We start from the raw sequence: 89317 nt of genomic DNA, 5'->3' as shown, positions 1-89317 counted from the left end.
GCACCGGGTGTTGCCCGGGGGGCCCACCCCCGGGGGGGGGGGGGGGGCGGCGGCGGGGGGGCCCCCCCCCCGCCCCCCGCCCCCCCCCCCCCCCCCCCGGGGGGGCGGGCCCCCGGGCCCCCCCCGCCCCTCGTCGTCATCGAAGCCCGGAACCCCGGAGCCCGTACGGAACTCGGAGCTCCGTACCGGGTCAGTCCTGCGGCGTGTAGTACGAGACCAGCGCGGCCGCGCCCGGCTCGACGCCCTTCCACGAGCCGCTGAAGCTGAGCACCGCGATCGCCGCCGTCGGGAAGCCGCCGAGCCGCAGCCGCTCCAGCGCGTCCCGGTCGCCCGCGTCCCCGGCCAGCACCTGGGTCAGGCCCAGCACGCCGGGGTTGTGCCCGACCAGCACCACGTCCGCGTACTCCTCCGGGGTCTCCTGGAGGACGGCGATGATCTCGCCGGGGCTGGCCTCGTAGATGCGGTCCTCGTACACGGTCTTGCGGGCCCGCTTCGGCAGCTCGTGCGCCGCCAGCTTCCACGTCTCGCGGGTGCGCAGCGCGGTGGAGCAGAGCACGTACTCGGGGTTGATGCCGGAGTCGACCAGCCAGCGGCCGGCGTCCGGGGCCTGGTGACGGCCCCGGTCGGCCAGCGGCCGCTCGTGGTCGTCCACGCCGTTGGGCCAGTCGGCCTTGGCATGGCGGAGAACGATGATCCTGCGGGACGTGTCGGCGCTCATACCCAGCAAGCTTGGCAGAAAAGCCGCTCCGGGGCGCGGTGCTCCCGGATGCCGCCACTCGCAGGGGTGGCGGGTGTCATCATCCGCCGTTCGTCCGGCCTTCCGATAAACGGGGGTGGCCGGTGAACGGCGGTGCTACGCGGGGGGGGGGATGGACCGGATCAGCCTATGGCGGCGGCGACGGAGGCGATGATCGCCACCAGCACCACGATGCCGGCGATCGCCAGGGCGATCTGGCCGAGCTGCTTGCGGCCGTCGGTCGGGTTGGGATCGAGAACGGGCATGTCCGGGATTCTTCCACCCCGAACACGCCCGTCGGTCACCGACCCCTCGGGGTTGGCCGTCCCTTGGTCAGGCCTTGACCTGCGCCACGGGGTGGACCGCTTCGTCCTCGATGTGCCGGGCCATCGCGGCCCGCAGGCCGAACAGCATCTGCGGCACCAGCAGCAGCGCCAGGAAGCCCAGCGGGCCGTACCACTCGCCGGTCATCTGGTAGATCCGGCCGATCAGGATCGGGCCGGGGATGGAGATCAGGTAGCCGACGCCCTGGGCGAAGGCGGAGAGCTGGGCGACCCCGCCGGCGGTGCGGGCACGCAGCCCGATCATCGTCAGCACCAGCGGGAAGGCGCAGTTGGACAGGCCCACCAGGACCGCCCAGAGCCACGACGCGCCGGCCGGGGCCAGCGCCAGCCCGGCGTACCCGGCGATGCCGCAGGCGGCCAGCACGACGACGAACAGCCGCTGGTCGCCGCGGCGGGCGGCCAGGTTGGGCAGCACGAAGGAGACCGGCACGCCGATCACCATGGTCACCGCGAGCAGCACCCCGGAGGTGCCCTTGTCGACGCCGGCGTCCTGGAAGATCTTCGGCAGCCAGCCCATCACCACGTAGGCGCCGGTGGCCTGGAGGCCGAAGAAGCAGGCCATCGCCCAGGCCGTCCGGCTGCGGGTGATCGGCAGCCTGGCGGCGGCCGCCCCGCCCGCGCGCTCGCCGCGCTCGCGCTTGGTCAGCAGCACCGGGAGCCAGAGCAGCAGGGCCAGCGCGGCGAGACCGGCCCAGACGCCCAGGCCGTAGCGCCAGTCGCCGCCGAGCGCGCTGGTCATCGGCACGGTGACGGCGGCGGCCAGCGCGGTGCCGGCCGACAGCGCCATCGAGTACAGGCCGATCATCGGACCGACCTTGTCCGGGAAGTAGCGCTTGATCACCACCGGGATCAGCACGTTGGAGACCGCCACACCGGCCAGCGCGAGCGCCGTCAGCAGCAGGAACACCGCGGTGCCGCCGGCGAAGGAGCGGGAGAGCACGCCCAGGGTGATCGCGCCCATGCCGGCGGTGATCACGGCGATCGGGCCGATCCGCCGGGCCATCGAGGGCGCGGCGAAGCCGAACAGGCCGAAGCAGAGCGACGGGACGGCGGTGAGCAGCCCGGCGAGCGTCGGGTTCATCCCGAGGTCGGCGCGGACCTGGTCGAGCAGCGGCCCGAGGCTGGTGACCACGGGGCGCAGGTTGAAGGCGGCGGCGGCGATCGCGATGGCGAACAGCCAGCCCAGGTACTTGCCGGAGGAGGGCGTGGAGGGCCGCTCGGTCTGCGGCCGGGCCTCGGTTCGTGGGGAGGCGGTGGTGTCTGCTGCGGGAGGCATGGGCACCATCATAGAATGATGGGATGAATTGGCGCACCTTCGAATTGGCATGATGTGCCGACCCGCTCCCCCACCGGACGCCGGCCCTCCCACCCGCCGGCCCCGTCCATCGAACCGTAGCCGCAAGGAGTACCCGTGGCGCTGTCCTCGCCGAGGCGCACCCCGCTGTCCGACCAGGTGATCGCGCAGCTGCGCGCCCAGATCACCTCCGGAGAGTGGCCCGTCGGCTCACGCATCCCCACCGAGGCCGCACTCGTCGAACAGCTCGGCGTCGCCCGCAACACCGTCCGCGAGGCCGTCCGCGCCCTCGCCCACAACGGGCTGCTCGACATCCGCCAGGGCTCCGGCACCTACGTGCTCGCCACCAGCGAGCTGGCCGGGGTCATGCACCGCCGCTTCGCCGACGCCGACCAGGCGCAGGTCGCCGAGCTGCGGGCCGCCCTGGAGACCTCTGCGGCCGGCCTCGCCGCGGCCCGCCGCACCGACCGCGACCTCGGCCTGCTGGACGCCGCGCTGGGCCGCCGCGAGAGCGCCTGGCACTCCGGCGACGCCGAGGACTTCATCCAGGCCGACGCCGCGTTCCACCAGGCCGTCGTCGCCGCCGCCCACAACGACGTGCTGGCCGCCGTCTACGCCGACCTCGGCGAGGTCACCCGCGCCCACCTGCGGCACGACGTCGGCCCCGAGCTGATCGCCGAGCGCTACATCGGCCACGCCACCATCCTCGACGCCATCCGGGCCGGCGACGCCCAGCGCGCCTCCGTCGAGGCCGGCCGCGCCATCGGCGCGTGCACCCCCGCCGACGCCTGAGGCACCCCCGAACGCCCTGGAACGTCCTGGAACGCCGCTGCCCGGCACCCCCCACGAGGGTGCCGGGCAGCGGTGTGCGGCGAAGCGGTCAGGCGCCGATGGCGTGCAGCCCGCCGTCGACGTGGATGATCTCGCCGGTGGTCTTCGGGAACCAGTCCGAGAGCAGCGCGACGATGCCGCGGCCGGCCGGCTCCGGGTCGGTCAGGTCCCACTTCAGCGGGGAACGGTGGTTCCAGGTGTCCGCGAGGTCGCCGAAGCCCGGGATGGACTTGGCGGCCATCGAGCCGAGCGGGCCGGCCGAGATCAGGTTGCAGCGGATGTCCCGCTCGCCCAGGTAGCGCGCCAGGTAGCGGTTGGTCGACTCCAGGGCGGCCTTGGCCGGGCCCATCCAGTCGTACTGCGGCCAGGCGAACTGCGCGTCGAAGGTGAGGCCGACGACCGAGCCGCCGTCCTGCATCAGCGGCAGCAGCGCCATGGTCAGCGACTTCAGCGAGAAGGCCGAGACGTTCATCGCGGTGGCCACGGACTCCCACGGGGTGTCCAGGAAGTTGCCGCCCAGGGCGTCCTGCGGGGCGAAGCCGATCGAGTGGACGATGCCGTCCAGGGTCGGCAGGTGCTCGCGGACCGTGTCGGCGATGCCCGCCAGCTCCTCCTCGCTGGAGACGTCCAGCGGCAGCACGGTGACCGGCTTCGGCAGCTTCTTGGCGATCCGCTCGGTCAGGCTCGGGCGCGGGAACGCGGTGAGGATGATCTCCGCACCCTGCTCCTGGGCCAGCTTGGCGGCGTGGAAGGCGATGGAGGACTCCATCAGCACACCCGTGATCAGGATGCGCTTGCCCTCAAGGATTCCAGTCATGCTCAGTGACCCATGCCCAATCCGCCGTCGACGGGAATGACGGCTCCGGTGATGTACGCGGCCTCGTCCGAACCGAGGAACCGCACGGTGGACGCGACCTCGGCGGGCGACGCGTAGCGGCCCAGCGGCACGCCCGAGACGATCTCCGCGCGGCGCTCGTCGCTGAGCACAGCGGTCATGTCGGTGTCGACGAAGCCGGGGGCGACCACGTTGACGGTGATGTTGCGCGGGCCCAGCTCACGCGCCAGCGACCGGGCGAAGCCGACCAGGCCCGCCTTGGACGCGGCGTAGTTCGACTGGCCCGGCGAACCGGACAGGCCCACCACGGACGAGATCAGCACGACGCGGCCCTTGCGGGCCCGCATCATCAGCTTCGAGGCGCGCTTGACCACCCGGAAGGCGCCGGTCAGGTTGGTGTCCAGGACGGAGGTGAAGTCCTCCTCGGACATGCGCAGCAGCAGGGTGTCGTTGGTGATGCCCGCGTTGGCGACCAGCACCTGGACCGCGCCGTGCTTCTCCTCGATCTCGGTGAAGGCGGCGTCGACCTGCGCGGCGTCCGTGATGTCGCAGCGCACCGCGAGGACGTCGTACTTCTCCAGGGCCTCGGGCACCTCGCCCGAGCGGCTGGTGATGGCGACCTTGTCACCCGCCTCGGCGAAGGCCTGGGCGATCGCGAGGCCGATGCCCCGGTTTCCTCCGGTGACGAGAACCGAGCGGCTCAACGATCCACCTCTCTCCGTGTGTGCGGACGTACGTCGGAACGCGTACGCAGTGTGACGCTATCGGGCGGTCGGCGGTGTCGGCGCATCGGGCTCCCACAGCGCCGCACCGGAGGAACTGTCGCAATCCGACAATCCGTACCCGCAGCGCCCCGCACCTGCTCAGCCGCCCTGACCGAACCACCGCCGGAGCCGAGCCGACGCCGCCGTACGGGAACAACACGGCCCCGCGCACCCGTTGCCCCCGTGGTGCGGGCCGACCCGGGACCGGCCGTACCGATCCCCGAAGGGTCCCGCGAGGAACGAAGGCAGGGCGCATGACCAAGGCACGGCCCAGGAGCACCCACCGAAACGGACGGCTGCTGGCCCTGACCGCCCTCGCGGCCGGCCTGGGAGCGGCCGCCTGGTCGCTGCGCGACCTGCCGGCGGCGTTCGGCCGACGGCCGGACGGCGAGCACGAGGAGCGGGTGCGCGACTCGCCGCAGTACCGCGACGGCGTCTTCCACAACGCCCCCTCCACCCTGGCCCGGGCCACCACCGCCCCGGACATCGACCGCGGCACCATCCGCCGGATGCTGTTCGACCGCGAGGGCCGCGTCCCCGCCCACCCCGTGCCGACCGTCCGCCCCGCCGGCGGCCCCGGCCCGGCCGCCGAGGGCGTGGCGATCACCTGGTACGGGCACGCCTCCGCGCTGGTGGAGATCGAGGGCTCCCGGGTGCTGCTCGACCCGATCTGGAGCGAGCGCTGCTCCCCCGCCGCGCACGTCGGCCCCAAGCGGCTGCACCCGGTGCCGGTGGAACTGGAGGAGCTGCCGCAGGTCGACGCCGTGCTGATCTCGCACGACCACTACGACCACCTGGACATGGCGACGGTCAAGCGCCTGGTGCGCAGCCAGTCCGCGCCGTTCGCGGTGCCGCTGGGCATCGGCGGCCACCTGCGCCGCTGGGGCGTCCCGGAGCACCGCATCATCGAACTGGACTGGGACGAGACCTGCACCCTCGGCGACCTGGTGCTCACCCTCACCTCGGCGCACCACTTCTCCGGCCGCGGCCTGACCCGCAACACCACCCTGTGGGGCTCCTGGGTGATCGCCGGCCCCGACCGCAAGGTCTTCTACACCGGTGACTCCGGCTACTTCGAGGGCTACGCCCGGATCGGCGACCGCCACGGCCCCTTCGACGCCGCGCTGGTGCAGATCGGCGCCTACGACGCCGCCTGGGCCGACATCCACATGACCCCCGAGGACGCCGTGCGCGCCCACCGCGACCTCCAGGCGGGCCTGCTGGTGCCGGTGCACTGGTGCACCTTCAACCTGGGCCTGCACCCGTGGGCCGAGCCGATCGAGCGACTGCTGGTCGAGGCCAAGGCGCAGGCCGTCCCGCTGGCCGTGCCGCGCCCCGGCGAGCGGGTCGACGTGGACAACCCGCCGGAGCTGGACGGCTGGTGGGAGATCGTCGGCTGACCGACCGGCCACCACGGCGGCGCACCGGCCGAAATGCGCTGGCCGAAACCCCCTGGACCGGCCATGATGCGGTGCGGGCGCCCCTGTGCGGCGCCGCACCGCCACCCTCCGCGACCAGGGAGCACGATTGCCTCCGATCCCTCCGGCCGACAGCGTCGGCGCCCCGCACGGGCGCGCCGTCGACCCGCTGTTCCTCGCCTTCCCGCTGCGCACCCTCGCCGACGCCGCCCTCACCCGGGCGCGCGAACTCGGCGCCGCCCACGCCGACTTCCGTCTGGAGCGGGTCCGCAGCGCCTCCTGGCGGCTGCGCGACGCCCGCCCGGCCGGCACCTCCGACAGCGTGCAACTCGGCTTCGCCGTCCGGGTGCTGCTGGACGGCGCCTGGGGCTTCGCCGCCGGGGTGGACCTCACCACCGACGCGGCGGCGCGGGTCGCCGAGCAGGCCGTCGCGGTGGCCCGCCTGTCCGGCGGGATCAGCCGGGCCGCCGGCTCCGCCGAGCGGGTCGAGCTGGCCGACGAGCCGGTGTACCGGGACGTCACCTGGGTCTCCTCGTACGAGGTGAACCCCTTCGAGGTGCCGGACGCGGAGAAGACCGCGCTGCTCGCCGAGTGGAGTTCGCGGCTGCTGGCCGCCGAGGGCGTCTCGCACGTCCAGGCGAGCCTGCTGACCGTCCAGGAGAACAAGTTCTACGCGGACACCGCGGGCACCGTCACCACCCAGCAGCGGATCCGGCTGCACCCCACGCTGGAGGCCACCTCGGTGGACGAGCGCACCGGGGCCTTCGACTCGATGCGCACGCTGGCCCCGCCGGTCGGGCGTGGCTTCGAGTACCTCACGGGGGTCCGGGGGCCGTCCCCCGACGGCCGGGGCCTGCCCGCAACGGGCTGGGACTGGGACGCCGAACTCGCCGAACTGCCCACCCTGCTGGCCGAGAAGATGAAGGCGCCGAGCGTCCGGGCCGGCCGCTACGACCTGGTCATCGACCCGTCCAACCTCTGGCTGACCATCCACGAGTCGATCGGCCACGCCACCGAGCTGGACCGCGCCCTCGGCTACGAGGCCGCCTACGCCGGCACCTCCTTCGCCACCTTCGACCAGCTCGGCTCGCTCAGGTACGGCTCCGAGCTGATGCACGTCACCGGCGACCGCACCGCCGAGCACGGCCTGTCCACGATCGGCTACGACGACGAGGGCGTCGCCACCCAGTCCTGGGACCTGGTCAAGGACGGCACCCTGGTCGGGTACCAACTCGACCGCGGCATGGCCGAGCTGAAGGGCTTCGAGCGTTCCAACGGCTGTGCCTTCGCGGACTCCCCGGCGCACGTGCCGGTGCAGCGGATGGCCAACGTCTCGCTCCAGCCCGCCGCCGACGGCCCGGACACCGAGGGCCTGTTCGCCGGGGTGGAGAACGGCCTGTACATCGTCGGCGACCGCTCCTGGTCGATCGACATGCAGCGCTACAACTTCCAGTTCACCGGCCAGCGCGCCTACGCCATCAGGAACGGCGAACTCGCCGGCCAGGTCAAGGACTTCGCCTACCAGGCGACCACCACCGACTTCTGGGGCTCGATGACGGCGGTCGGCGGCCCGCAGACCTACGTCCTCGGCGGCGCCTTCAACTGCGGCAAGGCGCAGCCCGGCCAGATCGCGGCGGTCAGCCACGGCTGCCCGTCGGCGCTGTTCCGCAACGTCAACGTGCTCAACACCCAGCAGGAGGCGGGTCACTGATGACCGCGATGCAGCCCCACGAACTGGTCGAGCTGGCACTCGGCCTCGCCCGCGCCGACGGCTGCGTGGTGATCGCCGACGAGGAGTCCACCGCCAACCTGCGCTGGGCCGGCAACTCGCTGACCACCAACGGCGTCACCCGCGGCCGCCGCCTCACCGTGATCGCCACCGTGGCCGGGGCCGACGGCACCGCCTCCGGCGTGGTCTCCCGCGAGGCCGTCACCCCGGACGAGGTGGAGGGCCTGGTCCGCGCCGCCGAGGAGGCCGCCCGCGCGGCCGGCCCGGCCGAGGACGCCCAGCCGCTGGTGGCCGACCGGCCGTCCTCCCCGGACTTCACCCGGCCGCCCGCCGAGACCTCGATCGCGGTGTTCGACGCCTTCGGCCCGGCCCTCGGCGAGGCCTTCGCCCGGGCCGCCGCGCAGGGCGAACTGCTGTACGGCTTCGCCCGGCACGAGGTGGTCAGCAGCTACCTGGGCACCTCCACCGGCCTGCGGCTGCGCCACGACCAGCCGACCGGCATGGTCGAGATCAACGCCAAGACCACCGACCTGTCCGGCTCCGCCTGGGCCGGCGCCGCCACCCGGGACTTCTCCGACGTGGACGTCACCGCCCTGCACACCGAGCTGACCAAGCGCCTCGGCTGGGGCGCCCGCAAGGTGGACCTGCCCGCCGGCCGGTACGAGACGCTGCTGCCGCCCTCGGCCGTCGCCGACCTGATGCTCTGCCTCGCCTGGTCCGCCGTCGGCCGCGACGCCCACGAGGGCCGCACCGTCTTCTCCAAGCCCGGCGGCGGCACCCGGATCGGCGACAAGCTCGCCGGGCTGCCGCTCACGCTGCGCACGGACCCGGCCGAACCCGGCCTGGAGTCGGCGCCGTTCGTCCTCGCGCACTCGACCGGCGGGGACATCTCGGTCTTCGACAACGGCCTGCCGATCGACGCCACCGAGTGGATCCGCGAGGGCGTGCTGACCGACCTGGTCACCAGTCGCCACTCCGCCGGCCTCACCGGCCTGCCGCTGCGCCCGTTCGGCGACAACCTGGTGCTGGAGACGGCCGAGCAGGACAGCGCGCCGACCTTGGACGAGATGATCGCCCGCACCGAGCGCGGCCTGCTGCTCACCTGCCTCTGGTACATCCGCGAGGTGGACCCGGCGACGATGCTGCTCACCGGCCTGACCCGGGACGGCGTCTACCTGGTCGAGAACGGCGAAGTCGTCGGCGCGGTCAACAACTTCCGGTTCAACGAGTCCCCGGTGGACCTGCTGGATCGGATCACCGAGGCGGGCCGCACCGAGCGCTGCCTGCCCCGCGAGTGGAGCGACTACTTCACCCGCACCGCGATGCCACCCGTGCGTGTCGCGGACTTCAACATGAGTTCGGTCAGCCAGGCCTCATAGCCACTGACCAACGGGGGGATACGAGAGACATGATGGACGAGAAGCGGCTGGTCAAGACGAGCAAGATGCTGTCGCGCATCCTGCGGCACGAGCCGGAGCGGGTGGGCGTCACGCTGGACGAGTCCGGCTGGATCCGGATCGACGTGCTCCTCACCGCCCTCGCGGCCAAGGGCAACCGGCTGACCAGGGCCGATCTGGACCACGTGGTGGCGACCAACAACAAGCGCCGCTTCGGCTACTCCGCGGACGGTCTCTCGATCCGCGCCAACCAGGGCCACACGGTGGCGGTCGACCTCGGCCTGGCCGCCACCGTGCCGCCACCGGTGCTCTACCACGGCACCGCCGACCGCCACCTGGCGTCGATCTTCCGGGAGGGCCTGCGCCCGATGGCCAGGCAGGACGTCCACCTGTCCGCGGACACCGAGACCGCGGTGCGGGTCGGCGCCCGGCACGGCCGCCCGGTGGTGCTCACCGTGAACGCGGCCGCGATGGCGGCGGCCGGCCACGAGTTCCGGATCAGCGACAACGGCGTCTGGCTCACCGACGCCGTCCCGCCGCAGTTCCTCTCCCGGCGGTCGTGAGGCCCCTCGCCCCGCCGTTCCGACTACCCGTTCCGATCGGCCGTCCCGATCGGCCGGACAGTCCCCTCGCACACCCGACCGGGTGGGTCCGCCCCACCCGGTCTCGTCGTCCCCGCTGCCCAGGCGTACCGTGAGGAGGCCGCGCGGCGAGTCGCGCGGGAGCGTGGACGAGGGCGGTAGGACATGGGCAAGAGCGCCGACGGTGGGCAGGTCCACCGGATCACGGGAGCGCGGAGCAGCCTCACCGAGGACGTCCGCGGGCGGCAGCGCCGCTACGTGGTCTCGATGCTGCTCCGGACGGTCTGCGTGCTGCTCGCCGTGGTGCTGTGGGACGTCCAGCGGTGGCTGGCGTTCGCGGCGCTGGCCGGCGCCGTACTGCTGCCGTACTTCGCCGTCCTGATCGCCAACGCGGGCCGGGAGCGGGCGCCGGGGCTGCCGAGCACCTTCGACATCCCGCTGGACACCCCGCTGATGCTCGGTCCCGGTGGGACGGGTGGGAGGGGTGGGGCGGACGGGCCCCCCGGTACAGGAGGGGCAAAGCCCGCTGCCACCGATCCTTCACAGGGCCCGAACTGACCGTCCGTTTCGAGACGTTTCGAGAAAATCCGGCTCGAAGAAAGCTCAGAAGAAGCTCAGATTAATCATGCAAGACCTCCCCATCCGAGGCCCCTGGCGTGACATACTGCGTACGCGCTCCGCATCCCCCGTCGGAGCGACGGACCGACGCCGGGCGGCTCCCCCCGTGGCTGCCCGGCGTCGCCATGCCCGGATCCGGGCGGGCTCCCTCCGGGCCGCGCGGAGCGCGTGAAACACTGGCGGTGCAGACCACCCGCCTAGCGCTGAGGACGGCCCGATGGACACCCCGCAGACGCCGATCTGCTCCGCCAAGGGCTGCCGGGCGGACGCCCGTTGGGTGCTGGTGTGGAACAACCCCAAGCTGCACACCCCGGACCGCCGCAAGACCTGGCTCGCCTGCGACGAGCACCGCGAGCACCTGTCCCAGTTCCTCGGCGTGCGCGGCTTCCTCAAGGAGGTCGTCGCCTTCGCCGACTGGACCCCGGAGACGTCCTAGCCGTCCGGGTCGTCCGAGTCGGCCGAGTCGCCCTGACCTCGCGGGACCCGCTAGCCGCCGATCGCCGACATCGGCCGCTCGGGCTGGTGGAACTCCGGGTCGTCGATCCCGGCCCCGGCCTTCTTGCCCCACATCGCCGCCCGCCACAGCGCGCCCAGCTCGGTGTCGTCCGCGCCCGAGCGCAGGGCGGTGCGCAGGTCCGTCTCCCCGGTCGCGAACAGGCAGTTGCGCACCTGCCCGTCGGCGGTCAGCCGGGTCCGGTCGCAGGCCCGGCAGAACGGGCGGGTGACGGAGGCGATCACGCCGACCCGGGCCGGGCCGCCGTCCACCAGCCAGCGTTCGGCGGGCGCCGCGCCCCGGCGGGCGGACGGCTCCGGGGTGAGCGTGAACCGCGCACCGAGCAGGTCGAGGATCTCCTCGGCGGTGACCATCGCGGAGCGGTCCCAGCCGTGCTGGGCGTCCAGCGGCATCTGCTCGATGAAGCGCAGCTCGTAGCCGTGCTCCAGGCACCAGGCCAGCAGGTCGGGAGCCTCGTGGCCGTTGACCCCGCGCATCAGCACCGCGTTCAGCTTGACCGGCGTCAGCCCGGCGGCCTCGGCGGCGGCCAGCCCGGCCAGCACGTCCTGGTGGCGGTGGCGGCGGGTGAGGGTGTGGAACACCTCGGGGTCGAGGGTGTCCAGCGAGACGTTGACCCGGTCGAGCCCGGCCTCGCGCAGCGCCGTCGCGGTACGGGCCAGCCCGATGCCGTTGGTGGTGAGGGACAGCTCGGGGCGCGGCTCCAGCTCCGAGCAGGCGGCGACGATGGCGACCAGGCCGGGGCGCAGCAGCGGCTCGCCGCCGGTGAAGCGGACCTCCCGGACGCCCAGGTCGCGCACCGCGAGGGTGACCAGCCGGACGATCTCCTCGTCGGTCAGCAGCTCGGGCTTGGCCAGCCAGCGCAGGCCCTCTTCCGGCATGCAGTAGGTGCAACGGAGGTTGCACCGGTCGGTCAGAGATACCCGCAGGTCGACGGCCTGGCGTCCGAAGGTGTCGAGCAGCACGTGCGTCCCTTCCCGAGAATGCGGCCGGCCCGGCCACCGTCAAGGCGGGCCGGGCCAGCATAGTCATCGCCGGTCGGTGAGTGGGCGCCCGGTCAGTGGGCGCCCAGCCCGGTCAGCGCCCGGACCTCCAGTTCAGCGTACTTCGCCGGGTCGGGTCGGTCCTTGGAGAGCAGGGTGGCGATCCACCCGGCCAGGAAGCCGATCGGGATGGAGACCAGGCCCGGGTTCTCCAGCGGGAACCAGTGGAAGTCGGTGTCCGGGAACAGCGAGGTCTTCGCGCCGGAGACCACCGGGGAGAAGACCACCAGCACGACCGAGCTGATCAGGCCGGCGTAGACCGAGCTGACCGCGCCGGAGGTGGTGAAGCGCTTCCAGAACAGCGAGTAGAGCAGGGTGGGCAGGTTCGCCGAGGCGGCCACCGCGAAGGCCAGGGCGACCAGGGCGGCGGTGTTGAGCTTGCCCGCGAAGAGGCTGAGCACGATGGCCACCGCGCCGATCGCGACGGCGGCCCACTTCGCCGAGAGCACCTCCTGCTTCTCGGTGGCCTTGCCGCGCCGGATCACGTTGGCGTACAGGTCGTGCGCGAAGGAGGCGGAGGACGCCAGGGTGAGTCCGGCGACCACGGCCAGGATGGTGGCGAAGGCGACGGCGGAGATCACCGCGAGCAGGATCGCGCCGCCGGTGGTGCCGGAGCCTCCGCCGAGCACCTCGGCCAGCTGCGGGGCCGCCGTGTTGCCGGAGGCGTTGGCCGCCTTGATCGCCTTGGGGCCGACCAGCGCCGCCGCGCCGAAGCCGAGCGCCAGGGTCATCAGGTAGAAGACGCCGATGATGCCGATCGCCCAGAGCACCGACTTCCGGGCCGCCTTGGCGGTGGGCACGGTGTAGAAGCGGACCAGGATGTGCGGCAGGCCGGCGGTGCCGAGCACCAGCGCGATCCCGAGGCTGATGAAGTCGAGTTTGCTGGTGTCGCTGGCCCCGTACTTCAGCCCCGGTTCGAGGAAGGCCGCGCCCTTGCCGCTCGCACTGGCGGCGGCGCCGAGCAGTTCCGAGGGGTTGAAGTGGTACTTGGCGAGCACCAGGACGGTCATCAGCGCGGTGCCGGCGATCAGCAGCACGGCCTTGACGATCTGCACCCAGGTGGTGCCCTTCATGCCCCCTATCACCACGTAGACGACCATCAGCGCGCCGACCGCGACGATGGTCCAGCGCTTGGCGGCGTCCCCGTTGACCCCCAGCAGCAGGGCGACCAGCGTCCCGGCGCCGACCATCTGGGCGAGCAGGTAGAAGATCGACACCACGATGGTGGAGACGCCCGCCGCGGTGCGCACCGGGCGCTGGCGCATCCGGAACGCGAGGACGTCCGCCATGGTGAAGCGGCCGGAGTTGCGCAGCGGTTCGGCGATCAGCAGCAGCGCGACCAGCCAGGCGACCAGGAAGCCGATCGAGTAGAGGAAGCCGTCGTAGCCGGAGAGCGCGATGGCGCCGGCGATGCCGAGGAAGGACGCGGCGGACATGTAGTCGCCGGAGATGGCCAGGCCGTTCTGGAATCCGGTGAAGCCGCGGCCACCGGCGTAGAAGTCGGCCGCGTCCTTGGTCTGCCGCCCGGCCCAGACGGTGATCGCGAGGGTGGCCAGCACGAACAGCCCGAAGAGGGTCATCGTGATGCCGCGGTGCTCCGTGGCGGAGCTGGCGAGCAGGCTCATTCGGCGGACTCCCGGGGAGCGTGGACGACGGCGCCGTGGGCCTCGCGGATCGCGGCGGCGGTCGGGTCGATCCGCCGGTCGGCGTAGCGGGCGTACCAGGCGGCGATGGCGAAGGTGGTGACGAACTGCAGCAGCCCCAGCACCAGGGCCACGTTGATGTGCCCGACGACCTTGGCACCCATCAGGCCGGGCGCGTAGCAGGAGAGCAGCACGTAGAGCAGGTACCAGAGCACGAAGCCGATGGTGACCGGGAAGGCGAAGCTCCGGAACGAGCGCCTCAGGGTACGGAACTCCTCGCTCTCATCGATGAGTTGGACTTCCGTAGGGGTAGTGGTGATCGGCGGCGAATCCACTCTGTCTCTCCTCACTCCTTCGGCGTAGCGGTCGCACACGGGGAACGATCGGACGTGAGGGGCGTCACAATCCGTGTGCGCGCCGCGCAATGCTAGGAGCGTCGCGCCCGCCCCGAAAGGGGTTGACCGCGATCAGCCAGTCGTTCACCCTCTCGCACTATCCAATTGGCCGAAAACCACCACTCACGCCACTTCACAACACCGCCGCCACATGCCGAAGGGGCGGCACCGTCCAGCAGTACCGCCCCTTCTGACGCATCGTCAGAAGGCGATCCGGACCTTCAGCGCCGAGCGGTCGTCCATTGCCCGGTAGCCGTCCGGGACACCGTCCAGGCCCACCGTGCGGTCGAACACCAGACCGGGCTCGATGGCCCCGGAGAGGACGTCCGGCAGCAGGTCGGGGATGTAGGCACGGGCCGGGGCGACGCCGCCATTGAGCGAAACGTTTCGGCCGAACATCTGACCGATGTCGACGCCCGCACTGCCGCCGTGCGGAACGCCGACGTAGCCCACCGCGCCGCCGTCCCGGGCGATCGAGACGGCCGTGCGCATCGACTCCTCGGTCCCGACGGCCTCCAGGACAGCGTGCGCGCCCTGGCCGCCGGTCAGCTCCTTGACCGCCTCGATCGCGGCCTCGCCGCGCTCGGCCACCACGTCGGTCGCGCCGAAGCGCCGGGCCAGGTCGGTGCGGGCGGTGTGCCGGCCCAGCGCGATGATGCGGTCCGCGCCCAGCCGGTGCGCCGCCAGCACGCCGCACAGGCCCACCGCGCCGTCGCCGACCACGGCGACCGTCACGCCCGGGCGCACCCGGGCCGACACGGCGGCGTGGTGCCCGGTGGCCATCACGTCGGACAGCGCCAGCAGCCCCGGCAGCAGCTTCTCGTCGCCCGCGGCCTCCTTCGGCAGCTTCACCAGCGTGCCGTCCGCGAACGGCACCCGCACCGCCTCGCCCTGGCCGCCGTCGGAGCCGACCTGGCCCCAGAACCCGCCGTGCGGGCAGGAGGTCTGCAGGCCCTCCCGGCAGAAGTCGCAGCTGCCGTCCGACCAGACGAACGGCGCCACCACCAGGTCGCCCGGCGCGAAGCCGCGCACCTCGGCGCCCGCCTCCTCGACCACGCCCAGGAACTCGTGCCCGATCCGCTGCCCGGCCACCCGCTGGGCCACCCCGCGGTACGCCCACAGGTCGCTGCCGCAGATGCAGGCGTTCACCACCCGCACCACGACGTCCGTCGGGTGCTGGATCACCGGGTCCGGGACCTCTTCGATCCGGATGTCATTGGGGCCGTGGATCACGGTGGCGCGCATGGGAGTTCGTCCTTACGGAGTCGGCCGTCGGAGGGTGTCGACAGCCGGTGGATGGCGTCGACCGGATAGGCGACGCCTATGCGGAATACTCTATTCCGGTCGCTCGGCCGGAACATTTCGACCGGACACGGGCCCGGCGGCGCTTATCCTGTTGGACCATGCAACCGATCCAGCCCGAGACGTACGGCGCGCCGCGGACCGTCCCGGTCCCCGCCCAGCGCACCGCCGCCCCCGCCGAGGGCTTCGCGGTGGTCGACGTCGAGACCACCGGCCTCGGCCGCTCGGACCGCGTCATCTCGGCGGGCGTCTACCAGCTGGACCCGGACGGCGAGGTCACCGACCACTGGTACACCCTGGTCAACCCCCAGCGGGACCCGGGGCCGGTCTGGATCCACGGCCTCACGGCGGAGCTGCTCTCGGGCGCCCCGACCTTCCCGCAGATCGCCGACGAGTTCGCCGACCGGCTGAACGGCCGGGTCCTGGTCGCCCACAACGCGCTCTTCGACTGGAACATGATCTCGCGCGAGTTCTCCCGGGCCGGCCTGCGCGCCCCGGTCGAGCAGCGGATCTGCACCATGGTGCTCTCCCGCGACCTGCGGCTGCCGCTGCCCAACGGCAAGCTGTCCTCGCTCGCCGCCCACTTCGGCGTCCGCCAGCAGCACGCGCACAACGCCCTGGACGACGCCCGGGTGCTCGCCGAGGCGTTCCGCCCCAGCCTGCACCTGGCGCGCCAGGGCGGCGTCCCGCTGCCGGTGCAGGCCTGCGTGGCGGTCACCGACCTCGGCGAGGACGAGCCCGCCACGCCCGGCCGCGCCTCCTGGACCGGCGCCGCCTACCGCCAGGCCAAGAAGCGCCCGCCCTGCCCGTACCCCAACCCCGGACGCTGGGAGGACGGCAAGCCGCTGGTGCAGGGTATGCGGGTGGCCTTCACCGGCGACACCGCCACCGACCGGGAGCTGCTGGAGGACCGCGCCGCCGAGGCCGGCCTGCACATCGCCACCTCGGTGAGCCGGCTCACCAGCCTGCTGGTCACCAACGAGCCGAACAGCTGGAGCGGCAAGGCCCGCCGGGCCCGCGAGGTCGGCACGCCGGTGGTCGGCGAGGACGCCTTCCTCCAACTGCTCCGCGAAGTCGCGCCGCACCCCGGTGCGTGAGCCGGATGTGAGGTCGGCGTACCGTGCCCATGTGTACCGTTTTCTGCTGACCCGCCAGTGGCTGATCACCATGCTGATCGCGCTGCTGCTGATCCCCGCGACGATCGAGCTGGGCTTCTGGCAGCTGCACCGCCACGAGGCGCGGGTGGCCCGGAACGACCTGATCGGCAAGGCCCTCACCGTCGCCCCGGTGCCGTTCGACACGGTGTCGTCGACCCCCGGCTTCGCGGTGCCCAAGGACCTCATCTGGCACCCGGTGACGGCCACCGGGCAGTACGACACGGCGCACGAGTTCGTCGTCCGCAAGCGGACCGACTCCAGCGGGGACACGATCGGCTACTTCGTCATCACCCCGCTCAAGCTCTCCGACGGCAGGGGCAGCGTCCTGGTCAACCGCGGCTGGGTGGCCGGCGACGGCGGCGCCACCGCCTACCCGACGGTCCCGGCCGCCCCGACCGGCGAGGTCTCCCTCACCGGTCGGATGCGCGCCGACGAGACCACGGGCAGCAGCGGTATCAAGGACCGCGCCGGCCTGCCCGACCGGCAGTTCAACCTGATCAACACCGAGCAGCAGGCCAAGGAGACCGGCGTCACCACCGTGCTCGGCGGCTACCTGGAGCTCACCGCCACCACCCCGGCCCCCGCCGACCAGCCCGAGCTGATCCCCGAGCCCAACCACTCCGACATCGGCCCGCACATGGCGTACGCGATCCAGTGGTGGCTGTTCACCGCGATGATCCCGGTCGGGGTCGGGGTGCTGGCCCGCCGCGAGGCCAAGGACCGGGCCAAGCAGGCCGCCGAGGCCGAGGTGCCGGTCGAGGCCGTACCGGCGGCCTGAGGCCCCGGCCCGGAAGGACGGCCCCGCAAACGCCCCGGGGAACCGCCTACAGCACGTCCTCCAGCTCGCGCAGCAGCCGCGCCTTGGCTCGGGCTCCGACCACCGAGCGCACCGGCTCGCCGCCGCGGAACACCATCAGCGTCGGCATCGACAGCACCCCGTACGCGGCCTGGGTGCGCGGATTGCGGTCCACGTCCACGCTGACCACCCGCAGCCGGTGCGCCTCCTCGCGGGCGACGTCCGCCAGCACCGGCGCCATCATCCGGCACGGCGGGCACCAGTCCGCCGTGAAGTCCACCAGCACCGGACCTTCGGCCGCCAGCACCTCCGCGGCGAACGTGTCGTCCGTCACCGCGGGCACCCCTGGGATCTGCACCATCGTCTACTCCTTCGCCCATTCGTTCGCCAGTTCACAGCGCGGCGGCTGTCCGGAGGGCTCGGCCGCCAGCCCGTCCCGGGCCCGTACCGCCCGGTCGAACTGCCCGGCCACCCGGGCCCGGACGTCCTGGAGCCGGGTGATGCACTCGTCCAGTTCGGCGAGCTTGCGCCGGTACACCTCCAGCGAGGCCGGGCAGGAGTCGCCCTCGGGGTGGCCCGCCTGGAGGCACTCCACGAACGGACGGGTCTCCTCCAGGCCGAACCCGAAGTCCTGCAGCGTCCGGATCTGCCGCAGCAGCCGCAGGTCCTCCTCGTCGTACGCCCGGTAGCCGTTGCCCGCCCGGCGGGCCGGCAGCAGGCCGAGCTGCTCGTAGTACCGCAGCGCCCGGGTGGTCGTCCCCGCCCGCTCCGCCAGCTCCCCGATCCGCATCCCCGCACCCGCTCTCCCGGCCCGCCTCCGCACGCCGCCGGGACCGACGGTAGACCTTGACCCGGACGTCAACGCCAGCCCGCCCCCGGCCCCACCTCACCCCGGCCCCCTCCACCGCCCCCGGCGCCACGCCACCCCGCCACCCGCCCCCAGCCCTCCCCCTCGCGCCCGCCACCCGGCAGGATGGCCCCATGGATCTTGGACTGAAGGACAAGGTGTACGTGGCCACCGGCGCCACCCGGGGCCTCGGCTTCGCCGCCGCCCGGGAGCTGGCCGCCGACGGTGCCCGGGTGCTGGTCAGCGGGCGCGGCAAGGAGTCCGTGGCCGCCGCCGTCGCCGAGCTGGACGCCATCGGCGGCGCCGGGACGGCCCACGGCCTGGCCGCCGACAACGCCGACCCGGCGACCGCCGAACGGCTGATCGCCGAGGCGACCGGGCACTTCGGCCGGCTCGACGGCGTGCTGATCAGCGTCGGCGGCCCCCAGGCCGGCCCGGTGGCCACCGCCCCCGAGGAGGCCTGGCGCGACGCGTTCGAGTCGGTCTTCCTCGGCGCGCTGCGGCTCGCCCGCGCCGCCGCCGCAGCCCTCGGCGAGGGCGGCGTGATCGGCTTCGTGCTCTCCGGTTCGGTGCGCCAGCCGATCCCCGGCCTGGGCATCTCCAACGGCCTGCGCCCGGGGCTGGCGATGGCCGCCAAGTCCCTCGCCGACGAGCTCGGCCCGCGCGGCATCCGGGTGGTGGGCCTGCTCCCGGCCCGGATCGACACCGACCGGGTGCGCGAGCTGGACTCCCTGGGCGGCGACCCGGACGGCGCCCGCGCCCAGGCCGCCGCGACCATCCCGCTCGGCCGCTACGGCACCCCCGAGGAGTTCGGCAAGGTCGCGGCCTTCCTGCTCTCCCCCGCCGCCTCCTACCTGACCGGTGTGATGATCCCCGTCGACGGCGGCGCCCTGCGCCCCCTCTAGGACGCACACGGGGGCGGGCGTCCGACTCCGCCCGCCCCCGGTTCACTCCACCCGCGGGGGCCTGCGCCGCCCTCGGCGCCGTCGCGACTCGGGCCGGGCGGCCTGGAGGACCCGGATCCGCAGGTCGGCGGGGAGTTCCGGGAGGCCCAGGCTGGTCCGGGCGTCGGTTCGCGGGCCGGTGTCGAAGTGCTCCACCAGGGCCGCCGGATCGCCACCGGGGGTGAGCCGGACAGCGCCCCGCAACCGCGGGTGCCCAGGTGCGCGCACCAGGCGTACGCCCGCGCGCTCGACTTCGGGGAGCGTGGCCGTCCCGTTCTCCAGCGCCTCTTCCAGCGCCCGGGTGCGGACCCGCAGCCGGAGTCCGGTGGCACCTGGCGTCGGCACGACGAGGCCGGCCGGGCCGCTGCGCCGCAACTGCGCCACCAGCCACCAGGCGGTGCCCGCGATCACCACGGCCAGCCCGCCGATGACGGTGGGCCACCACCAGGTCGAATCCGCCCAGCGGGTGCGCGAGCGGGCACTGAGCACCGGCTGGTCCGGGGAGGTGAGCGGCCACCAGCCCGGCGGGTCGGCGCCGAGCCGGCGGTACAGGTCGAGCCCGCCGGCCAGCACCAGCACGCCGACGGCCAGCAGCACCGCCCCGACCACCCCCAGCAGCAGCCGGTTGACACCCGTCCGCCTCATCCCGCCGCCCCCACCCCGGGCCCCGCCCGCACGTCGAGGCGCAGCGGCCGGGCCAGCGTCACCCGCGCCAGCTCGTCCCGCAGTTGGCACTGGACCGACACCGGGTCCGCCGCCCCGATGAGGGTGACCCGGACGCGCCGGCGGCTGATCCGGATCCGCAGCTCGTCGATGCCCTGGAGTCCGGCGGCGCGGTCGGCGAGCAGGTGCCCGATGCCGGCCCGGTCGATGGCGGCGCCGGTGTCGCCGTGCGGGCGCAGCGGGAGCCAGCGGCCGAGACCGGGGGCGAGGGCCAGCCAGAGCAGCACCCCGCCGAGGAGGACGGCGGTGCCGGCACCCACCAGCACCCACAGGTCGTCGAGGTGACGGGTGGCCAGTTCGTCGGCGATCCGGGCGCGCCACCGGCGGGTCGGGTACCCGGCGCGGACGGCGACCACGTCGTACAGCAGCGCGCCCGCGAGCACCAGCAGCACGGTGGCGACGAGCGCCGCGACGACGGCCCGCGGCGCCCGCGGCCGCCGCACCTTCTCCGGCGGGGGCCCGTCCCCGGCCGCCGTCGCCTCCTCGCCGGGCACCGGTTCGCCCCCCGCACTCATGACACTCCCCCGGTCACCAGCCGCTCCACGACGACGACCACCTCGGACACCCTGGTCCCGGTGAACCCGGCGACCTGCGCGGCGACGCGTTCGCGGACGGCCCGGGCGAGCGCCGCGAGGTCGGCGGGGAAGGGCAGTGCGACGGCGACCCGGACGGTCACGGTGCTGCCGGGCACGGCCACCGAGACGGCGGGCGGTGCGCCCTTGACGGTGCGGCCGGTCCAGGCGTCGGCGAGGGCCTCGCGGGCGGCGCGGGCGGCGATGCGGGCGTAGACGCGGTCGGCGATCCGGAGTCGGCCCCGGGCTGCGGGTTCGCGGCGGGCACTGGTGGTGGGAGCCGTCATCAACGGCGCCGGTCGCGGCCGCGGAGCAGGTCGCCGAGGTCGCCCAGCTCGATGTCGCCCTCCAGCAGGCGGCCGGCCACGAAGCCGACCAGCCCGAGCGCGGCGACCAGCAGGAACGCCGCGAAACCGCCGAAGTACCCGGCGAAGCCGAGGGCCATGCCCACCACCAGGCCGACGATGGCCAGGTTCATCCGCTACTCCTCGTCCTCGCTGCCGCCCGCCGCCGGGCGCTTCGTGGGCTCGCTACTTGAGTTTGGGCCGCTGCCCCGCGACGACCGTCTCCTCTTCCTCCTCCTCGACGTCCGGCTCGTCGGGGAGGTGGACGTCGTTGACCGCGATGTTGACCTCGACGACTTCCAGGCCGGTCATCCGCTCGACGGCGTCGATGATGTTCTCCCGTACCTGGCGGGCGAGTTCGGGGATGACCACGCCGTACTCGACGACCAGGGCGATGTCGATGGCGGTCTGCTTCTCGCCGACCTCGGCCTTGATGCCGCGCCCGACGCCGGACTTGCCGCCCGGCACCCGGTCGCGCATCGCGCCGAAGGTGCGGGCGAGGCCCGAGCCGAGGGCGTGGATGCCGTTGACCTCGCGGGCGGCCATCCCGGCGATCTTCTCGACCACGCCGACGGCCAGCGCCGTGCGGCCGCGCTCGCCGGTCGGCTTGCCGGCGTCGGTCGCGGCGGAGGCCGAGGACGGCGAGGACGGCGCGTGGGCGGCGGAGCCGGCGGCCGCGGCGTGGCCGGGGTTCTTGTGCATGGTGGCGGGGGTCGGAGTGTCAGGCATGGGGGCGCATCTCCCGTCGTACGGCTCCAGCTATATCGCAAATCCCCATAACTCTGGCATTTCGCCACGTTCCGCGCCCGCCGGGAGGGCCACCGGGATGCCTCCGGAACGCCGAGGGCCCGGCCCGGGGAGCACACCCCGGGCCGGGCCCGTTCACACGACGCAGCCTGGCTAGTCGCCGATCCCGGCGAGGTCCCGCAGGCGGCGGGCCTGCGCCGCCCGTTCGGCCGAGCGCTGCTCGTCGAAGGAGCGGCCGGCGGCGCCCTGGAGCAGGGCCTTGGTCTCGATGACGGCGTTGCGCGGCGCGCCCAGCAGGGCGGCGGCGAGGTCGCGGGCGGCGGCGTCCAGTTCCGCACCGGGGACGGCCAGGTTGGCCAGCCCGATGGCGGCGGCCTCCTCGGCGCCGACCCAGCGGCCGGTGACGCAGATCTCCAGCGCCCGCGCGTAGCCGACGAGTTCGGTGAGCGGCTTGGTGCCGGCCAGGTCGGGGACGAGGCCGAGCGAGGTCTCCTTCATGGCGAACTGGACGTCGTCGGCGACGACGCGCAGGTCACAGCCGAGGGCGAGCTGGAAGCCGGCGCCGACGGCATGGCCCTGGACGGCGGCGATGGAGACCAGGTCGGGGCGGCGCCACCAGGTGAAGGCCTGCTGGTAGGAGGCGATGGTGTCGTCGAGCTCCTGGTCGGGGGCGCCGGCGAGCTGGAGGAAGGTGGGCTCGCCGGGGATGCCCTCGGGGGTGAACATGGCCCGGTCCAGGCCCGCCGAGAAGGAGACGCCCTCCGCACGCAGCAGGACCACCCGGACGCCGCCGGGCAGGTCACGGCCCGCGGCGGCGAGGGCGCGCCACAGGGCGGGCGACTGGGCGTTGCGCCGCTTGGGCTGACACAGGGTGACGACGGCGAGCTCGCCGTCGATCTCCAGGCGGACGCCGTCCTGCTCCCAGCTCGGGGCCTGCGGGTCGGTGACGGGGGCGGTCATGCGGGGACCTCCGGTGGCGAGGGGCTTGGCTACCGGAGAGTAACAAACCTGGGCGCACGCCGGCAGGGCGCCGGCCCGGAAAGATCGACGGAAGGAGCGCGCCCGGGGGCGGACGACACCCCGGACATGACGATCGGCGGCCGGTCCACTCGACCCGAGGGCGGACGATCGGTTCTCGTCTCCCCGGTCGGCGCCCTGCCGCCGCGCCATTCAGCCATGAGCTGACGGACCGTCAGGAACCGGCCCCGGCGGTCGCCTTGTTCTTGCCACGCGTGGCACCACCGCGGCCCCGGAGAATGACTCCGGACTCGCTCAGCATCCGGTGCACAAAGCCGTACGAACGACCGGTCTCCTCCGCGAGAGCGCGAATGCTCGCCCCGGAGTCGTACTTCTTCTTGAGATCGGCCGCGAGCTTCTCACGCGCGGCACCGGTCACCCGGCTGCCCTTTTTCAGAGTCTCGGCCACCCGTGCCTCCTCGTAGCGTTGCTCGGTCAGATTCCCATGATCACCCATCCACCGCGTCCTGGCCACCCATTCGGCAAGGTCGATGTCGGGAATGCGTGGTCCTGCGGTGGTGATCCGAGCGCATCAGGGCGCTCACGTAGAGTGCGCGCCCCCGGGCGGATTCCGCCATCCGCCGAGAAAGGGCTGATCAGCAGTGTCGGCCCGACCACGATCGAGTGGCGGGCCGACAGGAAGTCCTTAAACGGAATCCAGGCTTTCTTCATTCCCGGACACGCCGTAAGTACTAGTTTTTCTGGTCCTAAAAGCGGAGATCGCGTCTACACCCGGTCAGGCCAGCGAGACCAGATCGGCGTACGCCGGGCTCCAGAGGTCCTCGACCCCGTCCGGCAGCAGGATGATCCGCTCCGGCTGGAGCGCCTCCACGGCGCCCTCGTCGTGGGTGACCAGCACGACCGCGCCGGAGAACTCCCGCAGTGCGCCGAGGATCTCCTCGCGGCTGGCCGGGTCGAGGTTGTTGGTGGGCTCGTCGAGCAGCAGCACGTTGGCGCTGGAGACCACCAGCGAGGCCAGCGCGAGCCGGGTCTTCTCACCGCCGGAGAGCACCCCGGCCGGCTTGTCGACGTCGTCGCCGGAGAACAGGAAGGAACCGAGGATCTTGCGGATCTGCACCAGGTCGGTGTCCGGCGCGGAGGAACGCATGTTCTCCAGCACCGTGCGGTCCGGGTCCAGGGTCTCGTGCTCCTGGGCGTAGTAGCCGATCTTCAGGCCGTGGCCCGGGATCACCTCGCCGGTGTCCGGCTGCTCCACCCCGGCGAGCATCCGCAGCAGGGTGGTCTTGCCCGCGCCGTTGAAACCGAGGATGACGACCCGCGAACCGCGGTCGATGGCCAGGCCGACGTCGGTGAAGATCTCCAGCGAACCGTAGGACTTGGAGAGCCCGCTGGCCGTCAGCGGGGTCTTGCCGCAGGGCGCCGGGTCCGGGAAGCGCAGCTTGGCGACCTTGTCGTTCTGGCGCACCTGCTCCAGGCCGGAGAGCAGCTTCTCGGCACGGCGGGCCATGTTCTGCGCGGCCACCGTCTTGGTCGCCTTGGCCCGCATCTTGTCGGCCTGGGAGTTGAGGGTCGCGGCCTTCTTCTCGGCGTTGGCCCGCTCGCGCTTGCGGCGCTTCTCGTCGTCCTCACGCTGCTGCTGGTACTGCTTCCAGCCCATGTTGTAGACGTCGATGGCGGAGCGGTTGGCGTCCAGGTAGAAGACCTTGTTGACGACCGTCTCGACCAGCTCGACGTCGTGCGAGATGACGATGAAGCCACCCTTGTAGGTCTTCAGGAAGTCCCGCAGCCAGACGATCGAGTCGGCGTCGAGGTGGTTGGTGGGCTCGTCGAGCAGCAGCACGTCGGAGTCCGAGAACAGGATCCGGGCCAGCTCGACGCGGCGGCGCTGACCACCGGAGAGAGTGTGCAGCTCCTGGTTCAGGATGCGGTCCGGCAGGCCCAGGGCGGCCGCGATGGTGGCGGCCTCGGCCTCGGCGGCGTACCCGCCCTTGGTGAGGAACTCGGTCTCCAGGCGCGCGTACTTCTTCATCGCGTTGTCCCGGGTGGCGCCCTGGCCGTTGGCCATCCGGTCCTCGTTCTCGCGCATCTTCTTGAGCACGGTGTCGAGGCCGCGGGCGGAGAGGATGCGGTCCTTGGCGAGGACGTCCAGGTCGCCGGTGCGCGGGTCCTGCGGGAGGTAGCCGACCTCGCCGGAGCGGGTCACCGTGCCCGAGGCCGGCATGCCCTCGCCGGCCAGCACCTTGGTCAGCGTGGTCTTGCCGGCGCCGTTGCGCCCGACCAGGCCGATCCGGTCGCCGGCGGCGACCTTGAAGTTCGCGGACTCGATCAGGATTCGGGCACCGGCGCGCAGCTCAAGGGCGTTGGCGGAAATCATGGCGGAAACTACTCCTGGGACGTGGGCGGGCGGCCGGACGGGGCCCGGGGCCGGGCAGCGGGAAGGGGCGTCGTCGGTGGTCGGCACAGCGCACGAGGCGGTGCCGCGCGCCCGCTATTGCCCGGAGAAGTCAGCCATGACGGCAAGTCTACCGGGCCGCGCGGGAACCCCCGGGGCTACCGCCCAGGGGTACCGGCGGTCCGGCGTTACTGCTGGGACTGCTGAGGCTGCTGCGCCTGGAGCTGCATGGGCACCTGGTCGCCCACCGGGGCGTCCTGACCCACCGGGGCGTCCTGGGCCGGGCTCGCCGCCGGGTCGGTGCAGCCGCCCTGCGGACGGACCGCCGCGAACGGCGCGGACGGGCTGCCGCAGGCCGCCTCGGGGGCGGCCGCCTTGGTGTCGAACACCCGGGCCGGAACGATCGGGCCGTCGGTGATCAGCACCCGGCTGCCGTCCAGCGCCTTGACCGAGGCGCTCGGGCCGGTGTTCAGCTGCCAGCCGGTGCTGTCCAGCCGGTACCCGTTGATGCCGCCGGAGACGGCCTGCCCGGCGCTGTTGGTGCAGCTGCGCGGGACGAGCACGGCGTACTCGGTGCCGACCGTGCGCAGCGGGTCGTAGACGCAGCTGCCGGGCGGCTTGGAGTTGTAGCGCAGGTCACCGTCGGCGTCGCGCAGGCCCATGGTCAGGTTCGGGGTCACCACGGCCACCCAGGCAGAGCCGCCCTGCGGGACGGTGTGCAGGGCCGCCGCGGCCCGCTCCTGGGCCAGCTCCTTGCGCTGCGCGTCGGTGCGCTTGTCGGCGCCGGGCTCGCCGTCGCCGCGCAGCCAGTCCGCCAGGCCGGGCACCGCCCGGTGCCAGCGCACCTCGTGGTCGCCCGGGCGCACCGAGGTGACCAGGCCGTCGTCCCAGACCACGATGGCGTTGTCCCCCGCCATCGACAGGTACAGCGCGGTGGCGCCCTCGCGGCGGTAGGACCAGGCCTGCTCGCCGCTCTGCCGGTGGAAGGCCTCCAGTCCGGGGCCGACCTTCAGATCCAGGTCGGCCGTGCTCAGCGACTGCGTGCTGACCGGCGTGGCCTCCGCCTCGCCCGGCCCCGCCACCCGGTCGCCGAACGGCACCGGCTTGTTGGCGTGCGCCGCCGCACCGGCCGCAAGGACCAGCATCACCGCCAGGGCAGGCAGGATCGAGCGGGGGGTCAGTACACGCAGCGGCTTCCAGGACACGGCCGGAGCGTACCTTTCACCGGGCACGCGAGTCAGCCTGGAATCGCCCCCGCCCCACCCCTCGGACCGCGCGTCCGGCCGCGCGCGCCCTCCCCGCGCACCCGCCCGCCCACCTGCACCGTCGGTGCCGAGGCCGGGCCGCCGCCCGCTCCGGGGCCCGGCGCCGGGGCCCGGCCGGACCGTTACAGAGCTGATACACGCGGCGAGGCCCGGCCGGGCGTTGCGGCAGACGGCGTTCGAATACCGCCCACTTTAGGGTGACATTCGGCTTTTCCGACGCCCGCCGGGCCTACTGTCGGCGAGCGGAGCGCCACGGTCCGTCCAGCGCGCCCCCGCCCCGCGACGCCCGGAGGAGAGACCATGCGAATCGGCCGCCTGACGATGGCCGCCGCCGCCCTGCTGCTGATGGCCACGGCCAGCGTCCCGGCCGGGTCGCCGCTCAGCCAGACCGAACGGCACACCCTCTCCTCGGACGCCTTCGAGCCGCGCGGCGCCGCCCCCCGCCCGCCCGTCCAGCGGCCCAAGCACGAGCCGCCGTTCGGCGCCTTCGTCGGTTCCTGGGACGACTACATCCCGCAGATCGGCCGGTACGCGCAGTGGCTGGGCGACGCCAACCTGCAAGTCGGCCACACCTACCTGGCGGGCAACAGCTGGGCCGACGTCGAGGGCGAGCTGATGGTGCTCGGCATGTGGTCGCAGTGGCGGCTGGCCGACCCGTCCCGGACGCTCGTCCTCGGCGTGCCGATGCTGGTGCCCAACGAGGCGAACGTGCCGGACGGCGAGGTCGCCAAGCTGCTCGCCCAGGGCGCGCGCGGGGACTTCGACCGACACTTCCTGCGGCTCGCCCACCGGCTGGTGTCCCTCGGCGGCGCGGACACCGTGCTCACGCTCGGCTGGGAGATGAACGGCGTCACCTACACGCACCGCTGCAAGCCCGACCCGTCCGCGTGGAAGGCGTACTGGCGACGGATCGTCGGCGTGATGCGCTCGGTGCCGGGGCAGCGGTTCCGCTTCGACTTCACCCCGAACCGGGGCCTGGACGCCATCCCGTGGACCAAGTGCTACCCCGGCGACGACGTGGTCGACATCATCGGCATGGACAACTACGACCAGCCCGCCGGGGGCACCTTCGACGACTACGTGCGCGAGCCGTACGGGCTTCAGGACCAGGTGGAGTTCGCCGCCAAGCGCGGCAAGCCGGTCTCCTACCCGGAGTGGGGGCTGTTCCGCAACGGCGACAACCCGGAGTTCGTGCAGCGGATGGTCGAGTGGATGCGCACCCACGACACCGCCTACCAGACCGTCACCGACTACTGCCCGCACGGCTTCTTCGAGTGCGACCGCAACCCGCGCTCCGCCGCCCGGTTCAAGCAGCTGATGTCCGGGTCGAAGGGGGCGCCGGCGGTGGTGCCGACGGCGCCCCAGGCCCCCGTCCCGCCGATCGTCCCGCCGCGCCCGCCCACGCCCTCGGCCGTGCCCGGGGCCCCGAGCGTGGTGCCCGGCCCGTCCGCGAGCCCGTCGCCGGGCCCCTCGGCCACCACGTCGGCAAGCCCCTCGGCGAGCCCGTCCGCGAGCCCGTCGGCGGCCCGGACGCCCGCCCGGCGCTGAGCCCGGGCGGGGGCGGTCAGCCGCGGCGGCGGGCCAGCAGGGCCTCCTTGAGCCGCGGGAAGCGGGTCCGCAGCACGTGCGCCGCCTGCTGGCGGACGCGCACCGCGCCGGACCGGGCGACGGCCGCCGGCGCCGGCCCGGGCGGACCGAACAGCAGGCGCTGGTTGGACAGCTGGTCCGGCCGCCAGCGCTGCTTGTACGGCTCCTGGCCGCGCAGCAGGCCGAGCAGCGGGACGCCCGCGCCGACCGTCTCGTCCAGGGCGGCGCTGAACAGCAGCCCGGCGATGTCCAGCCGCTCGCGCAGCACCGGGTGCGCGCCATACATGTACAGGCCGCCGAAGGAGGGGCAGAGCAGCAGCAGGTTCACCGCGACCAGTTCGCCGTTCAGCCGGAACTGGTGGACGGCCGCCCTGCCGGTGGCGACCAGGCCGACGGTGGACTCGGTCAGGTGGCGGGCGAAGCGCTCGGTGCGGTGCTCCGGGGTGACGCCGCGCTCCTGCCACTGCAGGAAGTGCAGCCGCAGCAGGCCCTCCAGCGCCGCCGGCACCTCGGCCGCCGGCGTCGAGCTGACCTGCACCCCGGCCTCGGCGATCTTGCGCAGCTTCACCCGGCTGCGCTGCGCGGTCTTGCCGGGCACCCGCTTCAGCAGCCGGTCCATCGGGACGGCCGGCAGGTACTGGCAGAGCGAGTCCTGGTAGCGGCGGCGTCGGCCGTGCCAGTGCTCGTACACCCGCTGCACCGCCGCCTCGGGGTGCACCTCGCGCAGCTCCAGGGAGTGCCACGGGCGGGTGAGCGGGAGGGCGGCGGCGAACTCGGCGGCGGCCCGGTCGGCGCAGTCGTCGTCGAGCAGCACGTCGGAGTAGTCGACCAGCCCGGCGCCCAGGGCGGTCAGCCCACCGAGCGGGCCGCCGCGGCGTCTGAAGGCACCCGCGCCGACCAGCAGGCCGTCCCGGCGGACGAGCACCACCAGCAGGCTGCCCGGGCTGCCGTAGTGGCGCCACCAGGAGCGCTGCCAGTCGGCGGCCTGGAAGAAGGTGGCGGTCCGGCAGCGGGCGGCCAGGTCGTCCCACTCCTCGGCGAGGGTGTCCAGAGCGTCGTCCTCACGGCGCAGCTCGGTGGTCCAGCCCGGCGCAGCCGGCTGGGCGGGGAGGCCGGCGTGCCGGGTCTCAGTGCTCATCGCCCGCTCCCGGCCGCGGCCTTCTCCTTGGCCGGGGGCTCCTCGGCGCTCTTCTTCGCGGCAGCGGCCTTCCCGGGCTTCTCTTCCGCCTTCTCGGGCTTCTCTTCCGCCTTCCCGGCCTTCTCGGTCTCCTCCGCCTGGCCGGTCTTGCCGGCCTGGTCGGCGGCGGGCGGCTCCTCGCCGCGCGGGCGGGGGGTGGCCGGCGTCGTCGGCTCCACCGGGGCCCCGGCGGCCTCGGCGGGCTCGGCGGCCTCCGGCAGGGCGGCCTCGCCCCGGCGGCGGGTCATCATCACCAGGGCCCCCACCAGCAGCCCGGCCGCGCCACCGACCGCGACGTCCAGCGTGGCGGACGGGGTGGTCGGCTTGTCCGGCTCGGCGGCCGGGGCCAGCGTCACCAGCCGGACGCTGGTGTCCCTGCTGCTGGTGTTCGCGAAGGAGACCAACGAGCGGGCCACCGCGTCGGCGGTCTGGGCCGCCTCCTGGGGGCGCGTCCCGGTGCCGGTGATCTCGATCATCGGGGCGTCCGGGGAGGTGGTCCCGTGCACCAGGGACTCCAGCTCGGCACGGGTGTGGCCGGTCTCGGCGGCCGCCACCGCGAGCACCTGCGGCTGGCCCGCCAACCGCCCGTACGCCTGGGCGAAGTTGGTCGCGGTGGCGGCCTCCCCCGGGTTCTGCGGCACCACGAGGACGTAGGCGCTGGCGGCGTACGAGGGGTGCGAGACGACGGCGTACCCGGCGCCGGCCGCGGCGCCCAGCGGCACCGCGAGCGCCACCGGCCACCAGCGGCGGACCAGGTGGCGGGCCCTTCGGCGCGGTGTGGTCATGGGTGTGACTCCTTGGGTATGTGACGGCGGTTCCGGCGGCGGCGGGCGGTCAAGCGCGGGCCAGCCGGTCGTAGAGGGCGCCCAGGTCTGCGGCGACCCGGGCGATGTCGTAGTGGCCGACCGCCGGGGGGTGCGGCAGCGGATCGGAGTTGTGGTCGTTCAGGTGCCGCAGGTCGCGCAGCGCGGCGGCGTACGCGGCGCCCTCGGACGGGATCCGGCGGGCCTGCGGGGCGGCGCTGGGCGGCAGTTCGTCGAGCGCCGGGCAGGCGCTGTGCCGCACCGGCAGGCCGGCCGCGAGGCCCTCCAGGATGCCGAGGCCGAAGGTCTCCGCGGTGGAGGGGGCGGCCAGCACGTCCAGGGCGGTCAGCAGGTCGGGCACGTCGTCGCGCTCGCCGGTGAGCACCAGCCTTTCCCAGACGCCGAGTTCGGCGGCCCGGTGCTCCAGCGCGGCGCGCTCCGGGCCCGCGCCGACCAGCACCAGCCGGGCGGCCGGGTCGAGAGCGGCGAGGGCCTCCAGCAGCACCTCGAAGCGCTTGCCGGGGACCAGCCGGCCGACTCCGCCGACCACCCAGCTCCCCTCCGGAAGGCCGAGTTCGGCCCGCAGCCGGCGGCGGGTGGCGGCCCGGTCTGCGGCCGGGCGGCGGTAGCGGGCGGAGTCGATGCCGTTGGGGATCAGCTCGACCCGGGCCGGTGGGACGCCCCAGGAGTGCAGCGTCTGGGCGACCTGCCGGGAGACCGCGACGGTGGTGCTGCCGAGTCGCTCGGCCGCCAGGTAGAGGCCCTTGACGCCGCGGGTGACCGGGCGGCCCTCGATCACCCCGGCGTGCAGCGAGTGCTCGGTGGAGACCACCGTGCGGACCCCGGCGAGCCGGGCCGCCAGCCGGCCGTACAGCTGCGCCCGGTACAGGTGGGTGTGCACCAGGTCGTAGCGGCCGGAGCGGACCAGCCGGACCAGCCGGGGCAGCGCGCCCAGGTCGCGGTTGCCGCGCATGCCGAGGTGGTGGACGGTCACCCCGTCGGCGCGCAGCGCGGCGGCGACCGTGCCGGGGTTGGTCAGTGCGACCACCTCGCACTGCTGGTGTGCGGGCAAGTGCCTCAGCAGCAGGTGGAGTTGGCGCTCGGCGCCGCCCGAGGCGAGGCCGGTGACGATGTGCAGGACCCTCACGGCCGGGCCCCCCGCCGGGCGGCCAGGGGGCTTCGGCGCAGCTCGGTGACGGCGTCGCGCAGCCGCTGCCGGCCACGTTTGGCGCGCAGCCGCCAGGCGCCGTCGCGGTCGCCGACGTAGCAGCGGGGCAGCGCGAAGCGGCCGGTGAGCGGGGAGTGCGCGATGGCGCAGGCGTAGTCGTAGCCGGCGTCGCGCACGGCCTCGGTGGCGGGCAGGTCGACGGCGCCGTACGGATAGCAGAAGCCGGTGACCGGGCCGCCGACCACCTCCTCCAGGAGGCGCCGGCTCTCCCGGGTCTGCACCGCCAGGACATCGGCCGGCAGGCCGGGCAGCGCCTGGTGGCCGAGGCCGTGCGAGCCGATTTCCCAACCGGCGGCGGCGAGTTCGGTGACCTCCTGGACGGTGAGCAGCTGCTTGCGCGGCCCCTTCGCGTCCCAGCCGTTGTCCTGGCCGAGCAGGTCGGCGACCACGTACGCGGTGGCGGTGAAGCCGTACGCCTGGAGGATCGGCACGGCGTGGCGCGCGAAGTCCGCGTAGCCGTCGTCGAAGCTCAGCCCGACCAGTCCGCCGTCCCGGCCGACGGCCCGGGCCCGCATCAGCTCGCGCACGGAGACGCCGCGCCGCCCGCGCCGGTGCAGCCAGGCGACCTGCTCGGCGAACCGCTCGGGGCTGACGGTCAGCTGGTACGGGTCCTCCTTCTCGACCGCCACCGAGTGGTACATCAGGATCCACGGCGAGGAGGAACCGGGGCCGGACGGTTCGCCGAGCGGGCGGCGGCTCCTGGGCAGCTGCGCCTTCGGCCCGGCGGGGTCGGTGTACGGGAGGTCGCCACGTGGTGCGGCTGCGGCCGGTACGGCCTGGCGGCGGACGCCCGCCTGGGCCGAACGGACGGTTCCCCGTTCATTGTCCATGGGGAAGCTTCCCTTCATCGGCGACGGTTGGCGGGTTCAGGGCCCGGGCCACGGCGAGGACCGGACCGCGCACCTCACGCGCGCCGAGGCCGGTGCCGAGGACGGCGAAGGCCAGCGCCACGGTGAGGCCCCCGAGGAGGGTGGAGAGCAGGGGGCCGGCGGCCAGCCCGGCGACGGCGGCGCCGAGGGCGGTGGCGCCGCCGGCGGCGGCCACCAGCCGGGCGTGGCCGCCGAGCACCCGGCGCAGCCGCAGCGGGATGCCGCGCAGCACCAGGCCGTGCAGCAGCAGTGCGGCGGTGGCGGTGATGCCGGCCGCGTTCCCGGCGGCGAGCCCGAGGGCGCCGAAGCGGGGGGTGGCGAGCAGGCTGACCACGACGGTGACGCCGAGGCCGAGCAGCATCGCGGCGACCGGGAACCAGTCCAGCAGCCGGCGGCCGCCGTCCTCGGTGCCCGGATCGTCGGCCCGGCGGACCACCGGGCGCAGCGAGAAGTACGGGCGGATCATCACGCCGATCAGCGCCTGGGCGGGCAGGCCGAAACTGTAGACCCGGATGACGGCGGCGGTGGCGGCGGTGTCCTGCGGGCCGAAGGCGCCGCGCTGGAAGAGCAGCGAGACCACCGAGGGGGCGCAGGCCATCAGGAAGGCGGTGCCGCCCAGGACGACCGCCGCGGCCTGGCCGAGGTCCTTCTCGACCCGGTCCCGGGCGGCGGCGAGGTCCCCGGCCGCCAGCGCCCGGGCGACCAGCGGGAAGGTGACGGTGCAGATCAGGATGCCGGCCGTCATGGCCAGTTGGGAGACCTTGGCGGCGTAGTTGAGGTGCGAGATGGTACCGGGCGGCAGCGCCGAGCCGAGGTAGCGCTCGACGAAGACCTGCGACTGGCGGGTCAGGGTGAACGCGGCCACCGGCAGCAGGGCGAACGGCATCAGCACCAGCGCCTTGCGGGAGCGGCCGGCGCGGCCCGCGCCGGGGTGCGATCCCGGGCCCGCACCCTGGCGCAGCCGGCGCAGGAACGGGGCGACCAGCAGGCCGGCCATCAGCAGGCTGCCGAGCGCGACGCCCAGGGCGGCGGAGCGCACGCCCAGGAAGGACTGGCAGCCGAGCAGCACGGCGAGGATGCCGACGTTGTAGGCGACGTAGATGCCGGCCGGCGCGGTGAAGCGGTGGTGGGCGCGCAGCGCGGCGGCGAGGTAGCCGGCCACGCCGAACGGCAGCACGGTGATCGCGGTGATCCGGGTGCAGGTGACGGCGAGGCCGGGGTTGGCCAGGCCGGGGGCGAGCAGCTCGACCAGCTGCGGGGCGCCGAGGGCGGCGGCCAGCGCGAGCCCGCTGAGCGCGAGCAGCAGCCAGGGCAGGGTGGCGCGGACCAGTTGGCGGACCGGGTCGGGGGCGTCCGGGTCCTCCTCGCGCAGCACCAGGGCGAGCGCGAAGGCGGGCACCATGAGGAAGGACATGGCGTCCTCGATCAGCAGCGGCGCGGCCGTCTCCGGGACGGTCCAGGCGACCAGGAAGGCGTCGGTGCCCTGGTTGGCGCCGAAGTAGCGGGCCAGCAGGAGGTCGCGCAGCAGGCCGAGGCCGGATCCGGCGGCGCTGAGGACGGCGGTGATGCCGAAGGCCTTGGCGAGGAAGCCGCGCCTGGGGGCCGGGTCGGGCCCGGACGGCGGGCCGTCGGCGGCGCCGCGCGGGGCGGGCACGGCGGAGGCGAGGGCCGGCTGGTCGGTGGTCATCGCGGGTCGGCCTCCGCGACGCAGGCCCGGGCCGCGAGGCCGAGGACGACGGAGGTCAGCACGGTGGTGGTGCCACCGATGTCCGCGTACAGGAAGTCGACCAGCACCCAGGTGAGCAGGGCCAGGGCGGCGAGGGCCGGGCCGCGGGAGTGGCGCAGGCAGCCGAGCAGCAGACCGAGGAAGAGCGCGGCGTAGGCGACGATGCCGATCAGACCCTGCTCGCTGAGCACCAGGAAGTACATGTTGTGCGGGGAGAGCAGCGGTTCGCGCTGGAAGCCGATGGTGGGGTCGGCGGCGTCGCTGCCGGAGGAGAGCCGCAGCGGGGCGTGGCTGTCGCGCAGTTGCTGGAAGGCCTTGGGGCCGGCGCCGTGGACGGGGTGGTCCTGCCAGATCCGCCCGGCGGTGGACCACAGGTCGTAGCGGTCGGAGACGGACTGGTCGGGGGCGGCGGAGACGGAGCCGATCGAGCTGAGCCGCTCGGTGACGCCGGAGGCGCCGAGGCCGAGGCCGCCGACCAGGACGACCGCGGCGGCCAGGCCGAGGACGGCGCCGCGGACGGCGAGCCGGGCGTCGGCGCGCAGCAGCAGCACGGTGGCCGCGGCGGCGGTGGCGATCCAGCTGCCGCGGCTGAACGAGACGGCGAGCGGGAAGGCCAGGAAGGCGGCGGCCGCGAACATGGCGCGGCGCAGCCGGACGTCGCCGCCGGGGCGGCGCTCGGCGAGCGCCAGGGCCAGGGCGGCGAGCAGGCCGTAGCTGACGACCGTGGACATCGCCATGATGTCGAGGGCGCCGAAGGTGCCGACGGCCCGGATCGGCTGGCCGGTGTAGGAGGCGCCGGTCCGGGTGAGGTACTGGTGCGCGCCGACCACGCCCTGGATCAGCGCGGCGAGCACGAAGGAGCCGAGGACCAGCCGCTGGTCGACGCGGTCGCGCAGCGAGCAGAGCACCCCGGCCGGTACCAGGACGAACACCTGGGTGAGCCGGACGAAGCCGGTGAGGCTGGTGGCCGGGTCGATCGAGCCGACGGTGGCGACGGCGGCGGCGACCACGATGCCGCCGAACAGCACGCAGGTGGCGCGGCTGACGGCGGGCAGCCGCCCGCGCAGCAGGTTGAGCGCGGTGAGGGCGACCAGGGCCAGCGAGGCCACGTCGGCGGCGGTGACGTGGACGGCGGCGGCGACGTCCTTCTCACCGGTGGGCACGCAGACCAGCAGGACGGTCGCCGCGGCGAGCGGGCTGGGCCGGTCCGCGAGCGCGGGCAGCGCCTTGCGTAACGCGAGCCGCGGGACGGCGGGAAGGGTCAGGGCCACGCGGGTCAGCTCCCGTCCGGGTGGAGCAGCAGGACCGCGGTGCGGCACAGGATCTTGACGTCCTGCCAGAGGCTCCAGCTCTCGATGTAGCGGTTGTCGAACCGGGCCCGGTCCTCGATCGAGGTGTCCCCGCGCAGGCCGTTGACCTGGGCGAGGCCGGTCAGGCCGACCGGGACGCGGTGGCGGTCGGCGTACTCGGGGTAGGCCTGGCCGAACCGCATGACGAAGTAGGGGCGTTCCGGGCGCGGGCCGACCAGGCTCATGTCTCCGCACAGCACGTTCCACAGCTGCGGCAGCTCGTCCAGCGAGCTGCGGCGCAGCAGTCGGCCGACGGCGCCCATCCGGTGGTCCTGGGAGATGTTCCAGCGGGTCGCCGACTCGTGTTCGTTGCTCGGGCGCAGGGTGCGGAACTTGAGGACGGTGAAGACCTTGCCGTCGAGCCCGGTGCGCTGCTGGCGGAAGAGCACGCCGGGGCCGGTGTCGAAGCGGACGGCCAGCGCGCAGAGCACCAGGACGGGGGCGAGCAGCAGCAGGCCGAGCCCGGCGGCGGTGACGTCCAAGGCGCGCTTGGCGGCCCAGCCGGGGCGGCGCATCGCCGGGCTGCCGACCCGCAGGCAGGGGAAGCCCCACAGGTGGTCGGCTCCGGCCAGCGGGCCGGCGGGCAGCGAGCCGTGCTCTCGCAGCGCGGGCACCAGCCAGACCTGGCAGCCGAGCCGGGCGGCGTCGCGCAGGGCGGCGGCGGTCTCGGCCTCGTCGGCGGCGCCGGCGGTGGCGACCACGTGGTGGATCCGGTGCCGGCGGACCTCGCGCTCCAGTACCTCGCGGCCGCCGAGGACGGGCAGGTCGGTGTCGCCGGCGAGCAGCGGCGGGTCGGCGTCGAGGAAGCCGACCGGGCGCATCCCGTACTCGCCGCGCTCGCTGAGGGCGGCGGCGACCCGGCGGCCGAGCCGGCCGGCGCCGAGCACCAGGACGGGGTTGGGGCGGCTGCGGCGGATCCGCCGGACCAGGTGGTAGAGCACGGCGCGGCCGACGGCGGCGATCAGCAGTTGGACGCCGAGCAGGACGGTGAGCCGGGCCGGGGTGGCCGGGCCGCAGTCGGGCCAGCGGCCGTCCAGGCAACCGGCCAGGGTGACGGCGAAGGCGGTGGCGACGACGGCCCGGACGGCCAGCGCGGGCAGTTCGTCCAGGACGGAGAGGGTGAGCCGGGTGCGGTAGAGGCCGCCGACCAGGTTGAGCACGAGCAGCAGGGGCAGGACGGCGGCGGCACCGAGCAGCGGCGCGAGCGGGACGGCCGGGTCGACGGCCCGGTTGGCGAGGCCGGTGGCGGTGCACAGCGCGATCGCGTCGACCTGGACCAGCGCGAGCGGCAGGGCGAGCCGGGATCGGACCGCCCCGCGGTGCCGGCGGGGCGGCGGAACCGTCCGGGTCTGGGCGGATCCGGCCGGGCGGTCGAGCAGCCCGGTGCCGGGCCGCCGCGGGCCGGACAGGGACCGACCGGATCGCGGCACGCTGTCGTGGTCAATAGTCATCAGCGCACGAACTCCCCTGCTGTGTGCCCGGGGTGACGGCGCCCCGGCACCGGATGGCGCGGAGCGGCCGTCCCGGCCCGGTGGGCGCGGTCCTGACAGCACCTGCTACCGCTGGCGGCTTTCGGTCCTCTCGCACCGGGCCCGGCCGCGCGAGGCGCGACCATGAAGGGCTCAGTCGCGAATTCCCGGCGTGAAATCGAAACGAAGCAGGCGAAATCCGACAATACATAACCTGGCTGCGTAGGCTGGAAGTTGACTTGCCGTTTCATTCCAGCCGCCCATTAATAGGTATTTCGGATTTGACGCCTCGTCCCTATCCGGTTGAGGGTGCGAATACGACGGCGCCGGATCGGCGGGCATTCACGGCATGTGAAACGATCAGATCCGCTCTGGGACACGGGCCCGGCGCCGCCCGGCCGCCGGACCGGCACCCAGCAGATGGCGGTACAGCGCGTCCACCTGTTCGACCACCGTGCGGACGTCGTGCCGGGCGACCACGTGATCGCGCAGCCTCGCCCCGCGTCGCTCACACTCGATCGAATCGGACAGCGCTTCCGCCATTCGGGTGGCGAGCGCGGTCACGTCCTCGGGCGGCACCACCGCCCGCCCCCGCTCGGCCTGGGGCAGGCACTCCCGGGCGCCCGGCACGTCGGTCAACAGCACCGGACGGGCCACCGCCATCGCCTCCAGCGGGGCCAGCGCCATGCCCTCCCAGCGCGAGGGCAGCACCACCAGGTCGGCCGCCGCCAGCCACGGCCTCGGGTCCGGCACGTCCCCGACCAGCCGGACCCGGGACGGCTCGGCCGACTCCCGGACCAGGTCCGCCAGCCGGTTCTCCTCGGGGCCGCCGCCGACCAGCGCCAGCCGGGCCTGCGGCACCGCGCGCAGCACCTCCGGCCAGGCCGCCAGCAGTACGTCCTGGCCTTTCTGGCGGCACAGCCGGCCGACGCAGACCGCGAGCGGGGCGTCCAGGTCCAGGCCCAGCGCGATCCGGGCCGCCCGGCGGTCCGCGGGTGCGTAGTGGCGCACGTCCACGCCGTTGGGCACCACCGCCCAGTCCGCGCTCACCCCGGCGGCGACGCCGTCGGCCCGCTCCTGGACGCTGACGCAGAGCAGGCGGTGCGCCCAGCGGCCGGCGAAGCGCTCCCAGTGCAGGGTGGCGGTGGCCAGCGGGCCCTCGACGGCGGCGAAGGACCAGGCGTGCGGCTGGAAGACGGTCGGCACCGCGCCGCGCACCGCCAGCCGGCCGGCCAGCCCGGCCTTGGCGCTGTGCAGGTGGACCACGTCGGGCGCGGCCGCCCGGACGATCCGGCGCAGCCGCCACGCCTCGGCGGCGGTGCCCGGGCCCGGCGAGCGCCCGGCGGGCCAGTCATGGACCAGCGCGCCCACGGCGGCGGCCTCCTCGGCCAGCCGGCCGCCGCCCGGGCAGGCGACCAGCACCCGGTGACCGGCCTCGCGCTGCCCCCGGACCAGATCGGCGACGACGCGGGCGACTCCGCCGTCCACGGGCTGTGAAATGTGAAGGATCGTCATATGCACGGCGGCGAGCCTAGGGTGGCTCCCCCGCGCCGGGCGGCCCTCGTCACCCGGAGGTGGCGGGCCGTCCACCCGTACGGCTTTCCGCTCGTACGGGTGGGCGGGCCGCTCGAATTCCCGGGCGAATTGCCGCGGGAAAGGCGAACTCGACGAACTCGGCGAGCTCAGTGAGCTCGGCGGACTCAGTGAGCTCGCGGACTCAGTGAGCTCGCGGACTCAGTGAGCTCGCGGACTCAGCGGACCTCGGCGGCCAGGTTGGCCAGCACCTGGTCGTGGATCCGGTTCAGGCCCTTCGGGGCGAAGGTGCGCTCGAAGAAGCCGCCGATGCCGCTCGCGCCCTGCCAGGTGGCCGAGACGACGACCTTCGACCGGCCCTCACCGGCCGCCGAGACGGTCCAGGTGATCACCATGCTGGAGTTGGCGTCCTTCTCCACCAGTTGGTCGGGCGAGGGCGCCGAGACGGTGAACAGGCAGTCCCGCACGCGCTTCTCGGTGGCCTGGAGCTTCCAGTGCACCTGGGTGCCGGCGCCGGTGCCGCCGACCCGGACCTCGTACTCGCTGTACTGCGGGGGCAGCAGCTTCGGACGGGTCACCCGGTAGTCGGCCAGCGCCTCGTACACCCGCTCGGGGGCGGCGTCGTAGTCCCGCTCGGTGGTGGCCTGCACCTGTCCCATGGCCTTGCTCTCCTCGTCCGGTGGTCTTCCGATTCTCACCGGCAAGCCAATCACAGCGCCGGGGGCGGAGGCCGACCGGACGGGCCGCTGCGGTGGCGGGGCGGCGGGATAGGGTGGCCGGTGTGCTCGATCTGGTGACAGCAGTGCGCTACGTCGACCCGCTGCGGTCCGGCGGCTCCGTCCCCGGTGTGGTGGAGACCGACGACCTGGGAACCTACGTGGTCAAGTTCACCGGCGCCGCGCAGGGCCGCAAGGCGCTGGTCGCGGAGGTGATCGTCGGCGAGCTGGCCCGGCGGCTCGGCCTGCGCGTCCCCGAGCTGCGGCTGGTGGACTTCGATCCGGCCGTCGCCGCGGACGAGCCCGACACCGAGATCCAGGACATGCTCAAGGCCAGCGGCGGCCTCAACCTCGGGATGGACCTGCTGCCCGGCGCGCGGGACTACCGGCCGGGCATGATCCCGGTGGACTCCGCCGAGGCCGGGCGGGTGGTCTGGCTGGACGCCCTCACCGGCAACGTCGACCGCACCGTCCACAACCCCAACCTGGTGGTCTGGCACGGACGGCTCTGGCTGATCGACAACGGCGCCGCGCTGATCTTCCACCACCGCTGGACCACCGCCGAGGCGGCGGTCGGCAGGCGCTACGACCTCAGCGCGCACGCGCTGGGCGGCTCGGCCCCGGACGTCCGGCTGGCCGACGAGGAGCTCGGCCCGCTGGTCACCGTCGGCCTGCTGGAGGAAGTGCTGGCGCTCGTCCCGGACGAGTGGCTGGCCGACGAGCCCGGCTTCGACTCGGCGGCCGCCGTCCGGCACGCCTACGTGTCCCACCTGGCCGCCCGGGTGGTGCTCTCCGCGCAGTGGCTCCCGGAGGGCTTCGCCACCCCCGAGCAGCTGCGCGAGGCCGAACGCCGCCGGGAGGCCCGGACCCGGGCCGGCCGGCCCGCCTGGCTCCAGGAAGTCCCGGACCTGCACGGCAAGCCGTCGGTGGAGACCGGCTGGGACCAGCACGTCGAGTGAGCGGGCCGGGGCTCGCCCGGAGAGGTCGGCCGGGCGGGGCCCGGGCAGGAAACGACCGGGGAGCGGACCCGGATGGGCCCGCTCCCCGGCTCAGTGTTCAGGTGTCGCCGTGGTCAGCGCGTCAGCGCCACCACTGGACCGCCTTCTCGGCGTTGATGATGCCCGCGCCGTAGAAGCCGTTGTCGTCCGCGCCGCCCTCGCAGGTGGCCTTGTACGCGCCGGTGCCGCCCGGGTTGTACTCGCCGGTCGGGCAGGGGTGCGACTCCGCCTGGTTGGTGAGCAGCTCGGTCAGCTCGTCCGGGTTGGCCCACGGGAAGGTGCTGGCGAGCAGCGCGACCACGCCGACGACGTGCGGGGTGGCCATCGAGGTGCCCTGCATGTAGCCGTACTTGTTGCCCGGGATGGTGGAGAGGATCCGGCCGTTCTTGTCCGGGGTGTCCGGGATCTGGTAGCGGGCGTCGCCACCCGGCGCGGCGACGGTCACGACGCCCTTGCCGTAGCTGGAGTAGTACGCCTTGTCGCCCTTGACGCCCACCGAGGAGACGGCGATGACGCCGGGCAGCTCGGTCGGCAGCGACAGGCAGTCGTTGGTGACCGGGCGGGTCACCTTGGTGGTGTCGTCCGGGCTGGCGACGTCAACGGTCTTGTGCGCCAGGTCGATGTTCTCGTTGCCCGCCGCGGCGACGTTGAGGACGCCCTTGCGCTGCGAGAACGAGACCGCCTTGCGGACGGCGGCGCTGATCGCGGCCTGGTCCTTGTCGTTCGGGCAGTTGAACATCCACGGGTCGACGTAGTAGCTGTTGTTGGTCACCTTGAACTGGTGCTCACCGGCCCACACGAAGCCGCAGATCGCGTACTCCGGGTAGATGAACCCGCCGTCGTCGACGACCTTGACCGCGGCCAGCTTCACGTTCGGGGCGATGCCGACGACGCCCTTGCCGTTCTTGGCGGCGCCGATCGTGCCGGCCACGTGGGTGCCGTGGTCGCTGGTGGTGGGCTGCCAGGACTTCCAGTCGGTGTTCGGCTTGCCGCCGTCGATGCAGGAGACCGACTGCGAGGCGTCCACGTTGGCGGCCAGGTCCTCGTGCGTCGCGTCGATGCCGGAGTCCAGCACACCGACGGTGACGTTGCGGTTGCCGAGCGAGAGCTTGTGCGCCTTGTCGACACCGATCTGACGCATGTCCCACTGGTTGGCCTCGTACGGCTCCTGACCGGCGGCGGGCGCGCCGGCGGGCTCGGCGGCGACCTCGGCCTTGGCCTGGTCGGCGGCGGTGATGCCCTTGGTGCGGCTGGCGCCGACGGAGTCGACGCCCTTGGCCTGACGCAGCTTCTGCGCGAACGCGGTGTCGTCCGAGCGGGCGATGACGACGCCGATCTGCTCGTACGAGTACACCACCGAGCCGCCGAGGGCGGTGATCGCCTTCTCGACCTTCTGCACCTGGCCGTGGTTGGCCTTGGTGTTGACGACGTAGCTGAGCAGCGGACCGGTCGTCGAGCCCGCCGAGGGGGCCGCGACGGCGGTGCCGGCCGGGAGCGCGAGGGCGCCGGCGGTGGCGAGCACGAGGCCCACCGCCGCGAACCGGGTCCGGCTGATCCGAGGAACTCTCATAGGGGTTGGCCCTCCCGAGTCGTCATGCGGCAGCTGCGGTGTGGCAGGTGCGCCTGGAATGATCGGGACGCTAATGAATATTCGCTGATAAGCGCAAGAGGTAGTCATCTAATCGTCACATGTTGGCCAACATCGGAACCGAGGAGTCCGGAGGCCCAACACGTCAACAGAGTTGAAGAGTGTTAAAAAGTGACGGTTCGCCGACGTGCTACGGTGCGCCGGGCAGTGAGTACAGCGCGCGGGCGTTGTCCGCGGCGACCAGCCGGGCCAGCCGCCGCGCGTCCGCCGCCGAACAGGCGCCACCCGCCTGCCAGTCGGCCAGCACCGCCCCCAGTCCGTACCGGAACTGGGCGGCGCCCACCAGGTACAACTCGGGCAGCCCGTACGCGTCGGTGGAGAACAACAGCTTGCCGAACGGCGCCAGTTCCAGCATCTCGCCCAGCACCGCCGCCACCCGCGGGCCGGTGTAGGAGGCGGTCAGCCCGAGGTCGGTGTACACCGTCGGGAAGGCCTGGGCCAGCCACCCGGCCTGGCGGTGGTACGGGTAGCAGTGCAGCAGCACCAGCGGGACGCCGCTCGGCTCGGCCGCGCGCACGAAACCGGTCAGCAGCGACGGATCGGCCCGGTGCAGGGTGAGGTCGGGATCGCCGAAGCCGGTGTGGAGTTGGAGCGGCAGGCCCAGCCCGGCGCAGACGTCCACGGCCGTCCAGAGCAGGTGGTGCAGCAGCACCGGGTCGGCCAGCCGGCCCCGCCCGCCGCGCAGCCAGGCGCCGGCCGCGGCCACCACGGCCGCCCGCGCGGGCCGTTCGGCGGGGGCGGCCAGGCCGTGCCGGTAGGCGAGCACCGACTTGACCGCGACCGCACCCGCGGCGGCGGCCGCCAGCGCCTCCCCGACGGCCTGCGGCCAGGACTCGGCCGGGCCCGCCACCGCCTCGGCCACCGACTCCAGCCGGACCACCTCGTGCACCACCGCCCCGGCGGCCGCGGCCAGTTCGCCTAGCGGCAGCAGCGGAAGGCCCGCGGCGGTGGTCAGCCCGGTGTCCACCAGGCAGGTGTCCAGCCCGGCGGCGGCCAGCAGCCGGCGGGTGGCCTCGGCGCCGCCCAGCTCGCGCCGCCGGGCCAGGTAGTCGGCGGCCGGGGCGTGCGCGGGCAGGCCGAGGGCGGGCGGGCACCAGCGCCGGACGGCCAGGCCGAGCGCGCTGTCGAAGGGCGAACAGCCGGGCGCGGGCGGTCGGTCGGACTCGGTGAGCAGCCCGGCCAGGGTGTCGTCGGCGAGGTCGGCCGCCACCACGCTGTGGCAGTGGTGGTCGACCAGCCCGGGCAACGCCAGGGCCCCGGCGGGCACCGGTCAGTACCGCCAGCGGGTGGCGGCGACCAGCTGCTCGGGGGTGGCGACGGCGTACTGCTCGCCCTCGGCCCGGCGCACCGCCAGCACCGCCTCGTACAGCGGCCCGCCGAGCGCCTCGCGCAGCACCGCCGATCGCTCGAACGCGGCCAGCGCCTCCGCCGGGCCGGTCGGCAGCCGGGGCACCGAGCCGGGCTCGGCGGCGGCCGGGTCCCCGGTGAACTCCGGTGGCAGCGAGAGGTGTCGGTCGAGACCGACGAGACCGGCGGCGAGCACCGCGCCGACCGCCAGGTACGGATTGGCGCTGGCGTCGAAGCACTTGACCTCGGCGTTGGCGGCGGCGGCCCGCTCCCCCGTGGAGCCCGTCACCAGGCGCAGCGCGGCCTCGCGGTTCTCCAGGCCCCAGCACTGGTAGGCGCCGGCCCAGTGCGAGGGCACCAGCCGCAGGTAGCCGGCCGGGCTGGAGCAGCCCAGCACCAGGAGTTCGGGCAGCGCGCCGAGCACCCCGGCGAGGAAGCCCTCGGCCTCGGCGGTCAGGCCGTGCGGGCCGGGGCCGCCGTGGCCGAGGTTGTGGCCGTCCCGCCAGAGGCTCAGGTGCAGGTGCCCGCCGTTGCCGACCGCGCCGGGCTCGACCACGGGGGCGAAGGAGACCCGCAGGCCGTGCCGGGCGGAGACGGCCCGCACGGTGTGCCGGACCAGGACGGAGGTGTCGGCGGCGCCGACCGGGCCCTCGGGGGCCACCGAGACCTCGAACTGGCCCGGGGCGTACTCGGGGTGGATCTGCAGGACGGTCAGCCCCTGCTCGCCGAGGGCGCGCAGGACGTCCCGCAGGTAGTCGGTGAGGTCGGTGAGCCGGTGCATCCCGTACGCGGGGCCGTGCGTCGGGTACTGCGGCTCGTCCTGCGGGCCGCCGGCGAGGGCGACCACCCACTCGACCTCGATGCCGGCCCGCAGGGTCAGCCCGCGCTCGGCGGCGGCGGCCTCCATCCGGCGGGCGAACAGCCGCTGGCAGCCGGGGTGCGGGGTGCCGGCCTGGGTGTGCCGGTCCCCCGGGGCCCAGGCCCAGCCGGGCTGGGCGGCCAGCGGGACGACCCGGTCGAGGTCGGGGTAGAGCCGCAGGTCCCCGGTGGGGCCGCCGGTGCTCGGGCTGGTGGTGATGCCGTCGTCGGCGAGGAAGACGTCGAAGCAGGGTGCGGCGCCGACGCCCCACTGCGCGGCGTGCACCAGGGCGCCCAGCGGGACGGCCTTGACCCGGGTGATGCCCGCGTTGTCCACCCAGGTGACGGCCACCGCGTCGACGGCGGCGGTGCGCAGCCGGTCGACGGCGGCCTCGGCCTGTTCGACGCGCGCGGCGCACGGGGGCAGCGTGACGGCGGCGAGGTGCCCACCGAGGCCTCCGGCCGGGCCGGTGGAGCCGGTGGCGGACGCGGCGGGGCCGGCGGCGGTTCCGAGGGTCATGCCCCCATGTTGCCCCGCCCGTCGCGGCCGGGTAACTCCCCTATCGAGTGGTCCCCGTGGACGCCTGTCCGCCCGTTCACCCGTTCGGACCACCGCCGCCCGCCTGACCCGCCGTCCCGATGCCTTTTGTGACGCCCGCACCCCTTCCTACTCGCGGGTAGCTTCGCTACAGTGGCCGGACGCACCACCGCCGGGCTACGGGAGCCGCACCGGCGGGGGCCTGCGGTCGCCGTGTCCACGGCGGGCGCGCGGTGCGTCATTCACCGGCCGGCGCCGCGAACCGCGGCGGGCCGGGTCTCCTTCCTCGTATCAGAGCCGCTTCCTTTCACCCTTGAGCGCCTGAGCACCACGGCACACCCCTCAGTTCGGCCGGAGCGGACCGGCCGCCGCGGCGGTGTGCCGGAACCCGTCATCTCCCCAGCCCCGCGCGCGGACCCTCCCCCGGCGGCGGCCGCCCCCGCCGCACGCGCGGGCGCGGCGGCCCGGCCGCCGGGGCGTGCGCGGGCCCTTCAGGACTAGGAGTCAGGACAGATGGAGCGTCCCTTTTCCACGGTCGCCGTCGTCGGCCTCGGCACGATGGGTGCCGGTGTCGCGGTGGCCGTCGCCAGGAGCGGCCGCCGGGTGATCGGCATCGAGGCCACCGAGGACTCGGCCGCCCGGGCACTGGCCCGGATCGAGGAGGCGACCGCGCACGCGGTCGACCGGGAGCGGATCACCGCCGGGGAGCGCACCGCGCTGCTGGCGCTGATCTCGGTCGGCCACGAGCTGTCGGCCGCCGCCGGGGCCGAGCTGGTGATCGAGGAGGTGCCCGAGCAGCTGGAGCTGAAGCGGGAGCTCTTCGCCGAGCTGGACCGGATCTGCCCGGCGGGGACGGTGCTGGCCACCGGCACCACCGCGCTCTCGGTGACCCGGATCGCCGCCGCGACCGCCCGCCCGGAGCGGGTGCTGGGCCTGCACTTCTTCAACCCGGTGCACAGCATGAAGCTGGTCGAGGTGGTCCGCACGGTGCTGACCTCCCCGCAGGTCGCCGAGGACGCCGCCGCGTTCGCCCGGGACCTCGGCAAGGAGCCGGTGGCGGCCGGCGACCGGGCCGGCTTCGTCGTCAACGGCCTGCTGTTCGCGTACCTGAACCAAGCCGCCGCGATGTACGAGTCCAAGTACGCCTCCAGGGAGGACATCGACGCCGCGATGCGGCTCGGCTGCGGCCTGCCGATGGGCCCGCTGGCGCTGCTCGACCTGATCGGCGTGGACACCGCGCGGACCGTCCTGGAGGCGATGTACGAGCAGTCCCGGGACCGCCTGCACGCGCCCGCCCCGATCCTCGGCCAGCTGGTCGCGGCCGGGCTGCTGGGCCGCAAGTCCGGCCGCGGCTTCTACACCTACGAGGCGCCCGGCTCGTCCAGGGCCGTCGACGCGGCGGCCGGCCCGGCGCGGGCCGCGGTGGCGGGCCGGGAGGTCCGCGCGGTCGGCGTCTGCGGCTCGGGCACCATGGCGACCGGCATCGCCGAGGTCTTCGCCAAGGCCGGCCGCCCGGTGCTGCTGGCCGCCCGCAGCCAGGAGAAGGCCGACCGGGCCAAGGCGCAGCTGGCGAAGTCGCTGGCGCGCGCGGTCGACCGGGGCCGGCTGAGCGCGCAGGCGCGGGACGCCGCGCTGGCGCTGGTCACCCCGGTCGGCCAGTACGCCGAGCTGGCCGAGGTGGACCTGGTGATCGAGGCGGTGGCCGAGGACCTGGCGGTCAAGCGCGAGCTGTTCGCCACCCTGGACAAGATCGTCAGGCCGGGAGCGGTGCTCGCCACCACCACCTCCTCGCTGCCGGTGATCAGCTGCGCGACGGCCACCTCGCGGCCGCAGGACGTGATCGGCATGCACTTCTTCAACCCGGCGCCGGCCATGAAGCTGGTCGAGGTGGTCTCCACCGTGCTGACCGCGCCGGACGTCACCGCGACCGTGCTGGAGCTGACCGCCGAGGTCCGCAAGCACCCGGTGGAGTGCGGCGACCGGGCCGGCTTCATCGTCAACGCGCTGCTCTTCCCCTACCTGAACGACGCGGTGCGGATGCTCCAGGAGCACTACGCGACGGTGGACGACATCGACACCGCGATGAAGCTGGGCTGCGGCTACCCGATGGGCCCGTTCGAGCTGTTGGACGTGGTCGGCCTGGACGTCTCGCTGACCATCGAGCAGGTGCTGCACCAGGAGTTCCGCGAACCGGGCCTGGCCGCCGCGCCGCTGCTGGAGCACCTGGTCGCCGCCGGCTGCCTGGGCCGCAAGACCGGCCGCGGCTTCCGCGACCACGCGCGCCGGTGACCACGCCGGCTGCCGGGGGCGCCGCCGCGCGCGAGGCGGCGCCGCCCGGGACCGGGTCCGGCCCGGCCAGACCGGGCTGGAGCCCGGGGACGGTGTCCGCGCGCTGGCCCAGACCGGCCGTCACCGGCCCGGTCGCACCGGTCCGTCGGGGAAGGGCCGCGGCCGAACCGCCGGGGCCGTGTAGCGTTCCGGACATGGATCGGGTTCAGTCAGCCACCCCGCAGCACTCCGCCGGACCGCGCGGCGCCGACCGGACGGGCTCCTCGACCGGGGGCACCGGGCCGGAAGGGGGGCCGGGCAGCCGCCGGGCGGCGGCGCAGCGCCAGCAGATGCGTCAGGACCTGGCCACGGCCGCGATGGAGCTGTTCTCCTCGCAGGGCTACGAGGAGACCACGGTCGACCAGATCGCGGCCGCCGCCGGGGTGGCCCGGCGGACCTTCTTCCGGTACTTCCGGTCGAAGGAGGAGGCGATCTTCCCGGACCACGACGACACCCTCGTCCGGGTGGCCGACCTGCTGGCCAGCGCCGAGCCGGAGGAGCACCCGCTGGACGTGGTCTGCCGCGGCATCAAGGAGGTGCTGCGGATGTACGCCTCGACGCCGGGGGTGTCGGTCGCGCGGTACCAGCTGATCCGTCAGGTCCCGGCGCTGCGCGAGCGGGAGATCGCCGTGGTGGCCCGGTACGAGCGGCTGTTCACCCGGTACCTGCTGGGCCGCTTCGACACCGGGGAGTCCATCCCGTCGGGCTGGCAGCGCGGCGGCGAGGACGACTCGATGCTGGCCGAGGTGTCGGCGGCGGCGGTCGTCGCGGCGCACAACCACGTGCTGCGGCGCTGGCTGCGGGCCGGCGGGCGCGGGGACGTGGAGGCGCAGCTGGACCACTCCTTCGAGGTGATCCGGCGGACCTTCTGGGCCTCCAGCACGCCGGGTGCCAGACGCCGCGGCTCCCTGGTGGCACCGGGTGCCAATGGGGCTCCCGGTGACGTGCTGGCCGAGAGCGCACTGAGTGCCAGTCCTGGAGGTGAGGTACTCATCACAGTCGCCCGGACGGACGCTCCGCTGGACGTGGTGGTGGACAGCATCCGGGCCGCACTGAGTGGCGCCAGGGAGTCCTGAGCCCATCATTTAGCCAGTTCAGGGCGATATCGAGGGCCCGCGTCGAGCAGTCGACGCGGGCCCTTTCGATATCCGCCGCAGCGCGTTCAGGGGCCGCTCCAGCGCGCCGGAATTCGTGACACCCGGTGTCTTTACGAGTGGCACAGGGTGCCACTACCTTGTTACTCGCCAGTCGCGGCGCCGCGGCTCCCCACCTCGGCGCGCCGTCGTCCGGCGTTCCCACACCCCGGGAGCAGTGCGCGTTCGGCCCGGTCCACCCCGGGCGCCCAGCCCGACCACCCACCACCCACCTCAGCGAAGCCGGTGTCCGCTCCCGGCTACCCCAGACGCCCTGTGCCCTCACACAGGTACGCCTTCGGAGGCAGCCATGCAGGAAATCCTCGACGCGATCCTCAGCAACGACGCCACGTCGGAGGACTTCGCCGCCGTCAAGCTTCCCGAGTCCTACCGAGCGGTGACGCTCCACAAGGACGAGGAGCAGCTGTTCGCGGGCCTCGACAGCCGCGACAAGGACCCCCGCAAGTCCCTTCACCTCGACGAGGTCGCCCTGCCCGAGCTGGGCCCCGGCGAGGCGCTGGTCGCCGTCATGGCCAGCGCGGTGAACTACAACACCGTCTGGAGCTCGATCTTCGAGCCGGTCTCCACCTTCTCCTTCCTGGAGCGCTACGGCCGGCTGTCGCCGCTCACCAAGCGCCACGACCTGCCGTACCACGTCCTCGGCTCCGACCTCGCGGGCGTGGTGCTGCGCACCGGCGCCGGCGTCAACGCCTGGAAGCCCGGCGACGAGGTCGTCGCGCACTGCCTCTCCGTCGAGCTGGAGTCCCCGGACGGCCACAACGACACGATGATGGACCCCGAGCAGCGCATCTGGGGCTTCGAGACCAACTTCGGCGGGCTGGCCCAGATCGCCCTGGTGAAGACCAACCAGCTGCTGCCCAAGCCCAAGCACCTCACCTGGGAGGAGGCCGCCTCCCCCGGCCTGGTCAACTCCACCGCGTACCGCCAGCTGGTCTCGCGCAACGGCGCCGGCATGAAGCAGGGCGACAACGTGCTGATCTGGGGAGCCAGCGGCGGCCTCGGCTCGTACGCCACCCAGTACGCGCTGGCCGGCGGCGCCACCCCGATCTGTGTGGTCTCCAACGACCAGAAGGCCGCGATCTGCCGCGCCATGGGCGCCGAGGCGATCATCGACCGCTCCGCCGAGGGCTACCGGTTCTGGAAGGACGAGCACACCCAGGACCCGCGCGAGTGGAAGCGCCTGGGCGCGAAGATCCGCGAGTTCACCGGCGGCGAGGACGTCGACATCGTCTTCGAGCACCCGGGCCGGGAGACCTTCGGCGCCTCGGTGTACGTCACCCGCAAGGGCGGCACCATCGTCACCTGCGCCTCCACCTCCGGCTTCATGCACCAGTACGACAACCGCTACCTGTGGATGTCGCTCAAGCGCATCGTCGGCTCGCACTTCGCCAACTACCGCGAGGCCTTCGAGGCCAACCGCCTGATCGCCAAGGGCCGGATCCACCCGACCCTGTCCAAGGTCTACTCCCTGGAGGAGACCGGTCAGGCCGCCCTCGACGTGCACCACAACAAGCACCAGGGCAAGGTCGGCGTGCTCTGCCTGGCGCCGGAGGAGGGCCTGGGCGTGCGCGACCACGCGCTGCGCGAGCAGCACCTGCCGGCGATCAACCGCTTCCGGAACGTCTGAGGCCGATCCGATGACCGATCAGCACAAGCGCGACCGCCCCTGGCTGATGCGCACCTACGCCGGGCACTCCACCGCGAGCGACTCCAACGCGCTCTACCGGCGGAACCTGGCGAAGGGCCAGACGGGCCTCTCCGTCGCCTTCGACCTGCCGACCCAGACCGGCTACGACTCCGACCACCTCCTCGCCCGCGGCGAGGTGGGCCGGGTCGGCGTCCCGGTCGGCCACGTCGGCGATATGCGCACCCTGTTCGACGGCATCCCGCTCGAACAGACCAACACCTCCATGACGATCAACGCCACCGCGATGTGGCTGCTGGCGCTCTACCAGGTGGTCGCCGAGGAGCAGGGCGCCGACATCGCCAAGCTCACCGGCACCACCCAGAACGACATCGTCAAGGAGTACCTCTCGCGCGGGACGCACGTCTTCCCGCCCGGCCCCTCGGTGCGCCTGATCACCGACATGATCGCCTACACCGTCGGCCGCATCCCCAAGTGGAACCCGATCAACATCTGCAGCTACCACCTGCAGGAGGCCGGGGCCACGCCCGTCCAGGAGATCGCCTACGCGATGTGCACCGCCATCTCGGTGCTCGACGCCGTCCGCGACTCCGGCCAGGTGCCGGCCGAGCGGATGGGCGAGGTGGTCGCCCGGATCTCCTTCTTCGTCAACGCCGGCGTGCGCTTCGTCGAGGAGATGTGCAAGATGCGCGCCTTCGCCCAGCTGTGGGAGAAGGTCACGCTGGAGCGCTACGGCGTCCAGGACCCGAAGCAGCGCCGCTTCCGCTACGGCGTCCAGGTCAACTCGCTCGGCCTGACCGAGGCCCAGCCGGAGAACAACGTCCAGCGGATCGTCCTGGAGATGCTGGCCGTCACCCTCTCCAAGGACGCCCGCGCCCGCGCCGTCCAACTGCCGGCCTGGAACGAGGCGCTGGGCCTGCCCCGGCCCTGGGACCAGCAGTGGTCGCTGCGGATCCAGCAGGTGCTGGCCTACGAGTCGGACCTGCTGGAGTACGGCGACCTCTTCAACGGCTCCGAGGTGGTCGAGGCCAAGACCGCCGACCTGCTGGCCGGCGCCGAGGCGGAGATCGCCAAGGTGCTGGCCATGGGCGGGGTGATTCCGGCCGTGGAGTCCGGCTACCTGAAGTCCAACCTGGTCTCCTCGCACGCCGCCCGGCGGGCCCGGATCGAGTCCGGCGAGGACAGGATCGTCGGCGTCAACTGCTTCGACACCACCGAGGAGAGCCCGCTCACGGCCGACCTCGACACCGCCATCATGGTCGTCGACCCGGCCTCCGAGCAGTCCGTGCTCGCCGCCCTGGAGGCCTGGCGCGGACAGCGCGACGAGGCCGCCGTCCAGACCGCGCTGGCCGAGCTCAAGGCCACCGCGACCACCGACGCCAACCTGGTGCCGGCCACGCTCGCCTGCGCCCGGGCCGGCGTCACCACCGGCGAGTGGGCCTTCGCCCTGCGCGAGGTCTTCGGCGAGTACCGCGCGCCCACCGGCGTCGGCGGCGCCCCGGTCGCGGTGTCCGCCGAACCCGGCGGGGAACTGGCCGCGGTGCGCGCCGCCGTCGCCGCCACCGCCGAGGAGCTGGGCTCCGGCAAGCTGCGCCTGCTGGTCGGCAAGCCCGGCCTGGACGGGCACTCCAACGGCGCCGAGCAGATCGCCGTCCGGGCCCGCGACGCCGGGTTCGAGGTGGTCTACCAGGGCATCCGGCTGACCCCCGAGCAGATCGTCTCCGCCGCCGTCGCGGAGGACGTGCACTGCGTGGGCCTGTCGATCCTCTCCGGCGCCCACTGCGAGCTGGTGCCCGACGTCCTGCGCCGGCTGCGCCGGGCCGGGGTGCAGGATGTCCCGGTGATCGTGGGTGGCATCATCCCGGCAGCGGACGGCGAGGCCCTCAAGGCCGCCGGCGTCGCCGCCGTGTTCACCCCGAAGGACTTCGGCATCACCACCATCATCGGCCGGATCGTGGACGAGATCCGGCTCGCCAACAAGCTCCAGCCCTGGACGCCCGCACCCGCGCCCACCAGCTGACCACTGGGAAGGAACCGACCCACCCTCATGTCTGCCCACCCGTCGCCCGCCGCCACCTTCAACCGACTGCGCCCGCGCCGCTCCTGCCTCGCCGTGCCCGGCAGCAACCCGCGCTTCCTGGAGAAGGCCCAGGGCCTCCCCGCCGACCAGGTCTTCCTCGACCTGGAGGACGCCTGCGCCCCCCTGGCCAAGGAGAGCGCCCGCCACCACATCGTCGACGCGCTCAACAACGGCGACTGGGGCGGCAAGACCCGCGTCGTCCGGGTCAACGACTGGACCACCCACTGGACCTACCGCGACGTGATCACCGTCGTCGAGGGCGCCGGCCCCAACCTCGACTGCATCATGCTGCCCAAGGTCCAGGACGCCGAACAGGTCAAGGCGCTCGACCTGCTGCTCACCCAGATCGAGAAGACCATGGGCTTCGAGGTCGGCCGGATCGGCATCGAGGCGCAGATCGAGAACGCCAAGGGCCTGGTCAACGTCGACGCCATCGCCGAGGCCTCGCCCCGGCTGGAGACCATCATCTTCGGCCCCGCCGACTTCATGGCCTCCATCAACATGAAGTCCCTGGTGGTCGGCGAGCAGCCGGCCGGCTACCCGGCCGACGCCTACCACTACATCCTGATGCGCATCCTGATGGCCGCCCGCGCCAACGACCTCCAGGCGATCGACGGCCCGTACCTGCAGATCCGCAACCAGGAGGGCTACCGCGAGGTCGCCCGGCGCGCCGCAGCCCTCGGCTTCGACGGCAAGTGGGTGCTCCACCCCGACCAGGTCGGCGCCGCGAACGAGATCTTCTCGCCCTCCCAGGAGGACTACGACCACGCCGAGCTGATCCTCGACGCCTACGACTGGTGCACCTCCGAGGCGGGCGGCGCCAAGGGCTCCGCGATGCTCGGCGACGAGATGATCGACGAGGCCAGCCGCAAGATGGCCCTGGTCATCGCCGGTAAGGGCCGGGCCGCCGGCCTGGAGCGCACCACCAAGTTCGAGATCCCGGAAAGCTGAGGCCCGACGCGATGCAGTTCGGACGCACCTACGAGGAGTTCGAGGTCGGCGCGGTCTACAAGCACTGGCCCGGCAAGACCGTCACCGAGTACGACGACCACCTCTTCTGCCTGCTCACCATGAACCACCACCCGCTCCACCTGGACACCAACTACGCCGAGCGGACGACGGACTTCGGCAGGAACGTGGTGGTGGGCAACTACGTCTACTCGCTGCTGCTGGGCATGTCCGTCCCGGACGTCTCCGGCAAGGCCATCGCCAACCTGGAGATCGAGTCGCTGCGGCACGTCGCGCCGACCTTCCACGGCGACACCCTCTACGGCGAGACCACCGTCCTCGACAAGTGGCCGTCCAAGTCCAAGGACGACCGCGGCATCGTGTACGTCGAGACCAAGGGGTACAAGCAGGACGGCACGGTCGTCTGCATCTTCCGCCGCAAGGTGATGGTGCCGACCGAGACGTACGTCAAGGAGCGCGGCGGCGAGCAGCCCGGCCGCCCGACTCCCCTCTCCTAGGGCCCCGAATCCCCTGAGACCCCGGAGGGGCCGGCCGCCGTCATCGGCCGGCCCCCACCCGGAACGGGGGCCCTGCCGCCGCAGCCACGCCGGCAGGGCCCCCGGCAATCCCCCCCCCCCCGCCCCCTTAAACCTTTCGGAGCCGCACGATGGGACGCCTGGCACAGACCGACGGCCTCACCGAGATCCAGCGGGACATCCTCGCCACCGTGCGGGATTTCGTCGACAAGGAGATCATTCCGGTCGCGACCGAGCTGGAACACCAGGACGAGTACCCGACCGCCATCGTCGAGGGGATGAAGCAGCTCGGCCTCTTCGGCCTCACCATCCCCGAGGAGTACGGCGGCCTCGGCGAGTCGCTGCTCACCTACGCCCTGGTGGTCGAGGAGATCGCCCGCGGCTGGATGAGCGTGTCCGGCATCGTCAACACCCACTTCATCGTGGCGCACATGATCAACGCCCACGGCACCCAGGAGCAGAAGGACCACTTCCTGCCGAGGATGGCCGCCGGGGAAATCCGCGGCGCGTTCTCGATGTCCGAGCCCGGCCTCGGCTCCGACGTTTCGGCCATCTCCACCAAGGGCGTCAAGGACGGGGAGTCCTACGTCCTCAACGGCCAGAAGATGTGGCTCACCAACGGCGGCACCTCCACCCTCGTCGCGGTCCTGTGCAAGACCGACGAGGGCGGCAGCACCCCGTACAAGAACATGACCACCTTCCTGATCGAGAAGACCCCCGGATTCGGCCCGAACCCGACCGTCCCCGGCCTCACCGTGCCCGGGAAGATCGAGAAGATGGGCTACAAGGGCGTCGACACCACCGAACTGGTCCTCCAGGACGTCCGGATCCCGGCCGACCGCGTCCTCGGCGGCGTCCCCGGGCGCGGCTTCTACCAGATGATGGACGGCGTCGAGGTCGGCCGCGTCAACGTCGCCGCCCGCGGCTGCGGCGTCGCCCGCCGCGCCTTCGAACTCGGCATCTCCTACGCCCAGCAGCGCTCCACCTTCGGCAAGAAGATCGCCGAGCACCAGGCCATCCAGTTCAAGCTCGCCGAGATGGCCACCAAGGTCGAGGCCGCCCACCAGATGATGGTCATGGCCGCCCGCAAGAAGGACGGCGGCGAGCGCAACGACCTCGAGGCCGGCATGGCCAAGTACCTCGCCTCCGAGTACTGCAAGGAGGTCGTCGAGGACGCGTTCCGCATCCACGGCGGCTACGGCTTCTCCAAGGAGTACGAGATCGAGCGGCTCTACCGCGAGGCCCCGATGCTGCTCATCGGTGAAGGAACTGCGGAGATCCAGAAGATGATCGTCGGACGCCGACTCCTGGAGGAGTACCGGATCGCGGAGTGAGCACCGGGTCACCCCGGCTCGACGAGCGGCCCCCGGGGCGCTCCGGGCCGGCTGGACGACCCCTTCCGAACCGCCGGTCGACGGGCGTGCGGGCCCGTCCCGGCCACCCGCCGTGCCATCACGGCCCCGGCCTGGTCCGCCGGGGTCCGGCACGGCCCTCCGGAAGCGGCCGCAGGGCGTACAGCTGCGGCGACACGCCCCGCGGCCGCTTCCGCACACCCTCGACGGGCCGTGTCCCGCACCCCCGGCGACCGCGAACGGCCCGTTCCGCCCACCGGGTTCCGCCGACAGGCCTGTTGAGACAAGTGTCACCAGCCCCGTCCGGTCCCTTGGGAACCGGACCGGGGCGAGCTACGGTCGTAGAGGTGGGACGCGCACACGCGCTTCCACCGGACACGTGAACGAGCAGGCGGGTTGCCCACCCACCGTGTGCTCCCGATAGCATCCACCGGGACAGCAAGCCGTCCCTCTATTACCCGATCCCGCGGTGGCCCCCGTCCAGCGGCCATGATCCCCCGCGACAAAGGTCTTCGATGCCCATCAGCCCGTCCCCTCACACCTCCGTCACGGACCGCGATGCCCTCGCAGCCACGACGGCCGGTCGGCGACCCCGCGTGACCATCGCGCGCGGAGCCACCCCCTGGTTCGTCCCCACCCTCGCCACGGCCGCCGTGACCACCGCCCTCACCCGGCGCAGCGGCAAGTGGGCCCTGGCAGCGGTACCCGCCTGTGCGCTCGGCGCGGGCATGCTGTGGTTCTTTCGCGACCCCGAGCGTGAGATCGGCGCGGGCAGAGTGATCTCCCCCGCCGACGGCGTGGTGCAGAGCATCGACGCCTGGCCGGACGGCCGCACCCGGGTCGCGATCTTCATGAGCCCGCTCAACGTCCACGTCAACCGCGCGCCCCTGCCCGGCACGGTGACGTCGGTCGAGCACGTCGCGGGCGGCTTCGTCCCCGCGTTCAACAAGGACAGCGACCAGAACGAGCGGGTCGTCTGGCACTTCGACACCGAGCTCGGCGACATCGAGATGGTGCAGATCGCGGGGGCCGTGGCCCGTCGCATCGTGCCGTACGTCGCCGCCGGTACCAAGGTCGAGCAGGGCGACCGGATCGGTCTGATCCGGTTCGGCTCCCGGGTCGACACCTACCTGCCGGCCGGCGTCGAGGTCGGCGTCGAGGTCGGCCAGAAGACCACAGCCGGGGTGACGCGCCTTGACCGTGACTGATCCTGAGACAATCGTCGGCCTGGACGACGAGGAGACGGCCCTGCGCCGTCGCCGCTGGGCCCGCGACCGCGAGCTGCGCGCCCCGCGCTCTCCCCAGCACCTGTCCACCGCCGACTTCCTGACCCTGGGGAACGCCGTCTGCGGCTTCCTGGCGATCTACTCGATCACCACCGGGGTCCTGGTCCCGCACATCACCAACCCGGACGCCGCACCCGACCGGCACAGCGCCGCCACCGCGGTCACGCTGCTGCTCATCGGCTCCATGTGCGACCTCTTCGACGGGCTGGTGGCGCGCAAGCTCCGCTCCTCCGCCCTCGGAGCGGAACTGGACAACCTGGCCGACCTGATCAGCTTCGGCATCGCGCCGGCCTACTTCGTCGCCGTCTGGGGCATGGTCTCGCAGGGCTCCAACAGCAAGCTCTCGGCGCTCATCGCGATCACCGTCCTGCTCGCGGTCGTCCTGCGGCTCGCCCGCTTCTCCGCCGTCAAGATGCGGCCCGGGGTGTTCCAGGGCATGCCCTGCCCGATGGGCGCGATGACGGTCATCGCCATCGTGCTGCTCGACCCGCCGTTCCTGCCCGGTCTGCTCGCCATCTTCGGCGCCGCGTACCTCATGGTCAGCCGGATCGAGTACCCCAAGCCCCAGGGGCTGCTGGCCACCGCCACGCTGTGCTGGATCGTCGTCTCGATCGGCTGCCTCGCGGCCTGGGCGACCGGCCTGCCCGGCGGCGACGCCCTGATGCACGTCGGCGCCTTCGCCCAGATCACGCTCGCCGCGATGGCCCCGCTGCTGGTCATCCGGCGCAAGGTCGGACAGAAGGTCGGCGACGTCCGCGCCAGGCGGGCGGAGTCCCGCCTCGGCTGAGTCGTTCCCGTACGCGAGAGGGGCCCGGATCCAGTCGGATCCGGGCCCCTCTTCGTCGTGCCCGCTCTTCTCCTCGTCGCGCTCGTTCTTCGACGGGCGCTGCTACGCGCCGCCGGTGTGCACGCTGAACGCCGAGCGGCGGGCCGCCCGCGCCACGCCCGGATCCGGGTGCACGCCCGAGACCGCCGTCAGCACCGAGGCCGCCCGCGGGTGCCCCGACTGCCGGGCCCGGGCGAACAACCGCACCGGATCGCCCGCCGCGGCGCCCTCGACGTGGCCCACCAGCAGCTCCGTCTCGCCGTGGTCCAGCACCGCCGCAGCCGTGTCCACCCACAGCCAGGCCGCGTCCTCCGCCCCCAGCACGTCCGCCGGCGAAACGCCCTCGTCCGAGCGTTCCGCCAGCCACAACAGCGCGTACGGGCGCAGCACCGGCTCGTCCACCGATGCCCGCACCGCCTGCTCGGCCGGGCCGCCGGCCACCCGCAGCGCCTCGAAGGCCAGCCCGCGCACCAGCGCGTCGTCCCCCTGCGCCGCGTCCAGCAGCTCCGCCACCGCCCGATCGGCCGGACGGGCCGCCACCCAGGCGCGGAACTCGGCCCGCGCCGGGCCCGGCGAGTAGTCCGCGCAGGCGTTCAGCAGCTCGAAGGCGCTCTGCTCGATGTGCCCGGCCGCGGTCTGCGCGACCGTGCAGATCTCCTCCAGCTTCGCCCGCACCGCCCAGTGGCCCAGCGGCGACAGCTCGGCGGCCTCGTCCCTGCGGACCACGGCCCCGACGGCCGCCAGGCCGTCCAGCATCCAGTCCAGGACCGCGGCCACGTCCGCCGGCGACGGCGGGGTGTCGATCTGCGGCTCCCGGCACGTGCCGCGGACCGCCGAGACCGCCGAGGCGGCGTGCGGCACGGGCGACAGGCCCGAACCGTCCGTGCCACCCACCCGGCGCTCGTCCAGCCCCCGGCGCAGCAGCTCCAGCAGTTCGCCGTCCGACACCGGACCGGCCACCAGGTGCAGGAACGACAGCAGCTGCGGCGCCTGGTCCACCGCCTGGCCGGCCAGCACCGCGAACACGCCCCGCAGGGCGGCGGGCGGCACCGGGGCGAGCAGCGTCCAGGCGTCGAACAGCGCCGACCAGCCGCGGACGACCGCCTCGTCGTCGTGCTCCCAGGCGTGCAGGCGCCAACCCGGGACCGCACCGCCGTCCCTGGCCTCCACCAGGCCGACCAGCAGCGCCTGCCCCCACGCCTTGGCGGCGGCGCCGACCGTCATGGCCAGCGCCCGACCCGCCGCACGGGCGTCATCGGGCAGCAGCTCGCCCCGCTTGTCGACCTCTTCCAGGTCCCCCGCCCAGCGGGCGATCCGGACGGCGTCCACCAGCATCCGGCGGGCCAGCGGCGCCAGCTCGGCCGGCGCGGGGAAGCCCTCCGGTACGGGAACCCTCCCCCGACCGGGCGCCGCAGCGGGCCCTCGTCGGCGGGGTACCCCGGCCCCGCCCGGCTTGCCGGCGGCGGGCCGGTGGGCCGTACCGGGGAGACGGGTCACCGTCGCACCAGTACCGATCGTCGGAGGGAGCGGGGCATCACGGTCGCGCGGATTCCGAGACGTCACGTCGAGCAGTCTTCCCCTTGTACCGGCCTTCTGTCACATCCGGTTGGCTGTACGGACGGGCGGCCGTCGACGGCACCTCCCCAAGATCGGGCAACAATCGGGCAACAGAGGCAAACCGCCTGGCCGGAAACAGGTGGCGGGGTCATGCCATCACGGCTCAACCCTTGCGGCGACGGTCGCGCTACCCGCCCGACCGGTCACACTCCGTGGCCGACAGGTGAGGTCCGGGTTCCGTACGGAGGCCCCGCGGGTGTGACTTCTCGCGCGGGGGGGCTGGGTTCAGAGAAGGGGGGTGAGCCAGCGGCGGAGGAGTTCGGTGTAGTGGGTGGGGGCGGAGTTCCAGAGGGTGGCGTGGTCGGCGCCCGGGAAAGGCCGGAGGCTGACCACGCCGGGGCGGGCGGCGGCGAGGCGCTCGGCGGCGCGGAAGGGGGCGACCTGGTCGTCGGGGCTGTGCAGGAGGAGGGTGGGGACGCGCAGGTCGGCGCCCTCGGCGATGCGGCCGAAGTCGGCGAGGTCGACGCCGGTGCGGCCCTCGGCGGCGAGGGCGCCGAGCTCGGCGGCGGCGCCGGTGTAGCCGGCCCGGGCGGCGCCGCGGCGGGCGGTGGCGGGCAGGTCGAGGACCGGCGAGTCCAGGACGAGGCCGCTGATGGCATGGGCCCAGGCGGAGCGGGAGGCCGTCTGGAGGGCCATGGTGGCGCCGAGGGACCAGCCGTACAGGATGACCCGGCCGGCGCCGCTGTCGAGGGCGAGCCGTACCGCCGACTCGACGTCGCGCCACTCGGTCTCGCCGAAGTGGCCGAGCCCGTCCGGCGAGGCCGGGGCGCCCTGGTCGCCGCGGTAGGTGACGGCGAGGGCGGGCAGGGCGAGGCGGTCGAGGACGGGGAGGACCGGGAGGGTCTGCTGCCGGTCGGCGCCGGGGCCGTGGACGAGGATCACCCAGGTGCCTCGTTTGCCGTCGAGGCGCCAGGCGGGGAGGGCGCCGAGTTCGCCGTCGGCGGCGGTGTCGGTGAAGGGGAGGCCGAGCGCCTCGGTGGGGTCGCCGAGGTGGACGCGGGGGGTGAAGCGGACCTCGGTGCCGGGGGTGAGGGTGCCCCGGTCCGCGCGGACGAGGCGGCGGGTGACGCCGTTCTCGTCGCTGTGCAGGACCTCCTCGACGACGGCGTGGCCGTGGTCGTCCCATTCCACGGCCCAGTGGCCGGGGCGAAGGCTCTCGGGGCGGCGGTTGAAGGTGATCCGGCCCGCGGCGAGGCTCCGCACCAGGACGGGGCCGGACTCCCGGGCGGCGCTCGCCGGGTGGACCAGCCGTTCGGAGGCCCGGCGGCCGATCACCAGGACGGCGGCCCCGGCGGCCCCGGCGCCGACGACGGCGGCCGCCACGACGGCCGCGGTTCCCCAACGCATATCGCTCCCCGCTCTGCTGGTCTTGGACCGGACGGTGTCCGGGCGGTGTCCGGGCACCAGTTCACCGGGGGGCCGCGCGGGCGGCCACCGGGCTGGGCCGTCCGGGGCACAGCGGGGCCTCGGGCTGGGCGGGCGTCAGGCAGGGCGGGGCGGGCGGATCGGAGGTGGCGACGGGGCTCCGAGGTGTGACCAACCCCTCCGTGACCTCGGTTGACTCCCGGTTCGGCCGCGTGATGGGATCCTGGGGCCAAACGGAGGCATGCAGAGGAAGCCGGTGCGAGTCCGGCGCGGTCCCGCCACTGTCACCGGGGAGCACGCTCGGAACATTGCCACGGCGGACCGTCAGAAGCCGCTGGAAGGCCCGGGGGTGTGTCCGACCCGGAAGCCAGGAGACTCTCGCCCCCGGTACGTCGATCCAGGGCGCGGACCCTGAGTGAGGACACGCACGCGATGCAGGCTGCCCCGCCCCGCCGGACCCCACGCGGCCTTCCGCCGAACCCGCCGTGCGCCCGCTGACCCGCGCCGCCGCGTTCGCGCTCGGCGCCGCCGCGGGCTTCGCCGCGGACGCCCGCTTCGCCGACCCCCGGCGCGGCCACCCGGTGGCCGTCTTCGGCGGTGCGGCGACCCGGCTGGAGCGGCGGGTGTGGCAGGACGACCGGGTGGCCGGCGCCGGGTACACGGCGCTGTGCGTCGGCGCGGTCGCGGCCGGCGCGGTGGCCCTGGACCGTACGGTGGGCCGGCGTCCGCTGGGCCGGGCCGCGCTGGCGGCCGCCGCGACCTGGACGGTGCTGGGCGGCACCTCGCTGACCCGGGAGGCGCGCACCATCGGCCGGTCGCTGGCCACGGGCGACCTGGCGGCCGCGCGGGAGCGGCTGCCGCACCTGTGCGGGCGGGACCCGAGCGCGCTGGACGGGCCTCAGATCGCCCGCGCGGTGGTCGAGTCGGTGGCCGAGAACACGGCGGACGCCGTGGTGAACGCGCTGGTCTGGGGCACGCTGGCGGGCACCCCGGGGCTGCTGGCGTTCCGCGCGGTGAACACGCTGGACGCGATGGTCGGCCACCGCTCGCCGCGGTACGCCCGGTTCGGCTGGGCCTCGGCCCGGCTGGACGACGTGGCGGGCTGGCCGGGCGCCCGGCTGACGGCTCTGCTCACGGTGGCCGCCGCGCCGCAGCCGAAAACGGCCTGGCGGGTCTGGCGGCGGGACGGTTCGGCGCACCCGAGCCCGAACGCGGGCCAGGCGGAGGCGGCCTTCGCGGGCGCGGTGGGCGTCCGGCTGGGCGGGACCCTCCAGTACGGGGAGCGGGTGGAACACCGGCCGGTGCTGGGCGCGGAGTTGCGGCCGGTGACGGCGGACGACATCGAGCGGGCCTGCGTGCTCTCCCGGCGGGTGGGCGCGCTGGCCCTGGGTACGACGGTCGCGGGGCACGTCGCGCTGCGCTTGCTGACGACACGGTGGAGGGGAAGGGCATGAGCAACGCACTGCTGGTCGCGGGGACGACCTCGGACGCGGGCAAGAGTGTGGTGACCGCGGGCATCTGCCGCTGGCTGGCCCGGCAGGGGGTGCGGGTCGCGCCGTTCAAGGCGCAGAACATGTCGCTGAACTCCTTCGTCACCGCCGACGGCGCCGAGATCGGCCGGGCGCAGGCGATGCAGGCGCAGGCGGCCCGGGTGGAGCCGGAGGCGGCGATGAACCCGGTGCTGCTGAAGCCGGGGGCGGACGGCCGCAGCCAGGTGGTGCTGCTGGGCCGGCCGGTCGCCGAGGTGGGCGCGCTGGACTACCGCGAACGCAAGCCCGTCCTGCTGGAACGGTCGCTGGAGTGCCTGGCGGATATGCGCCGCCGCTACGAGGTGGTGGTCTGCGAGGGCGCCGGTTCGCCCGCCGAGATCAACCTGCGGGACCGGGACATCGCCAACATGGGCCTGGCGACGGCCGCCGGGCTGCCGGTGGTGGTGGTCGGGGACATCGACCGCGGCGGCGTCTTCGCGGCGATGTACGGGACGCTGGCACTGCTGTCGGCGGAGGACCAGCGGCACGTGGCGGGCTGGTTCGTCAACAAGTTCCGCGGCGACGCGCGGCTCCTGGCGCCCGGCCTGGACATGCTGCACGGGCTGACCGGCCGTCCGGTGCTGGGCACCCTGCCGATGCTGCCGGGCCTGTGGCTGGACGCCGAGGACTCGCTGGACCTGTCCACGGTGGTGGACCGGGTGGACGGCCGCGGCCCGCTCGGGGCGGACGTGCTGCGGGTGGCCGTGGTGCGCTTCCCCCGGCTGTCGAACTTCACCGACCTGGACGCGCTGGCGCAGGAGCCCGGTGTGCTGGTGCGCTGGGTGACCCGGCCGGAGGAACTGGCCGACGCCGACCTGGTGGTGCTGCCCGGCACCCGGGCCACCGTGGCCGACCTGGCCTGGCTGCGCGAACGCGGCCTGGAGCCGGCGCTGAAGGCGCGGGCGGCGGCCGGGCTGCCGGTCCTCGGGGTGTGCGGCGGCTACCAGATGCTGGCGCGCGGGATCGAGGACGAGGTGGAGTCCGGGGCCGGCTCGGTCGAGGGCCTGGGCCTGCTGCCGACGCACGTGCGGTTCGGCGCCGAGAAGGTGCTGGCGCGGCCGGCCGGCACGGCGTACGGGCAGCGGGTCGAGGGGTACGAGATCCACCACGGAGTGGTGGCCGTGGAGGGGGGCGAGCCGTTCTTCTCCGATGACGACGGGCACGGCCTGGACGGCTGCCGGGTCGGCCCGGTGTGGGGCACCACCTGGCACGGCGCGCTGGAGAACGACGGCTTCCGCCGTGAACTCCTGCGCGAGGTCGCCGCGTTGGCGGGCCGGGCGTTCGTGCCGGCGCCGGACACCTCGTTCGCCGAGGCGCGCGAGGCCCGGCTGGACCGGCTGGGCGACCTGATCGAGGAACACGCGGACACCGACGCGCTGTGGAAGCTGATCGAGGGCGGGGTGCCGGCGGCCGGATCGCTGCCGTTCCTGGCGCCCGGGGCACCTGGGGAGTATGCATGAGTGACGTCCGCTATCCGTTCACCGCGATCGTCGGCATGCCCGACCTGCGGCTCGGACTGCTGCTCAACGCGGTCTCGCCGGCCGTGGGCGGCGTGCTGGTGCGCGGCGAGAAGGGCACCGCGAAGTCGACCATGGTGCGCGCGCTGGCCGGCCTGTTGCCGACCCTCGCGGCCGTCGACGGCTGCCGGTTCGCCTGCGACCCGGCCGCTCCGGACCCGCAGTGCCCGGACGGGCCGCACGACCGCCCTTCGGCGTCCGAACGCCCAGCCCAGCTGGTCGAGTTGCCGGTCGGCGTGGCCGAGGACCGGATCGTCGGCTCGCTCGACCTGGAACGGGCGCTCGCCGAGGGCGTCAAGGCGTACGAGCCGGGGCTGCTCGCCAAGGCGCACCGCGGCGTGCTCTACATCGACGAGGTGAACCTGCTCCAGGACCACGTCGTGGACCTGCTGCTGGACGCCGCCGCGATGGGCCGCTCGTACGTCGAGCGCGAGGGCGTGTCGGTGCGGCACGCCGCCCGCTTCCTGCTGGTCGGCACGATGAACCCGGAGGAGGGCGAGCTCCGGCCGCAGCTGCTCGACCGGTTCGGCCTGACCGTCGAGATCGCCGCCACCCGGGACCCGGCCGAGCGCGCCGAGGTGGTCCGCCGCCGGCTCGGCTACGACGCCGACCCGGCCGGCTTCGCCGCGCGGTTCGCCGCGGACGAGCAGGCGCTCGCCGAACGCATCACCGCCGCGCGGGAGTTGCTGCCCAAGGTGGAGCTGACGGATGTGGCACTGCGTCAGATCACCGCCGTGTGCGCCGCGTTCGAGGTGGACGGGCTGCGCGCCGACATCGTGATGGCCCGCACCGCCGTCGCGCTCGCCGCCTGGGACGGGCGGACCGAGGTGCTGGAGGAGGACGTCCGCAAGGCCGCCCAGCTGGCGCTGCCGCACCGGCGCCGCCGCAACCCCTTCGACGCGCCGGGGCTGGACGAGGAACAGCTCGACCGGACGCTGGAGGAGCACGCGCAGCCGCAGGAGCCCTCGGAGTCGTCGGAGCCATCGGAGCCCGAGGAGTCGTCGGAGCCCGAGGAGCCCGGGGGCTCAGGAGAGGCTGAGGGTGACGGCGAGGGCGACGGCCCCGAGGACGACGGTCCGGGCCCGGACGGCGGCCCCGGCGGCGGCCCGGACGGCGGCGGGGCCCCCGAGCCCGCCTCTGGTCCGGAGGCATCGGCCGCCGAGCCGGACGAGCCGCTCCAGCAGCCCGTGCCGGCCCAACACCCCGCCCCTGCACGGGAGTCGGCGCCGGTCGCGGCCGGCGACCCGTACCGGACCAAGCTGTTCACCGTGCAGGGCACCGGCCACGGCGCCCAGGGCCGCCGCTCCCCCGCCGAGACCACCGGCGGGCACACCGTGCGCGCCCGGCGCCCCCAGGGTGCGCTCAGCCGGCTGCACCTGACCGCCACCCTGCAGGCCGCCGCACCGCACCAGGCGGCACGCGGGCGGGCCGGCCGGGCGCTGGTGCTGCGCAAGGACGACTTCCGCGAACAGGTCCGCCAGGGACGGGAGTCCAACCTGGTGCTGTTCGTCGTCGACGCCTCCGGCTCGATGGCCGCCCGGCAGCGGATGACCGCCGTCAAGGGCGCCGTGCTGTCCCTGCTGATGGACGCCTACCAGCGGCGCGACAAGATCGGCATGATCACCTTCCGGGGCGCGGACGCCGAACTGGCGCTGCCGCCGACGTCGTCCGTGGAGGTCGGCGCGGCCCGGCTGGAGTCGCTGCCCACCGGCGGTCGCACCCCGCTGGCCGCCGGCCTGCTGCGCGCGCACGAGGTGCTGCGGGTGGAGCGGCTGCGCGACCCGAGCCGCCGCCCGCTGCTGGTCGTGGTGACCGACGGCCGGGCCACCGGCGGGCGGGACGCGCTCGCCCGGTCGCAGCGCGCGGCCGGGCTGTTCGCCGCGCAGGGCACCGCCAGCGTGGTGCTGGACTGCGAGTCCGGCCCCGTCCGACTCGGCCTCGCCCGCACCCTGGCCGGGCTGCTCGGCGGCACCGCCGTCAGCCTGGACGAGCTGCGCCCCGAGGGCGTCGCCTCGCTCGTCCGCGAGAACCGGCAGGACAGCCGGCGCGAGAACCGTGCCACCACCATGCGAAAGGCGGCCTGAGCCGACATGCCCAAGGGTGTCCCCGAGAGCGTCCCCGACGATGGCCTGACGACCCGTCAGCGCCGCACGCAGCCGATCACCGCCGTGCACACCGGCCCCGGCAAGGGCAAGTCCACGGCCGCGTTCGGCATGGCGCTGCGGGCCTGGAACCAGGGCTGGCCCGTCGGGGTGTTCCAGTTCGTGAAGTCCGCCAAGTGGAAGGTCGGCGAGGAGCACGCGCTGCGCGTGCTCGGCGCCTCCGGCGAGGGCGGGACGGTCGACTGGCACAAGATGGGCTCCGGCTGGTCGTGGATCCAGCGCTCCAGCGAGATGGAGATGGACAGCGAGGCGGCCGCCAAGGAGGGCTGGGAGCAGGTCAAGCGCGACCTGGCGGCCGAGACCTACCGCTTCTACGTGCTGGACGAGTTCACCTACCCGATGCACTGGGGCTGGGTCGACCCGGAGGAGGTCGTGTCGGTGCTCAAGGACCGCCCGGGCAGCCAGCACGTCGTCGTCACCGGCCGGTACGCACCCGAGCCGCTGACCGAATTCGCCGACCTGGTCACCGAGATGACCAAGGTCAAGCACCCCATGGACGCCGGCCGCAAGGGCCAGCGCGGTATCGAGTGGTAGACCGTTGAGCACTGCCGGCAGGCCGTTGGCCGCCATCCCCCGCCTCGTCATCGCCGCGCCCTCCTCGGGCGCCGGCAAGACCACCGTCGCCACCGGCCTGATCGCGGCGCTCACCGCGCGCGGGCTGGCGGTGTCCCCGCACAAGGTCGGCCCCGACTACATCGACCCGGGCTACCACGCGCTCGCCGCCGGGCGCCCGGGCCGCAACCTGGACGCCTTCCTGTGCGGCCCGGAGCGGATCGCCCCGCTCTTCCTGCACGGCGCGGCGGGGGCGGACGTCGCGGTGGTCGAGGGGGTCATGGGCCTGTTCGACGGGGCCTCCGGGCGGGGGGAGCTGGCCTCCACCGCGCACGTCGCCAAGCTGCTGCGGGCGCCCGTGGTCCTGGTGGTGGACGGCTCCTCGCAGTCCCGGTCGGTGGCCGCGCTGGTGCACGGCTTCGCCTCCTGGGACCCGGAGGTGCGCCTCGCCGGGGTGATCCTCAACCGGGTCGCCTCCGACCGGCACGAGCACCTCCTGCGCGAGGCCCTGGAGGAAGGCTCGGGCGTGCCCGTGCTGGGCGCGCTGCGCCGCTCCACGGCGGTCGCCACGCCGTCCCGCCACCTCGGGCTGATCCCGGCCGTGGAGCGCTCGGCGGAGGCCCTGCGCGCCGTCGCCGACATGGGTGAACTCGTCGCCGCCTCGGTCGACTTGGACGCCCTGCTCGAACTCGCCCGGACGGCCCCGGAGTTGACCGCCGAACCGTGGAACCCGTCGGCCGAGGTCGACCCGGTGGCCGGCACACCGCGGATCGCGGTGGCGGGCGGCGCCGCGTTCTCCTTCTCGTACGCCGAGAACGCCGAACTCCTCACCGCCGCAGGCGCCGAGGTCGTCCCCTTCGACCCGCTGCACGCCTCGGCGCTGCCCGACGGCACGGCCGGCCTGGTGATCGGCGGCGGCTTCCCCGAACTGTACGTCCGGGAGCTGAGCGGCAACACGGCGCTGCGCGGGGCCATCGCGGAGTTCGCCGCCGGCGGCGGCCCGATCGCCGCCGAATGCGCCGGACTCCTCTACCTGGGACGCGAGTTGGACGGCCTGCCGATGTGCGGCGTGCTGGACACCGGCGCCCGGATGACCGAACGGCTCACCCTCGGCTACCGGGAGGCCGTCGCCCTGCACGACTCCCCGCTCGCCCGGACCGGCACCCGGGTGCGCGGCCACGAGTTCCACCGGACGGTCTGCGAACCGGGCGCGGGCGAGCACCCCGCCTGGGGCTGGCGCCTGCCCACCGGCCCCCGCACCGAGGGCTTCGCGGGCAGCCACGTCCACGCCTCCTACCTGCACCTGCACTGGGCCGGAGCCCCGTCCCTGGCCACCTCCTTCACCTCCGCCGCAGCCACCTACCAGGCGACCCCCGGGAACCCCGCGTCACCGTGACCCCCCCTCGGGCCCTGCCCGTCTCAGGACGGGCCGTTGCCGAAGGTGCCGGTCAGGGGGTCGGGGCGGTCGGGGCGGTCGGCGCGGTGGCAGGTGGCGCAGCGGAGGCGGGTGTAGATCGCCACCGGGCCCATGAAGACGTCCTCGCGGCCGTCCGCCGGGGAGGCGGAGGCGGCCGGCCCGCCGCAGTCCAGGCAGGCGCGGCGGGGGCGGGCGGCGATGGAGCAGGCGCGGCAGACCAGGTGGGTCGGGTGCTCGGCGTGGACGACCACGGGCTGGGGGCCGCCGTTGAGCAGGTGGACGCACCACGTGCAGGACTCGTCCGCCTGCGCCGCCAGCATCCGGGCCCTGGTCTCCTGCTGCCACCTGGCGGCCTTCTGCACCGGGACCGTCACCGGCGACCCCCACCCGGCGGCACTGAGCCACTGGGCGCCCTCCGCCCCTGCCGCCCGCAGCTGGTCGTCGACGGCGATGTCCCTGGGGGTCTTGTCCTTCATGGGCTCCTCCTCCGGTGCGGTTCCCGCCGGGTTAACGCCACCGGGGAGGCCACGGACACGCGAACTGCCCGACCACTACGGCCGCCTGCCGCTGCTGACACCGCCCGCGCACGTCCGGACCGACCGTCACCGCGGGGCCGCCCCGGCCCCCCAACGTACGCCGAAGCGCCGGACCGCGCGGCGGTTCAGGCGCAGACGCCGGGGGCGCGCTCAGCCCAGCAGGGGCTCGGTGTCGCCGTGGGCGACGAGGAGCTTGCGCAGCAGGGTGTCGAGCTGGGCACGCTCCTCGGCGTCGAGACCCGCGAGGATGCGCTCCTCGTTGCGGACGTGGCCGGCCAGCGCGGTGTCGATGAGCTCCTTGCCGGCCAGGGTGAGGCGGACCAGCACGACGCGGCGGTCGTCGGGGCAGGGGTTGCGTTCGACCAGGCCTTTGGTGGAGAGACGGTCGACCCGGTTGGTGATGGGCGCCGGAGGTGACCATGGCGGCCTTGAGGAGGGCGCCCAAGGAGCGCTGGTGGGGGCGCGCAGCCGTGCTCGGGATGCTCAACATCGGGCTGTTCTTCCCACTCACCTTCGTCGGCCCGGACAAGGAACACGCCATGCACTACGTCCTCATCACCCGAACCGACCACAACCCGGACGCCGCCCTCCGCCACACCTCGCCAACGTCGGCGCCACCATGGAGCCTTACCAGGGCCACCCCGTCGCCATCACCACCGTCCCCGGCCTGCCCACCTGACCCCACCACCCCCAACCAACACACCGTCGCCCCGCCGAGCCCCACCGGCGGAGACCTGGCTCGTCAGCGGCGAGCGCACTCCTACCAACTGCGCTTCCGACCAAACCGGTTCAACCCTGACGCGTGGCGTTAGATGCCCCCAGGCGGGTAGACGACGGTTAGCCTGAACCAACTGGCGCGAAAGGAATGGGATGGCCTGATGGTCGATTCCGACGGCGTGCGCACTGCGGTCGCCGCACAGATCGAGGAGTTCACCCAGGGCGCCAACGCGGGTGTGCGCAGCGTCCTGGTCAAGACACTCGGCAATCCTCAGCTCACCGTCGCCCACCATGCGGACCTCGTGCTGCCCGCCGCAAGCCTGGCGAAGATGATCCTGGGGGTCGCGCTCTTCGAGTGGGCCGAGCGCGGCGAAGTCGACTTGGACGCCCGGGTCCGCATCGGATCCCTTCCCGGCACCATGTACCCGAGCGTGCTCCAGGCCCTCGATCCCGATTCGACCGTCACCGTACGGGAGTTGTGCGGTTTCACCCTGGTGACCAGTGACAATCCAGCGGCCGAGCACCTTCGCGCGGTGTTGGGGCAGGACCGGATCGACTCCACGATCAAGACACTCGGGCTGCACGCGACCCTCTTCCCGGCAGGATTCTCCGAGCGTGAACTCGGCCCCCTCGGACGCGCCAACACCACCACCGCCGAGGACATGCTGCGGCTGGTCGAGCACATCGACCGGGCGCCGCATCTGGAGCCGATCCGCCGGTATCTGGTCAACTACCTGAGGAACGACAGGATTCCGTCCCGACTGGACGACGATGTCCCGGTGCGGCACAAGACCGGCAGCCTGCGCGGCATCGTCAACGATGCGGGCATCGTCCTCCACCCGGCCACTCCCATCGCCATGGTGTTCCTGACGGATCATCAGTCCGATAACGTTCGTGCGGCGCAGGAGATCGGGGAAGTCTCCGAGCGGATCGTCCGGATCATCGCAGACGGCGCGGCGCTCTGACGTCGCCCACGGGGGTGCCGCATGGCCGTGTCTCGAGAGCGACAACTGCGCAAGATCCTGGCGCTCGTCAACATCCTCGCACTCACCACGGGACTGGCGTGTGTGGTGGCGGCCGCGCTGCTGACCCACCAGCAGGTCGTCGCCACCGTTCTCAGCCTCATCGGCGGCGCCTTCGTCTCGGCAGCGGCCGTGACCCTGGCCATCGGGTCCCTCACCGTGCGGGAGACCACGGAGCAGGTGGACAGCGCAGTCCTTCGCGGCATGCAGGACGTCCTCGGCCCGGTACGCGATCCGCTGTTCTCCGGCGCGCTGTCCGCCTACCGCTACGACTGCCTGCTCTCACCTGCGCCGGCAGGCGACGCCCACCCCGACTACCTCTACCAGAGCTTCCGGATCTCCTACCGGATCGATGTCCTCCCCAAAACGGTGACCATCGCATGTCTCGCCTCCAACGACGATGCCGGCCTGGACGGATTCACCGGGCCGGAGTGCCTGCTCCGGTGGATGATCGACGACAACCTGGACCCGGACGATCCCGAGGTCTTCACCATCGGAGCGGTCCGGGTGGACAACCGGGACCTGGAACGCAAGCCCTCGACGCATGAGACGGTCGCCGGCGGACGAGCCCGGGTCGACCACTTCTCGGTGCCCCGCGACGCCCAGGTCACCGTGGGCCATCTCGTCGAGCTGAGCATCACGGCACGCAAGTTCGTGGGCAACGATCGCCGGGTCCGCATCCAGGCTCAGGTGTTCCGCCACGTCACCGATGCCGAGTACCGGCTCACCATCGACCCTGCTCTCAAACCTACCCGCCTGAGCGTGAACGCCTCGGAGATCAGCGCGCTCGGAGCGGCCCACGGCGCCAGTGTCCGGGCCACCTTCCCCGCTCCGTTCAACAACACGGCAGGCCTGATCCAGTTGCCCTTCCCGCTCCAGCCGGGGAGCGTCATGGCGTTCACCATCGACCGGGACGTGGCCTGAACTGCGACACCCGGCGGGCTGCGGCTGTGGCCTCAGCCGGTGGCGCGGATGTAGATGTCGGCGGCGCCGGGGGCGGCGCCGGGGATGGTGGCGACGTAGATGCGGCGGGTGGTCTGGGGGTGGCTGGGGGGCGGGGTGGGGGTGAGGGAGGGAGTGGGGGTGGGCGTCGGGGTGAGCGTTGGGGTCGGGGTCAGGGGGAGGGTGACGGAGGGGGTGGGCTCGGGGGTTTCGTCGTCGAGGTCCGGGGTGGGGTCGGCGTCGGCGTCCGGTTCGGCGTCGGGGTCGGCGGCCTGGAGGCCAGGGGGTGCCGGGGGCGCCGGGGGCGCCGGGGGCGCCGGGTCCGCGGTGGTGGCGTCGGGGGTGGGGGTGGGCTCAGGGTCCGGGAGGAGTTCGGGGGCCTCGGCCGGGCCGTCGCCGCCGAGGGCGGCGGTGAGGTCGGCCGGGAGGGGTGCGGTGGGGCCGGGGGCCGGGAGGTCGTAGGCGCGGAGGAAGTCGCCGAGGCCGACGTCCTTGCCCGCGACGCGGTAGTGCAGGTAGGCGATGGGGGCGCCGTCGGGGGTGTGGGTGTAGACGGCGCCGACGGGGACGTAGGAGCGGCCGACACCGGGGTGCTGGGAGGGGTGGAGGCCGGCGAGGAGTTCGGCGCGGTCGCGGTCGGTCTCGCGGCCGACGCGGCCGGCGGTGAGCGAGTTGACGCCGCGCACCACGAGGGCGGCCGCGACGGACACGCAGAGGACCAGTCCGACGGCGACGGTGCGCCGCAGGACGGGTCGGCCGTGCAGGGCCGGCCAGGAGTCGGTGACCGCGCGCTCGGGCGGGATGCCGTCCACGATTGTCGTTCCCCCGTTCGATCAGGACGTCATTGTGCTCGACGAGGGACCGTAGCCGAGAGTTCCTCAGCCCAGGTAGGCGGGGGCGACCGCGGCCTGGGTGACCCGCCGGGGGGCACCGCCGCCGTCGGCGGGGACGGTCCACAGGTCGGCGCCGTAGTCGCCGGGCAGAGCGTAGAGGAGGGTACCGGTGTCCGACCAGACGGCCTGGTCGTCGATGTTGCGCTGTTCGGCGGTGGCCGTCTCGGTCATGGTGGCGAGGTCGAGGACGTACAGGCGCCAGGGGGCGTCGGGGGACAGGCCGGGGACGCGCTTCTTGTACGCGATGCGGGTGCCGTCCGGGGAGAGCGAGGGGCACTCGACGTTCTCGTGCAGGGTGGTGAGGGTGTGGGCGGCGAGGTCGCCGCGGACGAGGTGGGTGTGGCCGGCGGTGGCGAGGGTCGCGTAGAAGGTGTTGTCGTCGGCGAAGGTCACGCCCCAGATGTTGATGTCGTGGGCCTGGTAGGGGTGGCCGTCCTTGATCACGTCGAAGGTCTCCAGGTTGTCCCGGAGATTCCAGTCGCGGACGTCGACGATGGAGGTGCGGGTGGAAAAGTCGGTGCCCGCGTAGGAGTCGCCGCTGACGAAGACCGTCCAGGCGGCGAGGTGCCCGGACGGGGAGACCCGGGAGCGGGTGGGGATGCCGGCCGCCGGGTAGGAGCGCCGTTCGCGCAGGTGGTCGTCGAGGACGACGGCGCGGTAGGTGTCCTCCAGGGCGCCGTGCTGGGCCTGGAGGCAGATGCCGGTGCCGGCGGCGGCGTAGAAGCGCAGGCACTGGACGCCGGAGGCGGTGCGCGGACCGTCCGGGCGGTCGGCGGGGACGGCGGTGAGTTCGTCGCGGTGCGGGCCCCAGGCCATGTTGCGGAAGACCAGCTTCCGCCCCTCGGAGGGCTTCTGCAGGGTGACGGCGCCCTCGGTGACGGCGGGGCCGCCGGGCTGGGCCTGGTCGCGCCGGGCGGTGCGGTCGGCGGCGTGGAGGACGGCCCCGGTGCCGACGGCGCCGAGCAGCAGGACGGCGACCAGGAGGATGATCACCCTGGTCCGGTTCTGGAGTCGGTTCACGGGCTCTCCTCGACGGTGGTGGTGGCGGGTTCACGCAGGACGGCGGCCGCGCCGAGCACGCAGAGCGCGAGCGCCCCCGCCGACCAGCCCAGCGCGCCGGTGCCGCCGACCGCGCTCCACAGCGCGCCGAACAGCAGCGAGCAGGCGAACCGGGCGAGCGCCTGCCCGGTGCCGACCAGGGCCAGCCCGGCGCCGCGCTGCCCGGCCGGGACGGCGTCGGCCGCGGCGGCGGCGAGCACGCCGTCGGTGGCCGCGTAGAAGGCGCCGTGCAGCACGAGGACGCAGACGGCCACCGCCGGGCCGCCGGCCGGCGAGAGCAGCAGCCCGTACGCGAGCAGCAGCAGCACGTGCCCGCCGAGGAAGAGCCGGCGGCGGCCGATCCGGTCGGCGAGGGCGCCGAGCGGGACGGCGAGCAGCAGGAAGGCGGCGGCGGTGCCGAGCGGCAGCAGCGGGAACAGGTCGACGGAGAGGCCGAGCCGGCGCTGGACGAGGAGGTAGAGGAAGGAGTCGCTGACGGTGGTGAGTCCGAGCAGGACGGCGCAGAGCGTGAGCCGTCGCAGCCCGGGCAGCCGCAGCAGGGTGAGGCTGTCGCGCAGCGTGGGAGCAGTAGTTGACGGTTCGCCAGTCGACGGCCGGTTCGGCACGAACAGCAGCAGGACCAGCACGCCGAGGGCGGCGACGCACGCGCTGACCGTGAACACCGCGTTGTAGCCGTGCCGCTCTCCCCCGTCGGCGAGCATCGGCCCGCCCGCCAGGCGCAGCACGAGGAAGGCGGTGAGCGGGCCGAGCAGGGCCCCGGCGGTGTCCATCGCCCGGTGCACGCCGAACGCCCGTCCGCGGTGGGCGGGTTCGGTGGAGAGCGAGATCATCGCGTCCCGGGGCGCGGTGCGCAGGCCCTTGCCGGTGCGGTCGACGGCGATCACGGCGCCGATCAGCGGCACGGTGTGGACGAGCAGCAGCAGCGGTTTGCAGAGCGCGGACAGGCCGTAGCCGACGGCCGCGACGGCCTTGTGGCGGGCGGCGCCGTCACGGCCGCGGCGGTCGGCGAGGTGGCCCCCGGCGAGGCGCACGAGTGCGCTGAACCCGTTCTGGATGCCGTCCAGCAGCCCGAACCCGAGCGGGGAGAGGCCGAGGCCGGTGAGCAGGTAGAGCGGCAGGACGGCGGTGACCATCTCGGAGGAGATGTCGGTGACCAGGCTGACGGCGCCGAGGGCGAGCACCGTCCCGGGTACGGCGCGCAGGGCGGCGCCCCGCCGCCCCGGCGGCTCCGTTGCGGAGGCCGGGGCGGCGGGGGCCTTGGAGCTGCGGGAGTCCGCGACGTACACGGGCGTCAGTTCCAGATGCCGGTGATGTCGGTGGCGTTGGCGGCGTTGCCCGCGTGGGTGGTCAGCCCGGCGAGGTCCTCCAGGGTGCGCAGCACGTTGTAGTGGTTGTAGGTGGTGCCGGTGCTGCTGCCGGGGGTGACGTGGGCGCCGTAGACGACGGTCGGGATGCGGTTGCCGGCGAGGCGGTTGTCCTCGTCGAAGGTGACCACGAGCAGGCTGTTGTGGCTCTTGGCCCAGTCCGCGTAGGCGGCGAGGTTGGTCTGCAGCCAGGCGTCACCGGTGCCGACGGAACAGTCGTGCATGTCGTTGCACAGGTCCGGGATGACGAAGGAGACCTTGGGCAGGGTGGTGTAGTCGGTCGGGAAGGCGTCCATGCCGTAGGCGCTGGAGGCGGGCACGTTGCCGAAGCCGAACCACGGGTTGTGCTTCTGCGCGTAGTTGTCGACGCGGCAGTCGGTGGCGCCCTGGGCGGGCAGGCCCTCGTTGTAGCTGGCCCAGGTCCGGCCGGCGGCGAGCAGTTCGGAGCCCAGGTTGGGCTGCTGGAGGGCGCCGACGTCGACGCAGCTGTCGTCGGTGACGCCCTGCGCGCTGCCGGAGAACAGCATGTAGTAGTTGGGCTGGCTGGGGTGGGTGAGCGCGAAGGACTGGGTGAGCGCGGCACCGCCGGCGACCAGCGTGTTGTTGATGTACGGCGCGCTGGAGCTGCTGCCGATGACCTGCGAGTAGGCGTGGTTCTCCATCATCACGACGATCACGTGGTCGGGCGAGGGCAGCCCGCCCGTGGTGTCGGCGGCCGCGCTGCCGCCGGCGGCCCACAGGCCGAGCGAGCCGCCGACGAGGCCGAGCCCGGCGGCGAGGGCGGTGAGGGGCCGGCGGAGCGGGCGGCGGAGCGGGCGGCGGGAGGGGCGGCGGGGGGACGTGGTTCCGGGGGTGCGGAGTCGTGCGAAGGCCATCGGGTCCTCCGTGCGTCGGGGCTGCCTGGTTGGAGCGCCGAGAACAGTAGGATCGCGCCGTGTCGTGTACCGCACAAGACAAGTGAAGAACAGACGAACAGCTGCCGCCCGTCGGCGGTCCACGTCACAACCGCCCCGATTGACCCGTTCCGACCGGGCGTGGTGGGATCACGGGGGCCCTTGTGGCGGGATCGCGGATGCTCGTGCGCGGGGATCGCGGGGCTTTGGGTGAAGGAGCGGGACGTGATCGGACTGGTCGCCCTCAACGGGACGGGCCGCCTGCTGGCCGACGAGATCCACGCCGCCTGGCCCGAGACCACCCGCGTCCACACCGCGGTGGTCAGTGCCTGCTTCGGTCCGACCGAGGCCCTGGACTACGCCCTCGGCCGGGACGACCTGGTGGTCTGCCTCGCGCCGGTCGCGGCCACCGTGCGGCTGTTGATCGACGGCTCGCACCTGCGCCCCGGCGGGCCCGGCCTGGTCAGCCTGGACCTGAACCTGCGCTACGCCGTCCCGCTGACCGGGCGCGACAGCGGCGCCGACGAGCTGGCCGAGGAACTCGCCGCCCTGCTCGGTGTCCGGGCCGTCCTGGCCAGCGGCCCTCCCCCGGCCACCGCCCCGCCCTTCGCGCATCTGGCCGGGCACGCGTCGACGTCCACCCGCGGGCCGCGCGGCTCGGCGGCCGCGCAGGCGCTCGCCGAGGGCCGACCGGTCCGGCTGGAGAGCGACCTGGCGCACCCGCTGCCCGCCCTGCCGTCCTCCGCCCGTCCCGACGCGCCCGCCGACGCCCCCGTCCTGCGGGTCACCGACCGCACCCACCCCGAGGAGGACGTGCTCCTCGTGCACCCGCGCACCCTGGTCGTCGGGGTCGGCGCGGGCGGCGGCGCCACGGACTCCGAGCTGATGCGACTGATCACGGACACCCTGGCCGAACACGGCCTGGCCCGCGCCTCGATCGCCCGGCTGGCGACGGTGGCCGGCAAGGCGGACCACCCGGAGGTGCGCTGGGCCGCGTTCTGCCTCGGCGGGGTGCCGGTGGACGAGCACCCGGCGGCGGCCCTGGCCGCGGTGGCGGTGCCGAACCCGTCCGACCTGGTCGGCGCCGCCGTCGGCACCGCGAGCGTCGCCGAGGCGGCCGCCCTGGCGAGCGCCCCGGGCGGCGAACTCGTCGCCACCAAACGGAAGTCCGCCGCGGCGACGGTCGCGATCGCCCGGGCGGCGGTCCGCGGACGCCTCGCCGTCGTCGGGCTCGGGCCCGGCGCGCACGACCTGCTGGTGCCGCGCGCGCTGGCGGAACTGCGGCGCGCGTCGGCGGTCGTGGGCGCGTCGGGCGCGGTCGAGGCGGTCGCCGAGCTGCTGCGGCCCGGGACCAGGCGGATCGCGACGGACGACGGCGCCGGGGCGGCCGTCGGGGCGGCCGTCGACCTGGCCGCCGACGCGGCCGTTGACCTGGCTGTTGACCTGGCCGCGCACGGGCACGCCGTCGCACTGGTCGCCCTCGGCGACGGCGCGGCACTGAGCGTGCCGCCGGGCCCGTACGACGTCCACCGCGTCCCGGGGCTGCCCCTTCATCCGCTCGCCCCCGATGTGCCCGCCCACCCGCAAGGAGACCCCGCGTGACCGCCCCCGAACCCGACCTGCGCCACCACGGCGACGCCGAGGTGCGCGCCGACGGGTCCGGCCTGGTCGACCTCGCCGTCAACGTCCGCACCGGCACACCCCCGGCCTGGCTGCGCGACCGGCTCGCGGCCACCCTCGGCGACCTCGCCGCCTACCCCGACCAGGGCGCCGCCCGCGCCGCGGTGGCCGCCCGGCACCGGCGGCCGGCCGACGAGGTGCTGCTCACCTCGGGGGCGGCGGAGGCCTTCGTCCTGCTGGCCCGTGTCCTGACGGCACGTCACATCGTCGTCGTGCACCCGCAGTTCACCGAACCAGAGGCGGCTCTGCGGGACGCCGGACACCAGGTGCACCGGGTGCTGCTGTCCCCCGAGGACGGGTTCCGGCTGGGGGCCGTCCCGGAGGAGGCCGACCTGGTCGTCCTCGGCAACCCCACCAACCCGACCTCCGTCCTGCACCCCGCCGACGCCGTCGCCGCACTCGCCCGCCCCGGACGCACCCTGGTGGTCGACGAGGCGTTCATGGACACCGTGCCCGGCGAACGCGAGTCCCTCGCCCCGGCCCGGGACCTGCCCGGCCAGGTCGTCGTCCTGCGCAGCCTCACCAAGACCTGGGGCCTGGCCGGACTGCGGATCGGTTACGTCCTCGGGCCCGCGCCACTGATCGCCGCACTCGGCGCCGCCCAGCCGCTCTGGCCGGTCTCCACCCCCGCGCTGGCCGCCGCCGAGGCGTGCAGCGGCCCGGCCGCGCTGGCCGAGGCGGAGGCAGCCGCCGCCGAACTGGCCTTGTGGCGGACGTACTTGCTGAAGGGCCTGGCCGCCTTCCCGACTCTTCGGGTGTACGGCGAGCCGGCCGCGTCCTTCGCCCTGGTACGGCTGCCGGAGGCGGCGGCCGTCCGGGAGCGGCTGCGCGGGCGCGGCTTCGCCGTCCGGCGCGGGGACACCTTCCCGGGGCTGGGCGAGGAGTGGCTGCGGATCGCCGTCCGGGACGAGGCCACCACCGACCGCTTCCTGGACGCCCTCGCCGCCGTCCTCGGCCCAGCCTGACCCCCGCCACCGCCCCGACCCCGCCTGACCGCCGCCCCGACCCCTCCTCAGTCCAGCCTGATCGCATCCCCCACCGCGACCCGGCCGGGCACCAGCACCTGCGCGTACACCCCCGCGCAGGGCAGCGCGGGCATGCCCTCCAACGGGACCAGGCGGTTCCGCTCGGCCGGGACGCGCAGGGCGGACGTGCTCCGGGGCAGCGGGCCGTGCCGCAGGGTCGGGACGGCGCAGCGCGGCGTGGGCACCACGACGCGCAGCCGCAGCACCGGCCCGATCGCCAACTCCCGCCCCACCCAGGCGTTCTCGACGTACCCCTCGCCCTCGGTGCGGATCACCAGGTTCGGCCGGTAGCGCTCCGCCTCGGCGCCGGTCGCGGCCAGCGTCGAGGTGGTGACCAGGTGCAGCGGGGCGAAGTCGAAGAAGCCGCCGTCCGGCGCGGCCCGGCCCAACTCGTTCACGGTGACGTCGACTTCGGCCTCGATGCCGTGCGCCAGCACCTCCTCCGGCACGGCCCGCTCGATCGTTGCCCCGGGCGGGCACTCGGCGATCAGGGCGACCTTGCGGCCGAGCGCCGCCGACAGCTCCTCCTCGTCCACGCACCGCCCGTCCGGGCCGGTGATCACCACGCCGCCCGCCGTGGTCGCCGCCGTGTAACCGAGCAGGCCCGCCCACAGCCGCGGGTTCTTGGCGCTGGCGACCTTCCCGGTGTCGAGGTCGAGCAGGGCGCGGCCGCGGTCCCGCTCCAGGCCGCGCCCGTCCACCCCGACCGCCGCCAGTTCCTCCCCCAGCAGCGACTTCACCGGGTAGCGCCGCAGCCGTTCGACCGTCCCGATCCTCATGCCGCGACCGCCCATTCGCGCAGGGCCATGAAGTCGGCGGCCAGCAGGCCGATTCGGGGGTTGACGTGGAACGTGAGTGCCGGGGCGGGGTGGTGGGCGGCTATCCAGGCGGTGTCCTGCGGGCCCAGTTCGTCGTCCACCCAGGCGAACGGGCGGCCGTCCGCCCAGGCGACCACGTCCCGGGTCTTCCAGTGCAGGCCGTCCGGGTCCTCCCCGAACAGGTCCGTCCACTGGATGTAGGGGAGTTCGGGCAGTCCGAGGTTCGGGCCGATGTGGGTGTTCGCCTCGCCCATCCAGCCGGTGGCCCACACCAGTTCGTACGGCAGGCCGAGCAGTTCCGGCCCGTGCGCCGGGTTCAGCCACACCCGCAGCGGCTTCGCCCGCGCGTGGGAGTAGTGCGCCTGCCGGTCCGCCCACCAGGTCGGGAGCAGGCGGTGGGTGTCGTACCCCTCCGGCCGCCGGGTCGTCGGCGCGGCGTAGGGGTTGAGCGGTCCGTCCACGTCGAGGAGGAGCAGGGGCAGCGTCATGCCGTGAATTCTCCGGCCGACCCGGCGGATTGACCAGCGGTTTGCGGGTTCACGGCCGGTGCCACAGGTTGCGGGCGGCCAGCAGCGGCAGCACGCCCTCGCCGAACCAGTACGCCTCCTCCAGGTGCGGCATGCCCGACAGCACGAACTCGTCGATCCCCAGCTCGTGGTACTCGGTGATCAGGTCCGCGACCTCCCGGTGGCTGCCCACCAGGGCCGTCCCGGCGCCGCCGCGCAGCAGGCCGATCCCGGCCCACAGCCCCGGGTACACCTCCAGCCGCTCGGCCGATCCGCCGTGCAGCGCGAGCATCCGCCGCTGGCCCTCCGACTCGCTCTCGGCGAGCGCCCGCTGGGTCCGGCGCACGAGCCCCGGGTCCATTCCGGCGAGCAGCCGCTCGGTCTCCGCCCAGGCCTGCGCGGCGGTGTCCCGGGTGATCACGTGCAGCCGGATCCCGAACCGCACCACCCGCCCGCGGGCGGCGGCGAGTTCGCGGATCCAGCGGATCTTCTCCCGCACCTGGGCGGGCGGTTCGCCCCAGGTCAGGTAGACGTCCGCGGACTGCGCCGCGACCTCGCCGGCCGCCGGGGACGAGCCGCCGAAGTACACCGTCGGCACCGGCTCCGGCAGCCGGTTCAGCCGGGCCCGCTCGACCCGCAGATGGGGCCCGTGGTGGTCGACCGTCCCGCCCGCCCACAGCCGCCGGACGATGTCCAGGAACTCCCCGGTCCGCGCGTACCGGGCGTCCTTGTCCAGGAAGTCCCCGTAGGCGCGCTGCTCGGCGGACTCCCCGCCGGTCACCACGTTCAGCAACAGCCGTCCGCCGGACTGCCGTTGGTACGTCGCGGCCATCTGCGCGGCCAGCGTCGGGCTGATCTGCCCGGGCCGGAACGCCACCAGGTACTTCAGCCGCTCCGTCACCTGCGTCAGCATCGCCGTCGTCAGCCAGGCGTCCTCGCACCACGCCCCGGTCGGCGTCAGCACCCCCTCGAACCCCAACTGCTCCGCGCTGCGGGCGACCTGCCCCAGGTACCCCAGGCTCGGCGGCCGGTCCGCCCCCGCCACCCCCGGCGTGGACCCGTGACCACCCCCGACGATCTGCCGACTGTCACCGTTGGTGGGAAGGAACCAGTGGAACACGAGCGACATGAACGGACACACTCCTACGCCGGGTTGCCTGCGGGATGAGGACGGAGACACTCACCGGCAACACGCGGCCGCGCACACCCGCACCAGGTCCACGTGCAGACGTCGCACGAGGACACGGCGGGCGGAAGCGGTCATGCGAGCGATTATGCCCGACGACGACGGCCGCCGGCCCTCCCTCGTACGGGAGGACCGGCGGCCGGTGCGGAGCGGGGGCGGATCAGACCTGGCCGGCCTTCTCCAGGGCCTCGCAGCAGGTGTTGATCATGAGGCGGGTGACGACGTACGGGTCGATGTTGGCGTTCGGGCGACGGTCCTCGATGTAGCCCTTCTGCTCCACCTCGACCTGCCACGGGATGCGGACCGAGGCGCCGCGGTTGGAGACGCCGTAGCTGTAGACGTTCCACGGGGCGGTCTCGTGCTTGCCGGTCAGGCGGGACTGGATGTCGTCGCCGTACTGGCTGACGTGCTCCAACACCTTGTCCTGGGAGGCGCCGAGGGACTCGCAGGCGGTGATGATGGCGTCGTAGCCCTCGCGCATCGCCCTGGTGGAGAAGTTGGTGTGCGCACCCGCGCCGTTCCAGTCGCCCCTGACCGGCTTGGCGTCCAGGGTGGCGTCGATGCCGAACTCCTCGGCGGTGCGGTACAGCAGGTAGCGGGCGATCCACAGGTCGTCCGAGACGGTCAGCGAGGAGACCGGGCCGATCTGGAACTCCCACTGGCCGGGCATGACCTCGGCGTTGATGCCGCAGATCGCCAGGCCGGCGTCGATGCAGCGGTCCAGGTGCAGCTCGACGATCTCGCGGCCGAAGACCTCCTCGGCGCCGATGCCGCAGTAGTAGCCGCCCTGCGGGGCCGGGAAGCCGCCCTCCGGGAAGCCGAGCGGGCGGGAGCCCTTGAAGAAGGTGTACTCCTGCTCGATGCCGAAGATCGACTCCTGGGCCGCGTACTTCTCGTCGACCTCGCGCAGCAGGGCGCGGGTGTTGGACTTGTGCGGGGTGCCGTCGGTCTCCAGCACCTCGCACAGGACGAGGATGTTGTCACCGCCGCGGATCGGGTCCGGCACGACCTTCACCGGGTCCAGCACGCGGTCCGAGGCGTGGCCCTCCGCCTGGTTGGTCGAGGAGCCGTCGAAACCCCAGGTCGGGATCTTGTCCGCGTTGGGCAGGACCCGAGTCTTGGAACGGAGCTTCGCGGTCGGCTTGGTGCCGTCGATCCAGATGTACTCGGCCTTGATTGCCACGGCGGTGTACCTCGCATTGCTGGGTGGTGGGTGCCCGCGTAGCGTCGCAAGCCGCCGTTTCCCGGTTGTTCCTCTCGTGTAACGCGGATGTGAACCAACCCTCCGTGATGGCACGGTCACGGTGCGGGAGTGCCAGGGCGACATCCGGAGTGGCGGGGTGGCACCCGGGGTGCCGAGGTGGCACCCCGGGTGGCGCTCCCGCACCGCGAGGGGCCGGGGCTCAGTGCCGGCGGGCGTGCGCGGCCCGGCGGCGCCGGGTGGCCCACAGGGCGCCGGCCCCGCCGGCGACGAGGGCGGCGGCCCCGACGGCCAGCGGGCCGGTGGCGCTGCTGCCGCCGGTCGCGGCGAGGCCGGCGGCCGGCTTCTCCGACGGGCCAGGCTTCTCGGTGGCGGCCTGCGGGACGACGGCGCGGGTGGTGGTGTCGGCGACCGGCTGGGCGGTGGCGGCGGTGCCGGTCGGCGCGGGCGACGTCGGGGCCTGGGTCGGGGTCGCGCCGACAGCCGGCGCGGAGGGCTTCTCGCAGCTCACCGAGGCCACGGTGATCCTGCCGGTGACCTTGGCGACGTTCAGGTTCAGCGGGTTCACCTCCACCTGGACCTCCAGGGCGGAGGCGGCGGCGGTGGTCGAGGTGGTGCTCTTCTTGGAGAGCTCCACCGACACGCTGCCGATCAGCGGCACGTCCACCTTGGTCGGCCCGTACAGGCCGATGGTGACGGGCTTGCCGAGCACCGTCAGCTTGGCGGGCGCGACGACGTCGGCGGTCGGCTGCCCGTCGACGGGGCAGGTCGCCTCGGCGCTCATCGCCTCCAGGCCGATCAGCGTGGTGGCGGGCAGGCCGGGGGCGTGCACGTCGGCGTTGACCAGCTTGACGGAGGCGGCGGTGCCCTTGGCGTCGATGCGGGTCACGGCCGTGCCGATGTCGGCCTTGACCAGGGTGACCGGGCCCTGCTGGTCGACGCCGTCGACCTTGGCGGTGAGGAGCGAGCCCTCGCGCTGGGCCGGCGTCTCCACCTTGTTGAGCGCGAGGTCCACCGGGACGTCGACCGTCTTGTTCAACAGGCTGACGTCCAGGGCGAGTTCGGCGGTGACGGCGCGCGCCTTGCCGGGCGAGGCGGCGGACGACGGAGAGGACGACGCAGTGGCCGCCGGGGCGGCGCACGCGGGCGGGACGGTGAGCAGCGTGCAGGCCGCGACCACGGCGGCGGCGGAAGCGGTTCGGCGGACGGAACGGACGGAGCGGGCGGAGCCGGCGGAACGGGTGGAACGAGAAGACATGGCGGTACCCCCACAGGTGCTGTTGATCCGGAGCGCGCCCAGACGTCACCCGCGACAGGCGGGGAGGGGCCGGCGTTCCGAACGGTGAGCCGCCAGTCTTCTCGAACAGTCCGTCACAGGAGTCACACAGAACGTCATTTCACTCGTTGGAGTGAGATTGACGTCTGCCACTGACTCCGGTCTGCTACGGCAGTCGCCAGTCCACCGGCTGCGCCCCCTGCCGCGCCAGCAGCTCGTTCGCCCGGCTGAACGGCCGCGAGCCGAAGAAGCCGCCGCTCGCCGAGTACGGGCTCGGGTGCGCCGACTCGATCGCCGGGACGTCTCCGAGCAGCGGCCGCAGGTTGCGGGCGTCGCGCCCCCACAGGATCGCCACCAGCGGGCCGCCGCGCGCCACAAGAGCCCGGATCGCCTGCTCGGTGACCTCCTCCCAGCCCTTGCCCCGGTGCGCGGCGGGCTTGCGCGGCGCGGTGGTCAGCGCGCGGTTGAGCAGCAGGACGCCCTGCCGCGTCCACGGGGTGAGGTCGCCGTTGGACGGCTGGGGCAGGCCGAGGTCGCTGCCGTACTCCTGGAAGATGTTGATCAGGCTGGCCGGGATCGGCCGGGTCTCCGGCGCCACCGAGAAGCTGAGCCCGACGGCGTGGCCCGGGGTCGGGTACGGGTCCTGTCCGACGATCAGCACCCGCACGTCGGCGAAGGGCTGTTGGAAGGCCCGCAGCACGTTCGGCCCGGACGGCAGGTAGGTACGGCCGGCGGCCAGTTCGGCGCGCAGGAAGTCGCCCATGGCGGCGACCTGCCCGCCGACGGGCTCCAGGGCGGTGGCCCAACCGGGCTCGACGATCTCGTTCAGTGGACGCGGTGCCATGGTGGCCACCCTATCGGCCTACACCGACAGCGCGTTCAGCGGATGATCATGCACACGAGCCCGGAGCCGTCCGGCCCGGCGGCCGGCCATGACGGGCCACCCGCTCACCCCACCGGCCGGCCGCGCAGCACCACCAGCCGGGGGTCGGCGAGCACCCGGACGTCCGCCCGCGGGTCCTCCCCGTACACCACGAAGTCGGCCGACTCCCCCTCCTCCAGCCCCGGCCGCCCCAGCCACTCCCGCGCACCCCAACTGGCCGCCGACAGCGCCTGCGCCGGGCTCAGCCCCGCCTTCACCAGTTCCGCCACCTCCTCCGCGACCAGCCCGTGCGCCAGCGAGCCGCCCGCGTCCGTGCCGACGAACACCGGGATGCCGGCATCGTGCGCGGCGCCGACGGTGGCGTAGCGGCGCTCGTGCAGCCGCCGCATGTGGGCCGCCCAGGCTGGGAACCTGCCCTCGCCGCCGGCCGCCAGGCCCGGGAAGGTGGCGATGTTGACCAGCGTCGGGACGATCGCCACGCCGCGCTCGGCGAAGGCCGGGATCAGTTCCTCGGTCAGTCCGGTGGCGTGCTCGATGCAGTCGATGCCGGCCGCCAGCAGGTCCGGCAGCGACTCGGCGGCGAAGCAGTGCGCGGTGACCCGCGCGCCTTCCTCGTGCGCCGCCGCGATCGCCTCGGCCAGCGCGTCGCCGGGCCAGCAGGCGGCGAGGTCGCCGCGCTCGCGGTCGATCCAGTCGCCGACCAGCTTCACCCAGCCGTCGCCGCGCCGGGCCTCCGCGCGGACGTACGCGGCGAGGTCGCCGGGCTCGATCTCGTGCGCGTAGTTGCGGATGTAGCGGCGGGTGCGGGCGATGTGCCGCCCGGCGCGGATGATCCGGGGCAGGTCCTCGCGCTCGTCGATCCACCGGGTGTCGGCGGCCGAGCCGGCGTCGCGGATCAGCAGGGTGCCGGCGTCACGGTCGGTGAGCGCCTGCTTCTCGCTGGTCTCCGCGTCGACGGCGCCGTGCGCGTCCAGGCCGACGTGGCAGTGCGCGTCCACCAGGCCGGGCAGCACCCAGCCGGTCACCGTCCGGACGTCCTCGGCGCCGGGCGGGCAGGTGAAGCTCACCCGGCCGTCCACGACCCAGAGTTCGTCCCGGACGTCCTCCGGACCGACCAGCACCCGACCCCGGACGTGCAGCACCGCGCCATCGCTCATGGCCCGCACTCTACCGACGGGGGTGTTCCCTGTAAGCAGCAAAGATGCGGCAGACTCGTTCCGGCACCCACCACCCCACGCCCGAAAGGCCGCTACCGTGAGTCCCTTCCTCGACCTCCCCCCGCTCAGCGCCGCCGAGTTCGCGGCGATCGAGGACCAGGTGGCCGCACTGCTGCACACCACCGCGGACGTCATCGTCACCCAGGGTGAGGCGCTGCTGCCGCTGGAGGCCGCGATCCGCGGCGCCGCGCACCCCGGCTCCACCGCGCTCAACATCGTCACCGGCCCGTACGGGCAGACCTTCGGCAACTGGCTGCGCTCCTGCGGGGTCGAGGTCGTGGACCTGGCCGTCCCCTTCGACAGCGCGGTCAGCGCGCAGCAGGTCGCCGACGCCCTCGCCGCCCGTCCGGCCGTCGACTTCGTCTCCCTCGTCCACGCCGAGGCCGCCACCGGCAACACCAACCCCGTCGCCGGGATCGCCGCCGCCGTCCGCGAGCACGGCGCCCTGCTGATGCTCGACGCGGTCGCCTCCGTCGCCGCCGAGCCGCTGCTCACCGACGAGTGGGGCGTCGACCTGTGCGTCATCGGGGGCCAGAAGGCCATGGGCGGCCCTGCCGGGGTCTCCGCCGTCTCCGTCTCCCAGCGCGCCTGGGAACGGATCGCCGCCAACCCGGCCGCCCCGCGCCGCTCCTACCTGTCCCTGCTCGACTGGAAGGAGCGCTGGACGGACGCCGGGCGCACCGTGCTCCCGCACGCCCCCGCCCAGTTGGAGATGCTGGCCCTCGGCGCCTGCCTCGACCGGATCGCCGCCGACGGCCTGCCCGCCGTCATCGCCCGCCACCGCGCCGCCTCCGCCGCCACCCGCGCGGGCGCCCGCGCGCTCGGCACCCTCGCCCCGTTCGTCACCGAGGACGCCCACGCCGCCCCGGTCGCCACCACCCTGCGCACCCCGGCCGGCGTGCACGCGGCCGAGCTCGCCGCCCGCCTCGACCCCGCCCTCCCCGTCCAGCCCGGCGGCGGCCCCCTCGCCGCCTCGATGCTCCGCGTCAACCACTACGGCCCCGCCGCCGCCCTGCCCACCGTCCACGCCTGCCTCACCGCCCTCGCCACCGCGACGGACGCGGACCCGGCCCCGGCCCTGGCCGCCGCGGAGGCGGCCTGGGCGGCCACTGTCCAGGGCTGACACCACGGCGCCGTCAAGGCCCGAGCACGCGGAGCGGCCCCCGGGACACTCGGTCCCGGGGGCCGCTCCGTCCCTCCCCCGGACAGGGCCTGGCCGCGCACGGCACGGCGGGTTTCGGCCACGGGCTCCCGGCACAGTTCCCGCAGCGTTCATCTGCGCGGCACGCCGATCTCACCGGGGACCGGCAGGCTCCGGCCAGGGGTGAAGTTGGCTATACAACTTCACCCCTGACGCCGCCGAGGAGGAGACCACCGTGACCGAGCTGCCGCCGTACTGGCTGCGCGACAACTGCCCGTGCGCCGAGTGCCGGGACCCCCGGAACGGGCAGAAACTGTTCCAGATCGACGACCTGCCGCAGGACCTGGCGGTCGCCGCGAGCACCGAGACCGACGGGGGCCTGGAGGTGCTCTGGTCGGACGGGCACCGCTCGCGGTACCCGCTGGAGTGGCTGGGCGCCGAGCGGGACGGCGACGGGCGGACGGAGGAGGGCAAGCGGCTCTGGGTGGCGGCGGACTTCGCGCGCGGGATCCCCGAGGCGCGGTGGGAGGCGTACCTGTCCGACCCCGCCGAGCAGGCCGCCGTCCTCACCGCCGTGCGCAGCAGCGGCTTCGCGGTGCTGCGCGGGGTGCCGGCGGTGGAGCGGCAGGTCCTCGCGGTGGCCGAGAGCTTCGGCTACGTCCGGGTCACCAACTACGGGGAGCTGTTCGACGTCCGGGTCGAGCCGGATCCGAACAACCTGGCGTTCACCAGCGTCGCGATCGCGCCGCACACCGACAACCCGTACCGGGACCCGGTGCCGACGCTCCAGCTCCTGCACTGCCTGGAGAACTCCGCGACCGGCGGCGACTCCGGCCTCGTGGACGGGTTCCGGGCGGCGGCGGTCCTCCGGGAGGAGGCGCCGGCGGACTTCGAGACGCTCACCCGCACGCCCGTCCCGTTCGTCTTCCGCGACCGCCGCACCGAACTGCGCGCCGACCGCCCGCTGATCGAGGTGGACGCCCTGGGCCGGATCCGCGAGGTGCGGTTCAACAACCGCTCGATCGGCACCCTGCGCGGGAGTTCCGCCGAACTGACGGCCTTCTACGCCGCGTACCGCCGCTTCGCCGCGATCACCCTGCGCCCCGAGCTCCAGCTCGCCTTCCGCCTCGACCGCGGCGACTGCCTGATCTTCGACAACACCCGGCTGCTGCACGCCCGTACGGCCTTCCAGCAGGACGGCCACCGCCACCTCCAGGGCTGCTACGCCGACCTGGACACGCTGGGCAGCACCCTCGCCGTGCTGCACCGGCGCGCCGCCGCGCTGGACGCGATCGCCGGGCTGTTCGCGGGCGAGGGCGCCGGGGAGTACCTGGGCGAGGAGGTCACCATGGCCGAGCACATGCTCCAGGCCGCCGCTGCCGCCGAGGCGGCCGGGGCGCCGGACCACCTCGTCGCCGCCGCGCTGCTGCACGACGTCGGCCACTTCCAGGGAGCACTGCACGGTAGAGACTTGATGGAGGGTCAGGACAACCGGCACAACGACACCGGCGCCGACTGGCTGGCACGGTGGTTCGGCCCGGAGGTGACCGAGCCGGTCCGGCTGCACGTGGCCGCCAAGCGCTACCTGTGCGCGGTGGAGCCGGACTACCGGCAGCGGTTGTCCGAGGCCTCGGAGTACACCCTCACCGTCCAGGGCGGCCCGATGGACGAGCGGCAGGCCGCCGCGTTCGCCGAACTCCCGGGCGCCGCCGACGCGGTGGCCGTCCGCCGCTGGGACGAGCAGGCGAAGACGGCCGGGGCGCCGACACCCGGCTTCGAGCACTACCGCCCGCTGCTCGCCGCGCTCATGCACTGACGGCACCGGCCGGCACGCCCGGGAGGATGGCCGGGCTCGGCCCCGGACTCAGTCGCCCTCCCGGGCGTGCCGCGAAAGCGCCGACGCGGCCAGCGAGTTGTGGATGCTGAAGGCCACCGTCCCGGGCAGGTAGCGGTCCTGGGACCACTCCACCGGAGTGCCGGTCGGGTCCGTCGTGCGCCGCCGTTCGCGCAGCAGCGGGCCGCCGCGGCGGCAGCCGAGGAGCCGGGCGTCCTCGGCGTTGGCGGCCACGATGTCAATGGTGTGGTCGGCGTCGGTGAACAGGATGCCGTGCTCGCGCAGGACTTCGGTGTGCGAGACGACGTCCGCCGGCAGCTCGGCGACGATCTCGCCGACCCGCGGCGGGTAGACGGTCCGCTCGACCATCACGGGCGCGCCGGAGAGGGTGCGCAGCCGGACGGTCACGTACACCTCGGCGCCCGGCTCCAGGCGCAGTTGCTCGCGTTCGGCGGTGTCGGCGGGGCGGCGGACCAGCGAGTCCAGGATGCCGCCGGGCTCCTCGCCCATCGAGTACGCCCAGTGCGTGAAGCTGAGCAGTTCGGAGAAGCTCTGCACCCGGGCGCCCCCGAGCACGACGCGCCGGGTGCCGCGGCGGGAGGTGACCAGCCCGTCGGAGCGGAGGACGGCGAGCGCCTGGCGGACGGTGCCCCGGGAGACGCCGTACTGCTCGGCGAGCGCGCCCTCGGCGGGCAGCCGGCCGGCCTCGCCGTACGCGCCGGTGGTGATGGCCTCGCGCAGGTCGGCGGCGACCTTCCGGTACAGGGCGCCGGGAGCGCGCTCGGCGGGGCGCCCGGGCTCAAGTGCCACGTCAGTCAATGTCCCTCCTGGGGCGGTGTCCTGCGCAGCCGTACCGGCACGGACAGCCCGACCTTATCCCGCTGCGCCTTTGAAGCATCGCACCGAACGGATCACGCTCAGATGGCCGGATTCGACCGTTCCCGCAGCCGACCCCGGTTCTGGGCCGTCCGTTCACCTTCCCGTCATCGGACTCCGGCGTACTTACCTCCGTCAGCGAAGTTGGCTAGTCAACTCGGACGGCCTCGAACGGCTCCGGGCGGCTCCGAACGGCACCGGACACCTCAGAACGGCTCCGAACGGCCACTCGCACGATCCCCCGATCAGACAACCCCACCGCAGCTCACCCCCTTGCAGTACACCCGATCAGGAGACTGACCCGTGTCCGTGCACCGCGCCCGTTCCGCCGCCTTCGCAGCGGTCCTGACCGCCGCCGCGCTGTCCCTCACCGCCTGCGGCTCCGCCGGCTCCTCCACCGCGAAGTCCGGCGACGCCGCGGGCGGCAAGAGCGCCAAGACCGCCACCTCGGTCGCCGACTTCGGCGGGATGGACGGCCTGATCGCCGCCGCCAAGAAGGAGGGGAAGCTGCACGTCATCACGCTGCCTCGCGACTGGGCGAACTACGGCAAGCTGATGGACGACTTCAAGGCGAAGTACGGCATCGAGATCGAGGACGAGAACCCCGACGGCGCCAGCCAGGACGAGATCAACGCGATCACCTCCCGCAAGGGCCAGGACCGCGCCCCCGACGTCGTCGACCTCGGCTCGGCCTTCGCGCTCAGCGCCGCCAAGCAGGGCCTGCTGGCCCCGTACAAGGTCACCGACTTCGACAAGATCCCGGCCACCATGAAGAACGCCGACGGCCTGCACTACAACGACTACGGCGGCTACATGTCGATCGCGTGCGACGCCAAGAAGGTGTCCGCCTGCCCGAAGACCTTCGCCGACCTGCTGAAGCCCGAGTACAAGGGCATGGTCGCCCTGAACGGCAACCCGACCAAGGCCGGTGCCGCGTTCGGCGCCGTCTACGCGGCCGCGCTCGCCAACGGCGGCTCGCTGGACAACATCCAGCCCGGCATCGACTTCTTCGCCAAGGTCAAGCAGGCCGGCAACTTCAACCCGGTCGAGGTCACCCCGGCGACCATCGAGAAGGGCGAGACCCCGATCAGCATCGACTGGTCGTACCTGAACGCCGGCTACGCCGACAAGTTCAGGAGCAAGGGCATCGACTGGCAGGTGGCCATCCCCTCGGACGGCTCCTACGCGCAGTACTACAACCAGGCGATCAACAAGGACGCGCCGCACCCGGCCGCCGCCCGCCTGTGGGAGGAGTACCTGTACAGCGCCGAGGGCCAGAACGGCTTCCTGGGCGGCTACGCCACCCCGGCCCTGTTCGACGCCATGAAGACGGCCGGCACCCTGGACGCCGCGGGCGCCGCGAAGCTCCCGCCGGTCGAGAAGCCCTTCACCACCTTCCCGACCCAGGAGCAGACGGACACGGCCAAGAAGACCGTGACCGAGAACTGGGCCAAGGCGATCGCGGGCTGACCTGACGATGACCACGGCTCCCACCCCGGTGCCGGCCCCCGCCTCCGCCGCCCAGAGCGGCGGGGGCGCCCCCGGCCCCGCAGCAACCACCCCCGCCACCGCCGACGCCACCACGGCCGAGGCCACCGACACCGCGGCCGAGACCGCCGCGGCCAAGAGCACCGAGACCGCCAGGGCCCCCCGCCCCGGCAAGCCCCGGGCCGGCCGCGGTCGTGCCTGGATGGCCGCCCTCCCCCTGCTCCTGTTCTTCCTGGTCGGCTTCGGCCTGCCCGCCGTCGCGATCGCCATCGGCGCGTTCACCACCTCGCCCGACGCCCCCGACGGCGGCGGCACCTTCACCACCGACAACCTCACCGGCTCGCTGCAGGGCGCCTACTGGACCGCCCTGTGGGGCAGCGTCAAGCTCTCCCTG

82 protein-coding genes and 1 riboswitch (1 of these 83 only partly in view) are annotated in these 89317 nt (G+C 73.8%); of the genes, 34 read left to right on the top strand and 48 right to left on the bottom strand.

Going from position 1 to position 89317, the window contains the following annotated elements; genetic code table 11:
* Positions 1-190: 190 nt before the first annotated feature.
* The 3 genes from ACIP37_RS16405 to ACIP37_RS16395 all read right to left on the bottom strand — a co-directional run bounded on the left by ACIP37_RS16405 (position 191) and on the right by ACIP37_RS16395 (position 2356).
* Positions 191-718 (bottom strand): histidine phosphatase family protein, encoded by a 528-nt coding sequence (locus ACIP37_RS16405; protein ID WP_063349631.1) that lies wholly within the window; start codon positions 716-718, stop codon positions 191-193.
* A 161-nt stretch (positions 719-879) separates the two neighbouring features.
* On the bottom strand, positions 880-1002 hold the full coding sequence (locus ACIP37_RS16400) for an SGM_5486 family transporter-associated protein (protein WP_279634939.1): 123 nt from the start codon (positions 1000-1002) through the stop codon (positions 880-882).
* A gap of 67 nt (positions 1003-1069) precedes the next feature.
* On the bottom strand, positions 1070-2356 hold the full coding sequence (locus ACIP37_RS16395) for an MFS transporter (RefSeq protein WP_363580661.1): 1287 nt from the start codon (positions 2354-2356) through the stop codon (positions 1070-1072).
* Between the two features lie 135 nt (positions 2357-2491).
* Between ACIP37_RS16395 and ACIP37_RS16390 the strand changes: the two genes are divergently transcribed.
* Positions 2492-3166, top strand: a complete 675-nt coding sequence (locus ACIP37_RS16390; protein ID WP_350887659.1) for a FadR/GntR family transcriptional regulator — start codon at positions 2492-2494, stop codon at positions 3164-3166.
* 88 nt (positions 3167-3254) lie between these two features.
* Here the strand turns inward: ACIP37_RS16390 and fabI are convergent, their stop codons facing one another.
* Together fabI and fabG are read right to left on the bottom strand one after the other, a co-directional pair.
* Positions 3255-4022 carry an enoyl-ACP reductase FabI gene (gene fabI / locus ACIP37_RS16385; protein ID WP_063349628.1) on the bottom strand — a complete coding sequence of 256 codons (768 nt, stop codon included), beginning with the start codon at positions 4020-4022 and terminating at the stop codon, positions 3255-3257.
* A 2-nt stretch (positions 4023-4024) separates the two neighbouring features.
* A complete protein-coding gene (fabG, locus tag ACIP37_RS16380; protein WP_350887665.1) occupies positions 4025-4744 on the bottom strand; it encodes a 3-oxoacyl-[acyl-carrier-protein] reductase in 720 nt (239 codons plus the stop codon).
* 314 nt (positions 4745-5058) lie between these two features.
* Between fabG and ACIP37_RS16375 the strand changes: the two genes are divergently transcribed.
* The 6 genes from ACIP37_RS16375 (at position 5059) to ACIP37_RS16350 (ending at position 10983) form a co-directional block, all read left to right on the top strand.
* On the top strand, positions 5059-6204 hold the full coding sequence (locus ACIP37_RS16375; RefSeq protein WP_363580659.1) for an MBL fold metallo-hydrolase: 1146 nt from the start codon (positions 5059-5061) through the stop codon (positions 6202-6204).
* 127 nt (positions 6205-6331) lie between these two features.
* Positions 6332-7933 carry a TldD/PmbA family protein gene (locus ACIP37_RS16370; RefSeq protein WP_363580657.1) on the top strand — a complete coding sequence of 534 codons (1602 nt, stop codon included), beginning with the start codon at positions 6332-6334 and terminating at the stop codon, positions 7931-7933.
* Positions 7933-9330 carry a metallopeptidase TldD-related protein gene (locus ACIP37_RS16365; RefSeq protein WP_400844008.1) on the top strand — a complete coding sequence of 466 codons (1398 nt, stop codon included), beginning with the start codon at positions 7933-7935 and terminating at the stop codon, positions 9328-9330. Before ACIP37_RS16370 ends, ACIP37_RS16365 begins: the two co-directional genes overlap by 1 nt.
* Before the next feature lie 32 nt (positions 9331-9362).
* Complete coding sequence (locus tag ACIP37_RS16360) at positions 9363-9911, top strand: RNA 2'-phosphotransferase (RefSeq protein ID WP_063351459.1); 549 nt, start codon at positions 9363-9365, stop codon at positions 9909-9911.
* 183 nt (positions 9912-10094) lie between these two features.
* The gene (locus ACIP37_RS16355; protein WP_363580653.1) at positions 10095-10487 is read left to right on the top strand and encodes a DUF3099 domain-containing protein; all 393 of its coding nucleotides are present in this window, start codon (positions 10095-10097) and stop codon (positions 10485-10487) included.
* A gap of 277 nt (positions 10488-10764) precedes the next feature.
* Positions 10765-10983, top strand: coding sequence for a hypothetical protein (locus ACIP37_RS16350; protein ID WP_363580651.1), 219 nt, complete (start codon positions 10765-10767; stop codon positions 10981-10983).
* A 50-nt stretch (positions 10984-11033) separates the two neighbouring features.
* Here the strand turns inward: ACIP37_RS16350 and moaA are convergent, their stop codons facing one another.
* From moaA to ACIP37_RS16330, 4 genes are all read right to left on the bottom strand, one after another.
* A complete protein-coding gene (moaA, locus tag ACIP37_RS16345) occupies positions 11034-12023 on the bottom strand; it encodes a GTP 3',8-cyclase MoaA (RefSeq protein ID WP_400807593.1) in 990 nt (329 codons plus the stop codon).
* Positions 12024-12115: 92 nt separating this feature from the next.
* Positions 12116-13726 (bottom strand): cation acetate symporter, encoded by a 1611-nt coding sequence (locus tag ACIP37_RS16340; protein WP_350880245.1) that lies wholly within the window; start codon positions 13724-13726, stop codon positions 12116-12118.
* Entirely contained in the window at positions 13723-14079 is a 357-nt protein-coding gene (locus ACIP37_RS16335; RefSeq protein ID WP_063349620.1) for a DUF485 domain-containing protein, read from the bottom strand. Before ACIP37_RS16335 ends, ACIP37_RS16340 begins: the two co-directional genes overlap by 4 nt.
* A gap of 261 nt (positions 14080-14340) precedes the next feature.
* Positions 14341-15384, bottom strand: coding sequence for a zinc-dependent alcohol dehydrogenase family protein (locus tag ACIP37_RS16330; protein WP_363580647.1), 1044 nt, complete (start codon positions 15382-15384; stop codon positions 14341-14343).
* A 158-nt stretch (positions 15385-15542) separates the two neighbouring features.
* Between ACIP37_RS16330 and ACIP37_RS16325 the strand changes: the two genes are divergently transcribed.
* Positions 15543-16538, top strand: a complete 996-nt coding sequence (locus ACIP37_RS16325; RefSeq protein ID WP_363580645.1) for a DEDDh family exonuclease — start codon at positions 15543-15545, stop codon at positions 16536-16538.
* A gap of 31 nt (positions 16539-16569) precedes the next feature.
* A complete protein-coding gene (locus ACIP37_RS16320) occupies positions 16570-17376 on the top strand; it encodes an SURF1 family protein (RefSeq protein WP_400334756.1) in 807 nt (268 codons plus the stop codon).
* 46 nt (positions 17377-17422) lie between these two features.
* Here ACIP37_RS16320 and trxA read toward each other — a convergent pair whose 3' ends face one another.
* Both trxA and ACIP37_RS16310 read right to left on the bottom strand, forming a co-directional pair.
* Positions 17423-17755, bottom strand: coding sequence for a thioredoxin (gene trxA / locus ACIP37_RS16315; protein ID WP_063349617.1), 333 nt, complete (start codon positions 17753-17755; stop codon positions 17423-17425).
* 3 nt (positions 17756-17758) lie between these two features.
* The gene (locus tag ACIP37_RS16310; protein ID WP_400807588.1) at positions 17759-18184 is read right to left on the bottom strand and encodes a MerR family transcriptional regulator; all 426 of its coding nucleotides are present in this window, start codon (positions 18182-18184) and stop codon (positions 17759-17761) included.
* 191 nt (positions 18185-18375) lie between these two features.
* Here ACIP37_RS16310 and ACIP37_RS16305 point away from each other — a divergent pair, with 191 nt between their 5' ends.
* Entirely contained in the window at positions 18376-19146 is a 771-nt protein-coding gene (locus ACIP37_RS16305) for an SDR family oxidoreductase (RefSeq protein WP_363618537.1), read from the top strand.
* Between the two features lie 42 nt (positions 19147-19188).
* Here ACIP37_RS16305 and ACIP37_RS16300 read toward each other — a convergent pair whose 3' ends face one another.
* The 9 genes from ACIP37_RS16300 to ACIP37_RS16260 all read right to left on the bottom strand — a co-directional run bounded on the left by ACIP37_RS16300 (position 19189) and on the right by ACIP37_RS16260 (position 26146).
* Positions 19189-19830 carry an alkaline shock response membrane anchor protein AmaP gene (locus ACIP37_RS16300; RefSeq protein ID WP_363580639.1) on the bottom strand — a complete coding sequence of 214 codons (642 nt, stop codon included), beginning with the start codon at positions 19828-19830 and terminating at the stop codon, positions 19189-19191.
* Entirely contained in the window at positions 19827-20423 is a 597-nt protein-coding gene (locus ACIP37_RS16295) for a DUF6286 domain-containing protein (protein WP_400807585.1), read from the bottom strand. The genes ACIP37_RS16300 and ACIP37_RS16295 overlap by 4 nt, the downstream gene beginning before the upstream one ends.
* Complete coding sequence (locus tag ACIP37_RS16290; RefSeq protein WP_400807583.1) at positions 20420-20767, bottom strand: Asp23/Gls24 family envelope stress response protein; 348 nt, start codon at positions 20765-20767, stop codon at positions 20420-20422. The genes ACIP37_RS16295 and ACIP37_RS16290 overlap by 4 nt, the downstream gene beginning before the upstream one ends.
* A complete protein-coding gene (locus ACIP37_RS16285) occupies positions 20767-20958 on the bottom strand; it encodes a hypothetical protein (protein WP_063349611.1) in 192 nt (63 codons plus the stop codon). Before ACIP37_RS16285 ends, ACIP37_RS16290 begins: the two co-directional genes overlap by 1 nt.
* Positions 20959-21010: 52 nt before the next feature.
* Positions 21011-21526 (bottom strand): Asp23/Gls24 family envelope stress response protein, encoded by a 516-nt coding sequence (locus ACIP37_RS16280; protein ID WP_400807623.1) that lies wholly within the window; start codon positions 21524-21526, stop codon positions 21011-21013.
* A 198-nt stretch (positions 21527-21724) separates the two neighbouring features.
* A complete protein-coding gene (locus tag ACIP37_RS16275; RefSeq protein ID WP_400807579.1) occupies positions 21725-22531 on the bottom strand; it encodes an enoyl-CoA hydratase/isomerase family protein in 807 nt (268 codons plus the stop codon).
* Positions 22532-22763: 232 nt separating this feature from the next.
* Complete coding sequence (locus ACIP37_RS16270) at positions 22764-22997, bottom strand: helix-turn-helix domain-containing protein (protein ID WP_030059940.1); 234 nt, start codon at positions 22995-22997, stop codon at positions 22764-22766.
* Positions 22998-23324: 327 nt separating this feature from the next.
* The gene (gene abc-f, locus ACIP37_RS16265; RefSeq protein ID WP_363580629.1) at positions 23325-24923 is read right to left on the bottom strand and encodes a ribosomal protection-like ABC-F family protein; all 1599 of its coding nucleotides are present in this window, start codon (positions 24921-24923) and stop codon (positions 23325-23327) included.
* 206 nt (positions 24924-25129) lie between these two features.
* The gene (locus ACIP37_RS16260) at positions 25130-26146 is read right to left on the bottom strand and encodes a hypothetical protein (protein WP_363580627.1); all 1017 of its coding nucleotides are present in this window, start codon (positions 26144-26146) and stop codon (positions 25130-25132) included.
* Positions 26147-26506: 360 nt separating this feature from the next.
* Here ACIP37_RS16260 and ACIP37_RS16255 point away from each other — a divergent pair, with 360 nt between their 5' ends.
* Positions 26507-27754 carry a glycoside hydrolase family 26 protein gene (locus tag ACIP37_RS16255; protein ID WP_400807576.1) on the top strand — a complete coding sequence of 416 codons (1248 nt, stop codon included), beginning with the start codon at positions 26507-26509 and terminating at the stop codon, positions 27752-27754.
* A 16-nt stretch (positions 27755-27770) separates the two neighbouring features.
* Here the strand turns inward: ACIP37_RS16255 and ACIP37_RS16250 are convergent, their stop codons facing one another.
* The 9 genes from ACIP37_RS16250 to ACIP37_RS16210 all read right to left on the bottom strand — a co-directional run bounded on the left by ACIP37_RS16250 (position 27771) and on the right by ACIP37_RS16210 (position 38606).
* Entirely contained in the window at positions 27771-28931 is a 1161-nt protein-coding gene (locus ACIP37_RS16250; RefSeq protein WP_363580623.1) for a GNAT family N-acetyltransferase, read from the bottom strand.
* Positions 28928-29755, bottom strand: coding sequence for a Wzz/FepE/Etk N-terminal domain-containing protein (locus ACIP37_RS16245; protein WP_400807573.1), 828 nt, complete (start codon positions 29753-29755; stop codon positions 28928-28930). The genes ACIP37_RS16250 and ACIP37_RS16245 overlap by 4 nt, the downstream gene beginning before the upstream one ends.
* Positions 29756-29804: 49 nt before the next feature.
* Positions 29805-30920, bottom strand: coding sequence for a glycosyltransferase (locus tag ACIP37_RS16240; protein ID WP_400807570.1), 1116 nt, complete (start codon positions 30918-30920; stop codon positions 29805-29807).
* On the bottom strand, positions 30917-31831 hold the full coding sequence (locus tag ACIP37_RS16235; protein WP_363580617.1) for a polysaccharide deacetylase family protein: 915 nt from the start codon (positions 31829-31831) through the stop codon (positions 30917-30919). Before ACIP37_RS16235 ends, ACIP37_RS16240 begins: the two co-directional genes overlap by 4 nt.
* A complete protein-coding gene (locus ACIP37_RS16230) occupies positions 31821-33557 on the bottom strand; it encodes a lipid II flippase MurJ (RefSeq protein ID WP_363580615.1) in 1737 nt (578 codons plus the stop codon). The genes ACIP37_RS16235 and ACIP37_RS16230 overlap by 11 nt, the downstream gene beginning before the upstream one ends.
* Positions 33554-34867 (bottom strand): O-antigen ligase family protein, encoded by a 1314-nt coding sequence (locus tag ACIP37_RS16225; protein ID WP_363580613.1) that lies wholly within the window; start codon positions 34865-34867, stop codon positions 33554-33556. The genes ACIP37_RS16230 and ACIP37_RS16225 overlap by 4 nt, the downstream gene beginning before the upstream one ends.
* Positions 34868-34872: 5 nt before the next feature.
* Positions 34873-36396, bottom strand: a complete 1524-nt coding sequence (locus tag ACIP37_RS16220) for a sugar transferase (protein ID WP_400807565.1) — start codon at positions 36394-36396, stop codon at positions 34873-34875.
* 378 nt (positions 36397-36774) lie between these two features.
* Entirely contained in the window at positions 36775-37929 is a 1155-nt protein-coding gene (locus ACIP37_RS16215; RefSeq protein ID WP_363618563.1) for a glycosyltransferase, read from the bottom strand.
* A 236-nt stretch (positions 37930-38165) separates the two neighbouring features.
* Positions 38166-38606: an SRPBCC family protein gene (locus tag ACIP37_RS16210; RefSeq protein ID WP_363580607.1), complete on the bottom strand. Its 441-nt coding sequence runs from the start codon at positions 38604-38606 to the stop codon at positions 38166-38168.
* A 122-nt stretch (positions 38607-38728) separates the two neighbouring features.
* Here ACIP37_RS16210 and ACIP37_RS16205 point away from each other — a divergent pair, with 122 nt between their 5' ends.
* Positions 38729-39622 (top strand): HipA family kinase, encoded by an 894-nt coding sequence (locus tag ACIP37_RS16205; protein WP_363580605.1) that lies wholly within the window; start codon positions 38729-38731, stop codon positions 39620-39622.
* Positions 39623-39743: 121 nt separating this feature from the next.
* Here the strand turns inward: ACIP37_RS16205 and ACIP37_RS16200 are convergent, their stop codons facing one another.
* From ACIP37_RS16200 to ACIP37_RS16190, 3 genes are all read right to left on the bottom strand, one after another.
* The gene (locus ACIP37_RS16200) at positions 39744-41231 is read right to left on the bottom strand and encodes a S8 family serine peptidase (protein WP_363580603.1); all 1488 of its coding nucleotides are present in this window, start codon (positions 41229-41231) and stop codon (positions 39744-39746) included.
* Between the two features lie 208 nt (positions 41232-41439).
* A complete protein-coding gene (locus tag ACIP37_RS16195; RefSeq protein ID WP_363627916.1) occupies positions 41440-42576 on the bottom strand; it encodes an amidohydrolase family protein in 1137 nt (378 codons plus the stop codon).
* A gap of 3 nt (positions 42577-42579) precedes the next feature.
* Positions 42580-44034, bottom strand: coding sequence for a glutamine synthetase family protein (locus ACIP37_RS16190; RefSeq protein WP_363580599.1), 1455 nt, complete (start codon positions 44032-44034; stop codon positions 42580-42582).
* Positions 44035-44565: 531 nt separating this feature from the next.
* Here ACIP37_RS16190 and ACIP37_RS16185 point away from each other — a divergent pair.
* The 9 genes from ACIP37_RS16185 (at position 44566) to ACIP37_RS16145 (ending at position 56168) form a co-directional block, all read left to right on the top strand.
* The gene (locus tag ACIP37_RS16185; protein WP_400807560.1) at positions 44566-46341 is read left to right on the top strand and encodes a 3-hydroxyacyl-CoA dehydrogenase family protein; all 1776 of its coding nucleotides are present in this window, start codon (positions 44566-44568) and stop codon (positions 46339-46341) included.
* Positions 46342-46535: 194 nt separating this feature from the next.
* On the top strand, positions 46536-47456 hold the full coding sequence (locus tag ACIP37_RS16180; protein ID WP_363580595.1) for a TetR family transcriptional regulator: 921 nt from the start codon (positions 46536-46538) through the stop codon (positions 47454-47456).
* 367 nt (positions 47457-47823) lie between these two features.
* Positions 47824-49161, top strand: a complete 1338-nt coding sequence (gene ccrA / locus ACIP37_RS16175; RefSeq protein WP_363580593.1) for a crotonyl-CoA carboxylase/reductase — start codon at positions 47824-47826, stop codon at positions 49159-49161.
* 10 nt (positions 49162-49171) lie between these two features.
* Complete coding sequence (locus ACIP37_RS16170) at positions 49172-51199, top strand: protein meaA (RefSeq protein ID WP_363627918.1); 2028 nt, start codon at positions 49172-49174, stop codon at positions 51197-51199.
* Between the two features lie 27 nt (positions 51200-51226).
* Positions 51227-52210 (top strand): CoA ester lyase, encoded by a 984-nt coding sequence (locus tag ACIP37_RS16165; protein ID WP_363580589.1) that lies wholly within the window; start codon positions 51227-51229, stop codon positions 52208-52210.
* A gap of 11 nt (positions 52211-52221) precedes the next feature.
* On the top strand, positions 52222-52725 hold the full coding sequence (locus ACIP37_RS16160; protein ID WP_363580587.1) for a MaoC family dehydratase: 504 nt from the start codon (positions 52222-52224) through the stop codon (positions 52723-52725).
* A 149-nt stretch (positions 52726-52874) separates the two neighbouring features.
* Positions 52875-54077 carry an acyl-CoA dehydrogenase family protein gene (locus tag ACIP37_RS16155; protein WP_363580585.1) on the top strand — a complete coding sequence of 401 codons (1203 nt, stop codon included), beginning with the start codon at positions 52875-52877 and terminating at the stop codon, positions 54075-54077.
* A gap of 533 nt (positions 54078-54610) precedes the next feature.
* Positions 54611-55303: a phosphatidylserine decarboxylase gene (locus ACIP37_RS16150; protein ID WP_363580583.1), complete on the top strand. Its 693-nt coding sequence runs from the start codon at positions 54611-54613 to the stop codon at positions 55301-55303.
* Positions 55290-56168, top strand: coding sequence for a CDP-alcohol phosphatidyltransferase family protein (locus ACIP37_RS16145; RefSeq protein WP_030059975.1), 879 nt, complete (start codon positions 55290-55292; stop codon positions 56166-56168). The genes ACIP37_RS16150 and ACIP37_RS16145 overlap by 14 nt, the downstream gene beginning before the upstream one ends.
* A gap of 102 nt (positions 56169-56270) precedes the next feature.
* On the opposite strand, the gene ACIP37_RS16140 is transcribed toward ACIP37_RS16145, so the two are convergent.
* Positions 56271-57704, bottom strand: a complete 1434-nt coding sequence (locus tag ACIP37_RS16140) for a hypothetical protein (RefSeq protein WP_363580581.1) — start codon at positions 57702-57704, stop codon at positions 56271-56273.
* A 345-nt stretch (positions 57705-58049) separates the two neighbouring features.
* Positions 58050-59171 (bottom strand): alpha/beta hydrolase family protein, encoded by a 1122-nt coding sequence (locus tag ACIP37_RS16135; RefSeq protein ID WP_400807552.1) that lies wholly within the window; start codon positions 59169-59171, stop codon positions 58050-58052.
* A 263-nt stretch (positions 59172-59434) separates the two neighbouring features.
* Positions 59435-59567: riboswitch (cobalamin riboswitch) on the top strand.
* A 107-nt stretch (positions 59568-59674) separates the two neighbouring features.
* On the opposite strand from ACIP37_RS16135, the gene ACIP37_RS16130 reads away from it, so the two are divergent.
* From ACIP37_RS16130 to ACIP37_RS16110, 5 genes are read left to right on the top strand one after another with little or no spacing between them, the layout of a single operon-like run.
* A complete protein-coding gene (locus tag ACIP37_RS16130; RefSeq protein ID WP_363580577.1) occupies positions 59675-60643 on the top strand; it encodes a cobalamin biosynthesis protein in 969 nt (322 codons plus the stop codon).
* Positions 60640-62178, top strand: coding sequence for a cobyric acid synthase (locus tag ACIP37_RS16125; protein ID WP_363627920.1), 1539 nt, complete (start codon positions 60640-60642; stop codon positions 62176-62178). The genes ACIP37_RS16130 and ACIP37_RS16125 overlap by 4 nt, the downstream gene beginning before the upstream one ends.
* Complete coding sequence (locus ACIP37_RS16120) at positions 62175-64319, top strand: putative cobaltochelatase (RefSeq protein ID WP_400844004.1); 2145 nt, start codon at positions 62175-62177, stop codon at positions 64317-64319. Before ACIP37_RS16125 ends, ACIP37_RS16120 begins: the two co-directional genes overlap by 4 nt.
* 6 nt (positions 64320-64325) lie before the next feature.
* A complete protein-coding gene (cobO, locus tag ACIP37_RS16115; RefSeq protein ID WP_400807545.1) occupies positions 64326-64931 on the top strand; it encodes a cob(I)yrinic acid a,c-diamide adenosyltransferase in 606 nt (201 codons plus the stop codon).
* A gap of 25 nt (positions 64932-64956) precedes the next feature.
* A complete protein-coding gene (locus ACIP37_RS16110; RefSeq protein ID WP_363580681.1) occupies positions 64957-66345 on the top strand; it encodes a cobyrinate a,c-diamide synthase in 1389 nt (462 codons plus the stop codon).
* Between the two features lie 23 nt (positions 66346-66368).
* Here the strand turns inward: ACIP37_RS16110 and ACIP37_RS16105 are convergent, their stop codons facing one another.
* Together ACIP37_RS16105 and ACIP37_RS16100 are read right to left on the bottom strand one after the other, a co-directional pair.
* Positions 66369-66842, bottom strand: a complete 474-nt coding sequence (locus ACIP37_RS16105; RefSeq protein WP_363627922.1) for a hypothetical protein — start codon at positions 66840-66842, stop codon at positions 66369-66371.
* Positions 66843-67052: 210 nt separating this feature from the next.
* Positions 67053-67229: a hypothetical protein gene (locus ACIP37_RS16100; protein WP_400844001.1), complete on the bottom strand. Its 177-nt coding sequence runs from the start codon at positions 67227-67229 to the stop codon at positions 67053-67055.
* A gap of 551 nt (positions 67230-67780) precedes the next feature.
* Here ACIP37_RS16100 and ACIP37_RS16095 point away from each other — a divergent pair.
* Both ACIP37_RS16095 and ACIP37_RS16090 read left to right on the top strand, forming a co-directional pair.
* Positions 67781-68584, top strand: a complete 804-nt coding sequence (locus ACIP37_RS16095) for a serine hydrolase (RefSeq protein ID WP_400807539.1) — start codon at positions 67781-67783, stop codon at positions 68582-68584.
* A gap of 21 nt (positions 68585-68605) precedes the next feature.
* Positions 68606-69565: a hypothetical protein gene (locus ACIP37_RS16090; protein ID WP_400807536.1), complete on the top strand. Its 960-nt coding sequence runs from the start codon at positions 68606-68608 to the stop codon at positions 69563-69565.
* Positions 69566-69597: 32 nt separating this feature from the next.
* Here ACIP37_RS16090 and ACIP37_RS16085 read toward each other — a convergent pair whose 3' ends face one another.
* The 4 genes from ACIP37_RS16085 to ACIP37_RS16070 form a co-directional block, all read right to left on the bottom strand.
* Positions 69598-70395 (bottom strand): hypothetical protein, encoded by a 798-nt coding sequence (locus ACIP37_RS16085; protein ID WP_400807533.1) that lies wholly within the window; start codon positions 70393-70395, stop codon positions 69598-69600.
* A 66-nt stretch (positions 70396-70461) separates the two neighbouring features.
* Entirely contained in the window at positions 70462-71496 is a 1035-nt protein-coding gene (locus ACIP37_RS16080) for a TolB-like translocation protein (protein WP_363580565.1), read from the bottom strand.
* On the bottom strand, positions 71493-72821 hold the full coding sequence (locus tag ACIP37_RS16075) for an MFS transporter (RefSeq protein WP_363627924.1): 1329 nt from the start codon (positions 72819-72821) through the stop codon (positions 71493-71495). Before ACIP37_RS16075 ends, ACIP37_RS16080 begins: the two co-directional genes overlap by 4 nt.
* A 5-nt stretch (positions 72822-72826) precedes the next feature.
* Complete coding sequence (locus ACIP37_RS16070) at positions 72827-73774, bottom strand: alkaline phosphatase family protein (protein ID WP_400807528.1); 948 nt, start codon at positions 73772-73774, stop codon at positions 72827-72829.
* Positions 73775-74017: 243 nt separating this feature from the next.
* Here ACIP37_RS16070 and ACIP37_RS16065 point away from each other — a divergent pair, with 243 nt between their 5' ends.
* Both ACIP37_RS16065 and cobC read left to right on the top strand, forming a co-directional pair.
* Positions 74018-75394, top strand: a complete 1377-nt coding sequence (locus ACIP37_RS16065) for a cobalamin biosynthesis protein (RefSeq protein ID WP_400807526.1) — start codon at positions 74018-74020, stop codon at positions 75392-75394.
* Positions 75391-76437: an Rv2231c family pyridoxal phosphate-dependent protein CobC gene (cobC, locus tag ACIP37_RS16060; protein WP_400807523.1), complete on the top strand. Its 1047-nt coding sequence runs from the start codon at positions 75391-75393 to the stop codon at positions 76435-76437. Before ACIP37_RS16065 ends, cobC begins: the two co-directional genes overlap by 4 nt.
* A gap of 47 nt (positions 76438-76484) precedes the next feature.
* On the opposite strand, the gene ACIP37_RS16055 is transcribed toward cobC, so the two are convergent.
* From ACIP37_RS16055 to ACIP37_RS16025, 7 genes are all read right to left on the bottom strand, one after another.
* Positions 76485-77276, bottom strand: coding sequence for an MOSC domain-containing protein (locus ACIP37_RS16055; RefSeq protein WP_363580555.1), 792 nt, complete (start codon positions 77274-77276; stop codon positions 76485-76487).
* Positions 77273-77803 carry a hypothetical protein gene (locus tag ACIP37_RS16050; protein ID WP_400807522.1) on the bottom strand — a complete coding sequence of 177 codons (531 nt, stop codon included), beginning with the start codon at positions 77801-77803 and terminating at the stop codon, positions 77273-77275. The genes ACIP37_RS16055 and ACIP37_RS16050 overlap by 4 nt, the downstream gene beginning before the upstream one ends.
* A 49-nt stretch (positions 77804-77852) precedes the next feature.
* A complete protein-coding gene (locus ACIP37_RS16045; RefSeq protein ID WP_400807519.1) occupies positions 77853-78950 on the bottom strand; it encodes an LLM class flavin-dependent oxidoreductase in 1098 nt (365 codons plus the stop codon).
* Positions 78951-79167: 217 nt separating this feature from the next.
* On the bottom strand, positions 79168-80190 hold the full coding sequence (gene glnII, locus ACIP37_RS16040) for a glutamine synthetase (protein WP_363580549.1): 1023 nt from the start codon (positions 80188-80190) through the stop codon (positions 79168-79170).
* Between the two features lie 220 nt (positions 80191-80410).
* Entirely contained in the window at positions 80411-81466 is a 1056-nt protein-coding gene (locus ACIP37_RS16035) for an SCO1860 family LAETG-anchored protein (RefSeq protein WP_400807516.1), read from the bottom strand.
* Between the two features lie 184 nt (positions 81467-81650).
* The gene (locus ACIP37_RS16030) at positions 81651-82328 is read right to left on the bottom strand and encodes a uracil-DNA glycosylase (RefSeq protein WP_400807513.1); all 678 of its coding nucleotides are present in this window, start codon (positions 82326-82328) and stop codon (positions 81651-81653) included.
* Between the two features lie 104 nt (positions 82329-82432).
* Entirely contained in the window at positions 82433-83524 is a 1092-nt protein-coding gene (locus ACIP37_RS16025; protein ID WP_363580543.1) for an amidohydrolase family protein, read from the bottom strand.
* Between the two features lie 97 nt (positions 83525-83621).
* Here ACIP37_RS16025 and ACIP37_RS16020 point away from each other — a divergent pair, with 97 nt between their 5' ends.
* Positions 83622-84707: a pyridoxal-phosphate-dependent aminotransferase family protein gene (locus ACIP37_RS16020; protein WP_400807511.1), complete on the top strand. Its 1086-nt coding sequence runs from the start codon at positions 83622-83624 to the stop codon at positions 84705-84707.
* A 253-nt stretch (positions 84708-84960) separates the two neighbouring features.
* A complete protein-coding gene (locus tag ACIP37_RS16015) occupies positions 84961-86541 on the top strand; it encodes a phosphonate degradation HD-domain oxygenase (protein WP_400807508.1) in 1581 nt (526 codons plus the stop codon).
* Between the two features lie 48 nt (positions 86542-86589).
* Here the strand turns inward: ACIP37_RS16015 and ACIP37_RS16010 are convergent, their stop codons facing one another.
* The gene (locus ACIP37_RS16010) at positions 86590-87369 is read right to left on the bottom strand and encodes a GntR family transcriptional regulator (protein WP_363580537.1); all 780 of its coding nucleotides are present in this window, start codon (positions 87367-87369) and stop codon (positions 86590-86592) included.
* A gap of 369 nt (positions 87370-87738) precedes the next feature.
* On the opposite strand from ACIP37_RS16010, the gene ACIP37_RS16005 reads away from it, so the two are divergent.
* Together ACIP37_RS16005 and ACIP37_RS16000 are read left to right on the top strand one after the other, a co-directional pair.
* Complete coding sequence (locus ACIP37_RS16005) at positions 87739-88905, top strand: ABC transporter substrate-binding protein (RefSeq protein WP_363618622.1); 1167 nt, start codon at positions 87739-87741, stop codon at positions 88903-88905.
* A 7-nt stretch (positions 88906-88912) separates the two neighbouring features.
* Positions 88913-89317 carry the 5' end (the start) of an ABC transporter permease gene (locus tag ACIP37_RS16000; protein ID WP_400334696.1) on the top strand. The gene runs 633 nt beyond the window's last position, so 405 of the gene's 1038 nt are visible here — the first part of the coding sequence; it begins with the start codon at positions 88913-88915; the stop codon falls past the right edge of the window.

Origin of the sequence: Kitasatospora sp. NPDC088861 (assembly GCF_044750105.1) — a bacterium.
Taxonomy (GTDB): Bacteria; Actinomycetota; Actinomycetes; order Streptomycetales; family Streptomycetaceae; genus Kitasatospora.
Note: the sequence above shows the minus strand (reverse complement) of the source record. Positions and strands in the feature narration are given on the sequence as shown.

Bases quoted from the DNA above. Each gene is read 5' to 3' on its own strand.
- ACIP37_RS16210 (WP_363580607.1), bottom strand. From the start codon at position 38,606: ATGGGACAGGTGCAGGCCACCACCGAGCGGGACTACGACGCCGCCCCC.
- ACIP37_RS16325 (WP_363580645.1), top strand. From the start codon at position 15,543: ATGCAACCGATCCAGCCCGAGACGTACGGCGCGCCGCGGACCGTCCCG.
- ACIP37_RS16185 (WP_400807560.1), top strand. From the start codon at position 44,566: ATGGAGCGTCCCTTTTCCACGGTCGCCGTCGTCGGCCTCGGCACGATG.
- ccrA (WP_363580593.1), top strand. From the start codon at position 47,824: ATGCAGGAAATCCTCGACGCGATCCTCAGCAACGACGCCACGTCGGAG.
- ACIP37_RS16215 (WP_363618563.1), bottom strand. From the start codon at position 37,929: ATGACGATCCTTCACATTTCACAGCCCGTGGACGGCGGAGTCGCCCGC.
- ACIP37_RS16355 (WP_363580653.1), top strand. From the start codon at position 10,095: ATGGGCAAGAGCGCCGACGGTGGGCAGGTCCACCGGATCACGGGAGCG.
- ACIP37_RS16375 (WP_363580659.1), top strand. From the start codon at position 5,059: ATGACCAAGGCACGGCCCAGGAGCACCCACCGAAACGGACGGCTGCTG.
- ACIP37_RS16305 (WP_363618537.1), top strand. From the start codon at position 18,376: ATGGATCTTGGACTGAAGGACAAGGTGTACGTGGCCACCGGCGCCACC.
- fabI (WP_063349628.1), bottom strand. From the start codon at position 4,022: ATGACTGGAATCCTTGAGGGCAAGCGCATCCTGATCACGGGTGTGCTG.
- ACIP37_RS16400 (WP_279634939.1), bottom strand. From the start codon at position 1,002: ATGCCCGTTCTCGATCCCAACCCGACCGACGGCCGCAAGCAGCTCGGC.
- ACIP37_RS16295 (WP_400807585.1), bottom strand. From the start codon at position 20,423: ATGAGTGCGGGGGGCGAACCGGTGCCCGGCGAGGAGGCGACGGCGGCC.
- ACIP37_RS16250 (WP_363580623.1), bottom strand. From the start codon at position 28,931: ATGAGCACTGAGACCCGGCACGCCGGCCTCCCCGCCCAGCCGGCTGCG.
- ACIP37_RS16095 (WP_400807539.1), top strand. From the start codon at position 67,781: ATGGTCGATTCCGACGGCGTGCGCACTGCGGTCGCCGCACAGATCGAG.
- ACIP37_RS16190 (WP_363580599.1), bottom strand. From the start codon at position 44,034: ATGACCCTCGGAACCGCCGCCGGCCCCGCCGCGTCCGCCACCGGCTCC.
- ACIP37_RS16235 (WP_363580617.1), bottom strand. From the start codon at position 31,831: ATGGACAATGAACGGGGAACCGTCCGTTCGGCCCAGGCGGGCGTCCGC.
- ACIP37_RS16300 (WP_363580639.1), bottom strand. From the start codon at position 19,830: ATGAGGCGGACGGGTGTCAACCGGCTGCTGCTGGGGGTGGTCGGGGCG.
- ACIP37_RS16125 (WP_363627920.1), top strand. From the start codon at position 60,640: ATGAGCAACGCACTGCTGGTCGCGGGGACGACCTCGGACGCGGGCAAG.
- ACIP37_RS16310 (WP_400807588.1), bottom strand. From the start codon at position 18,184: ATGCGGATCGGGGAGCTGGCGGAGCGGGCGGGGACGACCACCCGGGCG.
- ACIP37_RS16105 (WP_363627922.1), bottom strand. From the start codon at position 66,842: ATGAAGGACAAGACCCCCAGGGACATCGCCGTCGACGACCAGCTGCGG.
- ACIP37_RS16230 (WP_363580615.1), bottom strand. From the start codon at position 33,557: ATGACCACCGACCAGCCGGCCCTCGCCTCCGCCGTGCCCGCCCCGCGC.
- ACIP37_RS16025 (WP_363580543.1), bottom strand. From the start codon at position 83,524: ATGAGCGATGGCGCGGTGCTGCACGTCCGGGGTCGGGTGCTGGTCGGT.
- ACIP37_RS16280 (WP_400807623.1), bottom strand. From the start codon at position 21,526: ATGCACAAGAACCCCGGCCACGCCGCGGCCGCCGGCTCCGCCGCCCAC.
- ACIP37_RS16160 (WP_363580587.1), top strand. From the start codon at position 52,222: ATGCAGTTCGGACGCACCTACGAGGAGTTCGAGGTCGGCGCGGTCTAC.
- ACIP37_RS16395 (WP_363580661.1), bottom strand. From the start codon at position 2,356: ATGCCTCCCGCAGCAGACACCACCGCCTCCCCACGAACCGAGGCCCGG.
- ACIP37_RS16180 (WP_363580595.1), top strand. From the start codon at position 46,536: ATGGATCGGGTTCAGTCAGCCACCCCGCAGCACTCCGCCGGACCGCGC.
- ACIP37_RS16350 (WP_363580651.1), top strand. From the start codon at position 10,765: ATGGACACCCCGCAGACGCCGATCTGCTCCGCCAAGGGCTGCCGGGCG.
- ACIP37_RS16275 (WP_400807579.1), bottom strand. From the start codon at position 22,531: ATGACCGCCCCCGTCACCGACCCGCAGGCCCCGAGCTGGGAGCAGGAC.
- abc-f (WP_363580629.1), bottom strand. From the start codon at position 24,923: ATGATTTCCGCCAACGCCCTTGAGCTGCGCGCCGGTGCCCGAATCCTG.
- ACIP37_RS16290 (WP_400807583.1), bottom strand. From the start codon at position 20,767: ATGACGGCTCCCACCACCAGTGCCCGCCGCGAACCCGCAGCCCGGGGC.
- ACIP37_RS16150 (WP_363580583.1), top strand. From the start codon at position 54,611: ATGCCCATCAGCCCGTCCCCTCACACCTCCGTCACGGACCGCGATGCC.
- ACIP37_RS16050 (WP_400807522.1), bottom strand. From the start codon at position 77,803: ATGACGCTGCCCCTGCTCCTCCTCGACGTGGACGGACCGCTCAACCCC.
- cobO (WP_400807545.1), top strand. From the start codon at position 64,326: ATGCCCAAGGGTGTCCCCGAGAGCGTCCCCGACGATGGCCTGACGACC.
- ACIP37_RS16245 (WP_400807573.1), bottom strand. From the start codon at position 29,755: ATGACCACACCGCGCCGAAGGGCCCGCCACCTGGTCCGCCGCTGGTGG.
- ACIP37_RS16340 (WP_350880245.1), bottom strand. From the start codon at position 13,726: ATGAGCCTGCTCGCCAGCTCCGCCACGGAGCACCGCGGCATCACGATG.
- trxA (WP_063349617.1), bottom strand. From the start codon at position 17,755: ATGGTGCAGATCCCAGGGGTGCCCGCGGTGACGGACGACACGTTCGCC.
- ACIP37_RS16365 (WP_400844008.1), top strand. From the start codon at position 7,933: ATGACCGCGATGCAGCCCCACGAACTGGTCGAGCTGGCACTCGGCCTC.
- ACIP37_RS16330 (WP_363580647.1), bottom strand. From the start codon at position 15,384: ATGCGCGCCACCGTGATCCACGGCCCCAATGACATCCGGATCGAAGAG.
- ACIP37_RS16405 (WP_063349631.1), bottom strand. From the start codon at position 718: ATGAGCGCCGACACGTCCCGCAGGATCATCGTTCTCCGCCATGCCAAG.
- ACIP37_RS16170 (WP_363627918.1), top strand. From the start codon at position 49,172: ATGACCGATCAGCACAAGCGCGACCGCCCCTGGCTGATGCGCACCTAC.
- ACIP37_RS16360 (WP_063351459.1), top strand. From the start codon at position 9,363: ATGGACGAGAAGCGGCTGGTCAAGACGAGCAAGATGCTGTCGCGCATC.
- ACIP37_RS16070 (WP_400807528.1), bottom strand. From the start codon at position 73,774: ATGGCCTTCGCACGACTCCGCACCCCCGGAACCACGTCCCCCCGCCGC.
- ACIP37_RS16165 (WP_363580589.1), top strand. From the start codon at position 51,227: ATGTCTGCCCACCCGTCGCCCGCCGCCACCTTCAACCGACTGCGCCCG.
- ACIP37_RS16045 (WP_400807519.1), bottom strand. From the start codon at position 78,950: ATGTCGCTCGTGTTCCACTGGTTCCTTCCCACCAACGGTGACAGTCGG.
- ACIP37_RS16285 (WP_063349611.1), bottom strand. From the start codon at position 20,958: ATGAACCTGGCCATCGTCGGCCTGGTGGTGGGCATGGCCCTCGGCTTC.
- ACIP37_RS16200 (WP_363580603.1), bottom strand. From the start codon at position 41,231: ATGAGAGTTCCTCGGATCAGCCGGACCCGGTTCGCGGCGGTGGGCCTC.
- ACIP37_RS16030 (WP_400807513.1), bottom strand. From the start codon at position 82,328: ATGGCACCGCGTCCACTGAACGAGATCGTCGAGCCCGGTTGGGCCACC.
- ACIP37_RS16055 (WP_363580555.1), bottom strand. From the start codon at position 77,276: ATGAGGATCGGGACGGTCGAACGGCTGCGGCGCTACCCGGTGAAGTCG.
- ACIP37_RS16090 (WP_400807536.1), top strand. From the start codon at position 68,606: ATGGCCGTGTCTCGAGAGCGACAACTGCGCAAGATCCTGGCGCTCGTC.
- ACIP37_RS16120 (WP_400844004.1), top strand. From the start codon at position 62,175: ATGAGTGACGTCCGCTATCCGTTCACCGCGATCGTCGGCATGCCCGAC.
- ACIP37_RS16220 (WP_400807565.1), bottom strand. From the start codon at position 36,396: ATGACTATTGACCACGACAGCGTGCCGCGATCCGGTCGGTCCCTGTCC.
- ACIP37_RS16035 (WP_400807516.1), bottom strand. From the start codon at position 81,466: ATGTCTTCTCGTTCCACCCGTTCCGCCGGCTCCGCCCGCTCCGTCCGT.
- ACIP37_RS16135 (WP_400807552.1), bottom strand. From the start codon at position 59,171: ATGCGTTGGGGAACCGCGGCCGTCGTGGCGGCCGCCGTCGTCGGCGCC.
- ACIP37_RS16155 (WP_363580585.1), top strand. From the start codon at position 52,875: ATGGGACGCCTGGCACAGACCGACGGCCTCACCGAGATCCAGCGGGAC.
- ACIP37_RS16255 (WP_400807576.1), top strand. From the start codon at position 26,507: ATGCGAATCGGCCGCCTGACGATGGCCGCCGCCGCCCTGCTGCTGATG.